The sequence below is a fragment of the Lichenicola sp. GTC18331 genome (assembly GCF_055386855.1).
This window is the reverse complement of the sequence record NZ_AP045015.1, coordinates 566,758-677,128: the sequence shown is the minus strand read 5'-3', so window position 1 is coordinate 677,128 and position 110,371 is coordinate 566,758. Positions and strand designations below refer to the sequence as shown.

The window sequence follows — 110,371 nt, the reverse complement described above, 5'->3', positions numbered from 1 at the left end:
CTACGGCATCAAGGCCAACACGGACTGGAAGAAGACCCTCGGCACCGAGTGGCGGCAATACGAGCGGATCTTCCCCAAGCTGCAACAGTCCGGCATCGGCGCCGTTTCGCTGGAATGCCACAACTCCCGCGTTCCGCTCGAACTGATGGACCTCATCCGCGGCAAGACGATCATGGTGGGCGCGATCGACGTGGCGAACACGGCCGTCGAAACGCCTGAGCAGGTCGCCGAAACGCTCCGAGCCGCGCTTCGCTTCGTCGATGCCGACAAACTCGTTCCCTGCACCAATTGCGGCATGGCACCCCTGTCCCGGCAGACGGCGCGCGGCAAGCTCCAGGCTCTGAGCGAAGGCGCTTCCATCGTTCGGCAGGAGATCCACGCGGAAACGCGATGCTGATGCTCGCCGGAGCGCCTTTCTGACCGCCGTCCCGCTGGGCATACGCATCCGGTCACGCGCGGGCCGACCGACGCGACCAGTCCGGAGAACACGCCGCATGCTCCTGCGCAAATCGATCGACGCCCTCCGCGCGGAGCACGACGCGGACGGGCTCCGCCGCGCGCTCGGCCCGGTGTCGCTCGTGCTGCTCGGCATCGGCTGCATCGTCGGTGCCGGCGTCTATGTCATGACCGGGATGGCCGCGGCCCATTTCGCAGGCCCGGCCGTGGTGCTGTCCTTCGTGATCGCCGCGTCCGCCTGCTTCCTGATCGGCCTGTGCTACGCCGAGCTATCCTCCGTCCTGCCCAGCGCCGGCGCGTCCTACACCTACGCCTATGCGTGTCTCGGCGAACGCGCCGCCTTCGTGCTCGGCTGGATGCTGCTGCTCGAATTCGGCCTCGGCAGCGCGCTGCTGGCAGTCGGTTTTTCCGGTTATCTCGCCAGCGTGCTCGCCGATTTCGGCATCCATCTGCCCGCTGCCCTGGTCACGGGCACGCTGCAGATGCGCGACGGCGGCGGCGTGCACCGTCTCGTCCCCACGGCGTCGGTCAACCTCGTCGCCCTGCTCGCACTGGTCTGCGTCGCCGCGGTTCTGATCCGCGGCATTCGCGAATCCGCAGCGGTGAACAGCGTCCTCGTCGCCATCAAGCTCGGCGTGCTGTTCGCCTTCATCGCCTTCGGCTTCACACGCGTCCACCCCGCCAACTGGCACCCGTTCGTGCCGCCGAACGAGGGCGGATTCCGCTTCGGCGTTTCCGGCATCTTCCGCGCCGCCTCCATGGTGTTCTTCGCCTATCTCGGCTTCGAGGCGGTCGCCACCTCCGCTTCCGAAGCCCGCAAGCCGCAGCGCGACGTGCCGGTGGGCATTCTCGGCGCGCTCGCGGCCAGCACGCTGCTGTATGCCGCCGTGGCGCTGGTGATGACCGGGCTGATCTCGTTCCGGGCGCTCGATGTGCCCGACCCGATCGCCGTCGCGGTGCAGTCGCTCGGCACGCCCGGCTTCGCCGTCGTGCTCAAGCTCGGCGCGCTCACCGGCCTCGCTTCCGTGCTGCTGGTCAACACCTACGCGCAGTCGCGCATCGGCATGGCCATGGCCGCGGACGGGCTGCTGCCGCCCGTGCTCGCACGCGTGCATCCCCGTCTCGCCACGCCGGCCTCCGGCACCGCGATCATCGCCACGATCTCCGCCGTCATGGCCTGCTCGCTGCCTCTGTCGCTGCTGTCCGATCTGGTGAGCATCGGCACCGCCGTCGCGTTTCTTCTGGTCGCCTGCTGCGTGATGGCGTTGCGCGGCCGCCGCCCCGATCTGCCGCGCCCGTTCAGCGTGCCGTTCGGCGGCGTCACCCTCGGCGGCATCTGGTTCGGCGTGGTGCCGGTGCTGGCGCTGCTCGCCAGCCTGCTGATGATGGCCCCGGTGCTGATCGATCTCGCCATCAAGGCCCGTCACGGCGACTGGATGCCGCCCGCCATTCTCGCGCTCTACGGCCTCGGCGGCGCCGCCTTGTATCTCGGCTATTCGCGCCGCCATTCCGGCCTGCGCAAGATCCGGGCCCGGGACAAGGAAGTCCGGACCGCAGCCGGATCGCTCTGAAACAGAACCGACGGATCAGCCTCGCTGCCGAGGCCGCAGGCCACGATCGTCCTTCCGGCAGGCCGCTCTCTCCCGCAACCCCGGGCCGCGCGATCTTCCCGTCGCCACGCAGCGGAAACGGCGCGCGACCCGCTGCCCGCCGGTTCAGCCAGGCACCGCGATCGCCGTCAGTCCGGACGCGAGCGCCTCGCGCAGCGCCGGCAGCTCCAGGGCGATGCACCCGGCCGTGGGCGCCCCGTCCGGCGGCGCCACATGCAGAAAGATCGCCGAACCACGCCCCGCTTTCACCGGCGCGTCGTTCCAGCCGAGCTCTCCCACCAGATCGTAGAGCGCATCCTCGCGCCACATCCGCTCGTGCCGGGCCGGGTGGGGCAGGGTGACGAGCCGGTTGTAGTCCGGATGGGCCGGATCGTCGCACCAGCCATCGGTCGGCGCCAGAACCTCGCGCCGCACGGCGCAGGCAGGCGCCGGAACCCGGTCGGCCCGGAAAAACACGCGCCGGAGCGGCAGCAGCCCGGTCGGCGTCGCGCGGTCGCCTTCCTGCTTGTCCGCCCGGATGCCGCCCTCGCCCAGCACGGCGGGCAGGCGCCGGCCGGCCACGACCAGCAGCGCGCGATGGCCGCCGAGCAGCTCGATCACACCCACGCTCATCGCCTTATTTCCCCGTCAGAAAGATTGTCACGGTATGCCCGCATCCATATCACGCTATTGTGCGTTGAGAGACACCATGAGGAACGCGCCGTGGCGCCGCTTCACTGCGTTGTGAGCGCGAAACGGGCGTAGGCCGGCGACCTTCGGGTCGCGGGCCGACAAGGGAGATGGTTGATGGCGGGTGGACGCCCTATTCTGATCGTGGACGACGACCAGGCATTGCGGGATGCGCTCGTCGAGCAGTTGCAGCTCGACGGCGAGTTCCAGGTGTCCGAGGCCGACAGCATCGAGGCGGCGCGCAAGCGCGTCGACGATCCGGCCGAGCGGTTCGACGCCCTGATCCTCGACGTTTCCCTGCCCGACGGCGATGGCCGCGACTTCTGCGCGGAACAACGCCGTCAGGGCCGGCGCATGCCGATCATCATGCTCACCGGCTCCGACGACGAGGCCGACGTGGTGCGCGGCCTCGATGCCGGGGCCAACGATTATGTCGCCAAACCCTTCCGGATCGCCGAACTGCTGGCGCGTCTGCGTGCGCAGATGCGGATCTTCGAGAATAGCGAGGATGCGGTCTTCACCATCGGGCCCTACGTGTTCCGCCCGTCGGCCAAGCTGCTGCAGGAAACGGTACGCAACCGGCGCATCCGTCTCACGGAAAAGGAAGCCGCGATCCTCAAGTTCCTGTATCGCGCCGGCACGCGCCCGGTCGCGCGTCAGGTACTGCTGAACGAGGTCTGGGGCTACAATGCGGCGGTGACGACGCACACGCTGGAAACCCATATCTACCGTCTGCGGCAGAAGATCGAACCCGATCCCACCAATGCCTGCCTGCTGGTGACGGAAGGCGGCGGCTACCGTCTCGACCCCTCCGGCGGCGTGCCGGGCTGATCCGAACAGGCGCCCTCCGGGGCGCCTTTTTCGTTTCGGCCCTGCCGTTTCCCCCCATGTCGGCCTGTCGGGCGAGAGACTCCCGGCGCGCACCCGTGCGATGCGATTGCGGATCAAACCGGCCGGCAGACCCGGACGATGTCCGCATCCGGACTGAACGCGGACCCCTGCAGAGCGACCGCGTTCCGCGTATCCGCACCCGGTCCCGATCCAAAAACCGACCGGCCCCGTCGCCGCCCGCTTGCGTCCGATGCTGCGCCTCGTCCGCCGCCCAGTCGCGCCGCCGGGCGCTACAACGCCAGATCGACCGCCACCGGCACATGGTCCGAGGGCCCCGGCCAGTCCCGCGCTTCCGTGTGGATATGCAGCCCGCGCAGCGACGGCAGCAGATCCGGCGTGACCCAGACATGATCCAGCCGCCGCCCGCGATTGGATGCGCGCCAGTCGCGATTGCGATACGACCACCACGTGTAGAGCTTCTCGGTGGGCGGCACAAAATGGCGCATCGCGTCGGCGAACCCGTTTCCGAGCCAGCGCGTCATCCGCACGATCTCCGGCTCCGTATGGCTCACCACGTCGCGAAGCTGCTTGTGGCTCCAGACGTCGTGCTCCAGCGGCGCGATGTTCAGATCGCCCACCAGGATCGAGCGGGCAGGGGGATTGGCGCCGAAATAATCCGCCGCCTCGTCCACGAAGGCGAGCTTGTGCGCGTATTTCGGGTTCTCGACCGGATCGGGAACGTCGCCCCCGGCCGGCACATAGAAATCGTGCAGCGTCACCGGACCGGACGGCGTGTCCAGCACCGCGGCGATATGCCGGCGGTCGTCCTTCAGGCACCAGTCCGGCGCCGTCTCGTCGCGACGCATCGGCACGCGCGACAGGATCGCCACGCCGTTATAGCCCTTCATCCCCCGGCGCAGATGGAACGGATACCCCAGCGCCGCCGGGGCCGCCTCCGGGAACAGCTCGTCCGGAACCTTGGTCTCCTGCAGGCAGATCACGTCCGGCGACAGCTCCGTCACCACGCGTTCCAGCAAGGGCAGCCGCAGCCGCAGCGAATTGATGTTCCAGGTCACGATCCTCATGCCCCGGGCATCGCCCGAAGCGGCATCGCTGGCAAGAGCACCGCCGCCTTGCCAAACCGGGCCGGACGGCGTTGCGTGCCGCCATGACCGAACGCCCCGACGCCGACGCCCTGCATCACAGCCTGCTGACCCTGGACAGCCATATCGACATCCCCTGGCCGGACGGCGACGACCCGTTCGAGCGCAGCGCCGAACGCCGCGTGGACCTGGTCAAGATGCGCGAGGGCGGGGTCTCCGCCGGCTGCTTCGCCGCCTATATCCCGCAGGGCCCGACCGACGAGGCCGGCCATGCCGAGGCCCGCGACCGCGCCTTCGCCATGCTGCACCGCATCCGCGAGATGGGCGCCGATCGCTACGGCATCACCGCCCGGATCTGCGACGGGGCCGACGTGATCGAGCAGGCCCGTGCGGAAGGGGCGATCGCGGTCGTCCCGGCGATCGAGAACGCCTACGCCTTCGGCACCGATCTTTCGCTCGTCGCCCGATACCGCGCGCTCGGCGTCCGCTACGTCACCCTGACCCATAACGGCCACAACGCCGTCGCCGACAGCGCCATCCCCCGGCGCGACCTCGGCGACGCGGAAACGCGCTGGAACGGACTCAGCCCGTTCGGTCTCGACCTCGTCGGCGAACTCAACCGGCACGGCATGCTGATCGACGTGTCGCACCTGTCGCGCGAGGGCATGCTGCAGGCGGCCGCCCGTTCCGCCACGCCGGTCGTCGCGACCCATTCCTGTGCGCGCGCCCTGTGCGACCACCGGCGCAACCTCGACGACACCCAGCTCGATGCGCTGCGCGAGACGGGCGGCCTCATCCAGATCACCGCCATGCCCGGATTCCTGCGCCCGCGCGGCGTGAAGGAGGACGGCCGCCCGGCCGACGTCGCCGATCTGGTCGACCATATCGACTACGTGGCGAAGCGGATCGGCACCGCCCATGTCGGCATCAGCTCCGATTTCGACGGCGGCGGTGCAATCGCCGGTTGGCGCGACGCGTCCGAAAGCCCGGCCGTGACAGCGGAACTGGTCCGGCGCGGTTACACGCCGGCCGAGATCGCCGCGTTCTGGGGCGCGAATCTGCTGCGTCTGCTCCGCAAGGCCGACGCAACCGCCGATTGTAGCGTCGCACAGCACGGAAAGCGTTAAACAATCGGTAAAAACGTCTCAAAACGAAGAAACTTGTCTCCGTTTTGATTGTGCATCGCGTAAATGGTCCTGCTCGGCGAACACGCCGGGCTTTCGGCTAATCCCGGCCGAGAGAACCCCGTTTCGCGGAGCATCCATGACGTACCAATCGAACTCTCTGTGGGGTAACCAGCCGGCCTGGGGCTGCCCGCCGGTCGTCTACACCTGTTCCGTCACCGAGTATGCCGGTTGGTGCGTGTCCGCAGCCGCCGACAACCTGTACTGGAATACCGGCTCGTTCACGAACAAGGACAACAACATCACCGCCACCGCCGGCAAGCAGGGCGGTCTCGATGTGGTCGGAACCGGCATCTACAAGTCGCTCAGCGGCCATGAATTCGGCTGCTTCAACTTCGACCCGTCCCACGCGATCAAGGTCACGTTCTGCGACGTCTTCGGCTTCGTGAACATCACCTTCACCAGCGTGTGCTGCTTCGCCGCGGGCACGATGATCGAGACCGTTTCCGGCCCACGCGCCGTCGAGACGCTCGTGGAAGGCGACGAGCTCTGGGCGTTCGGCCGCATCGCGCCGGTCACCTGGACCGGAAACCGCACCATCGAGGTGGCTGAAATCGCCGACCGCAGCCTGGTGCTGCCGATCCGCATCCGCGCCGGCGCCCTGTCCGCCGGCCTGCCGGAGCGCGATCTGGTCGTGTCCCCAGATCATGCCATCTGGCTCGACGGCAAGCTGATCCCGGCCCGCCTGCTGGTGAACGGCGTCAGCATCGTCCAGGAAAACCGCACCTCCATCACCTATTATCATGTGGCGCTGGACCGGCACGACATCATCCTCGCCGAGGGTGTGCAGGTTGAGTCGTTCCTCGACGTCGAGGGCCTGGAAGCCCGTCGCGAACTGCGCATCGAAGCCGCCCCGGCGATCGCCGCCTATGAAGAGCAAGGCTTCGCCCCGCTCTGCATCGACGCCGCCGCCGTGAAGCCGGTCTGGGATGTGCTGTCGGTTCGCGCCGGCACCACCTTTGCCGCCAACGACGCCGTGCCGGCCTCCTCGCCCTTCGTGCTGCTGGTCGACGGCCGCATCGTCGAGCCGACCGAGATCGGTTTCGAGAACGGCGTGACCCGCTTCGGCTGCGCGCTGCCGGTCGGCGCCCGTCTGGTGACCATCGCCTCCGCCGCGGCCTCGCCCTGGTCCGTGTCGCCGTGGCTCGATGACCGCCGTGTTCTCGGCGTCGCCGTGTCCAGCATCGAGGCCGATGGCGTTGCCGTCTCGCTCGAGGGCAACGCCCTGGTGCGCGGCTGGCATGGCGTCGAGACCGCCCAGCACAGCTACCGCTGGACCGACGGTGCCGCCTCCCTGGTGCTGTCCGGCACGGCCGGTCGTCTCGAGATCGGCCTCGTCGCCGTCGCCGAAACGCGCCGGATCGCCATCGCGGCCTGATACGACCCGTCACTGGTCTGCAGAAGGGGCGTCCGGCTGGTCCGGGCGCCCTTTTCGCGTTCCGGGCACCCCCATCCGCGAACAAATCGTGACCCACAGCCGCGACGATTCGCGAACCGGCCCTGCGTTTTGTCCACCAGCCGGCATTGACACGTAGTCATTACAACGATGTGGCCGAATATGTTGGTCGCGTGACAGTGCTCCCGACGCACAGTGCTGCAAAAACAATGACTTGCAGCGTCTGCCTGAAATTTAAGCAATCCGATCCGCAGCCAGGAAAGACGCGCTTCAAGGTCGGTTCACGGGGGTCATTCCACAGACTTATCCCCAGGGTCGGTGGAGAACCTATTCCGCCCGAAGCACCACCTGCGCGATTGCCGCTCCACAAGGCGGGGGCGGCACACTAGATGGGGCGAATGGATCTTCTGCCGCCCAATACGAACGCCGACGACAAGCCCGACACAGGCACCGCCATCGGCGTCGGCGTGATCGAGACGGCCCTGCTCACCATGCCGCTGTCGCCCGGCGTCTACCGCATGCTCGATCGCAAGGGCGACGCGCTCTATGTCGGCAAGGCGCGCGCGCTGAAGAAGCGCGTCTACTCCTACACCCAGATCGGACGGCTGCCGGAACGCCTCAGACGCATGGTGAGCGAAACCGCCGCCATGGAGATCGTCACCACCCATACCGAGGCCGAGGCGCTTCTGCTCGAAGCCAACCTCATCAAGCGCCTCAAGCCGCGCTTCAACATCCTGCTGCGCGACGACAAGACCTATCCCTGGCTGATGATGACCGACGGCCACGCCTTTCCGCAGATCACCAAGCATCGCGGCAAGCCGGGCAAGGGCGCCTCCTACTGGGGGCCGTTCGCCTCCGCCTGGGCGGTGAACCAGACCGTCACGGCAATGCAGCGCGTGTTCCTGCTGCGCTCCTGTTCCGACAGCGTGTTCTCCAACCGCACGCGGCCCTGCCTGCTGCACCAGATCAAGCGCTGCTCGGCCCCCTGCGTCGATCGCATCGACAAGGAAGGATACGACACGCTGGTCGCCCAGGCGCGCGCCTTCCTGTCCGGCAAGGCCGGCTCAGTGCAGGCCGCGCTGGCCAAGGAGATGGAGGAAGCCTCCGCCGAGATGGAGTTCGAGCGCGCCGCCGCCCTGCGCGACCGCATCCGCGGCCTTACCCATGTCCAGGGCACCGGCATCATCAACCCGGCCAGCATCGAGGATGCCGACATCGTCGCAATCCACCTCGCCGCCGGCCAGGCCTGCCTTCAGGTGTTCTTCATCCGCGGCGGCCGCAACAACGGCAACCGCGCCTTCTTTCCGGCCAACGTGAAGGGGGAGGGCGAAAGCGAGATCCTGTCCTCCTTCATCGCCCAGTTCTACGACGACAAGCCGCCGCCGCCTCTGGTGCTCAGCAACGTCCCGGTGGACGAGCCGGAACTGGTCGCCGAAGCCCTCACCCTCAAGGCCGGACGCAAGGTCGAACTCGCCGTGCCGCAGCGCGGCGAGAAGCGCGCCGTGGTCGAACACGCCGCCACCAACGCCCGCGAGGCGCTGGAACGCAAGCTGGCCGAGGGCGCCGGACAGGCTAGGCTGCTGGAAGGCGTCGCCACGCTGTTCAACCTGCCGGCCCCGCCGGAGCGGATCGAGACCTACGACAACAGCCACATCATGGGCAGCAACGCCTATGGCGTCATGGTGGTCGCAGGCCCCGAAGGCTTCAACAAACAGGCCTACCGCAAATACAGCATCCGCGGCCCGATCACCCCGGGCGATGATTTCGCCATGATGCGCGAGGTGCTGGAACGCCGCTTCGGACGCGCGCTGCGCGAACAGGCGGCGCGCGAAAGCGAGTCCGGCGAACCGGCCGCCCGTCCGGACTGGCCCGATATCCTGCTGATCGACGGCGGCGCCGGCCAGTTCTCCGCCGTGCGCCAGGTGCTGGACGATCTGGGCGTCACCGACGTGAAGCTGGTGGCGATCGCCAAGGGCCCCGATCGCGATGCCGGGCGCGAATGGTTCCACACCGGCGACGCGCCGCCGTTCCAGCTCCCGCCGCGCGATCCGGTGCTCTACTACCTGCAACGGCTGCGTGACGAGGCCCACCGCTTCGCCATCACCACCCATCGCGCCGGCCGCTCCAAGGCGATCGTCAAAAGCGAACTGGACGACATCCCGGGCATCGGCCCACTGCGCAAGCGCGCGCTGCTGAACCATTTCGGCTCCGCGCGCGGCGTCAAACAGGCCGGGCTGGTGGATCTGGAAAACGCCCCCGGCATCAGCCGCGAAACCGCCCGCGCCATCTACGGCCACTTCCACGCCGGCTGGCAAAGCAAGACCTAGCGGCGTTCTGAGGCGGGCAGGGGGCCAGACCTCTCCGCCCGCTCGCCCCGGGCCCCGAACCGCCCTGCGCCGCCCCGCCGCATTCCGCGACCGGGGAGCGCCGTCGCGTCCCGCGACCGGGGAGCCATGTCAGGACGGCAGGTTACGGCGGTCCTCCGGCTGGGCTAGGATGCAAGCCGGAACACTGCTCGATCGACCGCGAACCATGCTGACAGACCTGCCGAACGTGCTGACCCTGTCGCGGATCGCCGCCATTCCGCTGCTGGTGGCGCTGGTGGCGATCCGGGCGCCGTGGTCGGATGCCGCCGCCTGCCTCCTGTTCATCGCCGCCGGCATCACCGACTGGCTCGACGGACGCATCGCCCGCTCGCGCCACCAATTCTCCGAACTCGGACGCATGCTCGACCCGATCGCGGACAAGCTGCTGGTCGGCGCCTCGCTGATGGTGCTGGCCGGATTCGGACGCCTGCCGCTCTGGTCGCTCTACCCGGCGATCGTCATCCTGCTGCGCGAGATCCTGGTCAGCGGCCTGCGCGAACATCTGGCCGGCCGTCGCGTCAGCCTGCCCGTCACCCGCCTCGCCAAATGGAAGACCGGATTCCAGATGGGCGCGCTCGGCGTGCTGCTGGCCGGCGACACCACGGCCCGTCTGCTCGGGCTCGACTGGCTGCCGGTGGGATTGATCGGCGCGTTGATGCTCTGGCTGGCCGCCCTGCTCACACTGGTCACGGGCTGGGACTATCTGGTCACCGGCCTGCGTCACGTGAACGAGCCGTCCTCCTCCTGACGCCGGCCGCGATCCGAATCGGCCCCGGCCGGTTCGGTTTGTGACTGTTTCGCACCAGCGGAAGCCCCGAACGCGCGCGCGAGGCGGGCCCGGAAGCGCCCGCTCTTGAGGAAACCGTCCGGTTAGACGACATTCCGCAACGCGGCGGTGGGCCGCAGGAGGATGAAGATGCGGCCCTCGGCTCGTTTTGTGACCATTCTGCCGAGACCCGTGGCGGTGTTCGCACTGCCCGCCATGCTGGCACTGAGCGGCTGTTCCGGGCTGGGCCATTTCCTGGGCGATACCGAAGATCCGCCGGGCTACAACCCGAACGGCGTCCTCGGCTCGAGCGAGAACCTGCAGCGCGCACGCGGCAAGACCCCCACCACGCAGGCGATGCTGCCGCAGGCGGGCAATGTCTGGCCCGGTCCGCCGCAGCCGCTGCCCACGTTGAGCGACGTGTCGCACGGCGTCGCCGGCACCAATGCGCTGGCCGGAGGCACACTGCCGCGCGGCGGCAGCATGAGCATGGGCGAACAGAACGCCATCCGGGGCGGCGCCCCGCTCGATGACGGGTTCGCGTCCGGCGGCGGTAGCCTGGCCGCGCCGATCGTCGATCCGGCCCACCAGTTCGACAAGACCCACCACGACGGCCCCGATGCGCCCTCCAGCGGCAACATCGTGATCCCCAATGGCGACGGCACCAGCACGGTGATCAGCCCGGACGGCAGCGTGAAGACCGTCAAGGGCACGCCGAAATAGGCTCAACGACCGAACCGACCGAACCGGCGCCGCCGCGAGCCAGCCTCGCGGCGGCGTTTTCGCGTCAGGAGGTCGTTTCCAGCGTCCAGGTCGAGGACAGAACCAGCGCGGACTCCTCCAACTCCGCCACGGCGGCGTCCAGCTCGTCCGATTCCGCCGTGCTCGGCACCAGGATCGCCGCCAGCTCCACCTGCTCGTCGCTGTCCGACAGCGTTTCCACCGAGCGCACCGGGTAGGACGCCCGCTCCAGCACGCTGTCCAGCAGATCGCGCACGTCCGAAACGTCGCGAGGCCGGCAGATCACATGCACCATGTACTGCGCCTCGGTGTTCTCCGGCTCGATCGGACGACGGTTCACCCAGTTCACCAGCGGGCGCAGCAACGTGTTGCCGGCCAGGATGAACAGGCCCAGCGTGCAGGCCTCCGCCGGCAGATGGCTGCCTGCCAGCGTCCCCACCGCCGCCGAACACCAGAGCGTCGCCGCGGTGTTCAGGCCACGGATCTGGGTGCCGTCCTTCAGGATCACGCCCGCGCCCAGGAAGCCGATCCCCGACACCACATAGGCGATGATCCGCGTGGCGCCCTCCGGCCCCAGCAGGCGCGCGCCGAGATCGCAGAATGCGGCAGCGCCCACCGCCACCAGAACATTGGTCCTCAGGCCCGCGCTGCGCTGTCGCCATTGCCGCTCGAACCCGATCGCGGTGCCGAGCACGAAGGCGGTCAGATACCCGCCCACGGTGCGGGCGTAGGGGCTGTTGAGCAGGTCGTTCATGGGTGATCCGCCATGGAATCGAGGCCGGGCGCGGCAGCGATAGCGACCGTTTCAAAACGCGTCTACCGCCGCACGATCCGATTGCGGAATGTTCATTCTTCTGCATTGCGGATGAGAACCATTCTCATATAGGCTCCGCGTAGTGCCGCTCCTCCCGAGCGACGGAGACAGGAGTTCCTCCCATGTCCATCACGCCGCGCACCGAACTCGAGCTGACCGATCTTCCCCGCATGGACCAGTCGCTGCTCTGGGCGATCCGCACCTGGGTGCTGGGCCGCCGCCTCGGCGAGGACATGGGCGCCAAGATCGAATCCGTGTTCCGCCATATCGGCGTGGCCGACGCCTCGCATCCGCTGGAAGGCTTCCTCTGGGTGCTCAGCCAGGGCCTCACACGCAGCCTGCAGGTGAACTGCACCTGCCAGACCGCCGTGTCGCCGGACGAGACGCAGCTTCTCGCCCTGTTCGACCTGCTCGGCGAGGACAAGGCAGACGAGGCGGAAGCCGTGCTGCGCGACATGGCCAACGAGCGCGCCACCCTGCTGGCTCTCGACTGCGCGCTGCGCGTGGTGCTGCAGTTCCGCGCCGGCGGCTACGGCTTCGCCCCGATCGACACCGCCGGCAAGGTCGTCTCCCTGGCCCATGCCCGCATGGTGCACTGACGCAGAGCCCCCTGGAGGCGGGGGCCGTTTCCCCGCCGGCTCAGCCCGCGTCGCGCAGAACCCGGCGGATCGCCCCGGTCAGCACCGACAGCTCCGACTCCGCGATGGTGAAGCACGGCGTCAGATACACGATGTCGCGGAACGGCCTGATCCAGACCCCTTCCGCCGCCAGCGCCTGCTTCAACGGCGTCAGCGCGGGAAACCGGTCCAGCTGCACCACCCCGATCGCACCGCGCACGCGCACGTCGCGCACGCCGGGCAGGGCGCGGCACGGCTCCAGCTCCGCCCGGAGCTGCGCCTCGATCGCCGCCACCTGCGCCAGACGGTCCTCGCGCTCGAACAGATCGAGCGAGGCGTTGGCGGCGGCGCAGGCGAGGGGATTGCCCATGAAGGTCGGCCCGTGCATCAGCGCCCGCATCGGATCGTCGCCCAGGAACGCCTCGAACACCGCCTCCCGTGCCACGGCGGCCGACAGCGCCATCGTGCCGCCGGTCAGCGCCTTCGACAGCGTCACGATGTCCGGCACGATCCCCGCCGCCTCGCACGCGAACATCGTGCCGGTGCGGCCGAACCCGGTGAAGATCTCGTCCAGGATCAGCAGGACGCCGTGCTTGTCGGCCAGACGACGCAAGGTGCGCAGCACCTCCGCGTCATGGAACACCATGCCGCCCGCACCCTGCACCAGAGGCTCGGCCAGGATCGCCGCCACCTCGTGGCCGCGCGCCGCCAGCAGCCCGTCCAGCGCCGCCTCGCTCGCCGCGTCGCGCGGCAGATCGACGATATGGTGCTGCGGCAGGACCCCGGAAAACAGGCTGTGCATGCCCTCGTCCGGGTCGCACACCGCCATGGTCGCCAGCGTGTCGCCATGATAGCCGCCGCGAAACGCGATCAGCTTGCTCCGTCCGCGCACCCCGCGATTGAGCCAGTACTGCACCGCCATCTTGATGGCGACCTCGACCGATACCGATCCGCTCTCGGCAAAGAACACCCGCCCCAGATCACCCGGCAGCAGCGCAGCCAGACGCTCGGCGAGTTTGAGCGCCGGCTCGTGCACCAGCCCGCCCAGCATCACATGCGGCATCCGCGCAAGCTGCGCCGACACCGCGTCGCAAATATGCGGATGGTTGTAGCCATGGCAGGCGGTCCACCAGCTCGCGATGCCGTCGATCAGCACCCGCCCGTCCGCCAGCCCGATCCGCGCCCCCTCGGTCCAGCGCGCGACCAGAGGGTCGGGCGCGGTCCGCATCTGCGCATAGGGAAGCCAGAGACGGCCGGCGGCTGGAGAAACGCTCATGCCCCGGGTGATGCACCCGCGCGGCGCCCTGGGTCGAGCCCCCGCCGATTGACCGCAGGGGCGGCGCTTTGGCATGCCTCCCGCATGTCGCGGTTCGACCCACTCTTCTCCGAGCGCCTTGCAGAGCTGTCGAAGCGCGGCATGCGCCGTCATGTCGTCCCGGTCACGCCCGCCCCCGGCACCGTGCTGCGCGACGGCCAGAAGCTGATCAACGCCTCCGGCAACGATTATCTCGGCCTGGCGCACCGTACCGAACTGGCCGAGCGCGCCGCGGACTGGGCCGCACGCTACGGCGCCGGCGCCGGCGCCTCCCGACTCGTCACCGGCACCTTCGACCTGCACCGTCAGGTCGAAACGAAGATTGCCCGCTTCAAAAACACCGAGGCCGCCCTGCTGTTCGCCTCCGGCTGGCAGCTCAACGCCGCCGTGCTGCCCGTGCTGCTCGCCGCCTGCGCTCCGGCCAAACCGGTGCTGTTCGCCGACCGGCTCATCCATGCCAGCCTGCATCACGGTATCCAGGCCAGTGGCCTGCGCCAGAACCGCTTCCGTCACAACGATCTCAATCATCTCGAGCAGCTTCTCGACCGCACCGACGCCGAGCCGGGCCCGCGCTTCATCGTCACCGAAAGCGTGTTCAGCATGGATGGCGACCGCGCCGACCTGCCGCGCCTGCGCCGCATCGCCGACCGGCACGACGCCTTTCTTTATGTCGACGAAGCCCACGCCACCGGCGTGCTTGGCCCCAACGGCGCCGGGCTGGCCGGGGAGGCGGGCGGCGTCGATCTCGCCATGGGCACGCTCAGCAAGGCGTTCGGCGGCTTCGGCGCCTATGTCGCCGGTTCGCGCGTCCTGTGCGACTGGCTGCTGAACGCCTGTTCCGGCTTCGTGCATACCACCGCGCTGCCGCCGCCGGTTCTCGGCGCGATCGACGCGGCACTCGACCTGATGCCGAGCCTGGACGCCGACCGCGCGCGCCTTCAGTCCAACGCCGCCACCCTGCGCACGCGCCTCGCCGATGCCGGGATCGACACCGGAGCCTCCTCCACCCAGATCGTGCCGATGCTGATCGGCGGCGCCGAAGACTCGCTCCGCGTCGCCGACGCCCTGCGCGCGCAGGGCGTGCTCGGCATCGCCATCCGCCCGCCCACCGTGCCGCCCAACGGCAGCCGCATCCGCCTGGCCCTCAGCGCCGCGCATACGGATGCGCAATGCGACCAAATCGCCCACGCGGCCATCGCCGCGATGTCGTGCCGATGAACGCGCCGCTTCTGCTGGTGCATGGCTGGGGCTTCGATGCCGCCATCTGGGACGCACTCGCCGCCCTGCTGCCGGACCGCCCGATCCTCCGCGCCGAGGCCGGCTATCTCGGCGCAGAACCATGCTGGCCAGAGGTGCCCGCCGGCACGATCGCCGTCGGCCATTCCGCCGGCGTTCTGGCCCTGCTCGAACGCTGGCCGGATTCTTGCGCCGGTCTGGTTTCCATCGCCGGCTTTCCGCGCTTCGCCGCCGCGCCCGATCTGCCCGGCGTGCCCGATCGCATCCTCGCCCGCATGGCGCGCGACCTCGACGCCGCGCCCGGCCCGACCCTGGACGCCTTCCGACGGCGCTGCAGCGCCGAACCCGCCACGGACAAGCCGGCCCCGTCGCGTCTCGCCGCCGGTCTCGACGCGCTGCGCAACCGAGACCTCCGCGCCACCGCCGCCCGTCTTTTCGCCGACGGCACGCTCCCCCTCCTGGCCCTCGCCGCCGAAGACGACCCCATCGCCACCCCGGCCCACACGCGCGCCCTCTTCCCGGCCGCCACGCTGCGCTGGACAGAAACCGGCGGCCACCTCCTGCCCATCACCCGGCCAGACTGGTGCGCCGAGATGATCGCGCGATTCCCATGCTGAACCCCGCCGACGCGATCGCCCGCCGTTTCGGCAACGCCGCTGCCGGCTACGAGCGCGACGCCGTGCTGCAACGTCTCGTCGCCGCCGAACTCGCCGCCCGCATCCGGCGCGACCACCCGACCCCGCCCGCCCGTATCCTCGAGATCGGCTGCGGCACCGGCCTGCTGACGCGCGCCCTGCGCGACGCCTTCCCGGACGCGCTGATCGTCGCCACCGATCTCGCCCCGTCCATGCTCGACTCCTGCCGTCGCGCCATGCCGGACGATCCGAACCTCGTGCTCGCCGCCACCGACGGGCAGCACCCTTCCGTCGCCCCCGGCTTCGACCTGGTCTGCTCCTCGCTCGCCCTGCAATGGTTCGCAGACCCGGCCGTCGCCTGCGCCCGTCTCGCCGCGCTGCTGCGTCCCGGCGGCACGCTCTATCTCGCCACGCTCTTGCGCGGCAGCCTCGGCCGATGGACCGCCGCACACCACGCCGAAGCGGTCGAACCCCGCTCGCCCGTGTTCCACGACGACGCCGCACTCGGCCCGCTGCTCGCCTGGGACGCGCAGACCGTCGCGATCCCCTGCGGCTCCGGTCTCGCCTTCCTGCGCGGCCTACGCGGCATCGGCGCCGATCTCGGCCGCACCGACCGCCGCCCGCTCGGCGCGGGGACGCTGCGACGCGTTCTCCGACGCTTCGAACACGACGGCGCCGTGGCCGATTACCGCGTCGGCTACGGACGCCACCGCCGCCCACTGCGACGCGGCGTGTTCGTCACCGGCACCGATACCGAGATCGGCAAGACCTTCGTGTCCGCCTGCCTCGTCCGCGCCTGGAACGCCGAATACTGGAAGCCGATGCAGACCGGGCTCGACTCAGACCCCGGCGACACTGCCACGGTGCAGGCGCTCAGCCTGTGCGCCGCCGAGCGGACCCATCCGCCCGCGCTCGCCCTGCGCGCGCCGCTCTCGCCGGAAGACGCCGCGGCGCGGGAAGGCATCCGTTTCGACCCGGACACGCTTTCGCTCCCGCACGGAGACGGCGTGCTGGTGGTCGAAGGCGCGGGCGGCGTGCTGGTCCCGCTCGACGGATACACCCTCACCGCCGCCCTGATCGCCCGGCTGTCCCTGCCCGTGGTGCTGGTCGCCCGCTCCACGCTCGGCACCATCAATCACACGCTGCTCAGCCTCCAGGCCCTGCGCGCGCGCGGCATCCCCGTGCTCGGCGTGATCCTGAACGGCCCGCCTTCAGCCGGAAACCGCGCCGCCATCGAGCGGCACGGAAAGGTGCGCGTCCTGGCCGAGCTGCCCTGGATGGACGATCCCGGCCCGGACGCGGTCGCACGCTGCGCCGGGCTGATCCCCGGCGCAGACATCCTGCCGGACTGAGCCGCCGTCAGGCCGCCAGCGGATACCGGAAGCTGCCCTGCAACCGGATCACCAGACGCCCGCCGTCGCAGCCTTCCGGCAGATGCAGCGTCGCCGCTCCGTCGGTCCAGCGCCAGCGCAGCGCACCTTCGCTTTCCAGCCCGTGCCAGCCAGCACCAGTCAGCGCGGGATCGGTCAGATCGAGCACCGTTCCGCCGATCGCCACAGACGACACCGCCACGCCGAGACGGCGACGGTCGTCCACAAACGGCCCGTCCATCTCCGCGGGCGACGCCGCGCGCGACCTTAGCACCAGCGTGCGTGCGCCCTCCGGCAGCGTCACGGCCATCTCGCCCGCATCGCCGCGCTCGACCGCCAGCACCGTGTCGCAGGGCAGGGCGATCTCCAGCCCGTGGTCGGTCTCGAACGCCAAAGCCGGCGCCGGGGCGAAGCCCAAAGCCAGAGACCGTTCCGCCAGCCCGCGCCAGACCGGCTCCACCACGTCGCGCGCCACCAGAAGCGGAGCCGCCATGATCGCGCCCGAGCGGTCGCCGTCGAAGCACGGATGCAGCGTCATCGCCGTGCCGCCGGCGAAATTGTGCCGGTTGCCGGTGTCGAGATAGCTCTCGCACGGCAGGCCCTCGGCCAGCAGGATGTCGTGGGTGTCCAGCTCGAGATGGAACACGGTGAAACGCCGCATCTCCACCGGGGCGATCGAGCCGCTATTCACCAGCATCCGCACCGGGATCAGCCCGCCCGCCAGGAACAGGCAATGCTCCGGCGTCACCAGCAGATCGCGCTCCGGCAGACCCGGCGCGACCGCATCCGCCGCCACCCGCACCGGACGCAGCCCTTCCGGATCGGCGGCACGCTTCAGATCGATGTGCCGATGACCGATCCAGCGCAAAGGCCGCGCCGCCCCCGACGCGGTCAGAACCAGATCGCCCACGGACAGCATCTCCACCGCCACGTCGCCATCCGGCGTGCGGATCAGCGTCCCGGCCAGGAAGCAGGTCAGCTCCAGCAGGGTCAGGGATGGGTCGTGATCGCTTTCCCGCACCGCGTCCTGATACTCGGCGTTCAGATGCACCGTGCTGAACTGGCCGGCATCGAAGAAGCTGGCCGTGCCGATGGTGTGGTCCAGAGACTCGCTGTTGCCCTCGAACACATAGGTGTAGCGCGAATCCGCCGCCTCCTTGGTGTTCAGGTCCTGCAACCCGCCATTGGCATAGACCTGCTGCGCGGGGCTGCCGTCGGTGTCGTTGAAGTCGCCCAGAATGCCGATCTTCGCGTTCGGATCGTTCTGCTGCAGCCCGTTGACGTAGTTGGTGATGTACTGCGCCTGGGCGATGCGGTTGTTCGCCGTCGCCGTGGTGCCGCCATGGTTGATCGGCGGCTGGGCCGCGCCGTACAGCTCCGAGCTGCCCGCCTGGGACGAGTTGTGCACGTTCACCAGCGTCACGGTCTGGCCGTTGAAGGTGAAGGTGCCGACCAGGGGCAGGCGGGTGTTCTTGAACACGCCGCTCAGCTCCTCGGTGCCGATCGCCTTCACCGGCGCGGCGAGCTGGGTGCGGCTGGCATCGTAGAGGAACACGTTGCGGATGTTGCCGCCTGCCACGCCGCCCTGGGTGCCGTCGGCGGGATCGACCTCGGCATAGGAATAGGTCGGACCGCCGGCATCGGCGATCGCCCTGATGATGCCCTGGATGTTCTGCGCGGCCGTCACCGTGCCGTCATTGGTGGTGCCGCTGTCGTCCTGGATCTCCTGCAGGGCCAGGATGTCCGGCGCGTTCAGGTTGTGGACGATGATCTGCGCGAGCTGGCTCAGCCGCGCCGCATTGGCCGGCAGCAGGCTGTTGAAGTTCTCGATGTTGTAGTCTGCCACCAGCAGATGCGTGGCGTCCTTGGCGTAGCTGGTGCTCTGCTGCGGCAGAACCCCCGACGCCGGATGCGTCACCGTCAGCGCCGCCGTCGGCAGCAGCTCGAACACGCCGTTGTAGTAGGACAGGACGCCCGTCACGTCGCCGAAACTGTCGCCCACTACGGCGGACGGCGCATTGCCCGGCGTGATGCCGCTGTCGAAATAGATCTCGATGCGCTGGGTGTTCACATTGTCGGCGGTCTGGATCAGCCCGCCGCGCGGATCGAGCAGGCCCGCACCGCCATCCGGCACCACCCAGGTGGCGTTGCTGGCGGTGGCGCCCACCACGGACACGTTGTGCAGCGTCACCAGCTGGCCCTGCAGGCTGCGATAGAAGTCGAGCGCATTCACCGTCGGCCGCAGCGTCGCGGTCGAATTGTTCAGGTTGGCCGCCGCGTTGGCGTCCGTCACCACATAGGCGTCGTGCGGCACCATCAGCCCGCCGATCCCGATCACGGTGGGGGCGATGCTGGTCGTTCCGGCATCGAGAATGCTGTGCCCGGTCTCGTTCAGCTCTGGCGTCGCCAGCACGGTGCTGCTGCCGTTGTAGTTCACGAGCTTGCCGGTGACGCTCACGGTCTGGCCGATTGTCGGCAGGGTCGAACCCTTCTGCGCGAACACGAAGATCGCGTCGCTGCCGACGGTGGACCCGTCCCGGCTGGTCTGCTGGATGTAGTAGCCGATCGCCCCGGTGGTATCGACCGCCGTCACCACGCCGGTGGTTGTCACGCTCGTGTTCACGTAGGCGGCGTTCGCGGCGTAGCTCGATCCGATCAGCGTCTGGATCGTCACCACCGGCGGCGTGACGGCGGCCGGCGCGCTGTTGGCGGCGCCGGGCGTGTTCAGCACCGTGCCTGTGGCGGCGGTGTCGCCATAGGGCGAAATGCCGGACAGGGCAGGGTCGTTGGCCACCCAGTCGCCCGGCTGATCGGTGTCGACACCGTCCGGAATGCGCGAGGCGCCGAGCGCCGCGGCGCCGGACAGAACCGGCGCGCCGGCATAGATCTTGTCGCCCTTGTCGCCGTCATAGACCGCGACGGAATCGACGATCGCCGACCAGGGCGTGCTGGTGAAGCTGCCGCCGTTGCTCGTGTCCAGATCCTTGGCGCCGGGCTTGTAGTCCAGCACCAGCAACAGGGTCTGGCTGCCGTTCTGCAGCATGTTGCTCATGAACGGCGTGACCCAGTAGCCCGCCGCATCGGTGGTGCCGAGCTGGAACACGTTGTCCACGTTGCCGGCGGCATTGCCGTCGCCATCCACCACGACCAGCGAATACCGACTGTAATCGGTCAGCGCCGCGCCACGCACCTCAATGAACTCGTCCGGGTCTCCCGAAATCGAGGGATTGAACATGAACTCGTTGATGACGAGGCCGTCGGCCATGGCTGAACCTTTTTGGTCGGGAAATCGAGACGATTCCCGAAAAGCCTAGCCACAGATCGCCACAAGATTAATGACAAATTAATGTCGGTGCCGAATCGGACATGATTTGACACCGATCAGCGGACAGGACCGTTCTCAATAGCGCCGCAGCAGACCCACGAGACGTCCCTGCACACGCACGCGGTCGGACGGCACGATCTTGGTCTCGTAGCGCGCATTCGCCGGCTCCAGCGCCACAGCGCTGCCGCGACGGCGCAGCCGCTTCAGCGTCACCTCGCCATCGTCGATCAAGGCCACCACGATCTGGCCGTTCTCCGCGGAATCCTCCCGCCGGATGATCGCGGTGTCACCGTCGAGAATGCCGGCCTCGATCATGGAATCGCCGGCCACTTCGAGCGCGTAGTGCTCGCCGCTGCCGATCAGCGCCAGAGGCACCTCCACATGCGCGCCGGTATCCCGCAGCGCCTCGATCGGCAGGCCGGCGGCGATGCGGCCGTAGAGCGGCAACTGCACGGCGCCGGCATCGGCGGCGGCGCGGACGCCGGGAAGGCGGCTGCCGAAATCGCCCTTGATCACGTTGGGCGCGAAATGCGCCAGCTCGTCCTGGATCGCCTGTTCGGTGGCCGACGCCGCCTCGACCGCGGGAACGGATGGCGCGCCGACCTGCTCGGGCATGCGCAGCACTTCCAGCGCGCGGGCACGATGGTGGCGCCGGCTCAGGAAGCCGCGCTCCTCGAGCGCCGAGATCAGGCGATGGATGCCGGATTTGGACCGCAGATTGAGCGCGTCCTTCATCTCGTCGAAGGAGGGCGAGAATCCGGTGGCGCGGAGATGGGAGTCGATGAAGCTCAGCAACTCGTGCTGCTTGCGTGTGAGCATCGACCGGTGTCTCCTGTATCCGCGATGCCGCTTCCGTCGGGAGCCCATGCTCGGAACAAAGCGGCAACACCGCCCGATGTTCTATATTGGTTCCCCGTTTCGCGTCAAGCACGGGCATCCGCTCGCCGGAACGACCGCCGGAACGCCGTGAATCCGGCCGGAAAAACCACTCCGGAAGCGAAGACGCTTGACCTCCGGGGCCGTCATGCGCATTTTCCGCCCCCTTGAACCAAAGCTGCGACCCGTGCTTCTCCCGACCGTGCTCATCGGCCGGTCCAGGAGCCACCGCGACGGCGGCGGCTAGCATCAGTCGAGGACCCCATGGCGAAGACCAACACCATCCAGATCAAGCTCGTTTCTTCCGCGGAAACCGGCCATTTCTACGTCACCAAGAAGAACGCGCGCGCGCAGACCGGCAAGCTGTCGCTGCGCAAATACGATCCCGTGGCGCGCAAGCACGTCGAATACCGCGAAGCCAAGATCAAATAAGAACGGCTTCCCGTTCCTCTCCGCGCCGACGGCCATACAGCCGGACGGCGCCGACTTTCAGCGCGACAGGCGATCCTGCAGAAGGGTCGCGATCGCGCTGAAGTCGTTTTCGCGCGGCGAACGCGGCCTCCAGGCCAGCCCGATCGTACGATACACAGGCTCTCCGCCCAGCGGACGCACCACCACGCGATCGCCGGACACGAGCCCCGCCTCCACGGCGATCCGCGGCAGCAGAGTCACGCCGAATCCGTTCTCGACCAGCTGAACCAGCGTCTGCAGGCTCGTCGCCGCGAACGGCCCGGTGGTCGCGTCCTCGCGCCAGCTCCCCGATTGCCGGCACGCATCCAGCACCTGGTCGCGCAGGCAATGGCCGTCCTCCAGCAGAAGCATCTGGTGATGCTCCAGATCGGCCAGACCGATCGGCCCGCTCGACAGCGCATGCCCGGCAGGCACGGCCGCCAGCAGCGGATCGCGCCCGACCACGCGCGTATCCAGCCCGTCGCATTCCGAGGGCAGGGCGATCAGCAGCAGATCGAGCGCGCCCGCGGCCAGCTTGGCGCAGAGCTTCCCGGTCACGTCCTCGTTCAGCTTCAGGCGCAGGCGCGGGAATTCCTGCCGTATTGCAGGCAACAGACGCGGCAGAACGAACGGCGCCAGGGTCGGAATGATGCCCATGCGCAGAACGCCGGACATCGGCTCGCTCGCCGCCGCCGCCGCTTCCGCCACCGCTTCCAGCGCCGACAAGGCCGTCCTGGCCCGTTCCGTGACCTCGCGCCCGACCGGGGTGAACACCGGCTTCCGCCCCGCCGTCCGGTCCAGCAGCACCGCCCCCATCTGCCGCTCCAGCGCCAGGATGCCAGCCGACAAGGTCGATTGCGTCACCCCGCACGCCTCGGCCGCCCGCCCGAAATGGCGCTGTTCGGCCAGGCTGACGAGGTAACGGAGCTGCTGCGGCGTCGGCAGGATCATGAAGCGGATCGATCAGGGCCAGTGAAACTCTTCATTGGACCAAATTGACGCGATGCACCAATTTCCGGGCGTGCGCCGGTGCGAGCCGGCCCTTGATTCTCCAGCCCAACAGGAGCCTTCCATGCTGACAGTCGGCGACACCTTCCCCTCCTTCAAGCTCGCGGCGGTCAAGGGCGGCCCGGCCGGCATCGACCTGACGACGGCCTTCACCGAGATCACCGACCAGTCCGATGCCGGAAAGTGGAAGCTGGTGTTCTTCTGGCCGAAGGACTTCACCTTCGTCTGCCCGACCGAGATCGTCGCGTTCGGCAAGCTGAACAGCGAGTTCGCGGATCGCGACACCGTGGTCTACGGCGTTTCTACCGACAGCGAGTTCGTGCACCTGAACTGGCGTCTGCACCACGACGATCTCCGCACGCTGGAGATCCCGATGCTGGCCGACATCAAGCGCGAGCTGGCGCAGGCCACGGGCGTCCTGTCCCGCGAGGAAGGCGTGGCCCTGCGCGCCACCTTCCTGGTCGATCCGGACAACATCGTCCGCTACGCGGCGGTGAACGACCTGTCGGTCGGCCGCAACCCGCAGGAAGTGCTGCGCGTGCTCGACGCGCTGCAGAGCGACGAGCTGTGCCCCTGCAACTGGAACAAGGGCGAAGAGCACCTCCGTCCGGCGGCCTGATCCCAGCATCTCCGGGCAGGGCGGGGTGCGGTTCCGACCGCATCCCGCCTTGTTCGTTTCACCTCAACGCCCCGCCAGGAGACGACTGCATGTCGATCGAATCGCTCAAAGGCCGGATCCCCGACTACGCCAAGGATCTCCGCCTCAATCTCGGCTCGCTCGCCAACGAGACCGTGCTGACCCAGCAGCAGCTCGCGGGCACCTTCGTCGCCTCCGCCCTGGCCTCGCGCAACGAGATCGTGTCGCAGGCCGTGCTGGCCGAGTTCGCGCCCAAGCTTAGCCCGGAAGCGCTGGATGCCGCCAAGGCCGCCGCTTCCATCATGGGCATGAACAACATCTACTACCGCTTCGTGCATCTGGCCGGCGGGGAGTACGGCAATCTGCCCGCCCGCCTGCGCATGAACGTCATCGGCAAGCCCGGCGTCGACAAGGTCGATTTCGAGCTGTGGTCGCTGGCGGTCTCCGCCATCAACGGCTGCGGCATGTGCATCGAAAGCCATGAGAAGACCGTGCGCGCACACGGCCTGACCACGGAGCAGGTCCAGGCCGCCGTCCGCATCGCCGCCGTGGTGCATGCCGTCGCCGCCACCATCGAAGGCGAACAATCCGCCGCCCTGGCCGCCTTACGGGCGACGCCGGGAGCGTGAAACGGCCGCGCCAGAGATGGTGCGGCCGCTCAAATGTTCTTTCTTGGAAGAAAGAACCAAAGAACTTTTGTCCGTTTAGCTCCGTATTCGGCGCTGCTGCCTAACCCAAACGGACAAAAGTCTTTTTGCTTCTTTTTCTTCAGAAAAAGAAGGCTCCTCTCAATACAACTTGTTCTTCCCGTAGGGCACGACCAGCTCGTTCGGCTCGGCGAGGTTCAACATCGCCCGCGAGCGCTCGTCCAGCGTGTCGGCATCCAGAGAGCGATCGCGCAGGCCCGACACACGCTGTGCCCAGGCCGCCTGCTCGGCGGTCGCCGCAGCCTCGGCCGCATTGGCCTCGCTCAGGAGCTGGAGCTGGTTGCGATAGGTGCGCAGGCCGTGATCGCCCTGGGTGGCGTTCCAGCCGAAATACCCGACCAGGGACAGAAACAGCAGCGGCGGCAGAACGGCCTTCACCTTGCGTTTGACCGCGCGCACGAAACTCATCGGATCGAAACTCCTGCCGGACCGGTCGATGAAACAACCGTAACCCGAGAAGGGTGTCGGAAAAGATAACGAACCACGGCGCGACGTGAAAACGCCGCGCTGTGTCCCTCGGGCAACAGAAACGGGGAGCCGTTTCCGGCCCCCCGATCCGGTCAGCCGCGCAGGATGGTGCGGCCGGCGTAGCGGCCGGCACTGTCCAGCTCGTCCTCGATGCGGATCAGCTGGTTGTACTTCGCGGTGCGGTCGGAACGCGACAGAGAGCCGGTCTTGATCTGGCCGCAATTGGTGGCGACGGCCAGGTCGGCGATGGTGCTGTCCTCGGTCTCGCCCGAACGATGGCTCATCACCGCCTTGTAGCCGGCGCGATGCGCCATCTCGACCGCTTCCAGCGTCTCGGACAGCGTGCCGATCTGGTTCACCTTCACCAGGATGGCGTTGGCGGTCTTGGCGGCGATGCCGCGCGCCAGACGCTCCGGGTTGGTCACGAACAGGTCGTCGCCGACGAGCTGCAGCTTGTTGCCCAGAACGGCGGTCAGATGCGCCCAGCCGTCCCAGTCGTCCTCGTCCAGACCGTCCTCGATCGAGACGATCGGGTAGCGGTTGGCAAGCTCCTCCAGGTAGCGGACCATGCCTTCGCTATCCAGCGACTTGCCTTCGCCTTCCAGCTCGTAGCGGCCGTTCTTGTGGAACTCGGTCGCGGCGCAGTCGAGCGCGAACGTCACGTCGTCGCCCGGACGATAGCCGGCCGCTTCCACGGCGCGGGTGATGAAGGTCAGCGCCTCGTCGGCCGATTTCAGGTTCGGCGCGAAACCGCCCTCGTCGCCGACATTGGTGTTGTGGCCGGCATCCTTCAAACCCTTCTTCAGCTTGGCGAAGATCTCCGAACCCATCCGCACGGCGTCGGCGATGCTCGGCGCGCCCACGGGCTGGATCATGAATTCCTGGATGTCGATCGGATTGTCGGCATGCTGGCCGCCATTGACGATGTTCATCATCGGAACGGGCAGGGTGCGGGCATAGACGCCGCCGACATAGCGATAGAGCGGAACCTCCAGCTCCTCGGCCGACGCCTTGGCCACGGCGAGCGAGACCGCCAGGATGGCGTTGGCGCCCAGGCGCGACTTGTTCGGCGTGCCGTCGAGCTCGATCATGGCGCGGTCGATCGCCACCTGCTCGGTGGATTCCGCACCTTCCAGCGCTTCCAGGATCTCGGTCTCGACGAAGTCGACCGCCTGGCTCACGCCCTTGCCGCCGTAGCGGCCGGCATCGTTGTCGCGCAACTCGGAGGCTTCGTGCGCGCCGGTGGACGCGCCGGACGGCACGGCGGCGCGGCCCTTGGCGCCCGAGGCCAGCAGCACGTCGACCTCGACGGTCGGGTTGCCGCGGCTGTCCAGAATCTCGCGCGCGACGATATCGGCGATGGCACCCATGATGCACTCTCTTGGTTTCGAGGGGATGGCGCGCTGTTGCACCATCCCGGGGCGCTTTCCGCAAGGTGGGCAGGGCGAATGCGACCTCTGCTTTCGCCCCGCGTTGGCGTCTCGTCACCGTTTTTGCCGGAGTTTCGCCTCATGAGGACCCTGCCGCTGCTCGCCATCCTGCTCGGTCTGGGCGGCCTGATCCCGTTCGTCGCCGGAACGGTGGCGATCCTGTTCTATCCCGCCGACGTGCCGGTGCCGCGTCTGGTTGGCGGCGTGGTCGGCTACGGCGCGGTGATCCTGTCCTTCCTCGGCGCCGTGCACTGGGGTCTGGCCCTCGCGGATGATCCGGTGATCTCGCCGCATCGCGGACGCGTCACCGCCGCCCGTCTGGCGCTCGGCGTGCTGCCCGCCCTGGCCGGCTGGGCCGCCCTGCTCCTGCTGCTGACAGACCGGTCGCGTCTGGCCCTGGTGCTGCTTCTGCTCGGCTTCGCGGTGGTGACGGCGGTGGAAACGCGCGCAGGCCGCAACGGCCACATGCCGCGCGGCTATCTGCCGCTGCGCTGGCTGCTCAGCGTCGTGGTGATCCTGTGCCTGGGCGCCGTCCTGCTGGCCCGCCTCTTCTAGGAAAATTGTTCTTTCTTGAAAGAAAGAACCAAAGAACTTCTATCCGTTTAAGCAGGCCGCAGACACCGATTCCATAACCAAACGGATAGAAGTCTTTTTGCTTCTTTTTCTTCAGAAAAAGAAGACTCTTGCTGTCCTAAGCCGCTCAGCCGCGTCCCGACACGGCCACGAGTTCGATCCGGAACACCAGCGCCGCATTCGGCGGGATCGGGCCCGCACCCGTGGCGCCATAGGCGAGATTGGGCGGAACATAAAACGTCCAGACATCGCCCGGACGCATCAGCTGCAGGCCCTCGGTCCAGCCCTTGATCACCTGATCGAGCGGAAGCGTGACGATCTGCCCCTTGGAATCGTCGAACGTCGCCCCGTCGGACAGCTTGCCGACATAGTTCACCATGACGCTGTCGGTGGCGGTCGGATGCGGGCCCGTCTTGTCGCCCGATTCCTCGATCTTGTATTCGAGCCCTGAGGGGAGGGTGATCACGCCCGGCTCGGAGGCCTTCTGTTTCAGAAAGGCCTGCGCCTGCTGCAGGTCGGTGAGCGGAGCCGGTCTCGCCTCGGCAGCGCCGATGCCCATGGCGCCGACAAGAAGAACGGTCAGGGACGTGCGAAGGATACTCATGGTGCCTCTGGCTGGACGATCACCGCGTCCATAGCAGCGATCGCGCCAGCTGGCACGCGGCAGCCATTCCAGGCTGCCGCGAAGACAGGGATCAGAACGCCGTCGAGAGGGTGGCGGCGATATAGAAGCCCGGCTGCAGGTAGTAGGCCGGCGCGCTGCCGGCGATGGTGCTGCCGAATACGCCCTTGGTCGGCTGGGCGTTGTTCTGCACGGTGTAGACGCCGGTGCGGTAGGTGGCGCCGGTGAGGTTGCCGGAGTTGATCTGGATCTGCGGCGCCTTGAAGCGGCCGAAGCTGTGGAAGCGATAGCCGGCATAGACGCTGTTGGTGATGTAGTCCGGCATCTTCTCGTCGTTCATGAACGTCGAGTACTGCTGACCGACATAATCCAGATCGGCGCCCAGGAAGAACGTGCCGTCGTCGTAGTCGAGACCGAGCTTGGCCTGGACATGCGGGCTGGCGATCGCCTGCTTGCCGGTGGTCGGCAGGTAGTCGTTCACGGTCTTCCCGCCCAGCGTGCCGGTCGCCGACAGGTTGTTGTCGATCGTCGCATCCAAATATTCGAACGTGGCGTACGGACGGATGTGGAACAGGATCGGACGGGTGGAGAGCTGGATGTCCACGCCGCGCGTGGTCTGGCCACCCGCGTTCACCGTCGAGCTGTAAGGCGTCGTGCCTTCGAAGTAGTTCAGCGAGATCTGACGGTTGGTGAAGTTGTAGTTGAAGAATGAGATCGAGCCGACGATCAGCGGGCCGTTGTAGCGATAGCCGATTTCTTCGGAGATCGAGTATTCCGACTTGATGCTTCCGCCGCGCTGCGAAATCTTTCCGGTGCTGTTATTGATCTGGTCGGCCAGCGACACGTTGCTCGGCACGCGGAAGTTGGTCGAGCCGTTCACGTAGATCTGGTTGTGCGGATCGAACTGCCAGGAGATGCCGAGCTGCGGCAGCGGGATGGCGACGTTGACGTTGCGGGCATAGGTCGTGCCGGGGATGCGGTTGGTGAGCGCGCGGCTGACCATCGTCTCCTTGAAGCCGGCATCCACATGCAGGCGATCGTCGAAATAGCTCGCGTGGTCGCCCAGGAACAGCATGTTGACCTGAGTGATGGTCGTGTAGTCGCGCGAGTAGTACTGCTTGCCGTTCGGCAGGATGTAGTTGTTGTCGACGCCCCAGATGTTGTTGGCGATGCCGTTCTGCTGGTCCACATGGCCGATCGGCGAGAACTGCAGCAGGTTGGAGTATTCATACCACCAGCCGGCGGTGATCGTGTTGTGCTTGTCGACCGCGACGTTCGCCTTGATCGTGTTGCCGGGGCGGAACTGCTCCTGGTTCGACGGCGTCAGCGCGATAGCAGTCGTCTTAGGATTGATGCGGCCATCGCCGTTCAGGTCGAGATTGACCTTCTGGCTGCCGTAATAGGTCGATCCTTCGGTCAGCACCGACGCGCCGGTGCCGTTGCCGATGCCGTGCCAGAAATACGGGGTGTCGTCGACCGACACGCGCGAATTCACCACGATATGCACCGGAGCCACCGCGATCACGTTCGCGAACGGGTTCTGGTGCAGCTTGTAGAAGTTGGTCGGTGAATACAGGACCGACTTGTTCGCGCCGGTGATCGTGTTCGGGCCGAGCCAGGTCGCTCCGTAGGAGTTGCTGTTGCCTTTCTCGATCAGGTTGTAATAGTTGGCCTGGGTGACGCCGCCGCTGTTGTAGCTGTCGTTGATCTGATCGTTGTAGGACACGGTCAGTCCGGCATGGCTGCCGTTGCTCCAGTCCTTCACCATCTTGAAGTCGAAGTGCTTCTTCTCCGCGCCGCCCGGACCCTGCCAGTTGTTGGCATGGGTGTGCGAGAAGGCGAACATCGCACGGATGCCGCTATTGCCGATCAGGCCGGTGTCGAGACGGATGAACTCGCGGTTCAGCTTGTAGGAACCATACGTCACGTCGAACAGGCCGCCGGAATGCATCGCCGGGGTCTTCATGGTCGCCTCGACCATGCCGCCCGCGGCGCTCACCACTGGCGCGTCGAGATTGGTCGATCCCGGTTGCAGCGAAACGCTGTCCAGATCTTCGGCTTCCAGAACCTCATTGGAATAGAACTGGCCAGCGCCGATATCGTTCAGCGGCGCACCGTCCAGCAGATAACCCTGCTCGGCGGTGTCGAGGCCGCGCACGCGAGACGAACCCGAATACAGGCCGTACGGATCGACATCCGACACGTTGGTCGACGGCAGCATGCGCAGAAGCTGCTGCGCGTTGGTGGTCGGCGACTGCTTGGCGATGAAGTCGCGGGTGATCGTCTGCACCGCCTTCGGTGCCGTTTCGACACGCATCAGGCCCGCACCCGGAGAGGTGGTGCGGCTGGAGCGGCCGGTGACCGTCACGCTCTCGCTGGTCGCGGCGGCGGCCGCAGCGGCGGCCCGCGAGCTGGCGGTGGCCGGTCCGGTCGTCTGCGCGACAGCCATCGTGGCGAAGCAGGTCATGGCAGTCGTGGCCAGGAGAGCGGCAAGGCTGGTTCGGGTCAGCATGTCGATCGATGCGCCTTCGCAAGGAGGGGGTGTTCCTGGGCGCGCTTCTATCGCCTGATTGTGATCGTGGGTAACGAAACCTGACTGTTGGGCCGGGATTGCCAAAAGAGCGTGCTTATTCCGCAACAGTGATTGTCATCAAAATGCAATAACTGTGCAGAACGCGATTTTTGCTGCACAAAACGCAAGCAAAGGCGACGCGACGATGATCATTCATCGCGCGTCTACCAGCAACTTTGTGAAATGAGGGCGGTAGGCCGTTCTGGCGGCCCGACGACGGACCACCGTATTCGCGGCGCCACGCCCGGGCTGGGCACGGCGCCACGCAGGAGCGCGTCAGACCAGACGCGCCTGACGCACGGAAGCGGCGATGAAGCCGGAGAACAGCGGATGCGGCGCGAACGGCTTGCTCATCAGCTCGGGATGATACTGCACGCCGATGAACCACGGATGGTCGGGATATTCGACGATCTCCGGCAGGATCCCGTCCGGAGACAGCCCCGAGAACAGCAGCCCGGTCTGCTCCAGCTGCTCGCGATAATGGATGTTCACCTCGTAGCGATGCCGGTGCCGCTCGCGGATCTCGGTGGTGCCGTACACCTCCGCCACGCGCGACCCCTCGGCCAGCGTCGCGTCATACGCGCCCACGCGCATCGTTCCGCCCAGATCGCCGCCCTCGCGACGGCGCAGCAGCTCGTTGCCCTTGGCCCACTCGGTCATCAGACCCACCACGGGCTGGTCCGTCGGCCCGAACTCGGTCGAGGACGCATCGGTGATCCCGGCCAGATTGCGCGCGCATTCGATCACCGCCATCTGCATCCCGAAACAGATGCCGAAGAACGGGATCTTGTGCTCGCGCGCGAAGCGCACCGCCTCGATCTTGCCTTCCGAGCCGCGCTCGCCGAACCCGCCCGGCACTAGAATGCCGTGTACGCCTTCCAGTCGCTCGATCACCGCCTCGCCCGCGTCCTCGAAGATCTGGCTGTCGACCCAGTCCAGCTTCACACGCACGCGGTTGGCGATGCCACCATGGATCAGCGCCTCGTTCAGCGATTTGTAGCTGTCGAGCAACGAGGTGTACTTGCCCACCACCGCGATCCGCACCTCGCCTTCCGGGTTGCGCATCGCATCCAGCACGCGCTTCCAGGCCGACAGATCCGGCTCGCCCTCGTGCGGCAGACCGAAATGGCGCAGAACCTCGTTGTCCATGCCTTCCTCGTGGTACGAGATCGGGCAGGCGTAGATGGTGTCCACGTCCAGCGCGGAAATCACCGCCTGCGGACGCACGTTGCAGAAATTGGCGATCTTGCGGCGCTCGTTCTCCGGCAAGGGCCGGTCGGACCGGCACAACAGCATCTGCGGCTGGATGCCGACATTCTGCAGCTCCTTCACCGAATGCTGCGTCGGCTTCGTCTTCAGCTCCCCCGCCGCCGGAATCCACGGCACCAGCGTCAGATGCAGGAACATCGTGCGCTCGAGACCGAGATCGTTCCGCAACTGACGGATCGCCTCCAGGAACGGCAGACTCTCGATGTCGCCCACCGTGCCGCCGATCTCGATCAGCGCGAAATCCAGATCGTCCGTGTCGTGCAGAACCGCGTTCTTGATCGCGTCGGTGATGTGCGGAATCACCTGGACGGTGGCGCCCAGATAATCGCCGCGACGCTCGCGCGCGATCACCTCGGAATAGATCCGCCCGGTGGTCGCGTTGTCGGATTTGGTCGCGTGCACGCCCGTGAAACGCTCGTAATGCCCCAGATCCAGATCGGTCTCGGCACCGTCATCGGTGACGAACACCTCGCCATGCTGATACGGGCTCATCGTGCCCGGATCGACGTTCAGATAAGGGTCGAGCTTGCGCAGGCGAACGCGGTAGCCGCGCGCCTGAAGCAGGGCAGCCAGCGCCGCAGAAGCGATGCCTTTGCCGAGAGAGGAAACCACGCCACCGGTGATGAATACGAACCGCGTCATGGGCGGCCTTCCTACACTCTCGCCCGCCCGAACGGTAGTGGGTTCGATCCGCTCCCCGGCCAGAACGGTCATGCGATCACGCGATCCGCAGCATCGCCGCGGCCGCGCGGGCGCCTTCCCGCATGGCGCCGCCCACCGTGCCGGCTAGCCCGTCCGACGCCGTCGCCTCGCCCGCGAACACCACGCGCCCATCGGCGAACGGCATCCCCAGCGTCGTTCGCGACTCGGCGAAGCCCGGCCGGGCATAGGCGTAGGCACCCAGAAACAACGGGTCGCTGCCCCAGCGCGACGCATGGCCGCTCTCGCCCACGCCGCGCAGCGCCTCCGCCCCCAGCATCGCCCCGAACCGCTCCCGCGCTTCCGCCAGCGAGTCGTCCTCCCGCCCGGAGGCCGCCCAGGCATGACGTCCGCCCAGAAACCCCGTCAGCAGCGGCGACCCGTCCGGCCGAACCGTCAGCAGCATCGTCGCCGCATTGCGCCGTCCGAGTCGCGGCTCCAGCAGCGTCCCGTCCGCCACCGCGAACCGTGCCGCCGGCGATACCGGCAGAGCGAGCTTGCTCAGCAGCCCCATCGGCAGACCATCCAGCGCCTGCAGAAGCGAGGCGGGCAGGGCAGGCGTGAACCGGATCCGCCCGTCGCGCAGAACCCCGGTCGACACGGTGACGATGCAGCCCCCGGCCTCGATCGCGCCCTCATCCGTGTCCACCCGAACCCGGCCCGGCCGGCTCCAATCCACCGCCCGCACCGACATCCCGCACCGGACCGGCCCGGCGCGCTGCCCCAGCAGATCGTGCACCAGCGCGCCGACACCGCGCGCGGGCCGCAGATCGGGATCGTCGAGCTGGTTGCGATGCCAGTCCTGGAGCGACAGCTGGTCCGCGTCGGCGGCGGCGATGATGCTCGCCTCCCACATCTCCAGATTGGGGAGAAAGGGCGCGTCGGCTCCGAGCGCGTCGCCCACGGCGGACAGCGGCCGGTCCGGCCCACGCGCCATCCGCTCCGCCAGGGCACGCCATTGCCGCTCGCCCGATTCGTCGTCCGGCTCGCTCGACCGCTCCGCGCCGTCGAACACCGCATGGCCACCCTCATGCGCTACGGCCAGGTCCTCTCCGGCCGCGCGCCCGAGCGTCACCAATGGATTGCGGTCGATCTGGTGCAGCCAGGTCGCGCCTTCGTCGAGACGGGCACCGCGCAACGCATCGGGCTGCACCGTCCGGGCCCGCCCGCCGATCGACCGATGCGCTTCCAGAACCAGAACCTCGCGCCCTGCCGCACGCAGAACGGCGGCAGCGTTCAGCCCGGCCGCTCCGGCGCCGACGACGATCACATCCGGGACGACGCTCATTGCGGCACCCCGGTGTTGAAGCGCTTCAGTGCTTGGGCGCGTCCGTGCCCGGAACCGGGGTCGCGGGAGCGGTGGTGGCCGGTGCCGTCTTCGCCGGAGCCGTCACAGCAGGCGCTGTCACGACAGGCGCCGTGGCCGCCGGAGCGGACGCGCCGGGAGTCGGAGCCGTGGTTGCCGGAGCCGTCGTCGTCGGCGCGGCCCCCGGGATCGGCGCGGCCGGAACCGCCGGCGTCGCGGCGCCCGGAACGGTGGCGGGCGCCGTCTCCGGCAGGTTCAGGATGTCGTGCGTATGCCCCGCCGTGCCACGATTCATCACCGCCAGCGCCAGCGATAGCGCCATGAAGATCGCCGCCAGAATGCCGGTGGTGCGCGTCAGCAGGTTGGCGGTGCCGCGCCCGCTCATGAACGAGCCCATGCCCTGGCTGGAACCGATGCCCAGACCGCCGCCCTCGCTGCGCTGCACGAGCACGGTGGCGATCAGGGTCAGCGTGACCAGCAGATGAAGAACGAGCAGGGCAGTGATCATGATATACGGGGTCCGGCGTTCAGCGGTTCGGGCCGGACACGGCGGCCCGGGCGATGGACAGGAAATCCTGCGGTTTCAGACTGGCGCCGCCCACCAGGGCGCCGCCCACCTCGGGCACGCTCAGAAGGGCGGCGGCATTGGCGGCATTCACAGAGCCGCCATAGAGAATGCGCACGGCGGCACCCTTCTCGGCGAACTGGCGCACCAGCTCGGCACGGATGAAGCCATGCATGGCGGCCACGTCCTCTTCGGTCGCGGTGCGGCCGGTGCCGATCGCCCAGACGGGCTCGTAGGCGATCACGCCCGGACCGTCGGCGAAATCGTTCGGCAGCGAGCCCTGCAACTGCCAGCCCACCACGTCGTCCTGCTGCCCGGCGGAGCGCTGCTCCTCCGTCTCGCCCACGCAGACGATCGGCACCAGCCCGGCAGCGCGTGCGGCGACCACCTTCTCGCGCACGGTCTCGTCCAGCTCGTGATGGTTCTGCCGACGCTCGGAATGGCCCAGAACGATATGGGTGCAGCCCAGCTCCGGCAGCATCGGCGCCGCGACGTCGCCGGTATGCGCGCCGCTCGCCGCCACCGCGCAATCCTGCGCGCCGAGCGCCACGTCGGACCCGCTCAGGATCCGGCCCACCGCCTGCAGATGCACGAAAGGCGGGCACACCAGAAGCTCCGCGTCGATGCCGTCGCGCGGCGCCTCGACCAGCGCGCGGGCCAGCGCCTCCGCGGAGGAGAGCGTCCCGTTCATCTTCCAATTGCCGGCGATCAGCTGACGCGTCATGGGATCGATCCTGGCAGCCGGCTCCGAACCGGCAGGCCCCTTATGATGATGCGGCGCAGGTAGACCATGCCGGCCGCACGCATGACAAGCGTCGCCTCTGCCCGTATGGTCCGCGGCCCCGTTCCGGATCGCCGGAACGCCCCCAGATGCCGGATCTTCCATGCTCGCCTTTCTGCGTCGCGTTTTCGTTGGATCGTGGCTCGGCCGCGTGCTGGCGGTGCTGATCTTCCTGAGCTTCGCGGCCTGGGGCATGGGCGGCTTCTTTTCCGACCTGTTCAGCAGCGGCGTCGGCGCTGGCAACGTCGCCGAAGTGGGCGGCCAGCAGATCACCGGCACCGATCTGGAACGCGTCTACCGTCGCGGCCTCGCCAGCGCGGCGCAGAGCCAGAACCTGACCGACCCCACCAGCCTGCCGTACGCGCAGAAGCGCTATATCGCCACCACGGCGCTGCGCCAGCTCGAAGCCCAGGCGGCGATCGCGGTGGCCGCGAAGCGCATCGGCGTGGTGGTGCCGGACGCCGTCCTGCGTCAGCGCATTCTGGACGAGAAGGCGTTCGCAGGCCCGAACGGCCAGTTCGACCGCTCCCTGTTCGAACAGCGCCTCCGCAACGCCGGCTTCACCCAGGACCAGTTCGTCACCATCCTGCGCGGCGAGGAACAGGCCAACGCCCTGATGCAGCCGGTGCGGATCGGCGGCTACGCCCCGGCCGAGCTGGTGCGGCGCGCCTTCGACTACGCCGCCGAGCAGCGCGTGCTCGACATGCGCATCGTCCCCTTCGCCACGACGCCGCCGGCCGCGCCGGACGAATCCGTCCTGCACCGGGTGTTCGACAACAACCGCTCCGCCTTCACCGCGCCGGAATACCGCCGGATCAAGCTGGTGCTGCTGTCGCCCGACACCATCGCCCGCACCGTCGACGTGACGGACGCGGAAGAACATCACGCCTATGACGAGCTGATCACCCGCTATCAGGTGCCCGAGAAACGCTCGGTGCAGATCCTGATCGCCCCGGACCAGGCCCGCGCCACGCAGATCGCCGCCGCATGGCACGCAGGCGCCAGCTGGGCCGATCTGCAGAAGCCGGTCTACGGCGCCACGCCGATCGCGCTTACCGATGCCACACAGAGCAGCATCCCGTCGCCCGATCTCGCGAAGCAGGTCTTCGCCGCACAGACCGGCGCCGTCACCGGCCCGGTCAAGACCGATGCCGGCTGGGTCGTGCTGCTGGTGTCCAAGGTCACGCCGCCGCTGAACCGCTCCTTCGATCAGGTGAAGGACGAGCTGCGTCAGCTGATCGGCAAGGACAAGGCGCAGAACCTGATCGCGCCGCGCGTGCAGAAACTCCAGGACGCGATCGCCGGCGGCGGACTCGACGCCATCCCGTCCGATCTCGGTGCCGATGCGGCGGAAGGCACGCTGGACGCGCAGGGCATGACGCAGGCGGGCGAACCCGCCCCGCTGCCGGGCACGGATGCAGTCCGCAAGGCGATGATCGCCCAGGCCTTCAGGACCCCGGTCGGTCAGGCGCCTGTGCTCACGCAGGGGCCGGACGGAAGCTGGTTCGCGCTGGCGGTGGAAAGCATCACGCCGGCGTCGCAGCTCTCCTTCGTCCAGGCGGCGGAAAAGGTGCGCGCCTTCTGGCAGCAGCAGCAGATCCGTCGCGAAGCCGAGGAACAGGCCGCCGCCCTGCTGCATCGCGCCCAGACCATGAACGGGATCGCCGCCGCGTCCGCCGGCCAGCCCGGGCTGCAGACCGGCCTCGTGGTGCGTCGCGGCCAGATGGACGGTCCTGTGCCGCCCACCGTCGCCCAGCTCGCCTTCACCCTGAAGCAGGGTGAAAGCACCATGCTGGAGGTGCCGAACGGCTTCGCGGTACTGACCCTGACCGCGATCCGTCATCCCGACCAGAACACCGACAAGCTGTCCTATCAGCGTATCCATTACGGTCTCGACAGCGCGATCGCCGACGATATCGAGCTGACCTATCTCGACGCCCTGCGCAAACGCGCCGGGGTCAAGGAAGACCCGAAGGCGATCGACGCGCTGATCGGCCCCGCCACCGGCAACGGCAGCGATTCCGGTAGCCCCTCCGGCTCCCCGTCGTGAGCGGCCCGTTCGACGCCCCGGTCTGCTGGACCGTCGAAGCCGCGGACCTGCTCACGCCGGTCGCCGCCTTTCTCCGCCTGCGCCGCCACCTGCCGGGCGCGGACCGAAACTGTTTCCTGCTGGAAAGCATCGAGGGCGGCACGGCGCGCGGCCGGTATTCGGTGATCGGCCTGCTGCCCGATCTCGTCTGGCGCTGCCAGCACGGCGCGGTGGCGATCCAGCGCGACCCGGCCGGAAACGGTCCGTTCGAACCTGTGCCCGGTTCGGCGATCGAGAGCCTGCGCGCCCTGATCGCCGAGAGCCGCTTCGATCTGCCAACCGAACTGCCGGCCATGATCGGCGGCGTGTTCGGCTATCTCGGTTACGACATGGTGCGGCAGATGGAGCATCTGCCGAACGTGCCGGAAGACGATCTCGGCCTGCCGGAAGGCATGATGCTGCGCCCGTCTTTGTTCGCGGTGTTCGACAACGTGCGCGACGAGCTGATCCTGGCCGCGCCCAGGCGTGCGGACGGCGCCGATCCGCAGGCGCTGATCGACGCCGCGCGCTCGGCCCTGTCGCAGGATCTGCCCTTGGCTGAGCCCGGCGAACGCACCCCGTCCGGGCCGGTCGAGCCGGTCTCCAACATCGAGAAAAGCACCTTCCTCGACAACGTCCGTCGCATCCAGGAATACATCGCCGCAGGCGACGCGTTCCAGGTGGTGCCGAGCCAGCGTTTCTCCGCCCCGTTCGAGCAGGACCCGTTCGCCCTGTTCCGCGCCCTGCGACGGGTCAATCCGGCGCCGTTCCTGTTCTTTCTCGACCTGGAGAACCAGGGCGACCGGTTCCAGCTCGTCGGCAGTTCGCCGGAGGTGCTGGTGCGTCTGCGCGCCGGCACGGTCACGGTGCGCCCGCTCGCCGGCACGCGTCCGCGCGGCGCCGATGCCGCCGCCGACCTGGCGCTGGAACGCGAGCTGCTGGCCGATCCCAAGGAACGCGCAGAGCATTTGATGCTGGTCGATCTCGGCCGCAACGATGTCGGACGGGTCGCGGCACCCGGCACGGTGCGCGTGGTGGAAAGCTTCGTGATCGAACGCTTCAGCCACGTCATGCACATCTCCTCCACGGTGGAAGGCCGCCTCCGCGACGGCATGGATGCGGTGGACGCGCTGGTGGCCGGCTTCCCGGCCGGCACGCTCACGGGCGCGCCCAAGATCCGCGCCATGGAGATCATCGACGAGATGGAGCCGACCTGTCGCGGCACCTATTCCGGCTGCATCGGCTATTTCGGCGCCGATGGCGACATGGATACCTGCATCGGCCTGCGCATGGCGCTGATCAAGGACGGCACCATGCACGTCCAGGCCGGATGCGGCGTGGTCGCCGACAGCGTGCCTGAGGCGGAATGGGAGGAAACCCGCCAGAAGGCCCGCGCCCTGTTCCGGGCGGCGGAGGCGGTGCGCGCATAAGAGAAGAAGAGGTGTTCTTTCTTGGAAGAAAGAACCAAAGAACTTTTGTCCGTTTAGCTCCGTGCCAAACAGACAAAAGTCTTTTTGCTTCTTTTTCTTCAGAAAAAGAAGGTTAGAATCGCTTCCGCATGGACCACCTTTCCGCCCTGCGCGCCTTCGTCTCGGCGGTCGATCTCGGCAGCTTCTCCCGCGCCGCAGCGGCGCAGGGGATCAAGGTCTCCACCGTGTCGCGCTACGTGTCGCTGCTGGAAGCCGATCTCGGCGCGGCCCTGCTGAACCGCTCCACGCACGGCCTGCACCCGACCGAGATCGGCCGCGCCTTCCACGCCCGCGCCGCGCAGATCCTGTCCGATCTGGACGAGGCCCGTGACGCGGCACGCACCTTCAACGCCCATCCGCAGGGCCTGCTGCGCCTGACCGCCCCGCGCGATTTCGCCGTGAGCCGGCTGCTGCCGGTGCTGCCCCGTTTCCTGGCCGAGTTCCCCAAGATCCGCCTCGATCTCGACCTCACGGATCATCCGTCCGACCTGATCGCCACCGGCGCCGATCTCGGCATCCGCATCGGCGTGCTGCCGGATTCGAGCCTGGTCGCGCGCAGGCTCGCCCCGCATCGCTGCGCGCCCGTCGCCAGCCCGTCTCTGCTGGCGGAGAGCGGCGCCCCCGCCCATCCGTCGGCGCTTTCTGCCTTTCCCTGCCTGTTCTCCGCCCGGGCAGGCCGGGAAACCTGGACCGCTACCCCGCCGGAGCGCGACGAGGCCCCGGTTCCGGTCGCGGTGTCCGGCCGCTTCGGCAGCGCGGACGCGCAGGCCCGCCTGTCCGCCGCCCTGTCCGGCCTCGGCGCCGCCCTTTTGCCGGACTGGATGACGCGCGACGCCGTCGCCGCCGGCCGGCTGGTGCGCCTGTGCCCCGGCTGGCGCTGGTCGGAGCCGGATGCGGCGATCTGGGGCGTCTACCCGCCCAAGAAGATCGTCTCGCCCAAGGTCCGGGCGATGCTGCATTTCCTGTCCGCCACCCTGAACCCGTCGCAGGACTGACCGGCCTGCCGTTTCCGGCAAAACCGATTTCCCTCCCCGGGTCTCACCCCGGTCGCGGAACCGGGTGCAGGCTCCCCCCATCGAAAAGACGAGGAGCCTCCGATGGACATGTTCGACGTTGCAGATTCTGCAAGAAGCGCACTCGGCTGCGCGGAATATTTCGAATACAGCAAGGCTGCGAACCCGATCCGCCCCAGCCTGACCCCGCCGGTCCCGTTCCGCTTCTTTCCCGCCTCGCTGCATGACGGCGGATCGACCCGCGTGGTCCCGCTCGACCTGTCGGACGCGCTGCGCTGCGCGTCGCCCGCCACCGGACCCGGCCTCTGCGCCCATTTCGTCCGCATCGAGGCCGGCGACGAGGTTGTGCTGGAGCCGAACGCCACCTCCCTGGTGTTCTTCGTCATCCGGGGCGCGGGTGCGGCCGAGGCGGACGGGGCCCGGTTCGACTGGGCGGAGGGCGACTTCTTCACCGCGCCCGGCGGCGCCGCGACCCGCCTGCATGCCACCGGCGATGCCGCGCTCTACTACGTCAACGACGCGCCGCTGCTGACCTATCTGGGTGTCGCGCCGACCCATGCGCGCTTCCGGCCGACCCTTTATCCCGCCGCGCGCGCCAATGCCGAGCTGGCGGCGATCGCCAACGATCCGGACGCGGCCAATCGCAGCCGTGTCAGCGTCCTGCTGGGCAATTCTGAATTCCCGATGACCCGCACTGTGACCCATGTGCTGTGGGCGATGTACGGGCTGATCAATACCGGCACGGTGCAGAAGCCGCACCGGCACCAGTCGATCGCGCTCGATTTCATCGTGTCCTGCCGTCCGGGCTGCTACAGCCTGATCGGCGAGCAGCTCAACGCGGACGGCACCATCCGCAACCCGACCCGCGTGGACTGGGAATCCGGCAGCGCCTTCATCACCCCGCCCGGCCTGTGGCACGCGCACGTGAACGAATCCGGGGCGGAAGCGCGGCTGATCCCGATCCAGGATGCCGGTCTGCAGACCTATCTGCGGACGCTCGACATCCGGTTCACCTGATCAGGCGCCGGTCTCGGTCAGGGCGTCGCGGAGGGCGCGCACCTCGTCCCGCAGCGACGCCAGATCGGCGAAGCTCAGGCCGGACCGGCCGAACACGGCCTCGCCGATCACGCTGCACTCGCTCCGCAGAGCCCGGCCGCGTTCGGTCAGGCTGACCACCACCTGGCGTTCGTCGGCCGGATTGCGCGCCCGCGCGGCGAGACCGGCGACCTCCAGGCGCTTCACCAGCGGCGTGACGGTGCTGGATTCCAGACCCAGGCGCGACGCGATCGCGCCGACCGTGCGCGAATCCTCGTCCCACAGCGCCATCAGCACCAGGTATTGTGAGTAGGTGATGCCCAGACGGTCGAGCAGCGGCTTGTAGGCGCGGTTCACCGCCATGCTGGCGGAATACAGCGCGAAGCAGAGCTGGTCGTCGAGCGAGCGGGTGGGCATGGCGGAACCTCCTGCACGCTCCCTACCACGCAAAATCATATCGCGATCAGGAAACGGCCCTGGACAGGGCAGGGCGCCCGGCCTAGCATATGTTTATCGCGATAAACGTTATCGCAAACAGAATGGAGACGCTTCCATGCTCGTCGACGTCAAATACAGGACCTCCGCCACCGCCACCGGCGGACGCGATGGCAGTGCCGCCAGCGATGACGGCGTGTTCTCGGTCAAGCTGTCCACGCCCAAGGAGCTGGGCGGCGCGGGCGGCGACGGCGCCAATCCGGAGCAGCTGTTCGCGGCCGGCTACGCCGCCTGCTTCATCGGCGCGCTGAAGGTGGCCGGCGGGCAGTTGAAGCTGAAGGTCCCGGCCGAGACCAGCGTGAACGCCATCGTGGGCATCGGCCCGCGCTCGGAAGGCGGTTTCGGCATCACCGCCGACCTCAAGGTGACGCTGCCGGGCGTGGACCGTGCCGATGCGGAGAAGCTGGTCGAACTGGCGCACCGGATCTGCCCGTATTCCAACGCCACCCGCAACAATCTCGATGTCGGCCTGACGGTCGCCTGAGCGCCGTTCGACACCGAGCCCGCCCCGCGAGGGGCGGGCGTTTCCCCGTTTGACCCGTGTGCGGCCTCGGGCGAGTATGCGCGCATGATTCTGCTGATCGACAACTACGACAGCTTCACCTTCAACCTGGTGCACTACCTGGGCGAACTCGGTGAGGCGTGCGACGTGCGCCGCAACGATTCCCTGTCGCCGGACGAAGCGCTGGCGTTGCGGCCGGATGCGATCGTCCTGTCGCCCGGCCCGTGCTCGCCCAACGAGGCCGGGATCTGCTGCGATCTGATCCGCGCCGCCGCCGGACGCGTGCCCGTCTTCGGCGTCTGTCTCGGCCATCAGGCGATCGGGCAGGTGTTCGGGGGGCAGGTGGTGCGGGCGCCGAAGCCGATGCACGGCAAGGTCAGCCCGGTCTTCCATGACGGCACCGACGTGTTCGGCGGCCTGCCGTCGCCGTTCCAGGCCACGCGCTATCACAGCCTGACCGTGGACCCCGGAACCCTGCCGGAGACGCTGGTCGCCACCGCCCGGACCGAGGACGGGGTGATCATGGGTCTGCGCCATCGCGACCTGCCGATCTTTGGCGTGCAGTTCCATCCGGAAAGCATCGCCTCCGAGCATGGGCACGCCATTCTCCGCAATTTCCTATCCATCGCACGCGGCCGCAACGACCAGCGTCGTGCCGCCTGAGGGTGCCGACGGGCCGACCGATCGCCCGCTCCCGATCGCTTCGCTGAAGCCGGTCCTGGCGCGCGTCGCCGGCGGCGCCGTTCTGGACGAGGCCGAAGCGGAAGCCGCCTTCGCCCTGGTGATGGACGGGGCGGCCACCCCGGCGCAGATCGCGGCCCTGGCCATGGGGCTACGCGTGCGCGGCGAGGCCGTGTCCGAGCTGGTCGGCGCCGCACGGGCGATGCGGGCGCGGATGCGTCGCGTGGACTCCGTTCCGGATGCGATCGACGTGTGCGGCACCGGCGGCGACGGCCATGCGACGCTGAACGTGTCCACGGCGGTGGCCTTCGTTCTGGCGGCGCTGGGCGTTCCCGTGGCCAAGCACGGCAACCGGGCGGTGTCGTCCCGGGCTGGGGCGTCCGACACGCTGGAAGCGCTGGGCATCGCCCTGGAAGGCGATCCGGCGTTGCTGCACGCGCGGTTGTGCGATCATGGCCTGGTGTTCCTGGCCGCCCCTCTGCACCATCCGGCCATGCGCCATGCCGGTCCCGTGCGGGCCGAGCTGGGCATCCGCACCCTGTTCAATCTGGTCGGGCCGCTCTGCAACCCGGCCGAGGTGTCGCGCCAGATGATCGGCGTGTTCGACCCGTCCTGGCAGGAAACCCTGGCGCTGGCGCTGCGCGGCCTGGGCGTCCGCACCGCCTGGGTGGTGCATGGCGAGACCGAGGCGGGCACCGGGCTGGACGAGCTGGGTCTGGCCGGCCGGAACCACGTGGTGACGCTCCGCGACGGCGAAATGGGTAAATTTTCATTCATGCCGGAAGAGGTGGGACTGTCCCGCCGGCCGGTTTCCGCCATCGCCGGAGGCGAGGCGAGCGAGAATGCGCGGGCATTGGAACGACTTCTGTGCGGGGAGACCGGTGCTTATCGCGACGTGGTGCTGCTGAACGCGTCGGCTGCCCTGCAATGCTGCAACTTGCGGACCGGGCCTGCCGGGTGCATGTCCGGGTCCGCGCCGCTCGACGCGCTGCGCGAGGGCATGCGCGCGGTGTCGCGCGTGCTGGACGATGGTTCGGCGCTGGCGGTGCTCGACGCACTGAGACGGGGCCATGCAGAAGGGTGATGGTTTCTTGGTTTCCCGCGTGCCGACCGTTTCCGTATGAGTGACGACTTTCCCGCTGCCGGCGCCGACGCCGCGCCTGCGCCCGTTCCGGACGTTCTGGCCGAAATCTGCGCCCTGACCCGCGCGGAGGTCGCGCGCCGTTCCGCCGCCACCACGCTGCGCGATCTGAAGAGCCGTTTGAACGATCACGGCCCGACCCGCGGCTTCGGTCGCGTTCTGAAATCCATGACGGCACGTCGCGAGGTCGGTCTGATCGCCGAGATGAAGCGCCGCTCGCCCTCCGGCGGCGCCATTCGCGAGGATTTCGATCCCGCCGCCATCGCCCGCGCCTACGAGGCGGCCGGGGCGTCCTGCCTGTCGGTTCTGACCGAGGGGCCTTCCTTCGGCGGCAGCGTGGAGGATCTGCAGGCGGCGCGCGCGGCGGTGTCCCTGCCGGTTCTGCGCAAGGATTTCATTCTCGATCCCTGGCAGGTCTACGAGAGCCGGGCGATGGGTGCGGACTGCATCCTGTTGATCATGGCGGCTCTGACCGACGCCGTCGCCGCCGAGCTTCTGGCCTTGTCGCGCTCGCTGGACATGGATGTGCTGGTCGAGGTGCACGACGCGATCGAGCTGCGCCGCGCGCTGGGGCTGAACACCGATCTGGTGGGCATCAACAACCGCAACCTGAAGACGTTGCGCACCGATCTTTCCACCACGCTGGAGCTGGCGCCGACCGTGCCGCCGGATCGCATCGTGGTGGCGGAAAGCGGCATCCGCACCCGTGCCGACGTGGTCTCCCTGGCGGGGTCCGGCGCGTCCTGCTTCCTGGTAGGGGAAAGCCTGCTGCGCCAACCCGATCTGGGTGCTGCGTGCGGGGAATTGCTGGGTCCCATCTGAGGATGCCGGAAGATGGGTTCTGCAGGGTGCAGCCACCCTTCGCGGAAGCGGCAAGACGGGGCACTATGCGTTTCAAACGCTACGGGCGACTGGGGTTCGGCCGATCGGTGTCCGACCGATCGGTGATCGACCACTGGCCGCTCCGCAGCGGGACCGGGACATCCCGGTCATGAGTTCGATCCGAACAGTTGCGAGCAGTCAGGAGTTGTTGATGGCCGACACGGACGCCGGAATCGTCCAATCCGGGGCAAACAGTCCCGCGAACCGGGGCAGCAACCAGCCGACGATGACGCAGGAGGAATACAGCCGCGCGTATCGCGACATGCTGCTGATCCGGCGCTTCGAGGAGCGCACCGGCCAGCTCTACGGCATGGGTCTGATCGGCGGTTTCTGCCACCTCTATATCGGCCAGGAGGCCGTGGTGGTGGGCGTGCAGATGGCGCTCAAGCAGGGCGACAAGATCGTCACCTCCTATCGCGACCACGGCCACATGCTGGCCTGCGGCATGGAAGCGCGGGGCGTGATGGCGGAGCTGACCGGGCGGGCCACCGGCTATTCGCGCGGCAAGGGCGGCTCCATGCACATGTTCTCCAAGAAGGAGCATTTCTACGGCGGCCACGGCATCGTCGGCGCGCAGGTCTCGATCGGCGCCGGTCTCGCCTTCTCGAACAAGTATCGCGGCACGGACGAGGTGGCGGTGGCCTATATGGGCGACGGCGCGTCGAACCAGGGCCAGGTCTACGAGAGCTTCAACATGGCGGCTTTGCAGAAGCTGCCGTGCATCTTCGTGATCGAGAACAACCAGTACGGCATGGGCACCTCCGCCGCCCGCTCCTCCGCCTCGCATGCGCTCTACAAGAACGGCGAGCCCTGGGGCATTCCCGGCCGCCAGGTGGACGGCATGGACGTGGTGGCGGTGCGCGAGGCGGCCCGCGAGGCGGTCGAGCATTGCCGCGCCGGCAAGGGGCCGTTCCTGCTGGAGATGAGCACCTACCGCTATCGCGGCCATTCCATGTCCGATCCGGCCAAGTACCGGACCCGCGACGAGGTGGAGGCGATGCGCCGTGACCACGACGCGATCGAGCGCGTGCGCAAGGCGCTGATCGATCTGGGCACCGACGAGAAGGCGCTGAAGCAGATCGACGACGAGATCAAGGCGCTGGTCGCGGATGCGGCCGAGTTCGCCCAAACGAGCCCGGAGCCGGACCCGTCCGAGCTCTGGACCGACATCCTGGTGGAGAGCTGATCACCATGTCCACGCAGGTTCTGATGCCGGCGCTGTCGCCGACCATGACCGAGGGCAAGCTGGCCCGCTGGCTCAAGAAGGTGGGCGATACCGTGTCGTCCGGCGACGTGATCGCCGAGATCGAGACCGACAAGGCGACCATGGAAGTGGAGGCCGTCGACGAGGGCATCCTGGCCAGGATCCTGGTCGAGGAAGGCACCGAGGGCGTGGCCGTGAACGCGCCGATCGCGGTTCTGGCCGCCGATGGCGAGGACGTGTCGGCCGAGGCGCCGGCGCGGGAAGCCGCCGCGCTGCCGAAGGTGGCTGCCGAGGGTTCCGGCCCGAAGGAGATCGCCGACCGCGCCTCCGAGGCGAAGACGCCGGAGCTGGCGAAGCCGGAGCCGGAGCGCGAGTGGGGCGAGACGCGCACCATGACCGTGCGCGAGGCGCTGCGCGACGCGATGGCGATCGAGATGCGCGCCGATGACGACGTGTTCCTGATGGGCGAGGAGGTCGCCCAGTATCAGGGCGCCTACAAGATCAGCCAGGGCCTGTTGGACGAGTTCGGCGAGCGCCGCGTGATCGACACGCCGATCACCGAGCATGGCTTCACCGGCATCGCGGTCGGTGCGGCGCTGACCGGTTTGAAGCCGATCGTCGAGTTCATGACGTTCAACTTCGCCATGCAGGCGATCGACCACATCATCAATTCGGCCGCCAAGACGCTCTACATGAGCGGCGGCCAGATGGGCTGTCCGATCGTGTTCCGCGGTCCGAACGGCGCCGCGTCGCGCGTCGCGGCCCAGCACTCGCAGTGCTATGCGAGCTGGTACGCGCATGTGCCGGGGTTGAAGGTGGTGGCGCCGTATTCGTCGGCCGACGCCATGGGCCTGCTGCGCGCCGCGATCCGCGACCCGAACCCGGTCGTGTTCCTGGAGAACGAGATCCTCTACGGGCAGAGCTTCGAATGCCCGGTGGATCCGGACTTCATCCTGCCGATCGGCCAGGCGAAGATCGAGCGCGCCGGCACCGACGTCACCATCGTCGCCTTCTCCATCATGGTGGGCGTGGCGTTGAAGGCGGCGGAGATCCTGGCCGAGCAGGGCATCAGCGCCGAGGTGATCAACCTGCGCACGATCCGTCCGCTCGACACCGCCACCGTGGTGGAGAGCGTGAAGAAGACCTCGCGTCTGGTGACGGTGGAGGAAGGCTGGCCGTTCGCCGGCATCGGCGCCGAGGTGTCGATGCAGATCATCGAGCATGCGTTCGACTGGCTCGATGCGCCGCCGGTGCGCGTGCACGGTCTGGACGTGCCGCTGCCCTATGCCGCCAATCTGGAGAAGCTCGCGCTGCCGCAGCCCGACTGGGTGGTGGACGCGGTGAGGAAGCTGGTCTGATGCCCACCAACATCCTGATGCCGGCGCTGTCGCCGACCATGACCGAGGGCACCTTGGCCCGCTGGTTGAAGAAGGAAGGCGATCGCGTGTCGTCCGGCGACGTGATCGCCGAGATCGAGACCGACAAGGCCACCATGGAGGTGGAGGCGGTGGACGAGGGCATTCTCGGCCGCATCCTGATCGCCGACGGCACCGAGAACGTCGCCATCAACACGCCGATCGGCGTGTTGGTGAACGAGGGCGAGGCGGTGCCGGAGGGTGCCGCGATGGCCGAAGCGCCGAAGCCCGCCGCCGAAGCGCCCAAAGGGGGGCAGGCTGCTGCCGCCGCTCCGGCGCCGAAGTCAGAGGCCGCGCCCGCCGCCGCGCCTTCTTCCGCCGTTGCGTCTTCTGGTGCTGCGTCTTCTGGGGAGCGCATCGTGGCGTCGCCGCTGGCGCGCCGTCTGGCCAAGGAAGGCGGGATCGATCTGGCCGGCGTGACCGGGTCCGGCCCGAACGGCCGTATCGTCCGCGCCGATCTGGCCAAGGCGAAGGCGGCTCCCGCCGCCAAGCCGGCGCCTGCCGCGGCGCAGACGCCCGCGCGCAGCGGCCCGTCGCCGATGGCGCCGATCACCGCGCCGCATCGCGTGGTGCCGAACAACGGCGTGCGTCGCGTGATCGCCCGCCGTTTGTCGGAATCCAAGCAGTTCGTGCCGCATTTCTATGTCACCATCGACGTGGAGATGGACGCGCTGCTGGCGCTGCGCACGCAGTTGAACGCGCAGTCTCCGGAGGGCGAGGGGTCGTTCAAGCTGTCGGTCAACGACATGCTGATCAAGGCGTGCGCGGTGACGCTGAAGCGTGTGCCGAAGGTGAATGCGACCTACACCGACGAGGCGATCCTCGAATACGAGGATGTCGACATTTCCGTCGCCGTGTCGGCGCCGGGCGGCCTGATCACCCCGATCGTGCGCAGCGCCGAGAAGAAGACGCTGGCGCAGATCAGCCACGAGGCGCGCGGGCTGATCAAGCGCGCCCGCGACGGCAAGCTGAAGCCCGAGGAGTTCCAGGGCGGCGGTTTCTCGATCTCGAACATGGGCATGTTCGGCGTGAAGCAGTTCGCGGCGATCATCAATCCGCCGCAGGCGGGCATCCTGGCGGTGTCGGCGAGCGAGAAGCGTGCCGTGGTGCGTTCCGACGCCAAGGGCGACCGTCTTGAGATCGCCACCGTCATGACCGCGACGCTGTCGGTCGATCACCGTGCCGTGGACGGCGCGCTGGCGGCCGAATGGGTGCAGGCGTTCAAGGCCGTCGTCGAGAACCCGTTGAGCCTGGTGATCTGAGATGGCCCCGAACGTGAGCAAGGATACCGATTTCGACGTCGTCGTGATCGGTGGCGGTCCCGGCGGCTATGTCGCGGCGATCCGTGCGGCGCAGCTGAAGATGAAGGTGGCGGTGGTCGAGAGCACGCATCTCGGCGGCATCTGCCTGAACTGGGGCTGCATCCCGACCAAGGCGCTGCTGCGCTCGGCCGAGATCAACCACCTGCTGCACCATCTCGATGAGTTCGGCTTCGCTGCCGACAATATCCGGTTCGATCTGGACAAGATCGTGAAGCGCTCGCGCGGCGTGGCGAAGCAGTTGTCGTCCGGCATCGGCCATCTTCTGAAGAAGAACAAGGTTCCGGTGTTCGACGGGCACGGCAAGCTGGCCGGCACGGCGGGCGATAAGCGCAAGGTTGATGTGTCGAAGGACGGCAAGCCGGTCGCGACGCTGACGGCGAAGCACGTGATCCTGGCGACCGGCGCGCGTGCGCGGGTGCTGCCAGGCCTGGAGCCGGACGGGAAGCTGGTCTGGTCCTATCGCGAGGCGATGGTGCCGACTTCCATGCCGAAGAAGCTGCTGGTGATCGGTTCCGGCGCGATCGGAATCGAGTTCGCGAGCTTCTATCGCAATCTCGGCGCCGAGGTGACGGTGGCCGAGGTGGTGGACCGCATCCTGCCGGTGGAGGACGAGGAGATCGCCGCCTTCGCCCGCAAGCAGTTCGAGAAGCAGGGCATGCGCATCATCACCGGCGCCAAGATCGGCACGCCGGAGCGCACGGGCGACACCGCGAAGGTCACGATCGAGAGCGGCGGCAAGACCGAGACGCTGGAGTTCGACCGGATCATCTCGGCGGTGGGCATCGTCGGCAACGTGGAGAATATCGGTCTCGAAGGCACCAAGGTGGTGGTGGAGAAGACCCATATCGTGATCGACGGATTCTGCCGCACCGGCGAGCCGGGCGTGTATGCGATCGGCGATATCGCCGGCGCGCCGTGGCTGGCGCACAAGGCGAGCCACGAGGGCGTGCTCTGCGTGGAGAAGATCGCCGGCAAGGACGTGCACCCGATCGACTGGACCAACATTCCCGGCTGCACCTATTGCCGTCCGCAGATCGCCAGCGTCGGCTGGACCGAGGCGCGCGCCAAGAAGGAGGGCAGGGAGGTCCGCGTCGGGCGCTTCCCGTTCATCGGCAACGGCAAGGCGATCGCCATGGGCGAGCCGGACGGCATGGCGAAGACGGTGTTCGACGCCAAGACCGGCGAGTTGCTGGGCGCGCATCTGGTTGGCGCCGAGGTGACGGAGATGATCCAGGGCTACGTGATCGCGCGGACGCTGGAGACCACCGAAGCCGAGCTGATGCACACGGTGTTCCCGCATCCGACGGTGAGCGAGACCATGCACGAGGCCGTGCTGGACGCCTGGGGCCAGGCGATCCATTTCTGAGCCAGCCGGCGCGGCCGGCCGGGTTTCGCGACCCGGGGCCGCGCCGTTTCGCCGCGTGGCGGTTCTTGCCACGCTGCTGTTCCTGTGTGTCCGCTCCACCCCGCCCGATCGGCGTCTGCCGCAGGACGCCTATGTCTGGCAGCGGGACTGGACGCCGTCGCTGATCCGGGCGATCGGCGAGACCGCGCCTCTGGTGGCGGGATTCCGCATTCTGTTGTGCGAATGGTCGCCGGATGGGCGCGTCGTGCGTCCGGCAGTGGATTGGGCGGCGCTGGATCTGGCCGGGCGCCCGGTGACGGTGGTTCTGCGGATCGACGGGAGCGGGGTGCTGCCGGACCCGACTTCCGTCGCTGCCGCGATCCCGGCGGGTCATGTTCTGGCCGGGGTGGAGATCGATTTCGATTGTCCGACCCGACGGCTGGCGGAATATCGCGGCTTTCTTCTCGCGCTGCGGCGAACGCTGCCGTCCGGGATGCGGCTCGGCATCACCGCCCTGCCGGATTGGCTGCGTTCGCCCGCGTTCACGGCGCTCACCCGTGTCGTGGACCAGCCTGTGCTGCAACTCCATGCCACGGACGATCCGCGGGACGGTTTGTTCGATGCCGGGCGCATGCGGCGCCGCGTGGCGGCGATGTCGAGGCTGAGCGCCAGGCCGTTTCTCGTTTCGCTGCCGAGCTATGGCGTGCGGGTGGTGCTGGACCCGAACGGACGTCTGCGCGCCACGGAGGCGGAGCGGTCGATGCTGCTGGGAAGCGCCGGGCGCGAGTTGTTCGCGTCGCCGGACGCGGTGGAGCGGGCCGTGGCGGTGCTGGAGCGCGATCCGCCATTCCGTCTGGCCGGTCTGGTCTGGTTCAGGGTTCCGACCGGGGAGGACCGGAGAGGGTGGAGCCTCGGCTCCTGGCATGCGGTGCTGTCGCGCCGGCCGGCGGAGGCGGTGGCCGAACTGGTTCGTGTGCCCGGCCCGCCGACGATCCTGCGTCTGGCGAACCGGAGCGATCTTGATGCGAAGCTGCCGGACAGCATTGCGCTCGATCCCGCCTGCCTTGCTGCCGATGGGGCCGGGCCGTATCGGCGCGACGGGTCGTTGCTGCGACGGATCGATGGCAGCATGATGCCGGCGCATTCCGTGCTGACGGTCGGCTGGGAACGCTGCCCGCGTGATGGGAACGGGGGGATCGGGCGATGAGCGTGCGGAGGTCGGCGGTCCTGGGCGGAACGGTTCTGGCCGGGTTGGCCACGGCGGGCGCGTTGGCCTGCGGGCCGTTCTTTCCGTGGCAGTTGTTGGAGGATCGCGCCGCGACCCTGCACGACCTGCCGGTGGACAGCTTCTTCTTCCAGGCGAGCCATTTGTTGCCGGCGCCGGACCCGGCGTTGGCGAGAAAGGATGTGGCCGCGCCGGAGATCACGACCTGTAGCGCGGTCGGTGATCCGTCGGAGCCGAAGGTTTCCGTTGACGCCTATTCCCACGCTGTGAGTGCTCTTCACGGTGACGATCCGGCTGCTTCGGTGCAGGCGTTTCGGGACGCCGTGGCGATCGGCGGACACGGCGTCCATGCAGTCTGCGCGGCGTTCATGCTCGGCCGGTCGCTGGACAAGGCTGGCGACGCAGGCGGGGCGGAGAAGGCGTTTCTGCAGACGCGCGATCTGGTGTCGCGTGGCGCGCCGGACCCGCTGGGTCTGGCGATCGCGAGCTTCGGCGAGCAGGCGCGGCTTTCTCTGCGGCGGAGCGGCGTGGTCGCCGGGGTCACGCCCGTGCCGCAGCCGGCGACGCCCACACCCGATGCCCTGGCAGCGTTGCACAAAGCGGTGACGCTGTATTCGCAGCAGGCGGCGTATGGGGACCAGAACGGCGTGTCCTCCTTGCAGGAGGTGGCGGAGGCGATGCTGTCGGAGCAGCCGGGGGCCCAGACCTGGTTCGACGCCGCCGCGCGCGATCCGCGTATCCGGCAGTTGCTGCTGGCCTATGCTGTGGCCGACACGCCGCTGGTCGAGGATGCCGGTGAGGATCCGGGATACAGCCTGTTGCAATCGATCGATTCCAAACCGGTCGCCGCGCGCGTGCTGGATCGACTGGCGCCCGTGTTCGATCCGGCGACGGATGCGCGCGATGCCGGGCGTTTGGCGGCCGTGGCCTATGTGGCCGGGCGCTACGATCTGGCGGCGCGGTTCGCGACGGCGCCGGCCGATCCGCTTTCGGCCTGGATACGCGCGAAGCTGTCGCTCCAGCACGACGATCTGGCCGAAAGCGCGCACCGGATCGCCGAGGCGGTGCAGGTTCTGGCGGCGCATCCGGAGGCGCTGGGCGACAGCGCGACGCGTCTGCGCGCCGAGCCCGGGGTGATGGATGTGGCGCGGGGCGAGTTCGTGCCGGCGCTCCAGGTTCTCTACGGTTTCGGCGACACCTACTGGGGCGATACGGCCTATGTCGCCGAGCGTCTGGTGACCACCGACCAGTTGCGGTCGTTCGTGCAGGCCTTGCCGCCCTTGCCGGCGAAGTCTGCCGAGGGCGACCGTGCGGTGTCGATGCGTAACCTTCTGGCCCGGCGCCTGATGCGCGAGGGTGCGTATGCGGAGGCGGCGGGGTGGTTCGTCGATCCGGCGCTGGCTGGGGAAAGCCGCCGGTTCGCGGCGCTGGAGGCGCGTTCGCACGATGCGTTCTGGCGCACGGATCGTGCGGAAGCGGCCTGGAACGCGGCGATGCAGCAGCGGCAGAAGGGGATGGAATTGTTCGGCACCGAGGTGCTGCCGGACCAGGCGGTGATGGACGGGGATTATCCGGGCGGCTACGGGCCGTCCAAGCCACCCTCCGGGCCGTTCGTTTCGCCGCTGGAGACGCAGCGTTTCGCCGCCAACGCGCCCGATCCCGATCGGCGCTTCCATTACCGCGTCGATGCCGCGCGTGAGGCGGAGCGCGCTGCCGCGATGCTGCCGCCGCGGTCGCAGGCTTTCTACGCGACGCTGTGCGGCGGCGCGTCCTGGCTGCTGGAAACGGATGACGAGGCGGGGGCGTCGCGTCTCTACAAGTTCTACGTCGCGCGCGGGGCATTGCAGCCGAAGGGCGCGGTGTTCGGGCAGGGGTGTCCGGCGCCCGATTTCGCGGCGGCGGCGCATCAGCGCTGGTGGCAGCCGGTTGCGGCGATCGAGCGCAAGGCGGCGCGTCACTGGCGCGGATTGCGTCGCCGTCTGGGGCTTTGACGGCGGGCACGGCAGCCAGACCGTGGTTCCGCTTGACGGGCTCCGCGCGGAGCGCCACGTCTGCGGTCAGAAGACAAAGCGTTTTCCGTTCACGTTCCGGATGATCGTCTGCCCATGTCCACCCGCGTCCTGATCGACCATCGAACCGGCGGGGCGACCGCTTTGCGCCATCCCGAGAAGGCGCATCGTCCGGACAATCCGATCCAGCGCAAGCCGGACTGGATCAGGGTCCGGGCGCCGAACCACCCGATCTACCAGGAAACGCGCGAGCTGATGCGCGAGAAGAAGCTGGTGACGGTGTGCGAGGAGGCGGCGTGCCCGAACATCGGTGAGTGCTGGTCGCAGCGCCACGCCACCATGATGATCATGGGCGAGATCTGCACCCGCGCCTGCGCCTTCTGCAACGTGCGCACCGGGCAGCCGGACGCTCTGGATGCGGACGAGCCGAACCGCGTCGGCGAGGCCGTGGCGACGCTGGGTCTGCGCCATGTTGTGATCACTTCGGTGGATCGCGACGATCTTGCCGATGGCGGTGCCGCGCATTTCGCCCGCGTGATCGCGTCGATCCGGGCCGCGTCGCCCGACACCACGATCGAGATCCTGACGCCGGACTTCCTGCGCAAGCCGGGGGCGCTGGAGGTGGTGGTCGCGGCGCGTCCGGACGTGTTCAACCACAATCTCGAAACCGTGCCGCGTCTCTACACAACCATCCGGCCCGGCGCGCGATACTACCAGTCCCTGCGCCTGCTGGACGACGTGAAGCGGATCGACCCGTCGATCTTCACCAAGTCCGGCATGATGGTGGGGTTGGGCGAACAGCGGCCGGAGGTTCTGCAGGTGATGGACGATCTGCGTGTCGCCGATGTGGATTTCATCACGCTCGGCCAGTATCTGCAGCCTTCGGTGAAGCATGCGGCGATCGACAAGTTCGTGACGCCCGACGAGTTCGCCGATTACGCCTCCATGGCGCGTGCGAAGGGCTTCCTGCAGGTGAGCGCCACGCCGCTGACGCGGTCGTCCTATCACGCCGATGCCGATTTCGCGTCCCTGCGCGACGCGCGCGCCGCCAAGCTGGCGGCGCACTGATGCCGACCCATGCCGAACGGCGTGTGATCCCGTACAGCGCGGAGCAGTTGTTCGACATGGTGGCCGATGTGGGCCGCTATCCGGAATTCCTGCCCTGGTGCACCAGCGCCCGCGTGATCAGCCGCACGGAGCACGAGCTGGTGGCGATCCTGACGATCGGCTTCGGCCCGTTCCGGGAAAGCTTCACCTCCCGCGTGGCGCTGGACCGTCCGCGCACGGTGCGCGTGCGCTACGAGAAGGGGCCGTTCCGCTATCTGAACAATGTCTGGACCTTCACCCCGGACGAGCGTGGCTGTCTGGTCGATTTCTTCGTGGAATTCGAGTTCCGGTCCCGTCTGCTGCAATCGGCGATCGGCGTCGTGTTCAACGAGGCGGTGCGGGTGATGGTGGGGGCGTTCCTGAAGCGCGCCAACGAGATCTATGGCCCGTCCGGCCTGCGGACGGCGGCTCCACTACCAGCGGCAGGCTGAGCGAGGCGTCCGAGGTGTGACGTTTCGGTCACGCTGCGACTTTCTCCCCGTTCGCGGCAACCGGAACGGCGTCAGGTCGTTGCTAGGGCGTGTCGGGGCTGGTTCAGTCTGCCCTCTCGTGTCACCAAAACTCTGTCGATCGCGGCAGAAAAAGGAACTGGTATGAAGAAGATCCTGAGCGCTTCCATCTGTGCGATCGCGATGGCGGCCGCCGTTCCGGCCTTCGCCGCCGACAAGCCGGTGCATCACCATGCGCATCACGGCAAGGCGGCCGGCAAGATGGGCCCGCACACCAAGATGAAGCCGGCCGGCGCGCCGTCGACCGAAGAGCTGAACGCGAAGAGCCTCGACGCCGCTCGCGGTGGCGCCGCTCCGGCTGCCGACGCGACCGCCCCGGCCGCTCCCGCCGCGCCGGCTCCGGCCGCCCCGGCTTCGGGCTCCACCGGCACCATGACCCCGTCGAATGCGCCGGGCGGTCAGTAAGACCTATCGCCTTCGGGCGGTGTGATCGGGCCGGGAGCGGGAAACCGCTTCCGGCCTTTTTCATGTCTGCACCATGACAAGATGCGCATTGACGACGCGGGCCGGGGCGGTCCAGCTTCGCATGCGCCGCGCTGCTGGAACCCGGTGAAACTCCGGACGGTCGCGCCACTGTGAACCACGCCGAGACCCGCCTTCCGGCCGGTCGAGGGTGCAAGTCAGACCTGCCGCGACGCGATGAAACCCGATGGGACGCCGTATCCCGAGGAGTGCATTGCGATGTCCGAAACCGTTTCCGTCCGTCCCGCCGCCATACCGACCATTCCCGTCAGCGCGCTGCTGCCCTGGAGCCTGTTCGGGGCCTTGCTTTTGCTGGCGATCTATTTCGTCGGCGCCGAGGAAGGCGCCACCGCCCTGATCCCCGGCATGGCGGTGCATGAATGGGTGCATGACAGCCGGCATCTGCTCGGGTTTCCCTGCCACTGATCCGGGGGCGGAGCGGTGGTGCACATCCTTCTCGTCCGCGGCATGCTGGTCGGGTTCCTGGCCGGGCTGCTGGTGTTCGGCTTCGCGCGCGGCGTCGGCGAACCGCAGGTGGACCGGGCGATCGCCATCGAGACGGCGATCGACGCGGCCCAGGCCAAGGCCGATCTGGCGCGCGGCATCCATGATGCGCCGGAGCCGGAGATCGTCAGCCGTCCGATGCAGCGGAGCTGGGGGCTTCTGACCGGCGTGATGGTGTATTCGACCGCGTTCGGCGGCCTGTTCGCCCTTGTGTTCGCGTTTGCGAACGGACGGGTGGCGATCCGGGACCAGCGCGTTCTGTCCCTGCTTCTCGCCATGGCCGGTTTCGTGTCCGTGGCGCTGGTTCCGGCATTGAAATATCCCGCCAACCCGCCCTCGGTCGGTGCGCCGGACACGATCGGCAGCCGGACCCTGTTGTTCGCGGTGATGCTCGGCCTGTCGGTGGCGGCGATGGTGGGGGCGGCGGCGATCCGCCGGCATCTGCTGCCTCAGCGCGGCGACTGGTTCGCGTCGTCGGTTGCGGCCGGATTCTACGTGGTGTGTGTCGTGGCATTGTGCGTGCTGCTGCCTGGCGTGAACGAAGTGCCGCCCGGCTTTCCGGCGGATCTGTTGTGGCGGTTCCGGCTCGACTCGCTGGGGCTCCAGCTCATTCTGTGGAGCGGTCTTGGTCTCGGGTTCGGTACATTGAACGCGCGGATAGCGGAACGCGGTTTATTTCAGAAGTGAACCGGTTTCGGGTGCGTGGTTAAGGTTGCAGTAAACAAACGGTGATGAGATGGATCAGCCGGGGCCGAGCCGTCCCGGTTGCCCACAAGCGCCGGCATGCAGGCGCATTTCGCCAGGAAAGCGACCCGCCTTATGCGTACCGTTCTCAATCTCAGTGCCGTTCTCACCTGCGGCGTTCTGGCCGGCCTGTGCGGGTTGATCCAGGGCGAGCCGTCTCGCGCCGCCTCCGTCTCGGGGGCCGCGCTGATCGCGGGCGCGACGCATCCGTCGGACGATGCCGTCGTGCCGGTGCGCCGATCCGGCAGCGTGGAGGCGCATTTCGCCGCCGCCAACACGACCCATGACGGACATCTGACCCGCGAGCAGGCGCTGCAGGGCGACTGGACCCGTGTCGTGCGCCACTTCGACGAGATCGATACCGACCACAAGGGCTGGGTCAGCGTCGATCAGATCCACGCCTACAACAGGAGCCATGGCCGTCACCGGAAGGAGAGCGGCGCGTCCTGATCCGGGACGGTTCGCGCCGGTCAGCTGGGGAGTGGGTCAGCCGGGGAGTGGGTCAGCCGGGCAGGGCGGCGGTCTCGATCATCGACAGCGCGGTCTCGGCGGCGTGGAGCCGGATCGCCGTGCGGTCTCCCTGGAGCGAAAGACGCCGCGTTTCGACCGGACGGCCGCGACGGGCTAGGCCGAGCCAGACGGTGCCGACCGGCTTGTCCGGCGTGCCGCCGCCGGGACCGGCGATGCCGGTGATGGATACGGCGATCTCCGCGCCGAACAGGTTCAGCGCTCCGGTGGCCATCGCCTCGGCCACCTCGGCGCTCACCGCGCCGACACGGGCGAGCACGGCGTCCGGCACGCCCAGCACGCGGTGCTTGGCGGCATTGGAATAGGTCACGGCGCCGCCCAGCATCGCGCTGGAGCTGCCGGCGTGGTGAGTCAGTGCCGCGCCGACGAGGCCGCCGGTGCAGCTTTCGGCCGTGGCAACGGTCAGCCCCGCCTTCTGCAGGGCGGCGAGCGTCGCGGCGGATCGGCGCAGCAGGGAATCGTCCATCAGCGTATCCAGGTGGCGGCCCAACGAAGCGCCAACAGAAGCACGGCGCCGACCAGCCCCGCCAGCATGTCGTCGCCCATCACCCCGATCGAATCGTGACGACGGTCGATGCGGCCGATCGGGCCGGGTTTGGTGATGTCGAGCAGGCGGAACAGGGCGAAGGCGATCGCCGACCAGACCAGCAGGGTGGTGCCGGACAGGGCGGGGAGGCGGAACACGGGCAGCAGGCCGAGCAGGGTGATCCACATGCCGGCCACCTCGTCGATCACGATCCAGCCATGATCCTCGCCGCCGCCGGCGCGCTGCGTCGCCAAGATGCCGAGCGGGCAGACGACGACGATCGCCAGCAGCAGGGAGAGCGGCCAATGCAGCAGCGCCCATCCGAATGGAAGCGCCGCCAGGGTGCCGACCGTGCCGGGCGCGCGCGGGGCGAAGCCGCTGCCGCCTGCGCTGGCGACGAGCCGGGCCCAGCCACCGGGGCGGTTCATCGGGCCGGCTCGTTATAGACGCCCTGGTTTTCCATCACCCGCTGGACGTAGTTGCGGGTTTCCCCGAACGGGATGGTTTCGATCCAGTCCAGCAGGCGGGATTGTGTGTCGTTTTCCGGGCCGGTCGCGGCGGGGGGCGTGCCGTGCACCGGGTCGCCGTACTGGGCGATCCAGCGTTCGGCGCGACGCGGCCCGGCATTGTAGCCGGACAGCGCGTAGGGTTCGACGCCGCCGAACCGTGTCAGCAGCGTGCCGAGAAAGGCGCTGCCGAGCGTCATGTTGGTGGCGGGATCGAACAGGCCGGACCGTTCCGCGAGTTCGGGCCGTCCCAGGCCGCGGGCGATATCCCTGGCGGAACCGGGGGTGATCTGCATCAGCCCGTCCGCGCCGGCCGGGCTGACGATGCCGGGATCGAACGAGCTTTCCTGGCGCATCACCGCGAGCACCAGGGCGGCCGGAACCGGGCCGTTCGCCGGCGGCTCGAACGGGCGCGGCCAGCCGGAGCCGGGCAGCACCAGCCCGTGGCGTCCGGCGCTGCGGGCGATCGCCACCGCGACTTCCGGCAGGCCGAGCCGGTTGGCGAGAGCGGCTCCCATCGCGTGCTCGGCATCGGTGCGGCTGGCCTGGTCCAGCGCGAGCAGGAAGGCGCGGGCGTGGCGCGGGTCGTTCCACGACACCAGCAGTTCCGCGGCGCGGGCGAAATCCGTGCCTGCGAAGCGGACCGCGTCGGCGCTGCTCCAGGCGGGACCGTGCAGGGAGGCGATGGCCGGGCGCAGCAGGGGGATGTTCAGGCTCGGATCGACCAGGGTCTGCGGATCGGCCGGGTCGAGCCGGGCGATCGACAACTGGCCGTAGAAGGTCGTCGGGTAGGCGGCGGCGCGCGAGAACCAGGCGGCGGCGCCTTCGGCATCGTTCTGCGCGGCGCGGGCGCGGCCGGCCCAGTAGAAGCCGCGTGTCCGGGTGATCACCGAGTCGCTGCGGGCCAGGGCCTCGAAGCGGGGCTGCGCCTGTGCCGGATCGTGCAGCCGGCGCAGGCTGATCCAGCCGGACAGGAAATCGGCATCGGCGCGCGACGCGGCGGGAAGATCGGTGGGGTCGGTCGCCACCGCCAGCGCGTCCGCGTCGCGGCCTGCGTCGAGCAGCGCGCGGGCCAGGGCGTCGCGCTCGTTCCAGAGACTGGCTTTCAGGCCGGACAGGGCAGCGGACTCGGCCGCGGCACCGCGACCGCGCCAGAGCGCCAGCGCCTCGTCGAGGCGGTCGTTCTTGCGCAGCCAGCGCGCCAGATCGAGCACCAGCTCCGGGTCGGCCTGCTGGTCCGGCGACAGGGCGGCAGCGGTCTGTGCCGCGGCCGGATCGTTGCGACGCAGCGCGATCTCGGCATCGGCCAGAGCGCGCTCTGTGGCGGGCAGTTTGAGCGCGGTGCGTGCGGCGGCGTCCAGGCTGCCGGCGGTTTCCTGGCGCTTGAAGCGGTCGAACTGGTCGGCTGGGGTCAGCACGCTGGCCCAGACGGACAGGAAGATGCGCTCGTTCTCGGCGCCGTCGATTCCCGACACCCAGGCGCGTCGCGCCGCTGCTGCGTAGGCGGGATCGGTGCAGCGTGCGAGCACGGCGGCGCTGGCGAGCGGCGCTTTGGGGCACAGGCGCGCCAGCACGGCGGGATCGGTTTCGGTCGCCAGCGCGGCGTCGAAGCGGCGGTTCAGGACGGACCGGTTGGGCCAGTCCGGATGGGCGGCGAGGAAGGCGGCGAGCTCGTCGGCCGTGCCGCCATTGGGCTCCAGCAGGCGGAGATACAGCACGAGGTCTGCGGCCAACGCGTCGTTGGCGACCCCCGGCCGTGCGGCGGGTATGGCGGCGGCGTCGCTCATGGTGGCGGGTTGCACGGCGTTCGGCTGCGGCGTGCAGCCGCTCTGAAACAGCAGGGCCGCACCCAGTGCGAAGGGCGCGCCCAGGGCTGGCCAGCGGCGCGGCGGGCGCAACCGGGCGCGCGGGGAACCGTTCGGGGAAGGGGAAGCTGCGCGCGGGCGGGTCATGAGCGGACGCAGCATCCCGGCAACCCGTCCGCACCACAAGAGGCCTCGTCCCGCGCGGGGCGGCCTCGCTTGGCGCTGGCGGGACAGTTCGGCTAGGTAGTCGGTCGCTGAGAGGGGCAGGCGTGGTCCGCCCCAGTGGAGAAGATCATGTTCAAGGGCTCCATCGTCGCCCTCGCCACCCCGATGCAGGAGGATGGCGCCCTCGACGAAACCGCCTTCGAGGCGTTGATCGATTGGCAGATCGAAAGCGGCACGGCCGGGCTGGTGCCGGTGGGCACGACGGGCGAAAGCCCGACCCTGACGCATGCCGAGCATCGCCGCCTGATCGACATCACCGTGCGTGTCGCCAACGGCCGCGTGCCCGTGATCGCGGGCACCGGGTCCAACAGCACCGCCGAGGCGATCGAGACCACGCGCCATGCCAAGGAAGCCGGTGCGAATGCCGCCCTGGTGGTGACGCCGTACTACAACAAGCCGACCCAGGACGGGTTGTTCCGCCATTACTCCGCGATCGCGGATGCGGTGGCGATTCCCATCGTGATCTACAACATTCCCGGTCGCTCGGTGATCGAGATGAGCGTCGAGACCATGGCGGCGCTGGCGAAGCACCCCAACATCGTCGGCGTGAAGGATTCCACCGCCAACCTGCTGCGTCCGTTGCAGACGCGCCGGGCGATCGGCGACGATTTTTGCCAGCTCTCCGGCGAGGACGGCACGGCGATCTCGTTCAATGCCGCGGGCGGCGTGGGGTGCATCAGCGTCACCGCCAACGTGGCGCCCGCCTTGTGCGCGCAGATGCAGAACGCGTGGCTGTCCGGCGATGCGGCGACCGCGATGGCGATCCAGCAGCGTTTGTTGCCGCTGCACGATGCGTTGTTCGTGGAAAGCAATCCGGCGCCCGTGAAATATGCGCTGAGCCTGCTGGGTCGGTCCGGCGCGCATTGCCGGTTGCCGCTGGCGCCGCTCAAGGAGAGTACGAAGGAGACCGTCCGCAATGCCCTGCTGGAGACCGGCCTGCTCGGCTGACGCATCATGGCGAAGGACAAGAAGAAGAGCGCGATGATCTCGCACGGCATCGCCGCGCAGAATCGCAAGGGCAGGTTCGATTATTCCATCAAGGAAACGGTGGAAGCGGGCATCGTGCTGAAGGGGCCGGAGGTGAAGAGCTTGCGCCTCGGCCGTGCGACGATCACCGAAGCCTATGCCGGCGAGCGTGAAGGCGAGATCTGGCTGTTCAACGTCTACATTCCCGAATACCAGGGCGGGGTTCTGTCGCGTTTCGAACCGCGCGCGCCGCGCAAGCTGTTGCTGCACAACAAGCAGATCGACAAGTTGCTCGGCGAGGTCAAGAAGAGCGGCTACACGCTGGTGCCGCTCGACATTCATTTCAACGATCGCGGCGTGGCCAAGGTGACGATCGGTCTCGGCGAGGGGCGCAAGAATGCCGACAAGCGCCACGCCATCGCCGAACGCGACTGGCAGCGCGACAAGGCGCGGTTGATGCGCGCCCGAGGCTGACGGACCGTCCCGGGCGATCCAGGGCGGCGGAACGAAAGGCCGCCGTCCGCTTTACGGAACACGGCCGGGCGTTTCGTGCGTCGGGGCCGCCTCGGAGCAGCTTCACGATGAACGACACGCCCGAAACGATCTTCGTTCGCTACCATGACGGTCTGGAGCAGCCGGCTCCGGACGAGAGGGCGGTGATCGAGGGCATCGTCGAGGCGATGCGGTCGGAAACGGACAAGGTCGCGCAGACCCGTCGCGGTCTGGCCGTGCGTGCGTCGCATGCCAAGCCGTCGGGGATCGTGAAGGGGACGCTGGTGGTGCCGGAAGGGCTGCCGCCGGCGTTGCGGCAGGGATTGTTCGCGCGGCCCGGCCCCTATCCGGCGCTGGTGCGGTTCGCGCAGGGGCCGGGCGAACATCTGTCGGACCGGATCTCGACCCATCGCGGCATGTCGGTGAAGATCTTCGGCGTCGCGGGTGAGAAGCTTCCCGGTCACGAGGCCGACACGCAGGATTTCGTGTTCGCGACGGGGCCCGTGTTTCCCGATGCCGATGCGGCGGCGTTTCTGAAGAGCATCCGGCGGATCGAATCCCATGCCGGCGGCAATTCGCGGCTGAAGGAGGTGGTGTCCAACTCGGCGCGCGCGATCAACGCGACAGTGAAGGCCGTGACTGGCCATGACGTGCCGATGCTGGATTTTTTCGGCCATCCGCCGCTGCATCCGCTGGCAGAGAGCTATCATAGCCAGGTGCCGATGCGGTTCGGCGATCATGTCGCCAAGCTGGCCTGGTTTCCGGTAACGCCGGAGCAGATCGAGCTGGCCGGCGAGAAGCTGGACACGAATTTCGACTCTAACGTGTTTCGCCACGCGACGGTGACGTATTTCGAGCGCAACGACGCGGTGTTCGAGCTGCGTGCGCAGCTCTGCACCAACGTCGACACCATGCCGATCGAGGACGCCTCGGTGGAATGGCCGGAGAAGCAGAGCCCCTACGTGACCGTCGCCACGCTGGTCCTGCCGCAGCAGGCGGCCATGTCGCCCGAGCGTGTGGCGTTCGTGGAGCAGCGCATCGGCTTCCGTCCGGCGCATTCGTTGGCGGTGCATCGTCCGCTGGGCTCTTTGATGCGGGCGCGTCTGCGGGCCTATGGCGCGCTGGCGGCGTATCGTCAGGCCTACAACCGGGCGATTCCGATCGAGCCTGCGTCGATCGACGAGATTCCGGACTAGGGCGTGCCGAGGTCACCGGTAGCGGATGTTGCCGCGACGCGGTGACCTGGACGGAAAACAGACCGCTTTTCGCCAGAATCACCGGGTGATGTCGTCTAGCCGCTTTCTCAGTCCCGAGACCACGGCTTCGAACATCGCCGTGGTCAGCACGCCGGTGTTCGTGTTGTAGCGGGACACATGATAGCTGTCGGCGAGGAGCACGCCGTTCGGCAGGGTCACCACCTGTCCGTGCTTGAACTTGTGCCGGCTCATCGGCAGGCCGTTCGCGCGCAGCACCGCGTTGTGCGCCACCACGCCCAAGGCCAGCACGGCCTGCGCGCCGGTCACCGAGGCGATCTCGGCCTTCAGGAATGGATTGCAGGTGCGGATCTCGAGCGGCGTCGGCAAGTTGGCCGGCGGCACGCAGCGCACCGCGTTGACGATGCGGCAATCGCGCAGGGCCAGCCCGTCGGCCGGGTCGGCGCCGTAGCGGCCGGTGGCGAAGCCGAATTTCTCCAGGGTCTCGTAAAGCAGCGTGCCGGCATAGTCGCCGGTGAACGGGCGTCCGGTCCGGTTGGCGCCGCGCACGCCGGGGGCCAGGCCGACCACGAGCAGGCGGCCGTTGCGGTCGCCCCAGCTCGGCACGGGGCCGTTCCACCAGTCCGGATGCGTGGCCTGGTTGTCCTCGCGATACGCGACGAGACGTGGGCAGAGCGGGCAGTCGCGTGGCGGCTCGGCCGCGTCGTGCAGGGTGGTGGTCATGGCGACGGTGATGCCCTGGCCGCTCTCAGGACGCCAGAGCGGCGTCCGGTCCTTGCGGAACGGATCCGACGCTTTGTCCGCAGAACGGTTCCGTCCGGTCGGACGATGCGTTCAGCCGTGCGCTGCGGTCTCGTAGGCGTCGAATTCCGGGTGGTCCGCATGGTCGCGCGGCAGGGTGCGCGGCAGAGCGCGGGCTGTCGCCAGGATGACTTCCTCCTGATGGTCGAGTTCGCGCATCAGCAGGCGTTCGGTGTCGTCGTCGATCTCGCCGCTGCGGTTGAGTTCGGAGAGGCGCTGACGTTCGGCACGGAGCATCCTGAGGCGGACCGCCGCTTCCTGGCGCTGTCGACGGAAGGTGGTGAGCTGGCGCTCGCGTTCCTCTTCCGGCGCGTCCTCCGCCGCGAGCTGGAGCCGCTCGCGCTTGGCGCGCGCCTCGTCGAGCAGGGCCCGCAGCGTCTCGTGCCGGTCTTCGTCGGCCTCCTCGATCTCTTCTTCCAGCAGCGTCACCGCCGTGTCGGCCATGGCCACGCGGGCGTGGTCGATCTCCTGCTCGTGCGGGTCGATCGCGCCCGTGGTGGCGCCGGCCAGCAGGAACGGCAGCGTGGTTGCAGCCAGCAGCAGCGAGCACAGGATCACGCCGGCCGCCAGCGTGATCAGCAGGTTGCGTGCCGGGAAATTGTCTTCCAGCGACAGAACGGCGGCCAGCGTGATGGCGCCGCGCACGCCGGCGAAGGCGGTCGCCAGCAACAGGCGCGGCGTGGCGCGCGGGGAGCTGTCCTCCTTTTTGGCGCCGCGGCGCAGGAGCGATCGCACCAGCACGGTGCCGGCCAGCCAGACGAGTCGCAGCACGATCAGGGCGACGGTGATCTCGAGGATGGCGACCGGCAGACGCCAGAGAGGCACCTCGACCCGTCGCATCAGGGCGACGCCGTCCTGGACGATGCCGGGGAGCTGGAGGCCCAGGATCACGAACACCATGCCGTTGAGCAGGAAGGTGAGGGTGTTCCAGATCGCGGAGGAGCCGAGACGCGTTTGCGTGCCCATCAGCGTGAACGTGCCGCTGCGGCGGATGGTGAGGCCGGCGGCCACCGCCGCCAGGATGCCGGACCCGCCGAGATGTTCGGCGGCCAGATAGACCGCGAAGGGCAGCAGGGCGTTGGCGCCGAAGAAGGTGGGGGCGTGATCGAAGCCGCTGCGCATCAGCCCCCGCTGCACCAGGGCCAAAGCGAGGGCGCCGACGATCCCCACCGCGACCCCGCCGAGCGAGACCAGCAGGAAGGTGCCGGTGGCGTTGAGCAGCGAGAACGAGCCGGACATCGCGGCCACTGCGGCGAAGCGGAAACACACCAGGCCGGAGGCGTCGTTCAGCAGGGCCTCACCGGCCAGCACGTGCATCAGGCGTCGCGGCGCGCTGCGGCCTTCCAGCATGCCGGAGACGGCCACCGCATCCGTCGGCGACAGCACGGCGGCCAGCGCGAAGCAGGCTGCGAGCGGCAGCGGCGGGATCAGCAGATGAATGAACAGCCCGCCGAGCACCGTTGCGAACAGCACGAGCCCGATTGCGAGACCCAGGATCACGCCATGCAGCTCGCGCAGTTCGCGCAGCGGCATCAGGAAGGCGTCGGCGAACAACAGTGGCGGGATGAACAGCAGCATGAACACGTCGGGTTCGATGCGCGTGTGCATGCCCAGCAGACAGGCGCCGGCGCCCATCGCGATCTGCAGGAGCGGCATGGGGATTCGCACCACGCGGGCCAGCGGACCGCAGAGAGTGGTCACGAACAGGAGCAGGAGGATATGAGATGCTGCAAGCATGGGGGCCGAGCCTAGCACCGGCGTGGATGTGTCGCGCCCCCCGGAAGGATGTCGAACCATGATGATCCTGGTCGCGATCGGTTCCAACCTGCCCGATCCCGCGCGCGGTCTCGAAACGCCGACCGCCGTCTGCAACGCTGCGGTGGAGGCGCTGCGGGGGGTGCCGGGGCTGGTGCTCGAACGGGTCTCGCCCTGGTACGAGACCGAGCCCGTGCCGCGTTCCGACCAGCCGAACTACTGCAACGGCGTGGTCCGCCTCGACGGCGAGATCGCGCCCGAGGCGTTGCTGGGGGCGTTGCAGGAGATCGAACGGCGCTTCGGGCGGAAACGCAGCGTCGCCAATGCGGCGCGGACGCTCGATCTGGACATCGTGGCGATGGGGGCGACCGTGCGCGACGCGCCGGACCCAATCCTGCCGCATCCGCGTGCGACCGAGCGCGGCTTCGTGCTGCTGCCGCTGCGGGATGTGGCGCCGGACTGGGTCGATCCGCGCAGCGGGCTGGGGGTGGAGGCGTTGATCGCGTCGTTGCCGGCGGAGCATGTGTAGCCGGGCATGGGGGCGGCCGGACTCGCGGTTCGTTGGCTCTGGCGTTGGCGTCCCAACCCCTGGTGGGTCGCCGGGAAGGAAGCCCGCCAGGCGAAGGCGTTTCGGGCGGCGAGGCGTGCTGGCCATTCGATTGCAGAATTAATGTAAGCAGGAAAACGGCGCTTGAACGCTGGATGCCGGCGCTTTTATCGTCCGGCGCTTCGATATCGGATGGGGAAGATCGCGATGACGCGTGGCGTGTCGGCAGAGAACGCATTGGTTCCCGGTGAGGACGGCCGGCTCGGCGCGTTCGACGTGGTGATCGTGGGCGGCGGCGCTGCGGGTATCACCGTCGCGGCGGGCCTGCGCAAGCATTCCCGGGGCGGGCGCTCGCTGTCCGTGGCGATCATCGAGCCGTCCGATCGGCATTTCTACCAACCCGGCTGGACGCTGGTCGGTGCCGGCGTGTTCACCATGAAGCAGACCGAGCGCGCGGAGGCGTCGCTGATCCCGCCCGGCGTGTGCTGGATCAGGGCGGCGGTGTCAGCCTTCGAGCCGGAGCGGGACCGTGTTGTGTTGCCGAACGGCATGCATGTCGGCTATCGCGCGCTGGTCGTCTGCCCCGGCCTGCAACTGAACTGGGGGGCGATCGAGGGGCTGACCGACGCGCTCGGCCAGAACAACGTGTGCAGCAACTATTCGGCCGATCATGCCGAATACACTTGGCGCTGCATCCAGGCGCTGGAGGGTGGCGACGCCGTGTTCACCCAGCCGGCCATGCCGATCAAATGCGCCGGCGCGCCGCAGAAGATCATGTATCTGTGCGCCGATCATCTGCGGAAGAAGGGCCGTCTGCATGATGTCGGCATCGATTTCATGCTGACCGGCGATGCGATCTTCGGCGTGCCGTTCTTCGTGCCGGCGCTGCTCGACACGGCGCAGAGCTACGGCATCCGCCTGAACTACCGCCACACGCTGAAGGCGGTGGACGGCCCGGCGAAGAAGGCGATCTTCGCGGTGATGGGCGCGGATGGCAGCACCTCGGAGCTGGTGAAGCCGTTCTCCCTGCTGCACGTCACCCCGCCGCAGGGTGCGCCGGACGTGATCCGCCATTCTCCGCTCGCCAACGAGGCCGGCTGGGTGTCGGTCGATCCTGCGACATTGCAGCACACCAAGTATGCCAACATCTTCTCGCTCGGCGATGCGGCCGGCACCAGCAACGCCAAGACGGCGGCGGCCGTGCGCCTGCAGGCACCCGTGGTGGTGCGGCGCGTGGTGGCGCAGCTGACCGGCGGCACCGCGACCGCGACCTATGACGGCTACGGCTCCTGCCCGCTGACCACCGAATACGGCAAGGTCCTGCTGGCCGAGTTCACCTATGGCGGCAAGGTGGAGCCGAGCTTCCCGCTCGATCCCCGTGTGCCGCGCAAGGGCAACTGGCTGCTGAAGACGCGTTTCCTGCCGTATCTCTATTGGGGGCAGATGCTGCGCGGCAGCGAGATCGACATCCGCCACAAGCCGCGCTCGTTCGAGGACGCACGATGAGCGCCACGACCGCGCGCCCCGCCGTGGCGATGTTCCACGACGAGCCGACCGGCAGCGCGCAATACGTCGTGGCCGATCCCGGCACCGGCGCCTGCGCGATCATCGACCCGGTGCTGGAGCTGGATCGCCGCTCCGGCAAGATCACGACGCGGTCCGCCGACGCCATTCTGGCGCATGTGGCGCGGGAAGGTCTGCGGGTGCAGTGGATCGTCGATACGCATCCGCATGCCGACCATCTCTCGGCCGCCGGCTATCTGCGCGACCGCACCGGCGCCCCGGTCGCGATCGGCACCGAGGTGACCGGCGTGCAGAGGCTGTGGAAGGGCATCTACGGCTTGGCCGAAGGCTTCCACACCGACGGCTCGCAATGGGATCGGCTCCTGCAGCCGGGCGACACGCTGGAGCTGGGCGGGATCGCCGGGCGGATCCTGTTCTCGCCGGGCCATACGCTGTGTTCGATCACGCCCGTGTTCGGCGATGCGGCGTTCATCCACGACACGCTGTTCATGCCTGATAGCGGCTCCGCGCGGGCGGATTTCCCCGGCGGCGATCCCGCGACCCTGTGGCGCTCGATCGGCGAGATCATGCGCCAGCCGGACGAGACACGGCTGTTCGTGGGGCACGATTACCGGCCGCAGGGCAGGGTGGTGCGTTCGGAGAGCACGGTGGCGGAGATGCGCGCCGAACACCCGCATGTGCGGATGGACGAGGGTGCCTATGTGCGGATGCGGCGCGAGCGCGACGCGACCCTGCCTCTGCCGGAGCTGATGCTGCTGGCCTTGCAGGTGAATATCCGGGCCGGCCGTCTGCCGGAGCCGGATGCCGAAGGGCGGCGCAATCTGCTGCTGCCGATCGGCGCGTTTCCCGACGCCGTGTGAGGGCGGGGAGCGGCTGGAACGGAGCCTTTGCGCCCGGAAAGCCGCTTCCGCTTGCCGCTCGGTGGTCGAGCGGCTATACGTCGTGGTTCCCCTGACTTGTTTTTACGGAGGTCGGCCGCATGGCGCGCGTCACCGTCGAGGATTGCGTTGAAAAAGTCCCCAATCGCTTCGAGCTCGTGCTGCTCGCAGCCCAGCGGGCGCGCAACCTCAGCCGCGGCGAGGAGCTGACCGTCGACCGCGACAACGACAAGAACCCGGTCGTGGCTTTGCGCGAGATCGCCGACGAGACCGTCGAGCTGACCCGCCTGCAGCAGGATCTGGTGAAGTCGCTGGCGCGTGCGCCGGAGCCGGAGCCGGCGGACGAGGAGGTTCTCGACCTCATCCCGACCGACCAGAACATCTTCGGTCTCCAGGACGTGTCCGCCGAGGAAGAAGCCGGCAACATGGGCACCGAGCTGTCGCCCGAGGAGCTCGAGGCCGCGATCGAAGCGGAACTCGGCGGCCGCGCACGCCGGTAAGGCCCCGGAATGTGGCCGGGCGCTGACCGCTTTTCCGTCACGCCCGGTTTTCCGGCGCCCGTTCTCGCGCCGGATGGTCCGGTCAATGGTCCCGTGGCGCTGGCTGCGGAAAAGACCAGCCGGCCCGATGCCGCCGCTTCCAGTGCGATCTCCTGCGCCGGGCTGATCCGGCGGATCAAGGCGTACGATCCGAACGCCGATACCGCCATCGTCGAACGCGCGTTCGAGGTGGCGAAGGCCGCGCACGCCAACCAGGCGCGCGACAATGGCGACCCCTACATCACCCATCCGCTCGCCGTCGCCGGCATGCTGGCCGGGTTCCGGCTCGACGTCGCCAGCATCTGCACCGGGCTTCTGCACGACACGGTGGAGGATACCGGGCTGACGCTGGCGCAGCTCAGCGACCAGTTCGGCCCGACCGTCGCCTCCCTGGTGGACGGCGTCACCAAGCTCACTCGTCTCGAGCTGCAATCGGACCGCACCAAGCAGGCGGAGAATTTCCGCAAGCTGGTGCTGGCGATGAGCCGCGACATCCGCGTGCTGGTGGTGAAGCTGTGCGACCGTCTGCACAACATGCGCACGCTGCATTACGTGCAGGCGCAGCACCGGCGGCAGCGGATCGCCGCCGAGACCATGGACATCTATGCGCCGCTGGCCGGGCGCATCGGCATGGACAAGGTCAAGACCGAACTCCAGAATCTCAGCTTCGCCGAGCTGGAGCCCGAGCATAACGCCTCCATCCGCGCCCGCCTGAACTATCTGCGCGGGCAGGGGGCGGATGTGATCGAGGAGGTCCGGGTCGAGCTGACCCGGCTTTGCGCGGAAGCCGGCGTGCCGGGCGCGGAGGTCACCGGACGCGAGAAATCGCCCTTCTCCATCTGGGAGAAGATGCAGAAGCGCAACGTCGCCTTCGAGCAGTTGTCCGACATCATGGCGTTTCGCGTCATGGTCCCCACACGGGAGGCCTGCTACATCGCGCTGGGCGCCGTGCATGCCGCCTATCCGGTGATCGCCGGGCGCTTCAAGGACTACATCTCCACACCCAAGGCCAACGGCTACCAGAGCCTGCATACCGGGGTGACGCTGCGCCATCCGCGCAACCAGAAGATCGAGGTGCAGATCCGCACGCCGGAGATGCATGACGTGGCCGAGAACGGCGTTGCCGCGCACTGGTCCTACAAGGGGCTGGGCGAGGGCGACGACACCCCGGCGCCGCCGCGCAAGCTGCGCTGGGTGCAGGACCTGCTGGAGATCCTGGAGAATTCCCAGGCGCCGGACGAGTTCCTGGAGAACACCAAGCTCGAACTCTACCAGGACCAGGTGTTCTGTTTCACGCCGAAGGGGCAGCTGATCCCGCTGCCGCGCGGCGCCACCCCGGTGGATTTCGCCTACGCGGTGCACAGCCAGATCGGCGATGGCTGCGTCGGCGCCAAGGTGAACGGGCGTCTGCTGCCGCTGCGCCACGAGCTGCAGAACGGCGATCAGGTCGAGATCATGACCGCGCGCGGCGGCACGCCGTCGCCGGCCTGGGAACGCTTCGTCGTCACCGGCAAGGCGCGCGCGCGAATCCGCCGTCATGTCGCCGCCCAGCAGCGTCAGGTCTATCTCGATGCGGGCCGTGCGGCGCTGGCCAAGGCGTTCCGGCAGGAGGGCGTCGACGGCTCGGAGAAGGTGCTCGACGGGGCGCTGAAGCAGCTGAAGCAGGCCAGCCGCGACGATCTCTATGTCGCCGTCGGCAACAACAATCTCGGCGCCAAGGAGGTCGTGCAGGCGATCTACCCGGAGCTGCGGCAATCGTCGCGCGGGGCGCCGCGCATGGTGCCGGGCCTGCCGCAGCGCGCCGCGCCCAAGCCGATGCCGATGCCGGGCGGTGGCGGGTCGATGGCGCTGGTGGGCCTCGGCGCAGGCGTCGCCACCCATTTCGCCGGTTGCTGCCATCCTCTGCCGGGCGACCGGATCGTCGGGATCGTGTCCACCGGCAAGGGCATCACCGTGCACACCGCGTCCTGTCAGACGCTGGAGAGCTTCGCCGCGACGCCGGAGCGTTTCCTGGACATCGACTGGGATTACGACGCCATCGCGCGCGGGCGGAACAACGAGACCCATGTCGGCCGCATCAGCGTGATCGCCACCAACGAGCCGAGCGTGCTGGCGACGCTGACCAACACCGCGTCGCGCCATGAAGGCAGCGTGATCAACCTCAAGATCATCAACCGCCAGTCCGATTTCATGGAGATCCTGGTGGATGTGGAGGTGCGCGATCTGCGCCATCTGTCCTCGGTGATCGCCGGGCTGCGCTCGGCCGGCGGCATCACCCAGGTGGAACGCGCCCGGACCTGAGGGGAAGCGACGTCGTGACCACCATCATCGGGCTCGGCACCGATCTGTGCGACATCAGGCGCATCGAGCGGGCGATCGAGCGCCATGGCGAGCGCTTTCTCCAGCGCTCTTTCACCGAGATCGAGCGGGCCAAGGCCAACCGACGCACGGAGGCGATCCGGGCCTCGACCTATGCCAAGCGCTGGGCGGCCAAGGAGGCCTGCGCCAAGGCGCTCGGCACCGGGTTCTCGCACGGCGTGTTCCACAGCGATCTGGGCGTGGTGAACCTGCCCACCGGCCAGCCGACCATGGTGCTGACCGGCGGTGCGCTGGTGCGGCTGCATTCGCTGATCCCGCCGGGCCATGCGCCGTCTCTGCTGCTGACCATGACCGATGAGCCGCCCTATGCGTTCGCGCAGGTGATCATTCAGGCGGTGCCTGTTTAGGGGTGGTGGAAGGCAGCAGAAGAGATGTTCTTTCTTGAGAGAAAGAACCAAAGAACTTTCGTCCGTTTGGTGATGAGCTGGATCGATACTTCGTGCTAAACGGATAAAGTCTTTTTGCTTCTTTTTCTTCAGAAAAAGAAGGCTTCTCTTGGCGGTCGGACGCGTCCTGCTTGACAGGGAGGGGCCGCGGCGGCTTGATCCGCCACCTTCCGGCCGCCTGGGGCGACGGGGGAACCATGTCTGCCGCTCCGCGTCTGCCGGAACCGGCTTCTGTCGGGACCGAGCCGGATGAACACCACGCAAGACGCGCCGCCGGCGAAGACGGGCTCCAGCCTCGGCGAGACCATCCGCACGGTGGTCTATGCGCTGCTGATCGCGGTGCTGGTGCGGTCCTTTCTGGTGGAACCGTTCAACATCCCGTCCGGCTCCATGATCCCGACCCTGCAGGTGGGCGACTACCTGTTCGTCTGGAAGCCGGCCTACGGCTATTCGCGCTTCTCGTTCCCGTTCTCGCCCGACCTGTTCTCGGGCCGTATTCCCGACGTCGAGCCGCACCGGGGCGATGTGGCGGTGTTCCGCTACACGCATGACACCTCGATCGACTACATCAAGCGCATCGTCGGCCTGCCGGGCGACCATATCCAGGTGCGGGACGGCGAGCTCTACATCAATAACGTGCTGGTGCCGCGCAAGGACGATGGCGATTACGTCGCGATCGACGAGCAGCGGCGCGAGCTAGCCGGGCGGCTCTATACCGAGACCCTGCCGGGCAGCGGCGGGCACGGGCCGGTGGTGCACCAGATCCTGCGCCTGACCGATGACGGCGAGCAGAACCACACCCCGGATTATCTGGTGCCGCCGGGTTATTTCTTTGCCATGGGCGACGATCGCGACGACAGTGCCGATAGCCGCTTCATGAACGAACTCGGCTACGTCCCGATGCAGAATCTGGTCGGTAAGGCGATGTTCATCTTCTTCTCCTACGATGCCCGTCATCCGGCCTGGGAGTTCTGGTACTGGCCGAGCGAGATCCGCTGGGACCGGATCGGAAAGTGGGTCCATTGAGCGAAACGGCACTCGATCGCGACGAGATCGACCCGGCGCTGGCCGGGATCGAACGCACGGTGGGCTGGCGCTTCGCCCGGCCCGCTCTGCTGCGGGAAGCGCTGACGCATCGCTCCGCCGCGCACGAGATGCAGTCCCAGGGCGCTCGCAAGGGGCGCCGGCCGGCCAACAAGGGGCAGGGCTCCTACGAGCGGCTCGAATTCATCGGCGATCGCGTGCTCGGCCTTCTGATGGCGGAGTGGCTGATCGAGCGCTTTCCGCGCGAGCAGGAGGGGGCGCTGGGTCCGCGTCTGGCGCATCTGGTATCGCGTCCTGTGCTGGCGACGATCGCGGTGGAGCTGGGGTTCCGCGAGGCCCTGTCCGTGGCCTCGCACGAGGACCGCGCCGGAATCCGCGATGCCGCCAACGTTCTGGCCGACAGCGTCGAGGCCGTTCTCGGCGCGATCTATCTGGATGGCGGTCTCGATCCGGCCCGCGCCTTCATGCGCCGGGCCTGGGACGGCGTGATGGTGGCGCAGGCGCTGCCGCCCAAGGACGCCAAGACGGCGTTGCAGGAATGGCTTCTGGCGCGCGGTCTGGCCTTGCCGGTCTATTCGCTTGAATCCGCCACCGGCCCGTCGCACGCCCCGCATTTCGTGATCCGGGTGGAAGCGGCCGGCCGTTCCGCCACCGGCGAGGCCGGGGCGAAGCGCGCCGCAGAAAGCCTCGCCGCAGCGTCTCTTCTAAGGCAGTTCTCATGAGCGATACCGACACCGCCCCCGATCGCGACACGCAGCGCTGCGGCTTCGTTGCCATCGTCGGCGCGCCCAATGCCGGCAAATCGACGCTTCTGAACCGTCTCACCGGCGCCAAGCTCTCCATCGTCAGCCCCAAGGCGCAGACCACGCGCTTCCGCGTGCTCGGCATCATGATGCGCGAGGCGGCGGACACGCGGGCGCAGATCCTGCTGGTGGACACGCCCGGCATCTTCAAGCCGAAGCGCAAGCTGGACCGCGCCATGGTCGCCGCCGCCTGGACCGGCGCCGAGGATGCGGACATCACCCTGCTGCTGGTGGACAGCCAGAAGGGTCTGACCGACGGTGTGCGCGCGATTGCCGAGCGTTTGCGGGAAAGCAAGCGCCGCACCTGGCTGGTGCTGAACAAGACCGACGCCGTGGAGCGCGGCCAGCTTCTGCCGCTGACCAAGACCCTGGCGGAGCTGGTGCCGTTCGAGCACGTCTACATGGTCAGCGCCCGCAAGGGCGACGGTCTGGACGATCTGCTGGACGCTTTGGCCTTCGCGCTGCCGGCCGGGCCGTTCCTGTATCCCGAGGACGATCTCACCGATCTGCCGGACCGTCTGCTCGCCGCCGAGCTGGTGCGTGAACAGATCTTCCTGCAGACCCATGAGGAGATCCCGTATTCCTGCACGGCGGAGACCGAGAGTTTCCAGGAGCGTCCGGACGGATCGGTGCGGATCGACGTCACGGTCTATGTGTCGCGTCCCGGGCACAAGGCGATCCTGATCGGCGACAAAGGCTCGCGAATCCGGCAGATCGGCGAGAAGGCGCGTCATGGCCTGTCCTCCCTGCTGGAGCGGCCCTGCCACCTGTTCCTGAACGTCAAGGAGCGCGCCGGCTGGGATGAGGAGGGCGCGCGTCTGCGGGCGATCGGCCTGGAGAATCTGGACTGATGTCGCGACCGCCATTCCCGCCCTTCGACGCCGAGACCGCTGCACGGAAGGCGCGGCTGGCCGAGGATGCCTGGAACGGGCGCGATCCGGAGCGGGTGGCGCTGGCCTATACCGAGAACAGCCGCTGGCGGAACCGCGACGTGTTCCTCCAGGGGCGGCCGGCGATTGTGTCGTTCCTGCAGGGCAAATGGGCGCGCGAGCTGGATTACCGGCTGATCAAGGAGGTCTGGGCCTTTCGCGAGGACCGGATCGCCGTGCGCTTCGTGTATGAATGGCACGATGCGGAGGGGCGCTGGTTCCGCTCGCACGGCAACGAGAACTGGCTGTTCGACGCGGCCGGGCTGATGGCCGAGCGCCATGCCTCGATCAACGACGTGGCGATCGCGGAGGCCGACCGGTTGTTCCGCTGGCCGTCCGGACGCCGCCCCGACGATCATCCGGGGTTGAGCGCGCTGGGACTCTGAAGCGGTCGTTTGCGCCGCGCTTGTCCCCCGGGAAGCCGGGGCTTATGACGGGCCCGCTTCAACGACCTCAGAGGATGGATCACCGCCATGTCCGCAGAATCCGGCGCCGACTCCAGGACCCCTCTGTATCAGCGCGTGCTGCTGAAGGTGTCGGGCGAGGCGCTGATGGGCGCCGGCTCGTTCGGGCTCGACCCCGAGACGGTGAACGCGATCGCCGCCGACGTCGCTTCCGTCCATAGGATGGGCGTCGAGGTCGGTCTGGTGATCGGCGGCGGCAACATCTTCCGCGGCATCGCGGCCGCCGCGCGCGGCATGGACCGGGCCCAGGGCGACTATGCCGGCATGCTGGCGACCGTGATCAACGCGCTGATGATGCAGAACGCGCTGGAAGCGCTCGACGTGGATACGCGTGTGATGAGCGCGATCCAGATGCCGGGCATCGCCGAGCCCTATATCCGCCGCCGTGCGGTGCGGCACATGGAGAAGGGGCGGATCGTGATCTTCGCCGCCGGCACCGGCAACCCGTTCTTCACCACCGACACCGCCGCCGCCCTGCGCGCGGCCGAGATGGACTGCACCGCCCTGTTCAAGGGCACCCAGGTCGATGGTGTGTATTCTGCCGATCCGCGCACGGACAAGGACGCGACGCGATTCGACGAGCTGAGCTATCTGGACGTGCTGTCCAAGGACCTGAACGTCATGGATGCGTCGGCGATCAGCCTGGCGCGCGAGAACAATCTGCCGATCATCGTGTTCAACATCCACATGCCCGGCGCTTTCGCCAAGGTCATGCAGGGCGAAGGCCGCTTCACCCGGATCGTCGATCCGGCCTGAACCCGTCCCCACCCCTTCCTTATCTTAGGAGTATCCCATCGTGGCCGACCAGAACGCCCTGATCGAGGACCTGACCCGTCGCATGGACGGCGCGCTCGAAACGCTGCGCCGCGATTTCGCCGGCCTGCGTTCCGGCCGCGCCAGCCCGGCGCTGCTGGAGCCGGTGCGTGTGGAAGCCTATGGCGGAGAGGTTCCGCTGGGTCAGGTCGGCACGGTGGCGGTGCCGGAAGCGCGCATGCTGACCGTGCAGGTCTGGGATCGCACGTTGGTGGGCGCCGTGGAGCGCGCCATCCGCGATGCCGGGCTGGGCCTGAACCCGGGTTCGGACGGCCAGACCGTGCGCGTGCCGATCCCGATGCTGACCCAGGAGCGTCGCGTCGAGCTGGCCAAGGCCGCCGGCCGCTATGCCGAGAACAGCAAGATCGCGGTGCGCGGCGTGCGTCGCGACGGCATGGACCAGATCAAGGGCTTCGAGAAGAAGGGCGAGATCAGCGAGGACGAGGTGAAGGACTGGTCCGATGTGGTCCAGAAACTGACCGACGGCTACGTCAAGCGGATCGACGAGTCGCTCGCGGAGAAAGACCGCGAGATCAAGCAGGTCTGAACCCGTTGCCCGAGGCGCTTCCCGGTTTGGAGCCAGAGCCCGGACCGGTTCTCGACCGGTCCGCGTCGTCGCCTGCGCCTGCCGAGGCCGCTTCCGGCGGTAGCGGCCAGCCGGCCCATGTCGCGATCATCATGGACGGCAACGGCCGCTGGGCCGCGCGCAAGCGTCTGCCGCGCGTGGCCGGGCACCGGGCCGGGGCGCAGGCGGTGCGGCGCTGCATTCAGGCAGCGATGGAGCAGCGCATCCGCTGGCTGACGCTCTACGCTTTCTCCTCGGAGAACTGGCGCCGTCCGGCCGACGAGGTGACCGATCTGACCGGTCTGCTGCGCCACTACCTGCGTTCCGAGATCGCCGAGCTGCATCGCGAAGGCGTGCGCGTCCGGGTGATCGGCGAGCACACGCGCTTCGGGCCGGAGATCCGTGCCGAGCTGGACGCGGCCGAGCGGCTCACCCGCGACAACACGCGGCTGACCCTGGTGATCGCCCTGTCCTACGGCGCGCGGGCCGAGATCGCCACGGCGGCGCGGCGCATCGCCGAGGCGGTGCGCGAGGGGCGGTTGTCGCCGGAGGCGATCGACGAGGACAGCTTCGCCCGTTTCCTGGCCACCGATGGGATTCCCGATCCCGATCTGGTGATCCGCACCAGCGGCGAATGCCGGTTGTCCAACTTCCTGCTGTGGCAGTCGGCCTATGCCGAGCTGGTGTTCCAGGACGTGCTGTGGCCGGATTTCGACCGCCAGCATTTCGCCGATGCCCTGTCCGTCTTCACCAGCCGCGAACGCCGTTTCGGCGCGCGGCCGGGCTGACGCGCGGTTTTCGGAATGATCCTTCCCCGCACGGACACCGCCGCCCGCCCGCCGCGCGACTGGCGCGATCTGCGTTTGCGGCTGCTGTCCGCGTCGATCCTGCTGCCGGCCGGCCTGTTCTGCATCTGGTTCGGCGGTCCGTTCTTCGCCCTGCTGCTGCTGGTGCTGCTGGTCGCGGCGGGGATCGAATGGGCCGGGCTTCTGCGCATCCCCCTGCGGTCGATCCGGGGGATCGTACTGTGCTTGTGGCCGTCGGTCGCCTGTCTGGCCGCTCTTGTGATGGGCGATTGGCGGCAATCGGTCTGGGTTCTGCTTGCCCCTCTGGTGCTTGGCCCGGCGGTGGTGTCCGGCACGCTGGCGATCGGTCTGGCCGGTCTGGCGCTGCTCTGGCTGCGCCTACTGCCGTTCGGCGCGCATCCCGGCGCGGCGGGCCACGCGCTCGGCTGGTCCGGTCTGCTCGATGCCGATTGGGGCGGGGTGTGGTTCTCGGTGCTGTTCGTGGTGCTGGTGGTGATCGCCAGCGACAGCGGCGCCTATCTGGTCGGCCGTCAGATCGGCGGTCCCAAGCTGGCGCCGTCGATCTCGCCCGGCAAGACGCGCTCCGGCGCGGTCGGCGGGCTGCTGGCGGCGGGTCTGGTCGGCGCGATCCTGGCCGTCTGCCTGCCGTCGCCGCTGCCGGTGTCCGGGTTCGGACTGGCGGCATCCGGGGCGCTCACGGGCATGCTGGTGGGGCTGGTGGCCCAGACCGGCGATCTGGCCGAGAGCGCCTTCAAGCGGCGCTGCGGCGTCAAGGATTCCGGGCGGCTGATCCCGGGCCATGGCGGCGTGCTGGACCGGTTCGACGGTCTGCTGGCCGCGGCCCCGGTCGCCGCCGTGCTTTCGTTTCTGTCTCCCGCAGGCGTGCCGTTCTGGCTCGCAGGCGCCGGCCTGATCGCCGGCGACGCCGCGCGGCCTTTCTGATCACGCCCATCCGGACTTTATCGCCATGAAGAGCGTTTCCATTCTCGGCAGCACAGGCAGCATCGGCACCAGCACGGTGGACCTGTTGCTGCAGGACCCGGAGCGCTACCGGGTGGTGGCTCTGGTGGGCGGCGCCAACGTGGCGCTGCTGGCCGAGCAGGCGATGCGTCTGCGGGCGAGCACCGCCGTGATTGCCGACGAGGGCAGGCTCGGCGCGCTGCGCGATGCGCTGGCCGGCACCGGCATCCGCGTTGCCGCCGGCCGTCAGGCGGTGTGCGCGGCGGCTGCGGAGCCGGCGGACTGGACCATGGCGGCAATCACCGGTGCGGCCGGGCTGGCGCCGACGCTGGAATCGGTGCGCGGCGGACGCACCGTCGCCCTGGCCAACAAGGAAGCTCTGGTGTCTGCCGGCGACGTGATGCTGCGCGCCGTGGCCGAGGCCGGCGCCACGCTGCTGCCGGTGGATTCCGAGCACAACGCGGTGTTCCAGGCCATGGCGGATCGCCAAACGGCGCAGGTGGAGAAGATCGTTTTGACCGCGTCGGGCGGTCCGTTCCGGACCAGCACGCTGGACGAGATGGAGCGCGCCGGGCCGGAGCAGGCTCTGCGCCATCCTGTCTGGTCCATGGGCGCCAAGATCTCGATCGATTCCGCCTCCATGTTCAACAAGGGCCTCGAGGTGATCGAGGCGGCGCGCATCTTCGCGTTGCCGGAAGAGCGGATCGACGTTCTGGTGCATCCGCAATCGGTGGTGCACGGCATGGTGCAGTATGCCGACGGCTCGGTGCTGGCCCAGCTCGGCGCGCCGGACATGCGCATCCCGATCGCCCATGCCCTGGCCTGGCCGGAGCGGATCGCCACCAACAGCCCGCGCCTCGATCTGGCCCAGGTCGCGCAACTCACCTTCGAGACGCCCGATCCGGTGCGGTTCCCGGCGCTGCGTCTGGCGCGCACGGCGCTGCGCGAGGGCGGGGCGGCGTCGGCGATCCTGTCGGCGGCCAACGAGGTGGCGGTGGAGGCGTTCCTGAACCGGCGCATCGGTTTCCTCGGCATCGCCCGTCTGGTGGAAGCGGTGATGGTCCGGATCGGCGCGCAGAGCGCGGATACGCTGGAGGCGGTGCTGCATTGGGATGCGGAAGCGCGCCGCGTGGCCGAAAGCGAGATCGGGACGGTGGGCGTGCGCGCGGCCTGATCTTGTTTCGATTGCTCGAATGAGCATATGATTTGCTCAAGGGAGCAAGGGCTATGTCTCATTCGATGCTGGACAGCGTTCGTCAGGCCTCTTCGCGGCGGATGCCGGCCCATGCCGGCTTCTTCCACGCCGATGCGGTGGACCGGATCGCCCTGATCAAGGCCGGGATCCTGGCCTCCGACGCCAAGATCGTGATCGGCTACGTGTCGGAGAACCAGGGCGAGGCGCTGCGTGCGCTCGATATCGCGCCGGCCACGCTGAACCGGAAGATCAAGGGCCGGGAGCGTCTGGCCGCCGCCGACAGCGAACGTGTGCTGGGCGTGGCCAAGCTGCTGGGGCAGGTGCAGGCAATGGTGGAGGAGGCGGGCGAGCCGGACGGGTTCGATGCCGGGCTCTGGCTGCAACGCTGGCTGGGCGAGGCTTTGCCTGCCTTGGGCAACCGCCGGCCGCGCGACCTGCTCGACACCATCGAGGGGCAATCCCTGGTTTCCGCCACCCTGGCCCGGATCGGCAGCGGCGCCTACGCGTGAGCCGGATCGCGTTCCGGATCGCCGTCGATGCGCGCACCTATCCCGCCGACGATCTGAGCGGTGCCGGGGCGGAGCGGACCGGCGGGCGCTGGAACGAGCCGGGCGTCGCGGTGCTCTACGCGTCGGAAAGCCGGGCGCTCGCCTGCCTGGAAACGGTGGTCCATCTCGGCGCCGGGTCCCTGCCGTTGAACCGCTATCTGGTCGAGATCGCGCTTCCCGACCCGGTCTGGGCGGCGCGGGAGGAGCAGGATGCGGCCGCGTTGCCGGTGGGATGGGATGCGGAGCCGGCCAGCCTCACCAGCATCGGTTTCGGCACGGCATGGCTGCGCAGCGCGCGATCGCCGGTTCTCTGCGTACCGTCGGTGATCGTGCCGGAAGAACGCAACATCCTGCTGAACCCGGCGCATCCGCTGATGGCGGGCGTCGCTGCGCGCAAGATCCGCCGATGGTGCTACGATACCCGTCTGGCGGTGCCGGCCGGACGATGAAACGCATGGTCGCCCTGGAACAGGAGGGGCGGGAAGCGTAGCCTGTGCGGACCGGCGTGCCGGAGACCGTCTGGTCCCTGCGCCGCCGCGGTTCAAGGAAGCCCGTTTCGATGCCCGATCTGCTCCGGACAATCCTTTCCGCCGCCCTGGTTCTGGGCGTGCTGGTGTTCGTTCACGAGCTCGGTCACTACCTCGCGGCCCGCTGGCGCGGCGTGCATGTGGAGGTGTTCTCCATCGGTTTCGGCAAGCCGCTGCTGCGCTGGCGCGACCGGGTCGGCACCGAATGGCGCCTCTGCGCCCTGCCGATCGGCGGCTACGTCAAGCCGCACGGGTTCGAGGGGCCGGAGGAGGCGAGCCAGGAGGTTCGCGCCGCCTGGCTGCCGGGGCGCACCTTCCACGACAAGCCGGTTCTGAGCCGGGCGATCGTGATCGCCGCCGGGCCGGTGTTCAATTTCGGTCTGGCGATCCTGCTGTTCGCCGCCGTGTTCGCCACCAGCGGCCGTCCGGCGGATCAGGCCGACATCGCCGCCCTGCCGCCGGTGGTGGGCGACGTGCTGCCGGGCGGTCCGGCCGCCAAGGCGGGTCTGGTGGTCGGCGACCGGATCCGCAGCGTGGACGGGGCGCCGATCGCCAGTTTCGGCAATCTGCAGCGTCTGGTGGCGGCGAGCCCCGGCCGCACGGTCGAGCTACACGTCACACGCGGCGACAGCGCGCGCGATCTTCGCGCGACCCTGGGTTCGGTGGAGCGGGGCGAGGAGCGGATGGGCCAGCTCGGCATCATCGCCGAGCCGCCGCCGCCAAAGCGCGTCGGCCCGCTGGAGGCGCTGGTCTTCGCCACCCGCTACACCTGGATGGTGATGGAAAGCTGGGTGTCGGGTTTATGGCAGATGGTCACGGGCAACGTACCGATGTCGCAGTTCGGCGGCACGCTGCGCATCGCCCAGATGTCGGGCAAGTTCGCCGCGGCCGGCGCGACCAGCCTGGTCAGCTTCATGGCCGTGCTCAGCATCAATCTCGGCATGGTCAACCTGTTGCCGATCCCGGTGCTGGATGGCGGCAGGCTGGTGTTCTACGCGATCGAGGCGCTACGCGGCCGCCCGGTGTCACGCGGGGTGCAGGAAATCGGCTTCCGTGCCGGCTTCGCCGTGATCGCCACCGTGTTCCTGTTCGCCACGCTGAACGACCTGACCCAGTTCGGGCTGTTCGGCTGGCTGAGGCACATGGTCGGGTGATGTGCATGCCCTCCGGAGGCGGTTTCGTTCCGGGGCGGGCCGGTGCCGCTTGCGCTGCACTCTGTTATTCGGGTAGCTCCGCGATCACGGGTGGTCCGAAACGGTTCCCGGTCGCGGGACTGTTTCGCGATACACCAAAGCGAGCGGCGATCCCCCGTCGGGGAGAGCGTGTCTGGGGGATGGGTCGTCTTGTCCGGTAAACGTTCTGCTCTGCTCGCCTCGGCCTGCCTGCTTCCTTTCGCCGCCGTCGGCCATGCCGGTGCCCAAAGCGGCGCCCAGGCTCCTTCCGCCCATGCTGCGGCGCGCGCGGCGCATAACCGCGCGGCGCGGGCGCATCCCGCGGTGGATCGCGACCTCGCCGGCGGGACGATCCAGTCGATCAAGGTCGAGGGCAACGAGCGAATCGAGACGGGCACGATCCTGTCCTATCTCGTGGTCCAGGCCGGCCAGCCCTTCAGCCAGGAAGAGCTCGACCGCTCGCTGAAGACCCTCTACGCGACCGGACTGTTCCGCGACGTCACCCTGCATCGCGAGGGCGACACGCTGGTGGTGGTCGTGAAGGAGAACCCGATCGTCAACCGCATCTCCTTCGAGGGGAACCATGCGGCCAAGGACGAGGACATCCGCAAGGAGATCGAGCTGCGCGCGCGGGCGGTCTACACGCCCGAGATGGCCAGCCGCGACCGGCAGAAGATTCTCGATCTCTATGCCCAGAAGGGCCGCTACGACGTCACGGTGACGCCGCAGATCATCCGCCTGTCGCATAACCGCGTCGACGTGATCTTCCAGATCACCGAGGGCGAGCTGACGCTGATCCGCAAGATCTCGTTCGTCGGCAACAAGGCGTTCAGCGAGGGCCGTCTGGCTCAGGTGGTGAGCTCCAAGGAGACGGCCTGGTATCGTTTCTTCTCGTCGTCCGACGAGTACAACCCGGACCGGGTGAAATACGACGCCGAGCTGCTGCGCCGGTTCTATCTGCGCAACGGCTACGTCGATTTCAGCGTCACCGACGCTACCGCCGAGCTCTCGCCGGACCGCAAGTCGTTCTACGTCACCTTCACCATCAACGAGGGGCCGCGCTACCGCATCGGCCATATCGAGGTGAAGTCGTCGCTGCGCCATGTGACCGGTGACAGCCTGAAGCAGTACATCCCGATCTACGAGCATCAGTGGTACGACGGCGACGACATCCAGCGCATTTCCGACAATCTGCAGAACCGCCTGCAGGCGACCGGATCGCCGTTCGCCCTGGTGCGTCCGGAGATCGCGCGCAACACCGACAACCACACCGTCGACCTGCTGTTCGACGTGTCGGAAGGCTCGCGCGTCTATGTCGACCGCATCGACGTGGCCGGCAACACCATCACCCAGGACCGCGTGATCCGCAGGCAGTTCGGCTTCGCGGAAGGCGACCCGTTCACCCCGGGCGAGCAGCGCCGCGCCAAGCAGAGCCTGCAGGATCTGGGCTTCTTCAACACGGTGAACGTCGATACGGCGCCGGGCTCCGCGCCCGATCGTGTCAACGTCAATGCCGGCATCACCGAGAAGCCCACCGGCCAGATCACGCTGGGCGGCGGCTACTCCACCGATGCGGGCGTGCTGGGCAATGCCGGCATCCGTCAGAGCAACCTCGTGGGTTCGGGCATCGACGCCAGCCTGACCGGCACGGTGGCGCAGTACCAGAACCAGGTCGATCTGTCGGTCACCGACCCGTATTTCCTGGGCCGCAACATGGTCGCCGGCATCGACCTGTTCAACATCCAGACCACGGGCAACAGCTCGTCGATCCAGAACTACTACGAGACCCGTCTCGGCGGCACGGCGCGCATCGGCTACGCCTTCAACCGTTATCTGTCGCAGTCCTGGAACTACACCGTCACCGATCGTTCGGTGTCGAGCGTCTATACCGCGGCGTCTCTGTACGTTCAGGCCGAGCGGGGCTGGTCGCTGCTGTCGCAGATCGGCACCACCATCGCCTATGATCGCCGGGACAGCCGCGTCGCCCCGCATAGCGGCTTCCTGGTCACCACAGGCGTCGACGTGGCGGGTCTGGGCGGCAATTCGAAATACGTGCGCGGCAAGATCGACGGGTCGTACTACATCCCGCTCGACTACTTCACCGGCAACCATGACTGGTCGATCTCCATCAAGGCCGGCACCGGCTACCTTGTGGATTACGATCACGGTCGTCAGAGCATCGTCGACAACTTCTATCTCGGCGGCGACAATCTGCGCGGCTTCTACGATGGCGGCGTCGGTCCCTATTCCAAGGCGACCAGCCTGCATCCGGCGCAGGACGCGCTGGGCGGCCGCTTCATCTACACGCAGAGCACGCAGCTCAACTTCCCGCTGCCGGTCGGGCCCGATCTCGGCCTGTCCGGACGCTATTTCGTCGACGTCGGCGGTCTGTCCGGCTCGCGTGTCCTGCCGACCAATCCCAAGCTCGATCCGCAACAGGCGATCCTGGGCAACAATCTCCGTCCGCGCGTCGGCACCGGTGTCGGCGTGTCCTGGAAGAGCCCGTTCGGCCTGATCAACGTCGATCTGGGTATCCCCGTGGTCAAGCAGAACAGCGACAAGCAGCAGGTCTTCCGCTTCGGCTTCGGCTCGCAATTCTGAGGTGATGATGTCCCGTTCCTCCCGCGCCGCGCTGGTCGCGGGGCTTCTGCTCGCGCAGGGCCCGATCGCGTCGCTGACTGTCGCCCATGCCCAGCAGGGCGGCTACTTCATGCCGAAGAGCGCCCAGCCTGCGGCCGAGCCCGCGCATCGCCGTGCGCCGGAGCCGCGCGAGCAGCGTGCCGCCGCACCGGCCCCGGCGCCGGCGCAGATCGTTCCCGACAGCCCGGCGCCGGACGATGGCGGCACGCCCGGCCCGCAGGCGCAGCCGGTCCTGCCGCTGCCGCCGGTGCCGAACCAGGCCGAGCTGCCCAAGGGCGCAGCACCGCCGTCGCCGGTGATCGGCGTGATCTCCGTGCCGGAAGTGATGCACGAGTCGCAGGCCGGCCAGCAGGTCGAGAGCGTGCTGGGCGCCCGCCGCGACAAGCTGAGCCAGGATGCGCAGAAGGAACAGGCTGCCTGGCGCGACACCGAGAAGCAGATCCAGGAGCAAGTGAAGGGCGGGCTGAGCCAGGCCCAGGCGCAGGCCAAGGTCCGTGCGCTGCAGCTTCGTGCGCAGACCGCGCAGAAGGAATTCCGCGACCGCAATCGCATCATCCAGGAAGCCGCCCAGGTGGCGATCGGCCAGATCGAGCGCGAACTGGTGCAGGTGATCAAGCAGGTTTCCGCCTCGCGCGGCATGAACCTGGTTCTGCACCGTGAGCAGGTGGCGCTGAACTTCCCGGATTTCGACATCACCGCCCAGGTGATCTCGCAGCTCAACGCGACCCTGCCGTCTGTGTTCATTCCGGCCGACGGTGTGGATCCGGAAGTGCTGGCCAAGAGCGGCACCTATCCGACCACGGCGAATCCGGGTCCGGCGCCGAACACCGTGCCGGTGGCCGCTCCGGTTCCGCCGCAGGCCGCGCCGAAGAAGAAGTAAGCGGATAGCGGGAGCAACGTCATGTCCTCCGCGCAGGCGCAGGGCGTTTCCGGACCGGGAGACGCGCGGTTCTTTTCCCGGTCCGGCCCGCATACGATCGGCGCCATCGCCGCTCATATCGGGGCCGAGCTTCGACCTGTCGTCTCTGGCGGCGGGGACGCCGCTTCGGTCGCACTGTCGTCGGTCGCGCCGCTCCAGGCCGCGACCGCCGAACAGCTGAGTTTTCTCGACAATCGCCGCTATCTGCCGCTGCTGGCCGGGACCGGAGCCGGCGCGGTGATCGTGTCGCCGGCCTTCGCGGACAAGGTTCCCGCGAACACGTCGGCGCTGGTGACCAGCGATCCCTATCTCGCCTGGGCGCGCGCGGCGGCCTTGTTCCATCCCAAGACCGCGGCGCGTCCCGGCATTCATCCCACGGCGCATGTGGAATCGGGCGCCTTGGTCGATCCTACGGCGGAAATTGGCCCGTTCGCGCTGATCAGCGCCGGGGCCGAGATCGGTGCACGTGCGATCATCTCCAACCATGTCGCCATCGGCGCCGGCGTGGTGGTGGGCGAGGATTGCCGCATCGGCAGCCATGCCAGCGTCAGCCATGCCGTTCTGGGCGCCCGCGTGACGTTGCATCCGGGCGCGCGGATCGGCCAGGAAGGGTTCGGATTCGCGGTCGGACCGGCCGGATTCGAGACGGTGCCGCAGCTCGGACGCGTGCTCCTGGGCGACGACGTGGAGGTCGGTGCCAACGCGACGATCGATCGCGGATCGTCGCAGGACACGGTGATCGGCGCGGGCTCGCGCCTCGACAATCTGGTGCAGATCGGGCACAACGTCCGCCTCGGCCGGTGCTGCATCATCGTGGCGCAGGCTGGGATTTCGGGCTCCACCGAGCTCGAGGATTTCGTAACGATCGCAGCGCAAGCCGGGCTGATCGGCCATATCCGCATCGGGCGGAAGGCCAGGATCGGCGCGCAATGCGGCGTCATGGCCGACGTGGACGCGGGCTCCGATGTGATCGGCAGCCCTGCCATGCCGTTCCGAGAGTTCTTCCGCAACGTCGCCACCTTGAGGAGGCTGTCGAAGCGGCCGGCTCCCGCGGACGCAGGCGAGAGCCCGAGCGGTCCGGGTAGTGGCGAGAAACGGGACTGAAGGCCGATGGACGGAACAACAGAGAACGAGCGCGCCGGGTCGGCCCCGGCGACAGGTGGCGTGCCGGCCGAGATCGCCGGTGCCGACGGCCAGACGGTCGACATCCTGCGCATCATGGCGGCGATCCCGCACCGCTATCCGTTTCTGATGATCGACCGCATGGTCGATGTGGTGCTGGGCGAAAGCGCCGTCGGCATCAAGAACGTCACCGTCAACGAGCCGTTCTTCCAGGGGCATTTCCCGCAGCGTCCGGTGATGCCGGGCGTTCTGATCGTCGAAGCGATGGCGCAGACCGCCGCGGCCCTGGTGGTGCTGACCCTGGGTGATGCGTTCGACGGCAAGCTGGTCTATTTCATGACCATCGAGAACGCCAAGTTCCGCCGTCCGGTGGGGCCTGGCGACCAGCTCCGCATCCATGTGGTCAAGGAGCGGCAACGCGGCAATGTCTACAAGTTCCGCGGCGTGGCCAAGGTCGACGGCGTGTCCGTCGCAGAGGCGAGCTATGCCGCCATGATCATGAGCTGACCGGAAAACACCGGAAACATTCCTTGTCTTGGCCGCGCCGCGTGCGCGGCCTAGGACAATCAGCCGATCCCATCCGGCCAGACCGAGCGGAGTTTCCCCGGACCATGGAACCCAATCCCGCCGGGCTCGATCAGCCGCGGCGTTCCGATGTCGCGACCACGGGCGGCATCCATCCCAGCGCGATCGTCGCCCCCGGCGCTCGGATCGGCGCCGACGTGACGATCGGTCCGTTCTGCACCATCGGCGCCGATGTCCGGATCGGCGACGGTGCGACCCTGGTGTCGAATGTGGTGGTGGACGGGCACACCGAGATCGGCGCGGGTGCCACGCTCTACCCGTTCTGCACCGTCGGCCTCGCGCCGCAGGATCTGAAATATCGCGGCGAGCCGACCCGCTGCGTGGTCGGCGCGCGCACGGTGATCCGCGAGAACGTCACCATCCATCGCGGCACCGCCACCGGCGGCGGGCTGACCCGCGTCGGCAGCGACTGCCTGATCATGGCCAACGCCCATGTGGCGCATGACTGTCTGCTGGGCGACCGCGTCATCATCGTCAACAACGTGGTCATGGGTGGCCATGTGGTGATCGACGACGATGCCCGGGTGATGGGCTCGGCGGCTCTGCACCAGTTCGTCCGTATCGGCCGTGCCGCCATGGTGGGCGGCGTGTGCGGCGTCGAGAGCGACGTGATCCCGTACGGCTCCGTGCTCGGCAATCGCGCGCGTCTGGTCGGGCTGCACTGGATCTGGCTGCGCCGCAACGGCGTCGGCGCGGAGGAGATGCACCGTCTGCGTCGCGCCTTCCGCACGTTGTATCCGCGCCAGACTGCCGGGATTGCGGTGTTCGAGGAACGTCTCGCCGCCGTCCGTGCCGAATACGGCGTCGATCCGCGCGTGGCCGAGATCCTCGCCTTCATCGACCAGCCGAGCCGGCGCGGTCTGGTGCGCATCGCCACGCGCGGCGGCTCGGAGGAAAGCGAGGGCGCGTAGGTGTCGCAGTCCGGCACGACCGGTTCGGGGACGCTCGGTATTCTGGCCGGCGGCGGTCCCTTGCCGGGACAGGTCGCCGCCGCCGCCGCCGCGCGGGGCAGGGCGGTGTTCATGGTCGCCTTCCAGGATTTCGCGGAACCCGCCGTGATCACGCCCTGGCCGCATGAGGTGATCCGTCTGGCCGCGGCGGGGCGCATTCTGTCCGCTCTGCGGGCCCATCACTGTGACGAGCTGGTGCTGATCGGCCCCGTGCGCCGACCGTCCCTGCGCGATCTGCGCCCCGATGCCGAGGGCACACGGATCCTGGCCCGGATCGGCCGCGCCTTGTTCGCGGGTGATGACGGTCTGCTGGCCGCCCTGGTGCGCGTGCTGGGCGAGGAAGGCTTCACCGTGCGCGGCGCGCATGAATTCCTGCATGACGGGGTCGGCAGGCCGGGCCCGCTCGGGCTTCACGCGCCCAACGATCAGTCCCTGGCCGATATCGCCCGAGGTGTGGCGGTGGTGCGGGCGCTGGGTCGCCTCGATATCGGCCAGGGCTGCGTGGTGCAGGACGGGCTGGTGCTGGCGGTGGAGGCCCTGGAGGGCACCGATCGCATGCTCGAGCGAGCCGCCTCACTGAAGCAGCCGGGGCAGGGCGGGGTGCTGGTAAAGCTGGTGAAGCCAGGTCAGGACCGGCGTGCCGATCTGCCGACGATCGGGCCGCGCACGGTGCTGGCCGCGCAGGCGGCGGGGCTGGCGGGGATTGCATTCGAGGCCGGCGGTACCCTTCTCACCGATCCGGACGGGTTGCGCCGCGAAGCGGACCGGTCCGGATTGTTTGTCGTCGGGATCGACCCGGCGACCTTGTCCGAGAGGCCCAGCGAATGAGTTCCTACCTGCACACCATGGTCCGGGTGCGAAACCTCGAGAACAGCCTCCGCTTCTATCAGCTGCTCGGCATGCGCGAACTGCGCCGTCGCGAGGTGCCGGACGGCAAATACACCCTCGTCTTCGTCGGCTACGGCGACAATGCGGCCGGACAGGCCGAGATCGAGCTGACCTATAACTGGGGCGAGGATGACGGCTATGAGGTCGGCACCGGTTTCGGCCATTTCGCCGTGGGCATGCCTGACATTCATGCGGCGGTGGAGAAGATCCGTGCTGGCGGCGGCAAGGTGACGCGCGAGCCGGGGCCGGTGAAGTTCGGCACCACCGTGATCGCCTTCGTGGAAGACCCGGACGGCTACAAGATCGAGCTGATCCAGCGCGACTGAGTCCGGCGGCAGGGGCCGGGCTGGCTGTTCCGGCCTCAGCCTTCGCGCAGACGGGCCTCGATTCGTTCGACCGTGCCGATCATCGTGTCGGCCGCGCGTCGGACCGTGGCATCCGGATGGGTGGAAAGACGGTCCGCGTTGAGCAGCGCAGGCGACAAGGAGCCGCGAATATCGTGGCGCAGCTCGGAGGCGGCTTTTCGGGCGGCTGCGAGCGCCTGATCCAGCGCGGCGGCCTCCGATTGGGCCTCCACGCGTCTGCTTTCCGACGCGCGCCAGATCGCGAGTCCGACGCCCATGGCCACCAGGGCCGGAACCACCGCGCGGAGCACGTTTGGAACCGCCAGGGCCAGCATCGCCGCTGAGGCGAGCAGAACCGCTCCCCCCAGAACCGGCAGGAATCGGGTCGGGTGGGAAAGGAATGTCATTTCGACCCATCATCGGCAAAAGCGGGGTCCGGCTCAAGAGTCGGAGGGAAGGGAAACACCGGGTCTCCCGTCGCGTCGCTCCGAATCTCCGAACGCGCAAGCGAGCGATTGACCTTTCGCCGCTGCACCGCCTATAAGCCGCCGCTCTGGAGGCAGCCGCGCGAGCGGCGTGTTTCCGTTATCCGCGTTCGTTCGGTCCGTGCCGTGTCGCCGGGCCACCCTGTTCAGGAGAGTGCAGCCGTGAAGCGCACCTATCAACCGTCCAAGCTGGTCCGCAAGCGGCGCCATGGTTTCCGCGCCCGCATGGCCACCGTCGGCGGCCGCAACGTGCTGGCCTCGCGTCGCGCCAAGGGCCGCAAGAAGCTGTCCGCCTGAACAGCCGGACCGGGAACGCCGGATCATGGCGTCTCCCGGGATACGCCTGAAGCGGCGCGCCGAGTTCCTGCGCGTCGCCGCCAAGGGGGCCAAGGCGCCCATGCCTGGCATGGTGCTGCAATGCCTCCCCAAGGACGACCAGTCGCCTGCGCGGCTCGGCTTCACCGTCACCAAGAAGGTCGGCAATTCGGTCGTCCGCAACCGCACGCGGCGCAAGCTGCGTGAAGCGGCGCGTCTGCTGCTCCGTAATCGCGCTCTGGCCGGCGAGCCGATCCAGGGCATGGATCTGGTGCTGATCGGCCGTGACGGTACGCGCCGTCGTTCCCTGCCTGCGCTGATGGACGATCTGGACCGCGCGATCAAACGCGCGTCCCGTGCCGTCGCGGCGAAGCCTCGCGGCAATCCTACGGACGAACCCGCTCGCGCTGCCGCCACCGAGCCTCGTGGCAGCGCCGTAGACGCGCCATGATCCTCCGCACGCTGCTGCGCGCGCCGATCCGGGCCTACCAGCTTTTCGTGAGCCCGCTGACCGGCGCCAATTGCCGTTTCGAGCCGACCTGTTCGCATTATGCGATGGAGGCGATCGAGCTGCATGGCCCGATCCGGGGGCTGGGGCTTGCGTTCCGGCGTATCCTGCGCTGCAACCCCTGGCATCCGGGCGGCTACGATCCGGTTCCGCCTTCCCGATCGACCCCTTGAGCTGAGAACGGTCCGCCCGCCGATGGACACCAAACGCCTCCTGATCGCGTTCGCGCTGTCGTTCGCCATCATTCTCGGTTTCGAGAAGCTGATGCCGCAGCAGAACCACCAGGCGCTGCGCCACGAGGCGGCCAGCTCCACCAAGAACACTCCGCCGGGACAGGCGCCGAAGCCCGGCACCGATCCGGCCGCGCCCGGCACGCAGCCCGTCGCCATCGTGCCGCCGGGGCCGGAGCATCGGCTGCCGATCGACGCCGACAGCGTGCACGGCTCGATCAATCTGGTCGGCGCGCGTTTCGACGACCTGTTGCTGCGCGGCTATCATGAGACGGTGAAGCCGGACAGCCCGGAGGTCCGGGTGCTGGAGCCGGCGAACAAGCCGCAGCCCAACCTGATCCAGCTTGGCTGGAGCGCTTCGGGCGACGCCAAGGTGCCGGGCAACGACACGCTGTGGACGGCCGACCGCGATACGCTCACCCCCGCGACGCCGGTGACGCTGTCCTGGGATAACGGCGCCGGTCTGGTGTTCCACCTGCTCGTGTCGGTGGACAAGAACTTCATGTTCACCGTGAAGCAGAGCGTCGAGAACCATGGCGCGCAGCCGGTCTCGCTGTTTCCGTGGTCGCGTGTGAGCCGCTCCTACACCCCGGTCGTGACCGGCGGCTATCTAGTGCATGAAGGCCCGATCGCGGTCACCGGCGGCCGGCTGGAGGAGATGTCCTATTCCAAGCTGCGCGAGCGTTCCGCCGATCATGGCGGCACCGCCTGGAGCGCGCCGCAGGCGGCCGGAGACCAGGGGGCCTGGGCCGGGATCACCGACAAATACTGGCTGACCGCCCTGCTGCCGGACCGCAAGGACGCCGTCACCGCCGCTTATCGCTATCTGCCCAACGAAGGCGCCGGCACCTATCAGGCCGATTTCGTCACCCAGCAGCCGTTGAGCGTGCCGGCCGGCGGCACCGCCGAGGTGGAAACGCACCTGTTCGCGGGCGCCAAGGTGGTCCATCTGCTGAACGCCTACGAGAGCGAATACCATGCCCAGGATTTCTGGAAGGCGGTGGATTTCGGCTGGTTCGCGTTCCTGACCAAGCCGATCTTCTATGTGCTCGACTGGCTGAACACGGCGCTGGGCAATTTCGGCGTGGCGCTGCTGGTGTTCACCCTGATCGTGAAGACGCTGTTCTTCCCGCTGGCGGTGAAGCAGTTCCGCTCCATGGCCAAGATGAAGCTGCTGGCGCCGAAGATGCAGGCCGTCCGCGAGCGCCATAAGGGCGATCCGATGGCGATGAACCAGGAGATGATGGCGCTCTACCGCCAGGAAGGCGCCAACCCGGCTGCGGGCTGTCTGCCGATGCTGGTGCAGGTGCCGGTGTTCTGGTGTCTCTACAAGGATCTGCTGGTCACGATCGAGATGCGTCAGGCGCCGTTCTTCGGCTGGATCCGCGACCTTTCGGAGCCCGACCCGACCAACATCTTCAACCTGTTCGGCCTGCTGCCGTTCGACCCGACCAAGCTGACGCCGTTCCTGCATCTGGGCGTGTGGCCGCTGATCCTGGGCGGAACGATGCTGCTGATGCAGCGCATGAATCCGCCGCCGGCCGATCCGGCCCAGGCGCGCTTGTTCCAGATCATGCCGCTGATCTTCACCTTCGTTCTGGCGCGTCAGCCGGCCGGTCTGGTGATCTATTATTGCGGCAACAACCTGCTGACGGTGGCGCAGCAATGGGTGATCCAGCGCCGTACCCGCCTCGGCAAGACGCCCCAGACCAGCGTGGTGAGCAATTGAGCGGCCCGGACGACACGTTCGTTCCGGACGCTCTGACCGCGGAAGAGGAGGCGGCGCGGATCGAGCAGGGCAGGCTGCTGTTCGCCGGCGAGTCGCGCTTCTTCTACGCGGCGCAGCGGATCGACCAGTTGCCCGATCCCGATCTGGGCGAGATCGCTTTCGCGGGCCGTTCCAATGTCGGCAAGTCGAGCCTGATCAACGCGCTCACCGGGCACCGCGCTTTGGCGCGCGCCTCGTCCGAGCCGGGCCGTACCAAGCAGCTCAACTTCTTCTCCGTCGCAGGCCGCATCACGCTGGTCGACATGCCGGGCTACGGCTACGCCAAGGCCAACCGGCAGGTGAAGGAGGATTGGCAAGGGCTGATGTTCGAGTTCCTGCGCGGCCGGCCCACGCTGCGCCGTGTCGTGCTGCTGCTCGACAGCCGGATCGAGCTGAAGGAGAGCGACCGCGAAGCGATGACGCTGCTGAACCGCGCGGCGGTGATCTTCCAGATCGTGCTGACCAAATGCGACGTGCCGAAGCCGGGCGCGCTGGCGGCCAAGCTGGCTGAAACCGAGGCCCTGGCACGCAGCTATGCCGCCGCCTATCCGGTCGTGCTGTGCACCAGCAGCGGCACCGGCGCCGGTATTCCCGAACTGCGCGCGTCGCTCGCTGAGCTTGCGCCGCCCGTCTGAACGCTGCCCTGATACGGACCCGTTTGCCGAGGAGCCTGCCGATGAGCCTGAACGACGACGATCTTCGCAAGGCGCGCGAGCAGGCCTCCGTCCTGGCCGACGCGCTGCCGTTCCTGCGCCGTTACGCCGGCGACACCATCGTCATCAAGTATGGCGGGCACGCCATGGGCGATGCGACGCTGGCGGAGGCGTTCGGCCACGACGTGGCGCTGCTGAAGCTGGTCGGCGTGAACCCGGTGGTGGTGCATGGCGGCGGTCCGCAGATCAACAGCATGCTCGACCGGCTGCAGATCAAATCGTCCTTCGTGGACGGTCTGCGCATCACCGATGCCGCGATGGTGGACGTGATCGAGATGGTTCTGTCCGGCTCGGTGAACAAGCAGGTGGCGGCGCTGATCAACCGGGCCGGTGCTCTGGCGGCGGGCATCTCCGGCAAGGATGGCGGCATGATCCGCGCCACCAAGCTGACACGCACTGTGCGCGATCTCGACAGCCATATCGAGCGTGCGCTGGATCTGGGTTTCGTCGGTGAGCCTTCGGCGATCGACACTCGCATCCTGTATGCGCTGTCGGGTTCGGGGGTGATCCCCGTGATTGCGCCGGTCGGCATCGGCGATGACGGCCAGACCTACAACATCAACGCCGATACCGCCGCAGGCGCGGTCGCGGGTGCGCTGAACGCGACCCGCCTGCTGATGCTGACCGACGTTCCGGGCGTTCTGGACGAGAACAAGCAGCTGATCCCCGAATTGTCGGCGGAGGAAGCGCGTCGCGGCATCGCCAGCGGCATGATCTCCGGCGGTATGATCCCGAAGGTCGAAACCTGCCTCGAGGCCGTGAAGGCCGGGGCACGCGCCGCCGTGATCCTGGACGGCCGCGTTCCCCATGCCTGCCTGCTCGAATTGTTCACCACGGGCGGTCCGGGGACGCTGATCCGCGCCGGCTGACGCGGATCAGCCCGCGGCGAGAAGGCTCAGTTGCCAGGCCATTTCGCCGCGACCCATGGATGCGCCGCCATCACGATCGGGGCGCACGGCCGAAGACGGCGGCAAACCCAGCAGCAGCACCTGCAACAGCACGGCGGTCCGTGCCGAGTAGCCGGCACGCCAGGACAGGGCCAGAACGGAGCGCGGATCCAGCCGCTCGATCGCGCAACGGACCAGGGCCAGTTCCATGGCCGAATGCGCCGACAGAAGACGAATCGCCAGATCGTGTTCGCCCTGTCGCAATGCCGAGATCATCGCCGCTTCGGGCGTGGGCGATGGAGAGGCGATGAGCCGCGTTTCCGCCTGATCCGCCGACCGGCCGGCACCGTGCAAGGCGAACCCGGATTCGAGCGTCAAGCGGCAGGCCGACCGGAGTGCGTCGTCCAGGGCGGCCGGCCGTTGCGGTGTGCAGAGAGCGTCCAGCGCGGCTTCGCGTGTCATCGGGTCCTGACCGGCCGACAATTCCAGCAAGGCGCGACGCTCGGAAGCGACCTCCGGGGACAGCATGGAGACGATCACGTGCCTGGGCAGAGCGGCGACGACCTGCTCCGTCAGTTCCGCCCGCACCGATGGAGCGGGGATCATCGCCGCGCGCGCCGAGGGTTGGAGGCGACTGAGACGGTCCTCGATCTCCTGCTTGCATATGGCCACCACCTGCGCGTCGAGCGCGCTCGACAGCCGTTCCCTGACCGCGCGACGCAGGGCCGACTCGCGCGGCGAACGCGGAGCGGGGCCGTTTGCGGCTTGTTTGCCGCGTGTGAGATGCGGGCTGTTCTTCACTGCCTGCCCCCCGCCTTCCGACTGCATGACCGGCATCGCGGGAGATGGGGCGCGCCGTTTCTGGGCACGGCCGACCAGAACCGTGCTCATGCGGAAATATCCTCGTTGTAGAAATGCCAGCGCCCACCACCCGCGAGTTTTATAGCGCTCAGGGCTGCGTGGGTTTGTTCCAGCAGGGTTTCGACGCTTTCGAACGATCGCGCCGTCCGGCTGGTGAGCCCGATGGAGAAGCGCAGGCTCAACGCCGTCTCCTGCTCTATGGTGATCCCGGCCTTGCACAACCCTTCCGCACGCTCCGCCGCGGCGAACTGATCCGCGCCATCGAGCCACAGGGCGAACAGATCGCCGCCGAGGCGTGCGGCCAGATCGGTCGGGCGTACGGCGTCGCGCAGAAGAATGCCCGCGGAGCGCAGCACGGCGTCGCCGGTCTCGAAACCGTGCTCACGGTTCACGGCTTCGAACCGATCGAGTCCCACCAGCATCAGCGTGGCGAACAACCCTTCCGAATCGAGCCGCTCGAAACGTCGCTCGACCTGATGGATGAAGCTGTCGCGCGTCAGAAGACCCGTCAGCGCATCGACTGAGGACTGGCGCGCCAGCTCCCGCTGCACCTGATCATGCTCCAGAACCGCGCCGAAGCTTTCCAGCACGCCCGCGGCGAGGGCTTCGTCCGAGGCGCTCCAGCCGCGCCCGGTTTCCCGCCAGATCGCGAGGATCACTGGCTCCGAATAATGGGTGGCTATGGCGGAAAGCAGCACCTGCCGGCCGAAAGCCTGTTCCACGCGCGACCACGGTGCCGTACCGGCGCTGGCGGCGGCACGGCACACGGCGATCACCTCCTGATCCTCCGTCGGCAGCGTTTCGCCGGCACGGTGCAGAACGCCCATGGGGTGACGGCCGGCCTCCGCCGCGGCCTGCGACGTTCTGCCGTCCATACCGAGGATCACCGCGCCATAACCGCCCAGCGCTTCGAGAAGCTGGTCCAGGCCCAGGCGGATCATCATGTCCGGCAGCACGGCGCGCCGCATCGCCCGGTTGATCGCGGCGACCTGGCGGAAGGTCTGCAACTGTTCGGCCATGCCCTGCAGGCGCAGTTGGGTTTCGGACACGTCCAGGATCGCACCGGCCATGCCGGTGATCTCGCCCGCCGCGTCGCGGATGGGGAGGGCGGAGATCAGGACGGCGGCGACGCCGCCATCGCCGCGCTTGATCCAGGCCCGTTTGCGTCGCACCGGAGAGTCCGCCCGGAACGGGTCGAACGCGGTCTCGTCCGGCCATTCCAGCAGGGCGCTGCTGTTCCGGCCCAGAAGCTGCGCCTCTGTCCAGCCGAACGCACCGGACGAGACCATGGAGAACCGGCCGTCGGCGCTGGTCTCGAAGCACAGATCGAACCCGAGCTCGGCCATGCCGCGCCAACGGGCCCGGCTGGCCGCCAGAGCGTCGAGAACCGCCCGATTGGGCGGCATGTCGCCGCGCCAGGAGCCATTGGCGGGAATCGTCGCGAACGTCATGGGTGTCGTACTCGTCTCCATCTCCACCCACTGTTCCTCCGCAAGCGTAAACGTTTAGTGAACGGGGCCGTCGAATCAATCAAACGTTCTCGCGAGCCGGAGGCCGTCCTTCGGCGTAGGGTTCGCAGGCGGCGCCGCGTTGACAAGCCACCGCGGCGGAAAGCATGGTCCGCACCGTCTCATCAGCCGGATTTTACATGACGCACGACGCCCTCCGCGCCCGTATCGAACAGCTGTGGGAACAGCGCGCGGCCCTGTCTTCGGCCACGAAGGGCGCAGCGCGGGACGATGTCGACGCCGTGCTGAGCACGTTGGACAGCGGCGAAATGCGTGTCGCGACGCCGAACGAGGGTGATGCCGGCGGCTGGACGGTCCACGAATGGCTCAAGAAGGCGGTTCTGTTGTCGTTCCGCCTGAACGACAGCGTGCCGATGCCGGGTCCGGGCGGCGCGCCGGTGTTCGACAAGGTCCCGGTGAAGTTCGAGGGCTGGGACGCCGCACGCTTTGCCGAGGCCGGCTTCCGCGCGGTCCCGGGCGCCGTGGTGCGGCGTTCCGCCCATGTTTCTTCCGGCGTGGTTCTGATGCCATCCTTCGTCAATGTGGGCGCCTGGATCGGCGCCAACACCATGATCGACACCTGGGCCACGGTGGGCTCCTGCGCGCAGATCGGCGCCAACTGCCATATCAGCGGCGGCGCCGGCATCGGCGGCGTCCTGGAGCCGTTGCAGGCCGCGCCGGTGATCATCGAGGATGATTGCTTCGTCGGCGCCCGGTCGGAAGTGGCCGAGGGCGTGATCGTGGAGCGGGGCAGCGTCCTATCGATGGGTGTGTTCCTGGGCGCGTCCACCAAGATCGTCGATCGCACCACTGGTGAGATCTTCATGGGCCGTGTGCCGGCCTATTCGGTGGTGGTTCCGGGCACGCTTCCGCCGGCCAGCGGCGACCGGACCGCGCCGTCCTTGGCCTGCGCCGTGATCGTGAAGCGCGTGGACGCCCGCACCCGCTCCAAGACCTCCATCAACGAGCTGCTGCGCGACTGATGGCGGACGTGGCCGACGTCCGGCGCTCGGCCGATCCGTCCTATGCGCTGCGCCTCGCGCAAGGGCTGATCGCCTGCCGGTCTGTGACGCCGGCCGATGACGGCGCCCAGGGCCTGCTGACGGACGAGCTGGAGCGGCTCGGCTTCACCGTGACGCCGCTGCGGTTCGGCACCACGCCCAATCTGTTCGCCCGGATCGGCACCGGCGCGCCGCATCTCTGTTTCGCTGGCCATACCGACGTAGTGCCGGCCGGCAATGCGGTCTGGACCGTCGATCCGTTCGCCGCCCAGGAGCGGGACGGTGTGCTGTTCGGCCGCGGCGCCTGCGACATGAAGGGCGCCATCGCCTGTTTCATCGCCGCCGCCGCCGACCGTCTCGCGTCCGGTCCGCTGGACGGCTCGCTGTCACTGCTGATCACCGGCGACGAGGAAGGGCCGGCCACCGACGGCACGGTGCGCGTGCTCGACTGGATGCGCGACCACGGCCAGATCCCGGATTTCTGTCTCGTCGGCGAACCCACCAACCCGTCCGCGCTCGGCGACTGCATCAAGATCGGCCGTCGCGGGTCGCTGAACGCCCGCATCGAGATCCATGGCGTGCAGGGCCACGTCGCCTATCCGCATCGCGCCGACAATCCGGTGCATCGCCTGCTGCGCATTCTGAGCGATCTGACCGCCGCCCCGCTGGACGCCGGCAGCGACGCGTTCGAGCCGTCCTCGTTGCAGGTCACCAGCGTCGATGTGGGCAACCCGGCCACCAACGTGATCCCGTCCCGGGCCTCGGCAATGCTCAACATCCGCTTCAACGACCGTCATACCGGCCGCTCGCTCGGCGAGATGCTGCGGCGCGTCTGCGATGCGCACGCGCCCGGTGCCGGACTCGACATCCGCATCAGCGGCGAATCGTTCCTGTGCGAGCCGGGCCGCGAGATCGCGGCGTTGCGCCGGGCCGTCCGGACCGTCACCGGCCGCAACCCGTCGCTGGACACCGGCGGCGGCACCTCCGATGCGCGGTTCATCGCCCGCTTCTGTCCGGTGGCGGAGTTCGGTCTGGTCGGCGCCTCCATGCACAAGGCGGACGAGAACGTTCCCCTGGCCGATCTCGCCGCCCTGACCGCCATCTATCGCGCACTGATCGGGGACCTCCTGCCCGACTCAGGCGGAGACGCCACGCCATGATCTCGCCGCCGCCGTCCCGCCCTTCCGGTTCGCCCGGCCGTCGCAGCCGCGCCGGTCAGGTCGTGCGCGGCCTGCTCCTGATCGGGACCGGGCGCGCCGAGGGGCTCAGCTGTTTCGGCAACGGGCGCGAGGCGTTTCTGGGCGCGCTGACCCCGCCGCTGGCGTTTCTGCTCGTGTATGCCGGCGCGATGCTGCTGGCGAAGCCGTCCCTCGCGGCGCTGTGCGTGGTCTTGCTGTTCCTATGCGGCATCCTGCTGCCGCCGGTGCTGTCGCATCTGATGGCGACGCTGTGGAAGCGCACGGCGTTGTGGCCCCGCTACGCCACCGCCTCCATCTGGACCAATCTTCTGCTGCCGGTGGCCTATCTGCCGGCCATCGTGCTGGCCTCCGTCGCCATGACGTTCGGCGCCGATCCGCGTGTCGCCACCACCGGGGCGTCGCTGCTGTTTCTCTTCTATGCGCTCTGGCTGCAATGGTTCGTGGCGTGGCGTGGCCTGAACCTGTCGCCGTTGCGGGCCGTGCTCACGGTGCTGGTTGTCACGGGCGTCAGTTCCGCCGTGTTCGCGATCGGCATGCAGCCCTTCATGGGGCTGCTGACGAGCGTTCAGCCCGCCCCCTGATCCGAACCGTTCCCGAACGGATCGACCGGATAGCCCACCGCCATCAGCGCCAGACCGTCGGCGGGCGAGGTCGGGCCGGCGGCGGCGCGATCGCGGGCGGCCAGCGCCAGACCGACGCGCTCCGGCGCCCAGTCTCCGGTGCCGACCAGCTTCAACGTGCCGACCATGTTGCGCACCTGATGATGCAGGAACGAGCGCGCCTCGGCATGGATCTCGACGATCTCGCCCTGCCGGATCACCTCCAGCCGGTCGAGGGTGCGGACGGGGCTGTTGGCCTGACAAGCGCTGGCGCGGAACGAGGTGAAATCGTGCCGGCCGAGCAGATGCGACGCGCCCTCCGCCATGCGTCCGATGTCGAGCGGCTGACGCACATGCCACACCGTGCCCGCCTCCAGTCCCGGCCGCGCCGAACGGTTCAGGATGCGGAACAGATAGCGGCGCCTGTTGGCACTGAAGCGCGCACTCCAGTCCGGGGCGACCTGAGCGGCGTCCAGCACCACCACCGGGTGCGGCTTCATGTGGAAGTTCAGCGCATCCCGCAGCTTCGCGGCGGTCAGGGCGCCGGCGGGGAGGTCGAGATGCGCCACCTGGCCGCGCGCATGCACGCCGGCATCGGTGCGACCGGCGACGATGCTCGCCACCGGAGCTCCCCCGGCGAGCCGGCTCGCCGCCGCTTCCAGCACCGCCTGCACGGACAGCCCGACGGCCTGTCGCTGCCAGCCCACGAACGGGCCGCCGTGATATTCGATCCGCAGCGCCCAGCGATCGGTGGGGGCGGGCACCGTCTCGCTCACGTGAAGACCGATCCCGCCGGAACCGCGCGTCCGCGCAGGAACGCGTCCGCCTCCATCATCGCCCGGCCCGGCGCCTGGAGCCGGTCCAGACGCAGCGCGCCCTCGCCGCAGGCGATCAGCAGCCGGTCGTCCAGGGCGGTGCCGGGTGGGGCCGCGTGCCGGACGGCGACGGGCGTGACATGGCCGATCTTCAGCGACACGCCGTCCAGCGTCGCGCTGGCGCCGGGCCAGGGCGTCATCGCCCGCACGCGACGGTCCAGCGCCGCCGCGGCTTGTGTGAAATCGAGCCTGCCGTCGGCGCGGGACAGTTTCGGCACCAGGGTCGCCAGGGCGTCGTCCTGCGGGACCGGCGTGCCGGGATCGGCCAGCTCCTGCACGATCAGCCGGGCGCCGAGCGCGCTCAGACTGTCGTGCAGCATCGTCGCGTCGGTGTCGGCATGGATCGGCACCGCTTCCGCGCGCAGCATCGGGCCGGTGTCGAGTCCGGGGTCCATCTGCATGATGGTGACGCCGCATTCGGTGTCGCCGGCCAGGATCGCCGCCTGGAACGGCGCGGCGCCTCGCCAGCGCGGCAGCAGGCTGGCATGGATGTTCAGGCAGCCGCGGCGCGGCGCATCGAGCATGGCGGCAGGCAGGATCAGCCCGTAGGCGACCACCACCCCGGCATCGAGATCGAGCGCCCGGAAGAACGCGTGTTCGGCTTCGTCGCGACGCAGACGTTCCGGCGTGCGCACCGGGATGCCCAGACGCTCCGCTTCGCGCTGGACGGGAGAGGGGGTCAGGACATGGCCGCGCCCGGCTGGCCGTGGCGGCTGGCTGTAGACGGCGACGATCTCGTGCCCGGCCTCGTGCAGGGCGCGCAGCGCCGGGACGGAGAAGCCTGGCGTGCCCATGAAGGCGAGGCGCATGGCCGGATCAGCCCTTCGCCTTCATCTCTTTGGCCAGCCTGCGCATGATCATGTTGCGCTTCAGCGCCGACAGGTGATCCACGAACAGAATGCCGTCGAGATGGTCGATCTCGTGCTGGAAGCAGGTGGCGAGCAGGCCGTCGGCCTTGATCTCGCGCCTGACGCCGGTCTCGTCCTCGAAGCGCACCGTGACGCCCTCGGGACGCACCACCTCGGCATACTGGCCGGGCAGGGACAGGCAGCCTTCCTCGCGCGCGGCGAGCTGTTCGCTTTCCGCGACGATCTCCGGATTGATCAGCACGATCGGCTCGCGCACGTCGTTCTCGTGCAGATCGACGATGCAGAAGCGCAGATCGATCCCCACCTGCGGCGCGGCCAGACCGATGCCGGGCGCCTGATACATCGCCTCGAACATGCGCGGCAGCAGGTCGGTCAGCATGGCGCGGTCGTCCGGGCGGACCAGACGGGTCTTGCGTCGCAGAACCGGATGCGGCGCGACCAGGATGCCGATCGGCTCGATGGCGGGGCGGGTGGCGGCGTCGGGAGTGATCTCGGTCATGCGCGCGATGTAGCGAGCGCGCCCGCCCGGCGCCAGGGTCGATTCGTGGCGAGCAAAGCGGGGTCCGGGGCCCGGCGCGGTCGAGCGGGCGCTTGCAGCCGCGTGCGGGGACGGCCATATCGGACGGGCAGGGCGCTTCGGGCCCCGCTTCTCGTCGTCTCGCTCGCAGGAGGAGGCCCCATGTCAGGACGCCTGTTCGCTTCGCCCATGTTTCTCGGCTTCGACCATCTCGAACAGATGCTGGAGCGCGCCTCCAAGACATCGGCCGAGGGCTATCCGCCCTACAACATCGAACAGGTCGCCTCCGGCCTGCGCATCAGTCTCGCGGTCGCCGGCTTCTCGATGGACGAGCTGCAGATCACCCAGGAAGACAACCAGCTGGTGATTCGTGGCCGTCAGGCCGACGATTCCCAGGGGCGCGTGTTCCTGCATCGCGGCATCGCCGCGCGCCAGTTCCAGCGCGCTTTCGTGCTGGCGGAAGGGATCGACATCACCGGCGCCTGGCTCGACAGCGGCCTTCTGCATATCGATCTGGCGCGTCCGCAACCGGAAGTGCGTGTCAAACGCATCGAGATCGCCAAGGCGCCCGAGCGCGTGAGGGAGGATGCGCGTCCCGTCGCGACCGAGATGGTGCGCGCCCGCCCGGCCCGGGTGATCCGCGCCACTCCGGTTTCGGACGACTGAACGCTCCGGCGTTCACCGCTCGTTCATCGTTGCACCCTAGAATGGCCGGCGCCGCGCCTGTCGCGGCCTTGGCCTGGGGAGTCTGATCATGACCGTCTTCGCCCATCAGCGGCGCCCCAGGCGCGGAACGCGTCTGGCGCACGGCATCTCCACACGCGAGCTGGCAGCACTCGGCATGTCGCAGCTCGCCTATATCAAAGCGGTGACGGTGGATGGCGAGGAAGCCTTCGCGATCCACGCCGCCGATGGAACGCCGATGGCGCTCACGGACGACCGCGACGTCGCCCTGGCGGCGATCCTGCAGCACGAGATGGTGCCTGCCCTGATCCACTAGATCCTGGTCCGACGGATCGGGATGGCCGGACAGAACGAACGATCCGATCCGCGGGGATCGGACCCCGGCTTCCGGCGAGCGGCCGTTCGCGTCAGTTCGGAAGGGCGCCGTCCGGATCGAGCCAGCCGACATGGCCGTCGGCGCGGCGATACACGACGTTGATCCCGCCGCTGCAGCTGTTGCGGAACATCAGCACGGGGCGATCGGCCAGATCGAGCTGCATCACCGCTTCGCTGACGGTGAGGGTGGCGATCTGGGTTTCCTGTTCGGCGATGATGGTGGCGTAGGTGCGCTGCGCCACCCCGCCCGGCTCCTCCGCCGGCTCTTCCTGACGCAGGATGTATTGGCGCCCCACTTCCGGGCCGCGACGCTGCGCCAGATCGCGCGCATGGTCGTTCACGCGGCGGCGATAGCGGCGCAGGCGCTTGGCGATGTGCTCGGCGGCGTCGTCGAACGCGCCGTGCGCGTCGGTCGCTTCGCCCTCGCCGCGCAGCACAAGTCCGCGACCGGCATGCACGTTGATGTCGCAAGTGAAGAAGGAGCGGGCGCGGCCGAAGGTGACGTTGGCCTCCAGCGCCCGGTCGAAATACTTCTCCGCGATCAGATCGAGATGATGTTCGACGCGCGATCGCAGCGCATCCGAAAGATCGATCTGTTTTCCGGCGACAGAAATGTTCATGCGGTTCCTCCGGTCCGGGTTAACGGCCGTGCCGCATGGAGTTTCACGCGGAGGCCGACTTCTCGCGCTTGCGCTGCACGGAACTTGGTATACGAAGCGCGTCTCGATATTTGGCCACCGTTCGGCGGGCGATGTCCACGCCCTCCTTGCGCAAGGCCGTAACGATCGCGTCGTCGGAGAGGATCGTTTCGGCGGTCTCCGCCTGCACCATGCTGCGGATTCGGTGACGTACCGCTTCCGCACTATGGGTTTCGCCACCGCCGGTCGCGTTGATCGCGGTGGTGAAGAAGTATTTAAGTTCCAGAAGACCGCGCGGCGTGGCGATGTATTTGTTGGCCGTCACCCGGCTCACGGTGCTCTCGTGCAGTTCCACTGCCTCGGCGATGTCGCGCAGGATCAGCGGGCGCAGATGGCCGACGCCGTGCCGCAGGAACCCGTCCTGCTGGCGCATCACCTCGCTCGCCACCTTCAGGATGGTCTGGGCACGCTGGTGCAATGAGCGGACCAGCCAGTTGGCGCTCGCCAGCTTCTCCGACAGGAACTGCCGGTCGCCCTTCGGGGCCTTCAGGGAGATGCGGGCATGCAGCGCTTCCGAGACCAGCAGGCGCGGCATGGTTTCCGGGTTCAGTTCCAGAATCCAGTCGCCGTTCGGCGCCGGCCGCATCAGCACATCCGGCACGATCGGCTGCGGCGGATCGTCGTCGTGACCGGCGCCGGGCTTTGGGTCGAGGGCGCGGATCTCGTCGATCATGTCGGCGAGATCGTCGGCATCGACGCCGCAGAGCGTTTGCAGACGTTTCAGCTCGCGCTTTGCCAACAGCTCCAGATTGTCCAGCAGCGCCGCCATCGCCGGGTCGAGCCGGTTGCGCTCGGCGAGCTGCGCCGCGAGGCAGCCGCGTAGGTCGGGCGCGAACAGGCCGACCGGGTCGAACCGCATCATCTGCGCGCGCACGGCGGCGACACGCTCGACCGCGACGCCCATCGCACCGGCGATCGCCGCATCCTCCACGGACACGCGCCCGGCCCCGTCCAGCAGGGCGATCAGATGCGCGCCGATCAGCCTGTCCACCGGGTCGGCGATGTTCAGCCGCAATTGTTCCGCCAGACGGTCGCGCAGAGGCGGGGCATCGGCAACCAGCAGCGCCACCCCGTCCAGCCCGTCGGCATCCGCAGGGGCCGAGCCGCCGGTGCGTTCAGGGCCGCCGATGCTGTCGGACGGTTCGTAGATCGGCGCGTCGAAGGGTTCGGCGTGATCGGAATCGAGCGGCGACTGGGTGGCGAGCGTGTCGCCGCGCAGGATCTCGTCGGTGCCGCCCTGAACCAGTTCCTCCGCGCGCGGATCGGTGCGCTGGTCGAGCGCCGCGCGCTCGAGCGGAATATCCTCGCGCTCGTCGCGTTCCAGCAGCGGATTGCGTTCGAGTTCTTCCTCGACGAAGGCCGCGACTTCCAGATTGGAGAACTGCAGAAGCTTGATGGCCTGACGCAGCTGCGGCGTCATGACCAGACCCTGAGTCTGCCTTAGCTCCAGTCTTGGTCCGATCGCCATGAGGCGAAGGCTACAACGAAAATCTTTCTCCGAGATATACGCGGCGCACGTCTTCGTGAGCGACCACCTCGTCCGGCACGCCCTCCATCAGCAGCTTGCCGCCATGCATGATGTAGGCGCGGTCGATGATTTCCAGCGTCTCGCGGACGTTGTGGTCGGTGATCAGCACGCCGATACCGCGATGCTTGAGATGCGACACCAGATCGCGGATCTCGCCCACGGCGATCGGGTCGATGCCGGCGAGAGGCTCGTCGAGCAGGATGTAGTTCGGCTGGCTCGCCAGGGCGCGGGCGATCTCGAGACGGCGGCGTTCGCCGCCCGAAAGGGCGAGCGAGGGGGACCGGCGCAGATGGGTGATGCCGAACTCGCCCAGCAGCCCGTCCAGCATGCTGTCGCGCTTGTCCGGGTCCTGCTCGACCACCTCCAGCGCCGCCATGATGTTCTGCTCGACGTTCAGGCCGCGGAAGATGCTGGCTTCCTGCGGCAGGTAGCCGATGCCGAGGCGGGCGCGTCGATACATCGGCAGCTGGGTGATGTCGGCGCCGTCCAGGCTGATGGAGCCGGTATCGGGCTGCACCAGACCGACGATCATGTAGAAGGTGGTGGTCTTGCCGGCGCCGTTCGGACCGAGCAACCCGACCGCCTCGCCGCGTCGCACGCTGATCGAGACGGCCTGCACGACCTCGCGCTTCTTGTAGGTCTTGCCGACGGCGTGGGCGTGAAGGCCTTCCTCCATCGTCCCGCCGGCTCCGTTGGTCGCAGCGCTCATTTCGGCGTCTTTCCTCCGGCCTCGGGGCCCTTGCTGGCGCCGCCGCTGTCGTTCGGCACGATCAGGCCCTGAACGCGTGCGCCGGGGTCTTCGGTCATGGTGGCGAGGCCGGTCTTCATGTTGACGATGGCGGCGGCACCGTTGAGCTGGTTGGGGCCGCGCGTGATGTGAACGTTGCCGACGATCCGGGCGATGCCGGTATCGGGCACATACACGCCGCGATCGCCGCGCACGGTCTCGGTGGCGGTGCGGACCACGACGTTGCCGAAGGCGTTCACCTTCTCGAGCTTGCCCGAGCTGCCGATCGGGTCCTGGCCGGGTGCCGTGGCGGGCTGGCCGTTGGCGGGTGCGGCGGGCTTGGGCGCGGCCGGTGTCTGGGCGGGCGGCGCGCTGTAGCCGACCAGCACGTCGGCCTTGATCTTGCGGCCGTCATTGGTGGTGACGGTGGCATCGCCGCGACCGACCGACATGCGCAGGTTGGGCCAGTATTCCATCTGGTCGCGCGCGGTCAGCAGGTCCTGCGGGGTGATCATGTGCAGGTCGTGGCCGGTCATCACCATCACGCCCTTGTCGATGTCGTAGAGCGCGTGGTCGCCGAAGGCCTGCTGGGTGGCGGTGAAGATATGCACGTGTCCGACCGCTTCCAGACGATAGATCTCGTTGGAGCCGCTATCGTCGCCCGGCATGCCGGTCTTGGGCGCGCCGGTCGGGTTCTCCGGCGTGGGCGCGACCGCGTCCGTCTTCTTGTCGTCGGCGGGGGGCGGGGTCTTGCCGGGCGGGGTCGCCTTCTTGCGGTAATAGGCGATCAGCTTGTCGGCGGTCACGGTGACGCCGCCGCGCACGGCCTGCGCATCCTTGAAGGCGGTGACGGTCTGCGCGTTCTGGTTCCAGTCGAACCCGCCCAGGGCGGTGACCGTCACCTGCCCGCCATGCGACAGGTCGATCTGCTGCGCCGCCGCCGGGTGCGGCAGCAGGCAGGCGGCGACGATGCCCAGAACGCCGAGCGGCGCCCAACGGCCGGCCCGAAAAATGGGGATCATCGCTTGGCTCCGTTGGCGGTCGGCGGTGCGGGGGGCGCGGTTTTCGCCGGGGCGGGACCGCGGGCGATCTTGTCGTCGTTCAGCACGAGGCGGCCGGGGCCGCGGAACTGCGCCAGACCGTCCTTCTGGGACAGGAGATAGCTTTGCGCGTCGAGCTGGCCGAACGGTCCTTCGGCATGCACCCAGTCCGGCGACGCGACGATGCCGCGCTTGAGGTCGATATCCGCCACCGGGCCGGTCATCATGATGCCGTCGTCGCGATACAGCAGCACGTTGCCCTGAAGATCGAGCTGCTGGCCGTGCTGCAGATACACGCCCTTGTCGCCGCTGACCCTGATCCAGCTGCCGCCGCTGCCGAGCGTGTCGGCGATCGGATTGCGCAGATTGATCCGATCGCCGCCGTCGTTGCCGCTGGCGGACGCGGGCGCCGCGCCGGGGGCACGGGCCTGGACCGCATCGTCGGCGGTAATGGTGAAAGGCTGGTTATGGGAGTCGAGGCCGCGATAGCGGGCGCCGATCATGTGGCCGCTCTGCACCTTCACCCGCCCTGCGGCGTTCATGCCCATACGCGCGGCGTTCATGGAGCGGTCCAGTTCCGGCCAGGCGGCGATGGAGCCCAGCAGCAGAAGCGCACCCGCGGGCAGGGCGTATTTGGTCCAGCGCAGCAGGCGGCGACGGCGGGCGATCTGGCCGGCATCGGGCGCCCGGCGCGCGCCGGCGGACCCCGCGCCCACGCTCAAGCGCCGGCGTGCGATCTCGGCGCTGGGGGCATCGGCATCGCGGTCGGGGGGCAGGCTCATGCGGCCGGTCGCTCCGGACGATCGCCGATCCTGCCGGGCGCCGGCGAATAAGTTTCATCGTGTAATGAAAGCAAGCACGAAGCTCCGCAGGCCGACCGCCAAGGCGGGACTGTATGGGCAGCAGGTCGGCACCCGTCAACTCGCCGGCCGGGACGGGAGACGGGGGCGGCCGCGATCAGTGGGCGAAGATGTCGGGCTCGTCATAGCCGAGCAGATCGAGCCGCGCCCGGGCCGGCAGGAAGCGGAAGCATTCCTCGGCCAGTTCGAGACGGCCTTCGCGCACCAGCAGCCGCTCCAGCTTCGCCCAGAGCGCGTGCAGATGCAGCACGTCGGAGGCGGCGTAGGCGAGCTGTTCGGGGGTGAGGTCGGGGGCGCCCCAATCGGAGATCTGCTGCTGTTTGCTCATGTCGACGCCGAGCATCTCGCGCGACAACTGCGCCAGGCCGTGACGGTCGGTGAAGGTGCGAACCAGCTTGGCGGCGATCTTGGTGCAGCGGACCGGGGCCACGGTGATGCCCAGCGCATGCTGGAGGATGCCGACGTCGAAGCGAGCGAAATGCATCAGCTTCACGACGCCTGGGTCGGACAACAGCTTTTTGAGATTGGGGCAGTCGGCGCCCTGGGGGCCGCGCGTGCCGCCGAGGCGTTCGGGGACGATCTGTACCAGATGCGCCGTGCCGTCGCCGGCCGAAAGCTGCACCAGACACAACCGGTCGCGATGGGGGCGGAGGCCCATGGTCTCGGTATCGACGGCGACGGAGGTGCCGAACGACACGTCGTCGGGGAGATCGCCGCGATGGAGATGGAGGGTGGCGTTGGGCATGAACTGCGTGATGCTCAACGATATTTTGCCGTGTCTGGGAGGGGGGACGGGCGGGCCGGCGTTTCCGCCGGCCCATCGCCGAACCTTGGTGCCCAGGAGAAGACTCGAACTTCCACGACCTTTCGGCCACAGGTACCTGAAACCTGCGCGTCTACCAATTCCGCCACCTGGGCTCAGGGAGCAACCGCCGTGTTCGTTCCGAGGAACCGGACCACCGCGGGTTGGTGGCGGCGTTTTATGGTCGGGCGAGGGGGCCGTCAATGCCCCTCGTTGCAGATTTTTGAAACGCGCGCCGATCCCGTGTGCGCGGCATCCGTTGCGGCTTGAGGGCGGCCAGGGGCTCCCATACTGTTGGAACCAGACGGTGTTGAAGAAGAGAGAGACATGGCAACGCGCAGCGTAGCGACGGTATTCGGCGGCACTGGCTTTCTGGGCCGCTATATCGTGCGTCGTCTGGCGGCGGACGGACATGTGGTGCGCGTGGCCGTGCGTCATACGGCACCCGCCAACGACCTCCGCCCGTTCGGCCGCGTGGGGCAGGTCGTGCCGCTGTCGGTGTCGATCCACGATGACGAGGCCGTCGCCCGTGCCGTGGAAGGCGCGCAGATCGTCGTGAACCTGGTCGGCATCCTGGCCGAATCGAAGCGCGGCGATTTCGATCGGGTGCATCGCGACGGGGCGGCGCGAATCGCGCGTCTGTCTGCGGCGGCCGGGGTGGAGCGTCTGGTGCAGGTCTCGGCGATTGGCGCGGATGCGAACAGCGACAGCGCCTACGCGCGGTCCAAGGCGGCGGGCGAGCAGGCGGTGCGGGAGAATTTCCCCAACGCGACCATTCTGCGCCCGTCCCTGGTGTTCGGGCCGGAGGATTCGTTCTTCAACCGCTTCGGCGCGATCGGCCGGATTTCGCCCTTCATGCCGGTGTTCAGCGGCGATACGCGGATGCAGCCGGTCTATGCCGGCGACGTGGCGGATGCGGTGCGGGCGGTGACGCTGCCCGGCGCGCCGTTCGGCGGTACCTACGAGCTGGGCGGGCCGCGCGTGTGGACCTTCCGCCAGCTGCTCGGCTGGATGATGCGCGAAATGCGTCGTCGCCGTCCACTGATCAACGTGCCGGGCGGGATCGCCTCGCTGCAGGCGAGCATCCTGGAGCGCCTGCCAGGCAAGATGCTGACGCGCGACCAGCTTCGCATGCTGGGGCATGACAATGTGGTGGCGCCCGGTGCCGCGGGTCTGGAGGCACTCGGCATCGTGCCGACGCCGGTGGAGCTGGTGGTGCCGTCCTACCTGCAGCGCTACCGTCCGGGCGGCGGAAAGAAGGAGCTTCCGGTGTGATAGGTCCGTTTCGGACCTATTAAGCGACGCTTTCGGAACGTTTTCGTGAGAAAATTGTAAGAAACCTGCCGATAGGACAGTTCTGCTGTCTTTTATGGTCGGGGTGGATTCTTTAGGTCGATGACGCGCTCTTTTTCGGGCGCGTCGCCCACCGGAAGGGAACGCCCATGGCCGAACGCATGCTGCAATTCGTCTCGGTCGAGCAGCACCAGCCCGACAAGCGCAAGGCGGCCGAGCGCACCCACGATTTCGACGAGATCTACGAGGATTTCGCGCCGAAGCGCGCCGAGATCCAGGCCAGCCGCTGCTCGCAATGCGGCGTGCCGTTCTGTTCGGTGCACTGCCCGCTGAACAACAACATCCCCGACTGGCTGAAGCTCACCGCAGAGGGCCGTCTGCAGGAAGCGTACGAGATCAGCGCGGCCACCAACAACTTCCCCGAGATCTGCGGCCGCATCTGCCCGCAGGACCGTCTCTGCGAAGGCAATTGCGTGATCGAGAAGGGCTTCGAGAGCGTCACCATCGGCGCCGTGGAGCGGTTCGTCACCGACAATGCCTGGGAGCAGGGCTGGGTGAAGCCGATCTCGCCGCGCCATGAGCGTGCGCAGTCGGTGGGCATCGTCGGCGCGGGACCCGGCGGGCTCGCCGCAGCGGAGCAGCTTCGCCGGCTGGGCTACCAGGTGCATGTCTACGATCGCTACGACCGCGTCGGCGGGCTGATGATCTACGGCATTCCCGGCTTCAAGCTGGAGAAGGACATCGTTCTGCGCCGCCACAAGCTGCTGGAGGACGGGCGCATCGCGTTCCATCTCGGCAAGGGCATCGGTGCCGAGGACAGCGACACCGAGATCGCGTTCTCGACCCTGCGTGCGCGTCACGACGCGGTTCTGCTGGCGACCGGCGTCTACAAGTCGCGGGCTCTGGGCGGGCCGGGATCGGGGCTGAACGGTCTGGTGAAGGCGCTGGACTACCTGACCGCCTCGAACCGGCGTTCGCTCGGCGACCAGGTGCCGGATTTCGATAGCGGCGAGCTGGATGCGCGCGGCAAGAACGTGGTGGTGATCGGCGGCGGCGACACGGCGATGGACTGCGTGCGCACCGCAATCCGCCAGGGTGCGAAATCGGTGAAGTGCCTGTATCGGCGCGACCGGGCCAACATGCCGGGCTCTCTACGCGAGGTGAAGAACGCGGAAGAGGAAGGCGTCGAGTTCGTCTGGCTGGCGGCGCCGGATTCGTTCCTGGGCGACGACGCGGTGACCGGTGTGCGTGCCTCGCGCATGAAGCTCGGTCTGCCGGATGCGACCGGTCGGCAATCGGTGGATCCGGTGGAGAACAGCGCGTTCACGCTCGAGGCCGAACTGGTGATCAAGGCGCTCGGTTTCGATCCGGAGCCGCTGCCGACGATCTGGGACCAGCCGGAGCTGGAAGTGTCCCGCTGGGGGACTTTGAAGGTGGGGCATAAGAGCTTCATGACGAGCCTGCCCGGCGTGTTCGCCGCGGGCGACATCGTGCGCGGCGCCAGCCTCGTGGTGTGGGCGATCCGTGACGGGCGCGACGCCGCCGAACAGATGCATCTCTGGATGGAACAGAACGCCAAGACCGCTCAGGCGGCGGAGTGACCGAGATGGAGGATGATCGCATGAGCGGAACGACGGGCGAGTCCGGCCTCGATTTCGTGGCCGGCTGGCACAGCAACGTTGCGGCCCTGTCGGGCTCCTACGATCCGTCGATGGAGCACGATGCCTGCGGCGTCGGCATGGTGGCGGCGCTGGATGGCGAGAAGCGGCGCGACATCGTGGAAGCCGGGATCGCGGCTTTGCGCGCGGTGTGGCATCGCGGTGCTGTGGATGCGGACGGCAAGACCGGCGACGGCGCCGGCATTCATATCGAGATCCCGCAGGATTTCTTTCGCGATGCGATCGAGCGCACCGGCAACAAGCCCGATGGCGGGCTGATCGCCGTCGGTCAGGTGTTTCTGCCCAAGACCGATCTGTCGGCGCAGGAGCGTTGCCGCCAGATCGTCGAGGCGGAGATCCTGGCGTTCGGATATGGCATCTATGGCTGGCGCCAGGTTCCGATCGACACGCACTGCATCGGCGAGAAGGCCAATGCGACGCGTCCCGAGATCGAGCAGATCATGATCCGCAATCTGCGCGGAACGGAGGAGGCGGAG

General features: G+C 68.3%; 110 protein-coding genes, 1 tRNA gene and 1 pseudogene (2 of these 112 running past the window's edge). 78 read left to right on the top strand and 34 right to left on the bottom strand.

Going from position 1 to position 110,371, the window contains the following annotated elements; translation table 11 throughout:
* Both ACZ5BM_RS03200 and ACZ5BM_RS03195 read left to right on the top strand, forming a co-directional pair.
* On the top strand, nt 1-397 hold the 3' portion of the coding sequence (locus ACZ5BM_RS03200; RefSeq protein ID WP_498909911.1) for a methionine synthase family protein. The gene continues 647 nt to the left of window position 1, outside the view; the window shows 397 of its 1,044 coding nt (coding positions 648-1,044); its start codon lies off the left edge, out of view; it ends in the stop codon at nt 395-397.
* Nucleotides 398-494: 97 nt separating this feature from the next.
* Nucleotides 495-2,027 carry an amino acid permease gene (locus ACZ5BM_RS03195; RefSeq protein WP_498909910.1) on the top strand — a complete coding sequence of 511 codons (1,533 nt, stop codon included), beginning with the start codon at nt 495-497 and terminating at the stop codon, nt 2,025-2,027.
* A gap of 144 nt (nt 2,028-2,171) precedes the next feature.
* On the opposite strand, the gene ACZ5BM_RS03190 is transcribed toward ACZ5BM_RS03195, so the two are convergent.
* Entirely contained in the window at nt 2,172-2,678 is a 507-nt protein-coding gene (locus tag ACZ5BM_RS03190; RefSeq protein WP_498909909.1) for a L,D-transpeptidase family protein, read from the bottom strand.
* A 174-nt stretch (nt 2,679-2,852) separates the two neighbouring features.
* Between ACZ5BM_RS03190 and ACZ5BM_RS03185 the strand changes: the two genes are divergently transcribed.
* The gene (locus ACZ5BM_RS03185; protein WP_498909908.1) at nt 2,853-3,566 is read left to right on the top strand and encodes a response regulator transcription factor; all 714 of its coding nucleotides are present in this window, start codon (nt 2,853-2,855) and stop codon (nt 3,564-3,566) included.
* Between the two features lie 290 nt (nt 3,567-3,856).
* Here ACZ5BM_RS03185 and ACZ5BM_RS03180 read toward each other — a convergent pair whose 3' ends face one another.
* Nucleotides 3,857-4,651 (bottom strand): exonuclease/endonuclease/phosphatase family protein, encoded by a 795-nt coding sequence (locus ACZ5BM_RS03180; RefSeq protein ID WP_498909907.1) that lies wholly within the window; start codon nt 4,649-4,651, stop codon nt 3,857-3,859.
* An 83-nt stretch (nt 4,652-4,734) separates the two neighbouring features.
* Here ACZ5BM_RS03180 and ACZ5BM_RS03175 point away from each other — a divergent pair, with 83 nt between their 5' ends.
* The 5 genes from ACZ5BM_RS03175 to ACZ5BM_RS03155 all read left to right on the top strand — a co-directional run bounded on the left by ACZ5BM_RS03175 (nt 4,735) and on the right by ACZ5BM_RS03155 (nt 11,104).
* Nucleotides 4,735-5,796: a dipeptidase gene (locus tag ACZ5BM_RS03175; RefSeq protein ID WP_498909906.1), complete on the top strand. Its 1,062-nt coding sequence runs from the start codon at nt 4,735-4,737 to the stop codon at nt 5,794-5,796.
* A 136-nt stretch (nt 5,797-5,932) separates the two neighbouring features.
* A complete protein-coding gene (locus ACZ5BM_RS03170) occupies nt 5,933-7,231 on the top strand; it encodes a Hint domain-containing protein (protein ID WP_498909905.1) in 1,299 nt (432 codons plus the stop codon).
* Between the two features lie 416 nt (nt 7,232-7,647).
* Complete coding sequence (gene uvrC, locus ACZ5BM_RS03165) at nt 7,648-9,576, top strand: excinuclease ABC subunit UvrC (RefSeq protein ID WP_498909904.1); 1,929 nt, start codon at nt 7,648-7,650, stop codon at nt 9,574-9,576.
* Nucleotides 9,577-9,781: 205 nt separating this feature from the next.
* A complete protein-coding gene (gene pgsA, locus ACZ5BM_RS03160) occupies nt 9,782-10,363 on the top strand; it encodes a CDP-alcohol phosphatidyltransferase family protein (RefSeq protein WP_498909903.1) in 582 nt (193 codons plus the stop codon).
* A gap of 168 nt (nt 10,364-10,531) precedes the next feature.
* On the top strand, nt 10,532-11,104 hold the full coding sequence (locus ACZ5BM_RS03155) for a hypothetical protein (RefSeq protein WP_498909902.1): 573 nt from the start codon (nt 10,532-10,534) through the stop codon (nt 11,102-11,104).
* A gap of 64 nt (nt 11,105-11,168) precedes the next feature.
* Here ACZ5BM_RS03155 and ACZ5BM_RS03150 read toward each other — a convergent pair whose 3' ends face one another.
* Nucleotides 11,169-11,876: an MgtC/SapB family protein gene (locus ACZ5BM_RS03150; protein WP_498909901.1), complete on the bottom strand. Its 708-nt coding sequence runs from the start codon at nt 11,874-11,876 to the stop codon at nt 11,169-11,171.
* A 182-nt stretch (nt 11,877-12,058) separates the two neighbouring features.
* Between ACZ5BM_RS03150 and ACZ5BM_RS03145 the strand changes: the two genes are divergently transcribed.
* A complete protein-coding gene (locus ACZ5BM_RS03145) occupies nt 12,059-12,535 on the top strand; it encodes a hypothetical protein (protein WP_498909900.1) in 477 nt (158 codons plus the stop codon).
* Nucleotides 12,536-12,575: 40 nt separating this feature from the next.
* On the opposite strand, the gene ACZ5BM_RS03140 is transcribed toward ACZ5BM_RS03145, so the two are convergent.
* Nucleotides 12,576-13,829, bottom strand: a complete 1,254-nt coding sequence (locus ACZ5BM_RS03140) for an adenosylmethionine--8-amino-7-oxononanoate transaminase (RefSeq protein ID WP_498909899.1) — start codon at nt 13,827-13,829, stop codon at nt 12,576-12,578.
* Nucleotides 13,830-13,913: 84 nt separating this feature from the next.
* On the opposite strand from ACZ5BM_RS03140, the gene ACZ5BM_RS03135 reads away from it, so the two are divergent.
* The 3 genes from ACZ5BM_RS03135 to bioD are packed head-to-tail and all read left to right on the top strand — an operon-like array spanning nt 13,914 to nt 17,091.
* Nucleotides 13,914-15,086 (top strand): aminotransferase class I/II-fold pyridoxal phosphate-dependent enzyme, encoded by a 1,173-nt coding sequence (locus ACZ5BM_RS03135; RefSeq protein WP_498909898.1) that lies wholly within the window; start codon nt 13,914-13,916, stop codon nt 15,084-15,086.
* Nucleotides 15,083-15,721, top strand: coding sequence for an alpha/beta fold hydrolase (locus ACZ5BM_RS03130; protein WP_498909897.1), 639 nt, complete (start codon nt 15,083-15,085; stop codon nt 15,719-15,721). The genes ACZ5BM_RS03135 and ACZ5BM_RS03130 overlap by 4 nt, the downstream gene beginning before the upstream one ends.
* Entirely contained in the window at nt 15,715-17,091 is a 1,377-nt protein-coding gene (gene bioD, locus ACZ5BM_RS03125; RefSeq protein ID WP_498909896.1) for a dethiobiotin synthase, read from the top strand. Before ACZ5BM_RS03130 ends, bioD begins: the two co-directional genes overlap by 7 nt.
* Nucleotides 17,092-17,098: 7 nt before the next feature.
* Here the strand turns inward: bioD and ACZ5BM_RS03120 are convergent, their stop codons facing one another.
* Both ACZ5BM_RS03120 and lexA read right to left on the bottom strand, forming a co-directional pair.
* Entirely contained in the window at nt 17,099-20,374 is a 3,276-nt protein-coding gene (locus ACZ5BM_RS03120; protein WP_498909895.1) for a Hint domain-containing protein, read from the bottom strand.
* Between the two features lie 135 nt (nt 20,375-20,509).
* A complete protein-coding gene (gene lexA / locus ACZ5BM_RS03115; protein WP_498909894.1) occupies nt 20,510-21,253 on the bottom strand; it encodes a LexA family protein in 744 nt (247 codons plus the stop codon).
* A gap of 321 nt (nt 21,254-21,574) precedes the next feature.
* Here lexA and rpmG point away from each other — a divergent pair, with 321 nt between their 5' ends.
* Nucleotides 21,575-21,742 (top strand): 50S ribosomal protein L33, encoded by a 168-nt coding sequence (rpmG, locus tag ACZ5BM_RS03110; protein ID WP_422862731.1) that lies wholly within the window; start codon nt 21,575-21,577, stop codon nt 21,740-21,742.
* A 57-nt stretch (nt 21,743-21,799) separates the two neighbouring features.
* Here the strand turns inward: rpmG and ACZ5BM_RS03105 are convergent, their stop codons facing one another.
* Nucleotides 21,800-22,711 carry a hydrogen peroxide-inducible genes activator gene (locus tag ACZ5BM_RS03105; RefSeq protein ID WP_498909893.1) on the bottom strand — a complete coding sequence of 304 codons (912 nt, stop codon included), beginning with the start codon at nt 22,709-22,711 and terminating at the stop codon, nt 21,800-21,802.
* 121 nt (nt 22,712-22,832) lie between these two features.
* Here ACZ5BM_RS03105 and ACZ5BM_RS03100 point away from each other — a divergent pair, with 121 nt between their 5' ends.
* Nucleotides 22,833-23,387, top strand: a complete 555-nt coding sequence (locus tag ACZ5BM_RS03100; RefSeq protein ID WP_498909892.1) for a peroxiredoxin — start codon at nt 22,833-22,835, stop codon at nt 23,385-23,387.
* A gap of 89 nt (nt 23,388-23,476) precedes the next feature.
* On the top strand, nt 23,477-24,034 hold the full coding sequence (ahpD, locus tag ACZ5BM_RS03095; protein ID WP_498909891.1) for an alkylhydroperoxidase, AhpD family: 558 nt from the start codon (nt 23,477-23,479) through the stop codon (nt 24,032-24,034).
* 159 nt (nt 24,035-24,193) lie between these two features.
* Here the strand turns inward: ahpD and ACZ5BM_RS03090 are convergent, their stop codons facing one another.
* Both ACZ5BM_RS03090 and eno read right to left on the bottom strand, forming a co-directional pair.
* Nucleotides 24,194-24,520, bottom strand: a complete 327-nt coding sequence (locus ACZ5BM_RS03090) for an FtsB family cell division protein (protein WP_498909890.1) — start codon at nt 24,518-24,520, stop codon at nt 24,194-24,196.
* A gap of 152 nt (nt 24,521-24,672) precedes the next feature.
* Nucleotides 24,673-25,950, bottom strand: a complete 1,278-nt coding sequence (gene eno, locus ACZ5BM_RS03085) for a phosphopyruvate hydratase (RefSeq protein WP_498909889.1) — start codon at nt 25,948-25,950, stop codon at nt 24,673-24,675.
* 141 nt (nt 25,951-26,091) lie between these two features.
* Between eno and ACZ5BM_RS03080 the strand changes: the two genes are divergently transcribed.
* On the top strand, nt 26,092-26,565 hold the full coding sequence (locus ACZ5BM_RS03080; RefSeq protein ID WP_498909888.1) for a DUF3429 domain-containing protein: 474 nt from the start codon (nt 26,092-26,094) through the stop codon (nt 26,563-26,565).
* A 145-nt stretch (nt 26,566-26,710) separates the two neighbouring features.
* Here ACZ5BM_RS03080 and ACZ5BM_RS03075 read toward each other — a convergent pair whose 3' ends face one another.
* The 6 genes and pseudogenes from ACZ5BM_RS03075 to tpiA all read right to left on the bottom strand — a co-directional run bounded on the left by ACZ5BM_RS03075 (nt 26,711) and on the right by tpiA (nt 34,340).
* The gene (locus tag ACZ5BM_RS03075; protein ID WP_498909887.1) at nt 26,711-27,187 is read right to left on the bottom strand and encodes an FKBP-type peptidyl-prolyl cis-trans isomerase; all 477 of its coding nucleotides are present in this window, start codon (nt 27,185-27,187) and stop codon (nt 26,711-26,713) included.
* 91 nt (nt 27,188-27,278) lie between these two features.
* Nucleotides 27,279-29,717 carry a TonB-dependent receptor gene (locus ACZ5BM_RS03070; RefSeq protein ID WP_498909886.1) on the bottom strand — a complete coding sequence of 813 codons (2,439 nt, stop codon included), beginning with the start codon at nt 29,715-29,717 and terminating at the stop codon, nt 27,279-27,281.
* 336 nt (nt 29,718-30,053) lie between these two features.
* A complete protein-coding gene (gene pyrG, locus ACZ5BM_RS03065; protein WP_498909885.1) occupies nt 30,054-31,688 on the bottom strand; it encodes a CTP synthase in 1,635 nt (544 codons plus the stop codon).
* A 76-nt stretch (nt 31,689-31,764) separates the two neighbouring features.
* Nucleotides 31,765-33,033: a flavin monoamine oxidase family protein gene (locus tag ACZ5BM_RS03060; protein WP_498909883.1), complete on the bottom strand. Its 1,269-nt coding sequence runs from the start codon at nt 33,031-33,033 to the stop codon at nt 31,765-31,767.
* 154 nt (nt 33,034-33,187) lie between these two features.
* Nucleotides 33,188-33,559 (bottom strand): annotated as a pseudogene (secG, locus tag ACZ5BM_RS03055) (preprotein translocase subunit SecG); the annotation flags it as partial.
* A 19-nt stretch (nt 33,560-33,578) separates the two neighbouring features.
* The gene (gene tpiA, locus ACZ5BM_RS03050; RefSeq protein WP_498909882.1) at nt 33,579-34,340 is read right to left on the bottom strand and encodes a triose-phosphate isomerase; all 762 of its coding nucleotides are present in this window, start codon (nt 34,338-34,340) and stop codon (nt 33,579-33,581) included.
* Between the two features lie 160 nt (nt 34,341-34,500).
* Between tpiA and ACZ5BM_RS03045 the strand changes: the two genes are divergently transcribed.
* The 4 genes from ACZ5BM_RS03045 (at nt 34,501) to ACZ5BM_RS03030 (ending at nt 39,964) form a co-directional block, all read left to right on the top strand.
* Complete coding sequence (locus ACZ5BM_RS03045; RefSeq protein ID WP_498909881.1) at nt 34,501-36,447, top strand: peptidylprolyl isomerase; 1,947 nt, start codon at nt 34,501-34,503, stop codon at nt 36,445-36,447.
* Complete coding sequence (gene trpE, locus ACZ5BM_RS03040; RefSeq protein WP_498909879.1) at nt 36,444-37,895, top strand: anthranilate synthase component I family protein; 1,452 nt, start codon at nt 36,444-36,446, stop codon at nt 37,893-37,895. Before ACZ5BM_RS03045 ends, trpE begins: the two co-directional genes overlap by 4 nt.
* Before the next feature lie 128 nt (nt 37,896-38,023).
* Nucleotides 38,024-38,929, top strand: coding sequence for a LysR family transcriptional regulator (locus ACZ5BM_RS03035; protein ID WP_498909878.1), 906 nt, complete (start codon nt 38,024-38,026; stop codon nt 38,927-38,929).
* A gap of 102 nt (nt 38,930-39,031) precedes the next feature.
* Nucleotides 39,032-39,964, top strand: a complete 933-nt coding sequence (locus ACZ5BM_RS03030; protein ID WP_498909877.1) for a cupin domain-containing protein — start codon at nt 39,032-39,034, stop codon at nt 39,962-39,964.
* Here the strand turns inward: ACZ5BM_RS03030 and ACZ5BM_RS03025 are convergent, their stop codons facing one another.
* Complete coding sequence (locus tag ACZ5BM_RS03025) at nt 39,965-40,399, bottom strand: MarR family winged helix-turn-helix transcriptional regulator (RefSeq protein WP_498909876.1); 435 nt, start codon at nt 40,397-40,399, stop codon at nt 39,965-39,967. It abuts the gene before it with no gap.
* 136 nt (nt 40,400-40,535) lie between these two features.
* Here ACZ5BM_RS03025 and ACZ5BM_RS03020 point away from each other — a divergent pair, with 136 nt between their 5' ends.
* The 16 genes from ACZ5BM_RS03020 (at nt 40,536) to ACZ5BM_RS02945 (ending at nt 55,979) form a co-directional block, all read left to right on the top strand.
* Entirely contained in the window at nt 40,536-40,961 is a 426-nt protein-coding gene (locus ACZ5BM_RS03020) for an organic hydroperoxide resistance protein (protein WP_498909875.1), read from the top strand.
* Nucleotides 40,962-41,045: 84 nt separating this feature from the next.
* Nucleotides 41,046-41,642 (top strand): anthranilate synthase component II, encoded by a 597-nt coding sequence (locus tag ACZ5BM_RS03015; protein ID WP_498909874.1) that lies wholly within the window; start codon nt 41,046-41,048, stop codon nt 41,640-41,642.
* 34 nt (nt 41,643-41,676) lie between these two features.
* Nucleotides 41,677-42,744, top strand: coding sequence for an anthranilate phosphoribosyltransferase (gene trpD, locus ACZ5BM_RS03010; RefSeq protein ID WP_498911464.1), 1,068 nt, complete (start codon nt 41,677-41,679; stop codon nt 42,742-42,744).
* A 36-nt stretch (nt 42,745-42,780) separates the two neighbouring features.
* Entirely contained in the window at nt 42,781-43,623 is an 843-nt protein-coding gene (gene trpC, locus ACZ5BM_RS03005; protein WP_498909872.1) for an indole-3-glycerol phosphate synthase TrpC, read from the top strand.
* A gap of 211 nt (nt 43,624-43,834) precedes the next feature.
* Nucleotides 43,835-44,869 (top strand): pyruvate dehydrogenase (acetyl-transferring) E1 component subunit alpha, encoded by a 1,035-nt coding sequence (pdhA, locus tag ACZ5BM_RS03000; protein ID WP_498909871.1) that lies wholly within the window; start codon nt 43,835-43,837, stop codon nt 44,867-44,869.
* A gap of 5 nt (nt 44,870-44,874) precedes the next feature.
* A complete protein-coding gene (locus tag ACZ5BM_RS02995; protein ID WP_498909869.1) occupies nt 44,875-46,245 on the top strand; it encodes a pyruvate dehydrogenase complex E1 component subunit beta in 1,371 nt (456 codons plus the stop codon).
* A complete protein-coding gene (locus ACZ5BM_RS02990; RefSeq protein WP_498909868.1) occupies nt 46,245-47,564 on the top strand; it encodes a pyruvate dehydrogenase complex E2/E3BP family protein in 1,320 nt (439 codons plus the stop codon). The genes ACZ5BM_RS02995 and ACZ5BM_RS02990 overlap by 1 nt, the downstream gene beginning before the upstream one ends.
* A 1-nt stretch (nt 47,565) precedes the next feature.
* Nucleotides 47,566-48,990 carry a dihydrolipoyl dehydrogenase gene (gene lpdA / locus ACZ5BM_RS02985; RefSeq protein ID WP_498909867.1) on the top strand — a complete coding sequence of 475 codons (1,425 nt, stop codon included), beginning with the start codon at nt 47,566-47,568 and terminating at the stop codon, nt 48,988-48,990.
* A gap of 55 nt (nt 48,991-49,045) precedes the next feature.
* A complete protein-coding gene (locus ACZ5BM_RS02980) occupies nt 49,046-50,176 on the top strand; it encodes a DUF3142 domain-containing protein (protein WP_498909866.1) in 1,131 nt (376 codons plus the stop codon).
* Nucleotides 50,173-52,185 (top strand): hypothetical protein, encoded by a 2,013-nt coding sequence (locus ACZ5BM_RS02975; protein ID WP_498909865.1) that lies wholly within the window; start codon nt 50,173-50,175, stop codon nt 52,183-52,185. The genes ACZ5BM_RS02980 and ACZ5BM_RS02975 overlap by 4 nt, the downstream gene beginning before the upstream one ends.
* Before the next feature lie 114 nt (nt 52,186-52,299).
* On the top strand, nt 52,300-53,271 hold the full coding sequence (lipA, locus tag ACZ5BM_RS02970) for a lipoyl synthase (RefSeq protein WP_498909864.1): 972 nt from the start codon (nt 52,300-52,302) through the stop codon (nt 53,269-53,271).
* Complete coding sequence (locus ACZ5BM_RS02965) at nt 53,271-53,741, top strand: type II toxin-antitoxin system RatA family toxin (protein WP_498909863.1); 471 nt, start codon at nt 53,271-53,273, stop codon at nt 53,739-53,741. The genes lipA and ACZ5BM_RS02965 overlap by 1 nt, the downstream gene beginning before the upstream one ends.
* A gap of 162 nt (nt 53,742-53,903) precedes the next feature.
* Nucleotides 53,904-54,224, top strand: a complete 321-nt coding sequence (locus ACZ5BM_RS02960; protein WP_498909862.1) for a hypothetical protein — start codon at nt 53,904-53,906, stop codon at nt 54,222-54,224.
* A 276-nt stretch (nt 54,225-54,500) separates the two neighbouring features.
* Nucleotides 54,501-54,707: a CbtB domain-containing protein gene (locus tag ACZ5BM_RS02955; protein WP_498909861.1), complete on the top strand. Its 207-nt coding sequence runs from the start codon at nt 54,501-54,503 to the stop codon at nt 54,705-54,707.
* An 18-nt stretch (nt 54,708-54,725) separates the two neighbouring features.
* Nucleotides 54,726-55,472, top strand: a complete 747-nt coding sequence (locus ACZ5BM_RS02950; protein WP_498909860.1) for a CbtA family protein — start codon at nt 54,726-54,728, stop codon at nt 55,470-55,472.
* A 132-nt stretch (nt 55,473-55,604) separates the two neighbouring features.
* Nucleotides 55,605-55,979: an EF-hand domain-containing protein gene (locus ACZ5BM_RS02945; protein ID WP_498909859.1), complete on the top strand. Its 375-nt coding sequence runs from the start codon at nt 55,605-55,607 to the stop codon at nt 55,977-55,979.
* Nucleotides 55,980-56,031: 52 nt separating this feature from the next.
* Here ACZ5BM_RS02945 and ACZ5BM_RS02940 read toward each other — a convergent pair whose 3' ends face one another.
* From ACZ5BM_RS02940 to ACZ5BM_RS02930, 3 genes are read right to left on the bottom strand one after another with little or no spacing between them, the layout of a single operon-like run.
* Nucleotides 56,032-56,523, bottom strand: a complete 492-nt coding sequence (locus ACZ5BM_RS02940; protein ID WP_498909858.1) for a CinA family protein — start codon at nt 56,521-56,523, stop codon at nt 56,032-56,034.
* Nucleotides 56,523-57,011 carry a phosphatidylglycerophosphatase A family protein gene (locus ACZ5BM_RS02935; RefSeq protein ID WP_498909857.1) on the bottom strand — a complete coding sequence of 163 codons (489 nt, stop codon included), beginning with the start codon at nt 57,009-57,011 and terminating at the stop codon, nt 56,523-56,525. Before ACZ5BM_RS02935 ends, ACZ5BM_RS02940 begins: the two co-directional genes overlap by 1 nt.
* Entirely contained in the window at nt 57,008-59,041 is a 2,034-nt protein-coding gene (locus ACZ5BM_RS02930) for a lytic transglycosylase domain-containing protein (protein WP_498909856.1), read from the bottom strand. The genes ACZ5BM_RS02935 and ACZ5BM_RS02930 overlap by 4 nt, the downstream gene beginning before the upstream one ends.
* Before the next feature lie 147 nt (nt 59,042-59,188).
* On the opposite strand from ACZ5BM_RS02930, the gene dapA reads away from it, so the two are divergent.
* From dapA to ACZ5BM_RS02915, 3 genes are all read left to right on the top strand, one after another.
* A complete protein-coding gene (gene dapA / locus ACZ5BM_RS02925; RefSeq protein WP_498909854.1) occupies nt 59,189-60,067 on the top strand; it encodes a 4-hydroxy-tetrahydrodipicolinate synthase family protein in 879 nt (292 codons plus the stop codon).
* Between the two features lie 6 nt (nt 60,068-60,073).
* On the top strand, nt 60,074-60,559 hold the full coding sequence (gene smpB, locus ACZ5BM_RS02920; protein ID WP_422862768.1) for an SsrA-binding protein SmpB: 486 nt from the start codon (nt 60,074-60,076) through the stop codon (nt 60,557-60,559).
* A 107-nt stretch (nt 60,560-60,666) separates the two neighbouring features.
* On the top strand, nt 60,667-61,773 hold the full coding sequence (locus ACZ5BM_RS02915) for a catalase family protein (RefSeq protein ID WP_498909852.1): 1,107 nt from the start codon (nt 60,667-60,669) through the stop codon (nt 61,771-61,773).
* A 78-nt stretch (nt 61,774-61,851) separates the two neighbouring features.
* On the opposite strand, the gene ACZ5BM_RS02910 is transcribed toward ACZ5BM_RS02915, so the two are convergent.
* On the bottom strand, nt 61,852-62,514 hold the full coding sequence (locus tag ACZ5BM_RS02910; RefSeq protein ID WP_498909850.1) for a uracil-DNA glycosylase: 663 nt from the start codon (nt 62,512-62,514) through the stop codon (nt 61,852-61,854).
* Between the two features lie 111 nt (nt 62,515-62,625).
* On the bottom strand, nt 62,626-64,329 hold the full coding sequence (locus ACZ5BM_RS02905) for a cation:proton antiporter (protein ID WP_498909849.1): 1,704 nt from the start codon (nt 64,327-64,329) through the stop codon (nt 62,626-62,628).
* A gap of 61 nt (nt 64,330-64,390) precedes the next feature.
* Between ACZ5BM_RS02905 and folK the strand changes: the two genes are divergently transcribed.
* The 25 genes from folK (at nt 64,391) to gloA (ending at nt 87,856) form a co-directional block, all read left to right on the top strand.
* Entirely contained in the window at nt 64,391-64,876 is a 486-nt protein-coding gene (folK, locus tag ACZ5BM_RS02900) for a 2-amino-4-hydroxy-6-hydroxymethyldihydropteridine diphosphokinase (RefSeq protein ID WP_498911462.1), read from the top strand.
* Between the two features lie 225 nt (nt 64,877-65,101).
* Nucleotides 65,102-66,400 (top strand): NAD(P)/FAD-dependent oxidoreductase, encoded by a 1,299-nt coding sequence (locus ACZ5BM_RS02895; protein ID WP_498909848.1) that lies wholly within the window; start codon nt 65,102-65,104, stop codon nt 66,398-66,400.
* On the top strand, nt 66,397-67,278 hold the full coding sequence (locus ACZ5BM_RS02890) for an MBL fold metallo-hydrolase (protein ID WP_498909847.1): 882 nt from the start codon (nt 66,397-66,399) through the stop codon (nt 67,276-67,278). The genes ACZ5BM_RS02895 and ACZ5BM_RS02890 overlap by 4 nt, the downstream gene beginning before the upstream one ends.
* 119 nt (nt 67,279-67,397) lie before the next feature.
* Nucleotides 67,398-67,796: a DNA-directed RNA polymerase subunit omega gene (rpoZ, locus tag ACZ5BM_RS02885; protein WP_422862778.1), complete on the top strand. Its 399-nt coding sequence runs from the start codon at nt 67,398-67,400 to the stop codon at nt 67,794-67,796.
* A 9-nt stretch (nt 67,797-67,805) separates the two neighbouring features.
* The gene (locus ACZ5BM_RS02880; protein WP_498909846.1) at nt 67,806-70,136 is read left to right on the top strand and encodes a RelA/SpoT family protein; all 2,331 of its coding nucleotides are present in this window, start codon (nt 67,806-67,808) and stop codon (nt 70,134-70,136) included.
* 14 nt (nt 70,137-70,150) lie between these two features.
* Nucleotides 70,151-70,561: a holo-ACP synthase gene (acpS, locus tag ACZ5BM_RS02875; RefSeq protein WP_498909845.1), complete on the top strand. Its 411-nt coding sequence runs from the start codon at nt 70,151-70,153 to the stop codon at nt 70,559-70,561.
* A gap of 288 nt (nt 70,562-70,849) precedes the next feature.
* Complete coding sequence (gene lepB / locus ACZ5BM_RS02870) at nt 70,850-71,626, top strand: S26 family signal peptidase (protein ID WP_498909844.1); 777 nt, start codon at nt 70,850-70,852, stop codon at nt 71,624-71,626.
* Nucleotides 71,627-71,652: 26 nt separating this feature from the next.
* The gene (rnc, locus tag ACZ5BM_RS02865) at nt 71,653-72,366 is read left to right on the top strand and encodes a ribonuclease III (protein WP_498911460.1); all 714 of its coding nucleotides are present in this window, start codon (nt 71,653-71,655) and stop codon (nt 72,364-72,366) included.
* Nucleotides 72,363-73,298 carry a GTPase Era gene (gene era / locus ACZ5BM_RS02860; protein WP_498909843.1) on the top strand — a complete coding sequence of 312 codons (936 nt, stop codon included), beginning with the start codon at nt 72,363-72,365 and terminating at the stop codon, nt 73,296-73,298. Before rnc ends, era begins: the two co-directional genes overlap by 4 nt.
* Nucleotides 73,298-73,762: a nuclear transport factor 2 family protein gene (locus ACZ5BM_RS02855; RefSeq protein WP_498909841.1), complete on the top strand. Its 465-nt coding sequence runs from the start codon at nt 73,298-73,300 to the stop codon at nt 73,760-73,762. Before era ends, ACZ5BM_RS02855 begins: the two co-directional genes overlap by 1 nt.
* Before the next feature lie 87 nt (nt 73,763-73,849).
* Entirely contained in the window at nt 73,850-74,596 is a 747-nt protein-coding gene (gene pyrH / locus ACZ5BM_RS02850) for a uridine monophosphate kinase (protein WP_498909840.1), read from the top strand.
* 37 nt (nt 74,597-74,633) lie between these two features.
* The gene (frr, locus tag ACZ5BM_RS02845; RefSeq protein WP_498911458.1) at nt 74,634-75,200 is read left to right on the top strand and encodes a ribosome recycling factor; all 567 of its coding nucleotides are present in this window, start codon (nt 74,634-74,636) and stop codon (nt 75,198-75,200) included.
* 26 nt (nt 75,201-75,226) lie between these two features.
* The gene (locus ACZ5BM_RS02840) at nt 75,227-76,006 is read left to right on the top strand and encodes an isoprenyl transferase (RefSeq protein WP_498909839.1); all 780 of its coding nucleotides are present in this window, start codon (nt 75,227-75,229) and stop codon (nt 76,004-76,006) included.
* 15 nt (nt 76,007-76,021) lie between these two features.
* A complete protein-coding gene (locus ACZ5BM_RS02835) occupies nt 76,022-76,966 on the top strand; it encodes a phosphatidate cytidylyltransferase (protein WP_498909838.1) in 945 nt (314 codons plus the stop codon).
* Nucleotides 76,967-76,991: 25 nt separating this feature from the next.
* Nucleotides 76,992-78,158 carry a 1-deoxy-D-xylulose-5-phosphate reductoisomerase gene (dxr, locus tag ACZ5BM_RS02830; protein WP_498909837.1) on the top strand — a complete coding sequence of 389 codons (1,167 nt, stop codon included), beginning with the start codon at nt 76,992-76,994 and terminating at the stop codon, nt 78,156-78,158.
* 53 nt (nt 78,159-78,211) lie between these two features.
* Nucleotides 78,212-78,688, top strand: coding sequence for an Xre family toxin-antitoxin system antitoxin (locus tag ACZ5BM_RS02825; RefSeq protein ID WP_498909836.1), 477 nt, complete (start codon nt 78,212-78,214; stop codon nt 78,686-78,688).
* On the top strand, nt 78,685-79,176 hold the full coding sequence (locus ACZ5BM_RS02820; RefSeq protein ID WP_498909834.1) for an RES family NAD+ phosphorylase: 492 nt from the start codon (nt 78,685-78,687) through the stop codon (nt 79,174-79,176). The genes ACZ5BM_RS02825 and ACZ5BM_RS02820 overlap by 4 nt, the downstream gene beginning before the upstream one ends.
* 110 nt (nt 79,177-79,286) lie before the next feature.
* Entirely contained in the window at nt 79,287-80,408 is a 1,122-nt protein-coding gene (gene rseP / locus ACZ5BM_RS02815; protein ID WP_498909833.1) for a M50 family metallopeptidase, read from the top strand.
* 189 nt (nt 80,409-80,597) lie between these two features.
* Complete coding sequence (bamA, locus tag ACZ5BM_RS02810) at nt 80,598-83,027, top strand: outer membrane protein assembly factor BamA (protein WP_498909832.1); 2,430 nt, start codon at nt 80,598-80,600, stop codon at nt 83,025-83,027.
* A 4-nt stretch (nt 83,028-83,031) separates the two neighbouring features.
* A complete protein-coding gene (locus ACZ5BM_RS02805) occupies nt 83,032-83,946 on the top strand; it encodes an OmpH/Skp family outer membrane protein (RefSeq protein ID WP_498909831.1) in 915 nt (304 codons plus the stop codon).
* A gap of 21 nt (nt 83,947-83,967) precedes the next feature.
* Nucleotides 83,968-85,089 carry a UDP-3-O-(3-hydroxymyristoyl)glucosamine N-acyltransferase gene (gene lpxD, locus ACZ5BM_RS02800; RefSeq protein WP_498909830.1) on the top strand — a complete coding sequence of 374 codons (1,122 nt, stop codon included), beginning with the start codon at nt 83,968-83,970 and terminating at the stop codon, nt 85,087-85,089.
* Between the two features lie 6 nt (nt 85,090-85,095).
* Complete coding sequence (gene fabZ / locus ACZ5BM_RS02795; protein WP_498909828.1) at nt 85,096-85,614, top strand: 3-hydroxyacyl-ACP dehydratase FabZ; 519 nt, start codon at nt 85,096-85,098, stop codon at nt 85,612-85,614.
* Between the two features lie 104 nt (nt 85,615-85,718).
* Nucleotides 85,719-86,603 carry an acyl-ACP--UDP-N-acetylglucosamine O-acyltransferase gene (lpxA, locus tag ACZ5BM_RS02790; protein ID WP_498909827.1) on the top strand — a complete coding sequence of 295 codons (885 nt, stop codon included), beginning with the start codon at nt 85,719-85,721 and terminating at the stop codon, nt 86,601-86,603.
* Nucleotides 86,604-87,470: an LpxI family protein gene (locus ACZ5BM_RS02785; protein ID WP_498909826.1), complete on the top strand. Its 867-nt coding sequence runs from the start codon at nt 86,604-86,606 to the stop codon at nt 87,468-87,470.
* On the top strand, nt 87,467-87,856 hold the full coding sequence (gloA, locus tag ACZ5BM_RS02780) for a VOC family protein (protein ID WP_498909825.1): 390 nt from the start codon (nt 87,467-87,469) through the stop codon (nt 87,854-87,856). Before ACZ5BM_RS02785 ends, gloA begins: the two co-directional genes overlap by 4 nt.
* 35 nt (nt 87,857-87,891) lie before the next feature.
* Here gloA and ACZ5BM_RS02775 read toward each other — a convergent pair whose 3' ends face one another.
* Entirely contained in the window at nt 87,892-88,281 is a 390-nt protein-coding gene (locus ACZ5BM_RS02775; protein ID WP_498909824.1) for a hypothetical protein, read from the bottom strand.
* Between the two features lie 240 nt (nt 88,282-88,521).
* Between ACZ5BM_RS02775 and rpmH the strand changes: the two genes are divergently transcribed.
* From rpmH to argB, 6 genes are read left to right on the top strand one after another with little or no spacing between them, the layout of a single operon-like run.
* Nucleotides 88,522-88,656 carry a 50S ribosomal protein L34 gene (rpmH, locus tag ACZ5BM_RS02770; protein ID WP_307137708.1) on the top strand — a complete coding sequence of 45 codons (135 nt, stop codon included), beginning with the start codon at nt 88,522-88,524 and terminating at the stop codon, nt 88,654-88,656.
* Nucleotides 88,657-88,681: 25 nt separating this feature from the next.
* Nucleotides 88,682-89,125 (top strand): ribonuclease P protein component, encoded by a 444-nt coding sequence (gene rnpA, locus ACZ5BM_RS02765; RefSeq protein WP_498909823.1) that lies wholly within the window; start codon nt 88,682-88,684, stop codon nt 89,123-89,125.
* Nucleotides 89,122-89,355, top strand: a complete 234-nt coding sequence (gene yidD, locus ACZ5BM_RS02760; protein ID WP_498909822.1) for a membrane protein insertion efficiency factor YidD — start codon at nt 89,122-89,124, stop codon at nt 89,353-89,355. The genes rnpA and yidD overlap by 4 nt, the downstream gene beginning before the upstream one ends.
* A gap of 22 nt (nt 89,356-89,377) precedes the next feature.
* Nucleotides 89,378-91,141 (top strand): membrane protein insertase YidC, encoded by a 1,764-nt coding sequence (yidC, locus tag ACZ5BM_RS02755; RefSeq protein ID WP_498909821.1) that lies wholly within the window; start codon nt 89,378-89,380, stop codon nt 91,139-91,141.
* A complete protein-coding gene (gene yihA / locus ACZ5BM_RS02750) occupies nt 91,138-91,815 on the top strand; it encodes a GTP-binding protein (RefSeq protein WP_498909820.1) in 678 nt (225 codons plus the stop codon). The genes yidC and yihA overlap by 4 nt, the downstream gene beginning before the upstream one ends.
* A gap of 41 nt (nt 91,816-91,856) precedes the next feature.
* The gene (argB, locus tag ACZ5BM_RS02745) at nt 91,857-92,762 is read left to right on the top strand and encodes an acetylglutamate kinase (RefSeq protein ID WP_498909819.1); all 906 of its coding nucleotides are present in this window, start codon (nt 91,857-91,859) and stop codon (nt 92,760-92,762) included.
* A 6-nt stretch (nt 92,763-92,768) separates the two neighbouring features.
* Here argB and ACZ5BM_RS02740 read toward each other — a convergent pair whose 3' ends face one another.
* On the bottom strand, nt 92,769-93,671 hold the full coding sequence (locus ACZ5BM_RS02740) for a hypothetical protein (RefSeq protein WP_498909818.1): 903 nt from the start codon (nt 93,669-93,671) through the stop codon (nt 92,769-92,771).
* The gene (locus tag ACZ5BM_RS02735; RefSeq protein ID WP_498909816.1) at nt 93,668-95,092 is read right to left on the bottom strand and encodes a sensor domain-containing diguanylate cyclase; all 1,425 of its coding nucleotides are present in this window, start codon (nt 95,090-95,092) and stop codon (nt 93,668-93,670) included. The genes ACZ5BM_RS02740 and ACZ5BM_RS02735 overlap by 4 nt, the downstream gene beginning before the upstream one ends.
* Nucleotides 95,093-95,289: 197 nt before the next feature.
* Between ACZ5BM_RS02735 and dapD the strand changes: the two genes are divergently transcribed.
* From dapD to ACZ5BM_RS02720, 3 genes are read left to right on the top strand one after another with little or no spacing between them, the layout of a single operon-like run.
* Complete coding sequence (gene dapD, locus ACZ5BM_RS02730; RefSeq protein ID WP_498909814.1) at nt 95,290-96,132, top strand: 2,3,4,5-tetrahydropyridine-2,6-dicarboxylate N-succinyltransferase; 843 nt, start codon at nt 95,290-95,292, stop codon at nt 96,130-96,132.
* Nucleotides 96,132-97,310, top strand: a complete 1,179-nt coding sequence (gene dapE, locus ACZ5BM_RS02725; protein ID WP_498909813.1) for a succinyl-diaminopimelate desuccinylase — start codon at nt 96,132-96,134, stop codon at nt 97,308-97,310. The genes dapD and dapE overlap by 1 nt, the downstream gene beginning before the upstream one ends.
* The gene (locus ACZ5BM_RS02720) at nt 97,307-97,930 is read left to right on the top strand and encodes a hypothetical protein (protein ID WP_498909811.1); all 624 of its coding nucleotides are present in this window, start codon (nt 97,307-97,309) and stop codon (nt 97,928-97,930) included. The genes dapE and ACZ5BM_RS02720 overlap by 4 nt, the downstream gene beginning before the upstream one ends.
* On the opposite strand, the gene truA is transcribed toward ACZ5BM_RS02720, so the two are convergent.
* From truA to def, 3 genes are read right to left on the bottom strand one after another with little or no spacing between them, the layout of a single operon-like run.
* On the bottom strand, nt 97,915-98,724 hold the full coding sequence (gene truA / locus ACZ5BM_RS02715; protein WP_498909809.1) for a tRNA pseudouridine synthase A: 810 nt from the start codon (nt 98,722-98,724) through the stop codon (nt 97,915-97,917). The two genes, ACZ5BM_RS02720 and truA, sit on opposite strands and share 16 nt — an antisense overlap.
* On the bottom strand, nt 98,721-99,632 hold the full coding sequence (gene fmt / locus ACZ5BM_RS02710) for a methionyl-tRNA formyltransferase (RefSeq protein ID WP_498909807.1): 912 nt from the start codon (nt 99,630-99,632) through the stop codon (nt 98,721-98,723). The genes truA and fmt overlap by 4 nt, the downstream gene beginning before the upstream one ends.
* Before the next feature lie 7 nt (nt 99,633-99,639).
* On the bottom strand, nt 99,640-100,191 hold the full coding sequence (gene def, locus ACZ5BM_RS02705; protein ID WP_498909806.1) for a peptide deformylase: 552 nt from the start codon (nt 100,189-100,191) through the stop codon (nt 99,640-99,642).
* 180 nt (nt 100,192-100,371) lie between these two features.
* On the opposite strand from def, the gene ACZ5BM_RS02700 reads away from it, so the two are divergent.
* Nucleotides 100,372-100,875 (top strand): alpha-crystallin domain-containing protein, encoded by a 504-nt coding sequence (locus tag ACZ5BM_RS02700; RefSeq protein WP_498909804.1) that lies wholly within the window; start codon nt 100,372-100,374, stop codon nt 100,873-100,875.
* Between the two features lie 88 nt (nt 100,876-100,963).
* A complete protein-coding gene (locus tag ACZ5BM_RS02695) occupies nt 100,964-101,209 on the top strand; it encodes a DUF1150 family protein (RefSeq protein WP_498909802.1) in 246 nt (81 codons plus the stop codon).
* 91 nt (nt 101,210-101,300) lie between these two features.
* On the opposite strand, the gene hpf is transcribed toward ACZ5BM_RS02695, so the two are convergent.
* From hpf to ACZ5BM_RS02660, 7 genes are all read right to left on the bottom strand, one after another.
* Entirely contained in the window at nt 101,301-101,888 is a 588-nt protein-coding gene (gene hpf, locus ACZ5BM_RS02690) for a ribosome hibernation promotion factor (RefSeq protein WP_498909800.1), read from the bottom strand.
* 43 nt (nt 101,889-101,931) lie between these two features.
* Entirely contained in the window at nt 101,932-103,434 is a 1,503-nt protein-coding gene (gene rpoN, locus ACZ5BM_RS02685; protein WP_498909798.1) for an RNA polymerase factor sigma-54, read from the bottom strand.
* A 10-nt stretch (nt 103,435-103,444) separates the two neighbouring features.
* The gene (gene lptB / locus ACZ5BM_RS02680; RefSeq protein WP_498909797.1) at nt 103,445-104,203 is read right to left on the bottom strand and encodes an LPS export ABC transporter ATP-binding protein; all 759 of its coding nucleotides are present in this window, start codon (nt 104,201-104,203) and stop codon (nt 103,445-103,447) included.
* Nucleotides 104,200-105,243, bottom strand: a complete 1,044-nt coding sequence (locus ACZ5BM_RS02675; RefSeq protein ID WP_498909796.1) for an LptA/OstA family protein — start codon at nt 105,241-105,243, stop codon at nt 104,200-104,202. Before ACZ5BM_RS02675 ends, lptB begins: the two co-directional genes overlap by 4 nt.
* Nucleotides 105,240-106,043 carry an LPS export ABC transporter periplasmic protein LptC gene (gene lptC / locus ACZ5BM_RS02670; protein ID WP_498909794.1) on the bottom strand — a complete coding sequence of 268 codons (804 nt, stop codon included), beginning with the start codon at nt 106,041-106,043 and terminating at the stop codon, nt 105,240-105,242. Before lptC ends, ACZ5BM_RS02675 begins: the two co-directional genes overlap by 4 nt.
* 175 nt (nt 106,044-106,218) lie before the next feature.
* Complete coding sequence (locus ACZ5BM_RS02665) at nt 106,219-106,866, bottom strand: ribonuclease D (protein WP_498911456.1); 648 nt, start codon at nt 106,864-106,866, stop codon at nt 106,219-106,221.
* Between the two features lie 86 nt (nt 106,867-106,952).
* Nucleotides 106,953-107,039: transfer RNA gene (locus tag ACZ5BM_RS02660), tRNA-Leu, on the bottom strand.
* A 211-nt stretch (nt 107,040-107,250) separates the two neighbouring features.
* Here ACZ5BM_RS02660 and ACZ5BM_RS02655 point away from each other — a divergent pair.
* The 3 genes from ACZ5BM_RS02655 to gltB form a co-directional block, all read left to right on the top strand.
* A complete protein-coding gene (locus ACZ5BM_RS02655; RefSeq protein ID WP_498909793.1) occupies nt 107,251-108,198 on the top strand; it encodes a complex I NDUFA9 subunit family protein in 948 nt (315 codons plus the stop codon).
* A gap of 167 nt (nt 108,199-108,365) precedes the next feature.
* Nucleotides 108,366-109,817, top strand: a complete 1,452-nt coding sequence (locus ACZ5BM_RS02650; RefSeq protein WP_498909792.1) for an NAD(P)-dependent oxidoreductase — start codon at nt 108,366-108,368, stop codon at nt 109,815-109,817.
* 20 nt (nt 109,818-109,837) lie between these two features.
* On the top strand, nt 109,838-110,371 hold the 5' end (the start) of the coding sequence (gene gltB / locus ACZ5BM_RS02645) for a glutamate synthase family protein (RefSeq protein ID WP_498909791.1). It continues 4,002 nt past the right edge of the window; only the first 534 of its 4,536 coding nucleotides appear in the window; its start codon is at nt 109,838-109,840; the stop codon falls past the right edge of the window.

What these genes read in the sequence shown, in the direction of transcription:
- ACZ5BM_RS02825 (WP_498909836.1), top strand. Translation starts at nt 78,212, where the DNA reads ATGTCTCATTCGATGCTGGACAGCGTTCGTCAGGCCTCTTCGCGGCGG.
- ACZ5BM_RS02880 (WP_498909846.1), top strand. Translation starts at nt 67,806, where the DNA reads ATGTGGCCGGGCGCTGACCGCTTTTCCGTCACGCCCGGTTTTCCGGCG.
- ACZ5BM_RS02675 (WP_498909796.1), bottom strand. Translation starts at nt 105,243, where the DNA reads ATGATCCCCATTTTTCGGGCCGGCCGTTGGGCGCCGCTCGGCGTTCTG.
- ACZ5BM_RS02990 (WP_498909868.1), top strand. Translation starts at nt 46,245, where the DNA reads ATGCCCACCAACATCCTGATGCCGGCGCTGTCGCCGACCATGACCGAG.
- uvrC (WP_498909904.1), top strand. Translation starts at nt 7,648, where the DNA reads ATGGATCTTCTGCCGCCCAATACGAACGCCGACGACAAGCCCGACACA.
- hpf (WP_498909800.1), bottom strand. Translation starts at nt 101,888, where the DNA reads ATGAACATTTCTGTCGCCGGAAAACAGATCGATCTTTCGGATGCGCTG.
- ACZ5BM_RS03175 (WP_498909906.1), top strand. Translation starts at nt 4,735, where the DNA reads ATGACCGAACGCCCCGACGCCGACGCCCTGCATCACAGCCTGCTGACC.
- ACZ5BM_RS02935 (WP_498909857.1), bottom strand. Translation starts at nt 57,011, where the DNA reads ATGAACCGCCCCGGTGGCTGGGCCCGGCTCGTCGCCAGCGCAGGCGGC.
- ACZ5BM_RS02740 (WP_498909818.1), bottom strand. Translation starts at nt 93,671, where the DNA reads ATGAGCACGGTTCTGGTCGGCCGTGCCCAGAAACGGCGCGCCCCATCT.
- lpxA (WP_498909827.1), top strand. Translation starts at nt 85,719, where the DNA reads ATGGAACCCAATCCCGCCGGGCTCGATCAGCCGCGGCGTTCCGATGTC.
- era (WP_498909843.1), top strand. Translation starts at nt 72,363, where the DNA reads ATGAGCGATACCGACACCGCCCCCGATCGCGACACGCAGCGCTGCGGC.
- ACZ5BM_RS03145 (WP_498909900.1), top strand. Translation starts at nt 12,059, where the DNA reads ATGTCCATCACGCCGCGCACCGAACTCGAGCTGACCGATCTTCCCCGC.
- ACZ5BM_RS02915 (WP_498909852.1), top strand. Translation starts at nt 60,667, where the DNA reads ATGAACGACACGCCCGAAACGATCTTCGTTCGCTACCATGACGGTCTG.
- lpxD (WP_498909830.1), top strand. Translation starts at nt 83,968, where the DNA reads ATGTCCTCCGCGCAGGCGCAGGGCGTTTCCGGACCGGGAGACGCGCGG.
- argB (WP_498909819.1), top strand. Translation starts at nt 91,857, where the DNA reads ATGAGCCTGAACGACGACGATCTTCGCAAGGCGCGCGAGCAGGCCTCC.
- lepB (WP_498909844.1), top strand. Translation starts at nt 70,850, where the DNA reads ATGAACACCACGCAAGACGCGCCGCCGGCGAAGACGGGCTCCAGCCTC.
- dxr (WP_498909837.1), top strand. Translation starts at nt 76,992, where the DNA reads ATGAAGAGCGTTTCCATTCTCGGCAGCACAGGCAGCATCGGCACCAGC.
- lipA (WP_498909864.1), top strand. Translation starts at nt 52,300, where the DNA reads ATGTCCACCCGCGTCCTGATCGACCATCGAACCGGCGGGGCGACCGCT.
- ACZ5BM_RS02890 (WP_498909847.1), top strand. Translation starts at nt 66,397, where the DNA reads ATGAGCGCCACGACCGCGCGCCCCGCCGTGGCGATGTTCCACGACGAG.
- dapA (WP_498909854.1), top strand. Translation starts at nt 59,189, where the DNA reads ATGTTCAAGGGCTCCATCGTCGCCCTCGCCACCCCGATGCAGGAGGAT.
- dapD (WP_498909814.1), top strand. Translation starts at nt 95,290, where the DNA reads ATGACGCACGACGCCCTCCGCGCCCGTATCGAACAGCTGTGGGAACAG.
- ACZ5BM_RS02955 (WP_498909861.1), top strand. Translation starts at nt 54,501, where the DNA reads ATGTCCGAAACCGTTTCCGTCCGTCCCGCCGCCATACCGACCATTCCC.
- rnpA (WP_498909823.1), top strand. Translation starts at nt 88,682, where the DNA reads ATGGCGTCTCCCGGGATACGCCTGAAGCGGCGCGCCGAGTTCCTGCGC.
- ACZ5BM_RS03195 (WP_498909910.1), top strand. Translation starts at nt 495, where the DNA reads ATGCTCCTGCGCAAATCGATCGACGCCCTCCGCGCGGAGCACGACGCG.
- ACZ5BM_RS03075 (WP_498909887.1), bottom strand. Translation starts at nt 27,187, where the DNA reads ATGAGTATCCTTCGCACGTCCCTGACCGTTCTTCTTGTCGGCGCCATG.
- ACZ5BM_RS03170 (WP_498909905.1), top strand. Translation starts at nt 5,933, where the DNA reads ATGACGTACCAATCGAACTCTCTGTGGGGTAACCAGCCGGCCTGGGGC.
- ACZ5BM_RS03080 (WP_498909888.1), top strand. Translation starts at nt 26,092, where the DNA reads ATGAGGACCCTGCCGCTGCTCGCCATCCTGCTCGGTCTGGGCGGCCTG.
- ACZ5BM_RS02735 (WP_498909816.1), bottom strand. Translation starts at nt 95,092, where the DNA reads ATGACGTTCGCGACGATTCCCGCCAATGGCTCCTGGCGCGGCGACATG.
- pdhA (WP_498909871.1), top strand. Translation starts at nt 43,835, where the DNA reads ATGGCCGACACGGACGCCGGAATCGTCCAATCCGGGGCAAACAGTCCC.
- eno (WP_498909889.1), bottom strand. Translation starts at nt 25,950, where the DNA reads ATGGGTGCCATCGCCGATATCGTCGCGCGCGAGATTCTGGACAGCCGC.
- ACZ5BM_RS02905 (WP_498909849.1), bottom strand. Translation starts at nt 64,329, where the DNA reads ATGCTTGCAGCATCTCATATCCTCCTGCTCCTGTTCGTGACCACTCTC.
- ACZ5BM_RS03105 (WP_498909893.1), bottom strand. Translation starts at nt 22,711, where the DNA reads ATGATCCTGCCGACGCCGCAGCAGCTCCGTTACCTCGTCAGCCTGGCC.
- ACZ5BM_RS02655 (WP_498909793.1), top strand. Translation starts at nt 107,251, where the DNA reads ATGGCAACGCGCAGCGTAGCGACGGTATTCGGCGGCACTGGCTTTCTG.
- dapE (WP_498909813.1), top strand. Translation starts at nt 96,132, where the DNA reads ATGGCGGACGTGGCCGACGTCCGGCGCTCGGCCGATCCGTCCTATGCG.
- ACZ5BM_RS02940 (WP_498909858.1), bottom strand. Translation starts at nt 56,523, where the DNA reads ATGGACGATTCCCTGCTGCGCCGATCCGCCGCGACGCTCGCCGCCCTG.
- pyrG (WP_498909885.1), bottom strand. Translation starts at nt 31,688, where the DNA reads ATGACGCGGTTCGTATTCATCACCGGTGGCGTGGTTTCCTCTCTCGGC.
- ACZ5BM_RS03140 (WP_498909899.1), bottom strand. Translation starts at nt 13,829, where the DNA reads ATGAGCGTTTCTCCAGCCGCCGGCCGTCTCTGGCTTCCCTATGCGCAG.
- rpoZ (WP_422862778.1), top strand. Translation starts at nt 67,398, where the DNA reads ATGGCGCGCGTCACCGTCGAGGATTGCGTTGAAAAAGTCCCCAATCGC.
- ACZ5BM_RS03180 (WP_498909907.1), bottom strand. Translation starts at nt 4,651, where the DNA reads ATGAGGATCGTGACCTGGAACATCAATTCGCTGCGGCTGCGGCTGCCC.
- tpiA (WP_498909882.1), bottom strand. Translation starts at nt 34,340, where the DNA reads ATGACGCGTCAGCTGATCGCCGGCAATTGGAAGATGAACGGGACGCTC.
- rseP (WP_498909833.1), top strand. Translation starts at nt 79,287, where the DNA reads ATGCCCGATCTGCTCCGGACAATCCTTTCCGCCGCCCTGGTTCTGGGC.
- smpB (WP_422862768.1), top strand. Translation starts at nt 60,074, where the DNA reads ATGGCGAAGGACAAGAAGAAGAGCGCGATGATCTCGCACGGCATCGCC.
- pgsA (WP_498909903.1), top strand. Translation starts at nt 9,782, where the DNA reads ATGCTGACAGACCTGCCGAACGTGCTGACCCTGTCGCGGATCGCCGCC.
- fabZ (WP_498909828.1), top strand. Translation starts at nt 85,096, where the DNA reads ATGGACGGAACAACAGAGAACGAGCGCGCCGGGTCGGCCCCGGCGACA.
- lpdA (WP_498909867.1), top strand. Translation starts at nt 47,566, where the DNA reads ATGGCCCCGAACGTGAGCAAGGATACCGATTTCGACGTCGTCGTGATC.
- ACZ5BM_RS03090 (WP_498909890.1), bottom strand. Translation starts at nt 24,520, where the DNA reads ATGAGTTTCGTGCGCGCGGTCAAACGCAAGGTGAAGGCCGTTCTGCCG.
- ahpD (WP_498909891.1), top strand. Translation starts at nt 23,477, where the DNA reads ATGTCGATCGAATCGCTCAAAGGCCGGATCCCCGACTACGCCAAGGAT.
- fmt (WP_498909807.1), bottom strand. Translation starts at nt 99,632, where the DNA reads ATGCGCCTCGCCTTCATGGGCACGCCAGGCTTCTCCGTCCCGGCGCTG.
- ACZ5BM_RS03185 (WP_498909908.1), top strand. Translation starts at nt 2,853, where the DNA reads ATGGCGGGTGGACGCCCTATTCTGATCGTGGACGACGACCAGGCATTG.
- gloA (WP_498909825.1), top strand. Translation starts at nt 87,467, where the DNA reads ATGAGTTCCTACCTGCACACCATGGTCCGGGTGCGAAACCTCGAGAAC.
- ACZ5BM_RS02855 (WP_498909841.1), top strand. Translation starts at nt 73,298, where the DNA reads ATGTCGCGACCGCCATTCCCGCCCTTCGACGCCGAGACCGCTGCACGG.
- ACZ5BM_RS02965 (WP_498909863.1), top strand. Translation starts at nt 53,271, where the DNA reads ATGCCGACCCATGCCGAACGGCGTGTGATCCCGTACAGCGCGGAGCAG.
- bioD (WP_498909896.1), top strand. Translation starts at nt 15,715, where the DNA reads ATGCTGAACCCCGCCGACGCGATCGCCCGCCGTTTCGGCAACGCCGCT.
- ACZ5BM_RS03045 (WP_498909881.1), top strand. Translation starts at nt 34,501, where the DNA reads ATGCTCGCCTTTCTGCGTCGCGTTTTCGTTGGATCGTGGCTCGGCCGC.
- ACZ5BM_RS02700 (WP_498909804.1), top strand. Translation starts at nt 100,372, where the DNA reads ATGTCAGGACGCCTGTTCGCTTCGCCCATGTTTCTCGGCTTCGACCAT.
- ACZ5BM_RS03015 (WP_498909874.1), top strand. Translation starts at nt 41,046, where the DNA reads ATGATTCTGCTGATCGACAACTACGACAGCTTCACCTTCAACCTGGTG.
- rpoN (WP_498909798.1), bottom strand. Translation starts at nt 103,434, where the DNA reads ATGGCGATCGGACCAAGACTGGAGCTAAGGCAGACTCAGGGTCTGGTC.
- ACZ5BM_RS02835 (WP_498909838.1), top strand. Translation starts at nt 76,022, where the DNA reads ATGATCCTTCCCCGCACGGACACCGCCGCCCGCCCGCCGCGCGACTGG.
- ACZ5BM_RS02650 (WP_498909792.1), top strand. Translation starts at nt 108,366, where the DNA reads ATGGCCGAACGCATGCTGCAATTCGTCTCGGTCGAGCAGCACCAGCCC.
- ACZ5BM_RS03155 (WP_498909902.1), top strand. Translation starts at nt 10,532, where the DNA reads ATGCGGCCCTCGGCTCGTTTTGTGACCATTCTGCCGAGACCCGTGGCG.
- lptC (WP_498909794.1), bottom strand. Translation starts at nt 106,043, where the DNA reads ATGAGCCTGCCCCCCGACCGCGATGCCGATGCCCCCAGCGCCGAGATC.
- ACZ5BM_RS03070 (WP_498909886.1), bottom strand. Translation starts at nt 29,717, where the DNA reads ATGCTGACCCGAACCAGCCTTGCCGCTCTCCTGGCCACGACTGCCATG.
- ACZ5BM_RS03060 (WP_498909883.1), bottom strand. Translation starts at nt 33,033, where the DNA reads ATGAGCGTCGTCCCGGATGTGATCGTCGTCGGCGCCGGAGCGGCCGGG.
- ACZ5BM_RS03190 (WP_498909909.1), bottom strand. Translation starts at nt 2,678, where the DNA reads ATGAGCGTGGGTGTGATCGAGCTGCTCGGCGGCCATCGCGCGCTGCTG.
- ACZ5BM_RS02895 (WP_498909848.1), top strand. Translation starts at nt 65,102, where the DNA reads ATGACGCGTGGCGTGTCGGCAGAGAACGCATTGGTTCCCGGTGAGGAC.
- ACZ5BM_RS02775 (WP_498909824.1), bottom strand. Translation starts at nt 88,281, where the DNA reads ATGACATTCCTTTCCCACCCGACCCGATTCCTGCCGGTTCTGGGGGGA.
- ACZ5BM_RS03100 (WP_498909892.1), top strand. Translation starts at nt 22,833, where the DNA reads ATGCTGACAGTCGGCGACACCTTCCCCTCCTTCAAGCTCGCGGCGGTC.
- lptB (WP_498909797.1), bottom strand. Translation starts at nt 104,203, where the DNA reads ATGAGCGCTGCGACCAACGGAGCCGGCGGGACGATGGAGGAAGGCCTT.
- ACZ5BM_RS02720 (WP_498909811.1), top strand. Translation starts at nt 97,307, where the DNA reads ATGATCTCGCCGCCGCCGTCCCGCCCTTCCGGTTCGCCCGGCCGTCGC.
- ACZ5BM_RS03030 (WP_498909877.1), top strand. Translation starts at nt 39,032, where the DNA reads ATGGACATGTTCGACGTTGCAGATTCTGCAAGAAGCGCACTCGGCTGC.
- lexA (WP_498909894.1), bottom strand. Translation starts at nt 21,253, where the DNA reads ATGCTCACACGCAAGCAGCACGAGTTGCTGAGCTTCATCGACTCCCAT.
- ACZ5BM_RS02695 (WP_498909802.1), top strand. Translation starts at nt 100,964, where the DNA reads ATGACCGTCTTCGCCCATCAGCGGCGCCCCAGGCGCGGAACGCGTCTG.
- trpC (WP_498909872.1), top strand. Translation starts at nt 42,781, where the DNA reads ATGAGTGACGACTTTCCCGCTGCCGGCGCCGACGCCGCGCCTGCGCCC.
- ACZ5BM_RS02960 (WP_498909862.1), top strand. Translation starts at nt 53,904, where the DNA reads ATGAAGAAGATCCTGAGCGCTTCCATCTGTGCGATCGCGATGGCGGCC.
- ACZ5BM_RS03020 (WP_498909875.1), top strand. Translation starts at nt 40,536, where the DNA reads ATGCTCGTCGACGTCAAATACAGGACCTCCGCCACCGCCACCGGCGGA.
- rpmG (WP_422862731.1), top strand. Translation starts at nt 21,575, where the DNA reads ATGGCGAAGACCAACACCATCCAGATCAAGCTCGTTTCTTCCGCGGAA.
- ACZ5BM_RS03130 (WP_498909897.1), top strand. Translation starts at nt 15,083, where the DNA reads ATGAACGCGCCGCTTCTGCTGGTGCATGGCTGGGGCTTCGATGCCGCC.
- folK (WP_498911462.1), top strand. Translation starts at nt 64,391, where the DNA reads ATGATCCTGGTCGCGATCGGTTCCAACCTGCCCGATCCCGCGCGCGGT.
- ACZ5BM_RS02930 (WP_498909856.1), bottom strand. Translation starts at nt 59,041, where the DNA reads ATGACCCGCCCGCGCGCAGCTTCCCCTTCCCCGAACGGTTCCCCGCGC.
- ACZ5BM_RS03150 (WP_498909901.1), bottom strand. Translation starts at nt 11,876, where the DNA reads ATGAACGACCTGCTCAACAGCCCCTACGCCCGCACCGTGGGCGGGTAT.
- yidC (WP_498909821.1), top strand. Translation starts at nt 89,378, where the DNA reads ATGGACACCAAACGCCTCCTGATCGCGTTCGCGCTGTCGTTCGCCATC.
- yidD (WP_498909822.1), top strand. Translation starts at nt 89,122, where the DNA reads ATGATCCTCCGCACGCTGCTGCGCGCGCCGATCCGGGCCTACCAGCTT.
- ACZ5BM_RS02945 (WP_498909859.1), top strand. Translation starts at nt 55,605, where the DNA reads ATGCGTACCGTTCTCAATCTCAGTGCCGTTCTCACCTGCGGCGTTCTG.
- ACZ5BM_RS03135 (WP_498909898.1), top strand. Translation starts at nt 13,914, where the DNA reads ATGTCGCGGTTCGACCCACTCTTCTCCGAGCGCCTTGCAGAGCTGTCG.
- ACZ5BM_RS02995 (WP_498909869.1), top strand. Translation starts at nt 44,875, where the DNA reads ATGTCCACGCAGGTTCTGATGCCGGCGCTGTCGCCGACCATGACCGAG.
- def (WP_498909806.1), bottom strand. Translation starts at nt 100,191, where the DNA reads ATGACCGAGATCACTCCCGACGCCGCCACCCGCCCCGCCATCGAGCCG.
- ACZ5BM_RS03025 (WP_498909876.1), bottom strand. Translation starts at nt 40,399, where the DNA reads ATGCCCACCCGCTCGCTCGACGACCAGCTCTGCTTCGCGCTGTATTCC.
- ACZ5BM_RS02665 (WP_498911456.1), bottom strand. Translation starts at nt 106,866, where the DNA reads ATGCCCAACGCCACCCTCCATCTCCATCGCGGCGATCTCCCCGACGAC.
- pyrH (WP_498909840.1), top strand. Translation starts at nt 73,850, where the DNA reads ATGTCCGCAGAATCCGGCGCCGACTCCAGGACCCCTCTGTATCAGCGC.
- ACZ5BM_RS02805 (WP_498909831.1), top strand. Translation starts at nt 83,032, where the DNA reads ATGATGTCCCGTTCCTCCCGCGCCGCGCTGGTCGCGGGGCTTCTGCTC.
- ACZ5BM_RS03035 (WP_498909878.1), top strand. Translation starts at nt 38,024, where the DNA reads ATGGACCACCTTTCCGCCCTGCGCGCCTTCGTCTCGGCGGTCGATCTC.
- ACZ5BM_RS02910 (WP_498909850.1), bottom strand. Translation starts at nt 62,514, where the DNA reads ATGACCACCACCCTGCACGACGCGGCCGAGCCGCCACGCGACTGCCCG.
- ACZ5BM_RS03120 (WP_498909895.1), bottom strand. Translation starts at nt 20,374, where the DNA reads ATGGCCGACGGCCTCGTCATCAACGAGTTCATGTTCAATCCCTCGATT.
- ACZ5BM_RS02975 (WP_498909865.1), top strand. Translation starts at nt 50,173, where the DNA reads ATGAGCGTGCGGAGGTCGGCGGTCCTGGGCGGAACGGTTCTGGCCGGG.